The 114,087-nt window shown below is 63.9% G+C and carries 102 protein-coding genes, 1 tRNA gene and 1 pseudogene (2 of these 104 only partly in view); 39 read left to right on the plus strand and 65 right to left on the minus strand.

Going from position 1 to position 114,087, the window contains the following annotated elements; genetic code table 11:
* Positions 1-765: the 5' portion of an HNH endonuclease family protein gene (locus tag ABIC03_RS02870; RefSeq protein ID WP_354055352.1), read on the minus strand. Its footprint begins 207 nt before the window's first position; 765 of the gene's 972 nt are visible here — the first part of the coding sequence; its start codon is at positions 763-765; its stop codon lies beyond the left edge, outside the window.
* A complete protein-coding gene (locus ABIC03_RS02875; RefSeq protein WP_354055354.1) occupies positions 765-2,795 on the minus strand; it encodes an AAA family ATPase in 2,031 nt (676 codons plus the stop codon). Before ABIC03_RS02875 ends, ABIC03_RS02870 begins: the two co-directional genes overlap by 1 nt.
* Before the next feature lie 361 nt (positions 2,796-3,156).
* Between ABIC03_RS02875 and ABIC03_RS02880 the strand changes: the two genes are divergently transcribed.
* Entirely contained in the window at positions 3,157-3,435 is a 279-nt protein-coding gene (locus tag ABIC03_RS02880; RefSeq protein WP_354055356.1) for a hypothetical protein, read from the plus strand.
* A 310-nt stretch (positions 3,436-3,745) separates the two neighbouring features.
* On the opposite strand, the gene guaA is transcribed toward ABIC03_RS02880, so the two are convergent.
* The gene (guaA, locus tag ABIC03_RS02885; protein ID WP_354055358.1) at positions 3,746-5,344 is read right to left on the minus strand and encodes a glutamine-hydrolyzing GMP synthase; all 1,599 of its coding nucleotides are present in this window, start codon (positions 5,342-5,344) and stop codon (positions 3,746-3,748) included.
* A gap of 148 nt (positions 5,345-5,492) precedes the next feature.
* Between guaA and ABIC03_RS02890 the strand changes: the two genes are divergently transcribed.
* The 3 genes from ABIC03_RS02890 to ABIC03_RS02900 all read left to right on the plus strand — a co-directional run bounded on the left by ABIC03_RS02890 (position 5,493) and on the right by ABIC03_RS02900 (position 6,985).
* Positions 5,493-5,864 (plus strand): nuclear transport factor 2 family protein, encoded by a 372-nt coding sequence (locus tag ABIC03_RS02890; RefSeq protein ID WP_354055360.1) that lies wholly within the window; start codon positions 5,493-5,495, stop codon positions 5,862-5,864.
* Between the two features lie 320 nt (positions 5,865-6,184).
* Entirely contained in the window at positions 6,185-6,517 is a 333-nt protein-coding gene (locus ABIC03_RS02895; protein WP_219683300.1) for a DHCW motif cupin fold protein, read from the plus strand.
* 258 nt (positions 6,518-6,775) lie between these two features.
* Entirely contained in the window at positions 6,776-6,985 is a 210-nt protein-coding gene (locus ABIC03_RS02900) for a cold-shock protein (protein WP_007592195.1), read from the plus strand.
* Positions 6,986-7,109: 124 nt separating this feature from the next.
* Here the strand turns inward: ABIC03_RS02900 and ABIC03_RS02905 are convergent, their stop codons facing one another.
* Together ABIC03_RS02905 and ABIC03_RS02910 are read right to left on the minus strand one after the other, a co-directional pair.
* Entirely contained in the window at positions 7,110-8,408 is a 1,299-nt protein-coding gene (locus ABIC03_RS02905; protein WP_354055362.1) for an RsmB/NOP family class I SAM-dependent RNA methyltransferase, read from the minus strand.
* A 34-nt stretch (positions 8,409-8,442) separates the two neighbouring features.
* Positions 8,443-8,865, minus strand: a complete 423-nt coding sequence (locus ABIC03_RS02910; RefSeq protein ID WP_354055364.1) for an MAPEG family protein — start codon at positions 8,863-8,865, stop codon at positions 8,443-8,445.
* 168 nt (positions 8,866-9,033) lie between these two features.
* On the opposite strand from ABIC03_RS02910, the gene ABIC03_RS02915 reads away from it, so the two are divergent.
* Both ABIC03_RS02915 and ABIC03_RS02920 read left to right on the plus strand, forming a co-directional pair.
* Positions 9,034-9,693, plus strand: coding sequence for an acriflavin resistance protein (locus tag ABIC03_RS02915; RefSeq protein WP_354055366.1), 660 nt, complete (start codon positions 9,034-9,036; stop codon positions 9,691-9,693).
* 70 nt (positions 9,694-9,763) lie between these two features.
* On the plus strand, positions 9,764-10,606 hold the full coding sequence (locus ABIC03_RS02920) for a metallophosphoesterase family protein (protein WP_354055368.1): 843 nt from the start codon (positions 9,764-9,766) through the stop codon (positions 10,604-10,606).
* A gap of 16 nt (positions 10,607-10,622) precedes the next feature.
* Here ABIC03_RS02920 and ABIC03_RS02925 read toward each other — a convergent pair whose 3' ends face one another.
* From ABIC03_RS02925 to guaB, 3 genes are all read right to left on the minus strand, one after another.
* Entirely contained in the window at positions 10,623-10,913 is a 291-nt protein-coding gene (locus ABIC03_RS02925; protein ID WP_354055370.1) for a hypothetical protein, read from the minus strand.
* 150 nt (positions 10,914-11,063) lie between these two features.
* On the minus strand, positions 11,064-12,086 hold the full coding sequence (gene curA / locus ABIC03_RS02930; RefSeq protein ID WP_354055372.1) for an NADPH-dependent curcumin/dihydrocurcumin reductase: 1,023 nt from the start codon (positions 12,084-12,086) through the stop codon (positions 11,064-11,066).
* Between the two features lie 255 nt (positions 12,087-12,341).
* Positions 12,342-13,832, minus strand: a complete 1,491-nt coding sequence (guaB, locus tag ABIC03_RS02935) for an IMP dehydrogenase (protein ID WP_275167297.1) — start codon at positions 13,830-13,832, stop codon at positions 12,342-12,344.
* Positions 13,833-14,220: 388 nt separating this feature from the next.
* Between guaB and ABIC03_RS02940 the strand changes: the two genes are divergently transcribed.
* The gene (locus tag ABIC03_RS02940; RefSeq protein WP_354055375.1) at positions 14,221-15,711 is read left to right on the plus strand and encodes an MFS transporter; all 1,491 of its coding nucleotides are present in this window, start codon (positions 14,221-14,223) and stop codon (positions 15,709-15,711) included.
* A 104-nt stretch (positions 15,712-15,815) separates the two neighbouring features.
* Here ABIC03_RS02940 and ABIC03_RS02945 read toward each other — a convergent pair whose 3' ends face one another.
* Together ABIC03_RS02945 and ABIC03_RS02950 are read right to left on the minus strand one after the other, a co-directional pair.
* Positions 15,816-16,502: an RlmE family RNA methyltransferase gene (locus ABIC03_RS02945; protein WP_007592230.1), complete on the minus strand. Its 687-nt coding sequence runs from the start codon at positions 16,500-16,502 to the stop codon at positions 15,816-15,818.
* Position 16,503: 1 nt separating this feature from the next.
* Complete coding sequence (locus ABIC03_RS02950) at positions 16,504-17,571, minus strand: Ppx/GppA phosphatase family protein (protein ID WP_354055378.1); 1,068 nt, start codon at positions 17,569-17,571, stop codon at positions 16,504-16,506.
* Between the two features lie 211 nt (positions 17,572-17,782).
* On the opposite strand from ABIC03_RS02950, the gene ABIC03_RS02955 reads away from it, so the two are divergent.
* Positions 17,783-20,155: a xanthine dehydrogenase family protein molybdopterin-binding subunit gene (locus tag ABIC03_RS02955; protein ID WP_354055380.1), complete on the plus strand. Its 2,373-nt coding sequence runs from the start codon at positions 17,783-17,785 to the stop codon at positions 20,153-20,155.
* A gap of 125 nt (positions 20,156-20,280) precedes the next feature.
* Here ABIC03_RS02955 and ABIC03_RS02960 read toward each other — a convergent pair whose 3' ends face one another.
* Positions 20,281-21,081 carry a hypothetical protein gene (locus ABIC03_RS02960; protein WP_354055382.1) on the minus strand — a complete coding sequence of 267 codons (801 nt, stop codon included), beginning with the start codon at positions 21,079-21,081 and terminating at the stop codon, positions 20,281-20,283.
* Positions 21,082-21,222: 141 nt separating this feature from the next.
* On the opposite strand from ABIC03_RS02960, the gene ABIC03_RS02965 reads away from it, so the two are divergent.
* The 3 genes from ABIC03_RS02965 (at position 21,223) to ABIC03_RS02975 (ending at position 24,678) form a co-directional block, all read left to right on the plus strand.
* On the plus strand, positions 21,223-21,720 hold the full coding sequence (locus ABIC03_RS02965; RefSeq protein ID WP_007609125.1) for a YaiI/YqxD family protein: 498 nt from the start codon (positions 21,223-21,225) through the stop codon (positions 21,718-21,720).
* Positions 21,721-21,728: 8 nt separating this feature from the next.
* Positions 21,729-23,534 carry an ABC-F family ATP-binding cassette domain-containing protein gene (locus ABIC03_RS02970; RefSeq protein ID WP_354055385.1) on the plus strand — a complete coding sequence of 602 codons (1,806 nt, stop codon included), beginning with the start codon at positions 21,729-21,731 and terminating at the stop codon, positions 23,532-23,534.
* A 64-nt stretch (positions 23,535-23,598) separates the two neighbouring features.
* Positions 23,599-24,678, plus strand: a complete 1,080-nt coding sequence (locus ABIC03_RS02975; protein WP_354055387.1) for a D-TA family PLP-dependent enzyme — start codon at positions 23,599-23,601, stop codon at positions 24,676-24,678.
* Positions 24,679-24,747: 69 nt separating this feature from the next.
* On the opposite strand, the gene ABIC03_RS02980 is transcribed toward ABIC03_RS02975, so the two are convergent.
* The 8 genes and pseudogenes from ABIC03_RS02980 to ABIC03_RS03015 all read right to left on the minus strand — a co-directional run bounded on the left by ABIC03_RS02980 (position 24,748) and on the right by ABIC03_RS03015 (position 34,028).
* Positions 24,748-25,974, minus strand: a complete 1,227-nt coding sequence (locus ABIC03_RS02980; RefSeq protein ID WP_354057487.1) for a BaiN/RdsA family NAD(P)/FAD-dependent oxidoreductase — start codon at positions 25,972-25,974, stop codon at positions 24,748-24,750.
* Complete coding sequence (locus tag ABIC03_RS02985; RefSeq protein WP_354055389.1) at positions 25,971-26,888, minus strand: SDR family NAD(P)-dependent oxidoreductase; 918 nt, start codon at positions 26,886-26,888, stop codon at positions 25,971-25,973. The genes ABIC03_RS02980 and ABIC03_RS02985 overlap by 4 nt, the downstream gene beginning before the upstream one ends.
* Before the next feature lie 290 nt (positions 26,889-27,178).
* Positions 27,179-27,658, minus strand: coding sequence for a MaoC family dehydratase (locus tag ABIC03_RS02990; protein ID WP_354055391.1), 480 nt, complete (start codon positions 27,656-27,658; stop codon positions 27,179-27,181).
* The gene (locus tag ABIC03_RS02995) at positions 27,659-29,377 is read right to left on the minus strand and encodes an AMP-binding protein (RefSeq protein ID WP_354055393.1); all 1,719 of its coding nucleotides are present in this window, start codon (positions 29,375-29,377) and stop codon (positions 27,659-27,661) included.
* Positions 29,377-30,276, minus strand: a pseudogene (mmsB, locus tag ABIC03_RS03000) (3-hydroxyisobutyrate dehydrogenase); the annotation flags it as partial. The gene ABIC03_RS02995 and the pseudogene mmsB, both read right to left, overlap by 1 nt.
* Before the next feature lie 21 nt (positions 30,277-30,297).
* The gene (locus tag ABIC03_RS03005) at positions 30,298-31,365 is read right to left on the minus strand and encodes an enoyl-CoA hydratase/isomerase family protein (RefSeq protein WP_354055395.1); all 1,068 of its coding nucleotides are present in this window, start codon (positions 31,363-31,365) and stop codon (positions 30,298-30,300) included.
* Positions 31,362-32,507 (minus strand): isobutyryl-CoA dehydrogenase, encoded by a 1,146-nt coding sequence (locus ABIC03_RS03010; RefSeq protein ID WP_354055397.1) that lies wholly within the window; start codon positions 32,505-32,507, stop codon positions 31,362-31,364. Before ABIC03_RS03010 ends, ABIC03_RS03005 begins: the two co-directional genes overlap by 4 nt.
* A gap of 24 nt (positions 32,508-32,531) precedes the next feature.
* The gene (locus tag ABIC03_RS03015) at positions 32,532-34,028 is read right to left on the minus strand and encodes a CoA-acylating methylmalonate-semialdehyde dehydrogenase (protein ID WP_007592262.1); all 1,497 of its coding nucleotides are present in this window, start codon (positions 34,026-34,028) and stop codon (positions 32,532-32,534) included.
* A 101-nt stretch (positions 34,029-34,129) separates the two neighbouring features.
* Between ABIC03_RS03015 and ABIC03_RS03020 the strand changes: the two genes are divergently transcribed.
* Entirely contained in the window at positions 34,130-35,044 is a 915-nt protein-coding gene (locus ABIC03_RS03020; RefSeq protein WP_354055399.1) for a LysR family transcriptional regulator, read from the plus strand.
* A 131-nt stretch (positions 35,045-35,175) separates the two neighbouring features.
* On the opposite strand, the gene ABIC03_RS03025 is transcribed toward ABIC03_RS03020, so the two are convergent.
* The gene (locus tag ABIC03_RS03025; RefSeq protein WP_354055401.1) at positions 35,176-35,796 is read right to left on the minus strand and encodes a TetR/AcrR family transcriptional regulator; all 621 of its coding nucleotides are present in this window, start codon (positions 35,794-35,796) and stop codon (positions 35,176-35,178) included.
* Positions 35,797-35,855: 59 nt separating this feature from the next.
* The gene (locus ABIC03_RS03030) at positions 35,856-36,398 is read right to left on the minus strand and encodes a PaaI family thioesterase (protein WP_354055403.1); all 543 of its coding nucleotides are present in this window, start codon (positions 36,396-36,398) and stop codon (positions 35,856-35,858) included.
* A gap of 149 nt (positions 36,399-36,547) precedes the next feature.
* On the opposite strand from ABIC03_RS03030, the gene ABIC03_RS03035 reads away from it, so the two are divergent.
* From ABIC03_RS03035 to ABIC03_RS03045, 3 genes are all read left to right on the plus strand, one after another.
* Positions 36,548-37,318: an enoyl-CoA hydratase gene (locus tag ABIC03_RS03035; RefSeq protein ID WP_354055405.1), complete on the plus strand. Its 771-nt coding sequence runs from the start codon at positions 36,548-36,550 to the stop codon at positions 37,316-37,318.
* 141 nt (positions 37,319-37,459) lie between these two features.
* Positions 37,460-38,656, plus strand: coding sequence for an acetyl-CoA C-acyltransferase (locus ABIC03_RS03040; protein ID WP_354055407.1), 1,197 nt, complete (start codon positions 37,460-37,462; stop codon positions 38,654-38,656).
* A 107-nt stretch (positions 38,657-38,763) separates the two neighbouring features.
* Positions 38,764-40,059, plus strand: a complete 1,296-nt coding sequence (locus ABIC03_RS03045) for an MFS transporter (RefSeq protein ID WP_354055409.1) — start codon at positions 38,764-38,766, stop codon at positions 40,057-40,059.
* A 236-nt stretch (positions 40,060-40,295) separates the two neighbouring features.
* Here the strand turns inward: ABIC03_RS03045 and ABIC03_RS03050 are convergent, their stop codons facing one another.
* Entirely contained in the window at positions 40,296-41,093 is a 798-nt protein-coding gene (locus tag ABIC03_RS03050; RefSeq protein WP_354055411.1) for an IclR family transcriptional regulator, read from the minus strand.
* 234 nt (positions 41,094-41,327) lie between these two features.
* Between ABIC03_RS03050 and ABIC03_RS03055 the strand changes: the two genes are divergently transcribed.
* The 5 genes from ABIC03_RS03055 (at position 41,328) to ABIC03_RS03075 (ending at position 45,766) form a co-directional block, all read left to right on the plus strand.
* Positions 41,328-42,488: an aminotransferase class V-fold PLP-dependent enzyme gene (locus ABIC03_RS03055; protein ID WP_354055413.1), complete on the plus strand. Its 1,161-nt coding sequence runs from the start codon at positions 41,328-41,330 to the stop codon at positions 42,486-42,488.
* A 29-nt stretch (positions 42,489-42,517) separates the two neighbouring features.
* Positions 42,518-43,414 carry an amino acid ABC transporter substrate-binding protein gene (locus tag ABIC03_RS03060; protein ID WP_354055415.1) on the plus strand — a complete coding sequence of 299 codons (897 nt, stop codon included), beginning with the start codon at positions 42,518-42,520 and terminating at the stop codon, positions 43,412-43,414.
* A gap of 63 nt (positions 43,415-43,477) precedes the next feature.
* Positions 43,478-44,269 carry an amino acid ABC transporter permease gene (locus ABIC03_RS03065; protein WP_354055417.1) on the plus strand — a complete coding sequence of 264 codons (792 nt, stop codon included), beginning with the start codon at positions 43,478-43,480 and terminating at the stop codon, positions 44,267-44,269.
* Positions 44,266-44,958 carry an amino acid ABC transporter permease gene (locus ABIC03_RS03070; protein ID WP_354055419.1) on the plus strand — a complete coding sequence of 231 codons (693 nt, stop codon included), beginning with the start codon at positions 44,266-44,268 and terminating at the stop codon, positions 44,956-44,958. Before ABIC03_RS03065 ends, ABIC03_RS03070 begins: the two co-directional genes overlap by 4 nt.
* A gap of 40 nt (positions 44,959-44,998) precedes the next feature.
* Positions 44,999-45,766, plus strand: a complete 768-nt coding sequence (locus tag ABIC03_RS03075) for an amino acid ABC transporter ATP-binding protein (protein ID WP_354057488.1) — start codon at positions 44,999-45,001, stop codon at positions 45,764-45,766.
* A 54-nt stretch (positions 45,767-45,820) separates the two neighbouring features.
* Here ABIC03_RS03075 and ABIC03_RS03080 read toward each other — a convergent pair whose 3' ends face one another.
* The 5 genes from ABIC03_RS03080 to ABIC03_RS03100 form a co-directional block, all read right to left on the minus strand.
* Positions 45,821-47,527, minus strand: a complete 1,707-nt coding sequence (locus tag ABIC03_RS03080) for a response regulator (protein ID WP_354055421.1) — start codon at positions 47,525-47,527, stop codon at positions 45,821-45,823.
* A complete protein-coding gene (locus ABIC03_RS03085; RefSeq protein WP_354057489.1) occupies positions 47,524-49,038 on the minus strand; it encodes an ATPase domain-containing protein in 1,515 nt (504 codons plus the stop codon). Before ABIC03_RS03085 ends, ABIC03_RS03080 begins: the two co-directional genes overlap by 4 nt.
* A 267-nt stretch (positions 49,039-49,305) precedes the next feature.
* Complete coding sequence (locus tag ABIC03_RS03090; protein ID WP_354055423.1) at positions 49,306-51,003, minus strand: GMC family oxidoreductase; 1,698 nt, start codon at positions 51,001-51,003, stop codon at positions 49,306-49,308.
* A gap of 363 nt (positions 51,004-51,366) precedes the next feature.
* Positions 51,367-52,926 carry an acyl-CoA carboxylase subunit beta gene (locus tag ABIC03_RS03095; protein ID WP_354055425.1) on the minus strand — a complete coding sequence of 520 codons (1,560 nt, stop codon included), beginning with the start codon at positions 52,924-52,926 and terminating at the stop codon, positions 51,367-51,369.
* Positions 52,856-53,830 (minus strand): IclR family transcriptional regulator, encoded by a 975-nt coding sequence (locus tag ABIC03_RS03100; protein WP_354055427.1) that lies wholly within the window; start codon positions 53,828-53,830, stop codon positions 52,856-52,858. Before ABIC03_RS03100 ends, ABIC03_RS03095 begins: the two co-directional genes overlap by 71 nt.
* Before the next feature lie 94 nt (positions 53,831-53,924).
* Between ABIC03_RS03100 and ABIC03_RS03105 the strand changes: the two genes are divergently transcribed.
* The 4 genes from ABIC03_RS03105 (at position 53,925) to glsA (ending at position 59,461) form a co-directional block, all read left to right on the plus strand.
* Positions 53,925-54,146: an acyl-CoA carboxylase biotin carboxyl carrier protein subunit gene (locus ABIC03_RS03105; RefSeq protein ID WP_275167324.1), complete on the plus strand. Its 222-nt coding sequence runs from the start codon at positions 53,925-53,927 to the stop codon at positions 54,144-54,146.
* A gap of 167 nt (positions 54,147-54,313) precedes the next feature.
* Entirely contained in the window at positions 54,314-55,480 is a 1,167-nt protein-coding gene (locus ABIC03_RS03110) for a TAXI family TRAP transporter solute-binding subunit (RefSeq protein ID WP_354055429.1), read from the plus strand.
* A gap of 35 nt (positions 55,481-55,515) precedes the next feature.
* Complete coding sequence (locus ABIC03_RS03115; protein WP_354055431.1) at positions 55,516-57,591, plus strand: TRAP transporter permease; 2,076 nt, start codon at positions 55,516-55,518, stop codon at positions 57,589-57,591.
* 22 nt (positions 57,592-57,613) lie between these two features.
* Complete coding sequence (glsA, locus tag ABIC03_RS03120) at positions 57,614-59,461, plus strand: glutaminase A (RefSeq protein WP_354055433.1); 1,848 nt, start codon at positions 57,614-57,616, stop codon at positions 59,459-59,461.
* Positions 59,462-59,466: 5 nt separating this feature from the next.
* On the opposite strand, the gene ABIC03_RS03125 is transcribed toward glsA, so the two are convergent.
* From ABIC03_RS03125 to ABIC03_RS03190, 14 genes are all read right to left on the minus strand, one after another.
* Positions 59,467-59,769, minus strand: a complete 303-nt coding sequence (locus ABIC03_RS03125) for a nucleoside triphosphate pyrophosphohydrolase family protein (protein WP_354055435.1) — start codon at positions 59,767-59,769, stop codon at positions 59,467-59,469.
* 26 nt (positions 59,770-59,795) lie between these two features.
* Positions 59,796-60,323: a carboxymuconolactone decarboxylase family protein gene (locus ABIC03_RS03130; RefSeq protein WP_027517393.1), complete on the minus strand. Its 528-nt coding sequence runs from the start codon at positions 60,321-60,323 to the stop codon at positions 59,796-59,798.
* A gap of 485 nt (positions 60,324-60,808) precedes the next feature.
* Entirely contained in the window at positions 60,809-61,168 is a 360-nt protein-coding gene (locus ABIC03_RS03135; protein WP_354055438.1) for a Zn-ribbon domain-containing OB-fold protein, read from the minus strand.
* A complete protein-coding gene (locus tag ABIC03_RS03140) occupies positions 61,165-62,301 on the minus strand; it encodes a thiolase family protein (protein WP_354055440.1) in 1,137 nt (378 codons plus the stop codon). Before ABIC03_RS03140 ends, ABIC03_RS03135 begins: the two co-directional genes overlap by 4 nt.
* The gene (locus tag ABIC03_RS03145; RefSeq protein WP_354055442.1) at positions 62,298-63,521 is read right to left on the minus strand and encodes a CaiB/BaiF CoA transferase family protein; all 1,224 of its coding nucleotides are present in this window, start codon (positions 63,519-63,521) and stop codon (positions 62,298-62,300) included. The genes ABIC03_RS03140 and ABIC03_RS03145 overlap by 4 nt, the downstream gene beginning before the upstream one ends.
* A 121-nt stretch (positions 63,522-63,642) precedes the next feature.
* A complete protein-coding gene (locus ABIC03_RS03150; RefSeq protein ID WP_007592312.1) occupies positions 63,643-63,849 on the minus strand; it encodes a hypothetical protein in 207 nt (68 codons plus the stop codon).
* 124 nt (positions 63,850-63,973) lie between these two features.
* Complete coding sequence (locus tag ABIC03_RS03155) at positions 63,974-65,143, minus strand: acetyl-CoA acetyltransferase (protein ID WP_354055445.1); 1,170 nt, start codon at positions 65,141-65,143, stop codon at positions 63,974-63,976.
* A gap of 59 nt (positions 65,144-65,202) precedes the next feature.
* Positions 65,203-65,853 (minus strand): bifunctional 4-hydroxy-2-oxoglutarate aldolase/2-dehydro-3-deoxy-phosphogluconate aldolase, encoded by a 651-nt coding sequence (gene eda / locus ABIC03_RS03160; protein WP_275167332.1) that lies wholly within the window; start codon positions 65,851-65,853, stop codon positions 65,203-65,205.
* 13 nt (positions 65,854-65,866) lie between these two features.
* Positions 65,867-66,847 carry a sugar kinase gene (locus ABIC03_RS03165; protein ID WP_354055447.1) on the minus strand — a complete coding sequence of 327 codons (981 nt, stop codon included), beginning with the start codon at positions 66,845-66,847 and terminating at the stop codon, positions 65,867-65,869.
* A 23-nt stretch (positions 66,848-66,870) separates the two neighbouring features.
* The gene (denD, locus tag ABIC03_RS03170) at positions 66,871-67,857 is read right to left on the minus strand and encodes a D-erythronate dehydrogenase (protein ID WP_354055449.1); all 987 of its coding nucleotides are present in this window, start codon (positions 67,855-67,857) and stop codon (positions 66,871-66,873) included.
* A gap of 79 nt (positions 67,858-67,936) precedes the next feature.
* Positions 67,937-68,812 (minus strand): carbohydrate ABC transporter permease, encoded by an 876-nt coding sequence (locus ABIC03_RS03175; RefSeq protein WP_007592322.1) that lies wholly within the window; start codon positions 68,810-68,812, stop codon positions 67,937-67,939.
* A 2-nt stretch (positions 68,813-68,814) separates the two neighbouring features.
* Entirely contained in the window at positions 68,815-69,762 is a 948-nt protein-coding gene (locus ABIC03_RS03180) for a carbohydrate ABC transporter permease (protein WP_354055452.1), read from the minus strand.
* A 66-nt stretch (positions 69,763-69,828) separates the two neighbouring features.
* The gene (locus tag ABIC03_RS03185; protein WP_354055454.1) at positions 69,829-71,142 is read right to left on the minus strand and encodes an ABC transporter substrate-binding protein; all 1,314 of its coding nucleotides are present in this window, start codon (positions 71,140-71,142) and stop codon (positions 69,829-69,831) included.
* 73 nt (positions 71,143-71,215) lie between these two features.
* Complete coding sequence (locus tag ABIC03_RS03190) at positions 71,216-72,277, minus strand: ABC transporter ATP-binding protein (protein ID WP_275167336.1); 1,062 nt, start codon at positions 72,275-72,277, stop codon at positions 71,216-71,218.
* 202 nt (positions 72,278-72,479) lie between these two features.
* On the opposite strand from ABIC03_RS03190, the gene gntR reads away from it, so the two are divergent.
* The 7 genes from gntR (at position 72,480) to ABIC03_RS03225 (ending at position 78,892) form a co-directional block, all read left to right on the plus strand.
* Positions 72,480-73,580: an HTH-type transcriptional regulator GntR gene (gene gntR, locus ABIC03_RS03195; RefSeq protein WP_354055457.1), complete on the plus strand. Its 1,101-nt coding sequence runs from the start codon at positions 72,480-72,482 to the stop codon at positions 73,578-73,580.
* Between the two features lie 122 nt (positions 73,581-73,702).
* Positions 73,703-75,532, plus strand: coding sequence for an IlvD/Edd family dehydratase (locus ABIC03_RS03200; RefSeq protein ID WP_354055459.1), 1,830 nt, complete (start codon positions 73,703-73,705; stop codon positions 75,530-75,532).
* A gap of 124 nt (positions 75,533-75,656) precedes the next feature.
* A complete protein-coding gene (locus tag ABIC03_RS03205) occupies positions 75,657-76,388 on the plus strand; it encodes an SDR family oxidoreductase (RefSeq protein ID WP_354055461.1) in 732 nt (243 codons plus the stop codon).
* Between the two features lie 27 nt (positions 76,389-76,415).
* On the plus strand, positions 76,416-77,162 hold the full coding sequence (locus ABIC03_RS03210; RefSeq protein WP_275167340.1) for an SDR family NAD(P)-dependent oxidoreductase: 747 nt from the start codon (positions 76,416-76,418) through the stop codon (positions 77,160-77,162).
* Between the two features lie 7 nt (positions 77,163-77,169).
* Complete coding sequence (locus ABIC03_RS03215) at positions 77,170-77,562, plus strand: GFA family protein (RefSeq protein WP_354055464.1); 393 nt, start codon at positions 77,170-77,172, stop codon at positions 77,560-77,562.
* Positions 77,563-77,723: 161 nt separating this feature from the next.
* Entirely contained in the window at positions 77,724-78,404 is a 681-nt protein-coding gene (locus tag ABIC03_RS03220; protein ID WP_275167342.1) for a site-2 protease family protein, read from the plus strand.
* Positions 78,405-78,469: 65 nt separating this feature from the next.
* The gene (locus ABIC03_RS03225) at positions 78,470-78,892 is read left to right on the plus strand and encodes a hypothetical protein (RefSeq protein WP_275167801.1); all 423 of its coding nucleotides are present in this window, start codon (positions 78,470-78,472) and stop codon (positions 78,890-78,892) included.
* On the opposite strand, the gene ABIC03_RS03230 is transcribed toward ABIC03_RS03225, so the two are convergent.
* The 6 genes from ABIC03_RS03230 to ABIC03_RS03255 all read right to left on the minus strand — a co-directional run bounded on the left by ABIC03_RS03230 (position 78,880) and on the right by ABIC03_RS03255 (position 84,610).
* Positions 78,880-79,695 (minus strand): TonB family protein, encoded by an 816-nt coding sequence (locus tag ABIC03_RS03230; protein WP_354055466.1) that lies wholly within the window; start codon positions 79,693-79,695, stop codon positions 78,880-78,882. The genes ABIC03_RS03225 and ABIC03_RS03230 overlap by 13 nt on opposite strands.
* 8 nt (positions 79,696-79,703) lie before the next feature.
* Positions 79,704-80,159, minus strand: coding sequence for a TonB system transport protein ExbD (gene exbD / locus ABIC03_RS03235; RefSeq protein ID WP_018459254.1), 456 nt, complete (start codon positions 80,157-80,159; stop codon positions 79,704-79,706).
* Between the two features lie 3 nt (positions 80,160-80,162).
* Positions 80,163-81,074, minus strand: coding sequence for a tonB-system energizer ExbB (exbB, locus tag ABIC03_RS03240; protein ID WP_354055469.1), 912 nt, complete (start codon positions 81,072-81,074; stop codon positions 80,163-80,165).
* A complete protein-coding gene (locus ABIC03_RS03245) occupies positions 81,071-81,760 on the minus strand; it encodes a Fe2+-dependent dioxygenase (protein WP_354055471.1) in 690 nt (229 codons plus the stop codon). The genes exbB and ABIC03_RS03245 overlap by 4 nt, the downstream gene beginning before the upstream one ends.
* A 2-nt stretch (positions 81,761-81,762) precedes the next feature.
* Positions 81,763-84,153 carry a TonB-dependent receptor gene (locus ABIC03_RS03250; protein WP_354055473.1) on the minus strand — a complete coding sequence of 797 codons (2,391 nt, stop codon included), beginning with the start codon at positions 84,151-84,153 and terminating at the stop codon, positions 81,763-81,765.
* A 217-nt stretch (positions 84,154-84,370) separates the two neighbouring features.
* The gene (locus ABIC03_RS03255; protein ID WP_275167347.1) at positions 84,371-84,610 is read right to left on the minus strand and encodes a hypothetical protein; all 240 of its coding nucleotides are present in this window, start codon (positions 84,608-84,610) and stop codon (positions 84,371-84,373) included.
* Positions 84,611-84,986: 376 nt separating this feature from the next.
* Between ABIC03_RS03255 and ABIC03_RS03260 the strand changes: the two genes are divergently transcribed.
* The 3 genes from ABIC03_RS03260 (at position 84,987) to ABIC03_RS03270 (ending at position 89,941) form a co-directional block, all read left to right on the plus strand.
* A complete protein-coding gene (locus tag ABIC03_RS03260) occupies positions 84,987-86,159 on the plus strand; it encodes an efflux RND transporter periplasmic adaptor subunit (RefSeq protein WP_354055475.1) in 1,173 nt (390 codons plus the stop codon).
* Positions 86,156-89,302 (plus strand): efflux RND transporter permease subunit, encoded by a 3,147-nt coding sequence (locus ABIC03_RS03265; protein WP_275167349.1) that lies wholly within the window; start codon positions 86,156-86,158, stop codon positions 89,300-89,302. The genes ABIC03_RS03260 and ABIC03_RS03265 overlap by 4 nt, the downstream gene beginning before the upstream one ends.
* A 66-nt stretch (positions 89,303-89,368) precedes the next feature.
* Positions 89,369-89,941: an invasion associated locus B family protein gene (locus ABIC03_RS03270; RefSeq protein ID WP_354055478.1), complete on the plus strand. Its 573-nt coding sequence runs from the start codon at positions 89,369-89,371 to the stop codon at positions 89,939-89,941.
* A 12-nt stretch (positions 89,942-89,953) separates the two neighbouring features.
* Here ABIC03_RS03270 and ABIC03_RS03275 read toward each other — a convergent pair whose 3' ends face one another.
* Complete coding sequence (locus tag ABIC03_RS03275; protein WP_354055480.1) at positions 89,954-92,242, minus strand: arylsulfatase; 2,289 nt, start codon at positions 92,240-92,242, stop codon at positions 89,954-89,956.
* A 108-nt stretch (positions 92,243-92,350) separates the two neighbouring features.
* Here ABIC03_RS03275 and ABIC03_RS03280 point away from each other — a divergent pair, with 108 nt between their 5' ends.
* The gene (locus tag ABIC03_RS03280; RefSeq protein ID WP_354055482.1) at positions 92,351-93,037 is read left to right on the plus strand and encodes a TetR/AcrR family transcriptional regulator; all 687 of its coding nucleotides are present in this window, start codon (positions 92,351-92,353) and stop codon (positions 93,035-93,037) included.
* On the opposite strand, the gene ABIC03_RS03285 is transcribed toward ABIC03_RS03280, so the two are convergent.
* The 6 genes from ABIC03_RS03285 to ABIC03_RS03310 form a co-directional block, all read right to left on the minus strand.
* On the minus strand, positions 93,019-93,738 hold the full coding sequence (locus ABIC03_RS03285) for an ABC transporter ATP-binding protein (protein ID WP_354055484.1): 720 nt from the start codon (positions 93,736-93,738) through the stop codon (positions 93,019-93,021). The genes ABIC03_RS03280 and ABIC03_RS03285 overlap by 19 nt on opposite strands.
* Complete coding sequence (locus tag ABIC03_RS03290; RefSeq protein ID WP_275167356.1) at positions 93,735-94,502, minus strand: ABC transporter ATP-binding protein; 768 nt, start codon at positions 94,500-94,502, stop codon at positions 93,735-93,737. The genes ABIC03_RS03285 and ABIC03_RS03290 overlap by 4 nt, the downstream gene beginning before the upstream one ends.
* Positions 94,492-95,463, minus strand: coding sequence for a branched-chain amino acid ABC transporter permease (locus ABIC03_RS03295; RefSeq protein WP_354055486.1), 972 nt, complete (start codon positions 95,461-95,463; stop codon positions 94,492-94,494). Before ABIC03_RS03295 ends, ABIC03_RS03290 begins: the two co-directional genes overlap by 11 nt.
* 27 nt (positions 95,464-95,490) lie before the next feature.
* Positions 95,491-96,354, minus strand: coding sequence for a branched-chain amino acid ABC transporter permease (locus ABIC03_RS03300; protein WP_275167357.1), 864 nt, complete (start codon positions 96,352-96,354; stop codon positions 95,491-95,493).
* A 65-nt stretch (positions 96,355-96,419) separates the two neighbouring features.
* Positions 96,420-97,673 carry an ABC transporter substrate-binding protein gene (locus ABIC03_RS03305; protein ID WP_354055489.1) on the minus strand — a complete coding sequence of 418 codons (1,254 nt, stop codon included), beginning with the start codon at positions 97,671-97,673 and terminating at the stop codon, positions 96,420-96,422.
* 146 nt (positions 97,674-97,819) lie between these two features.
* Positions 97,820-98,182 carry a DUF1428 domain-containing protein gene (locus tag ABIC03_RS03310; RefSeq protein WP_354055491.1) on the minus strand — a complete coding sequence of 121 codons (363 nt, stop codon included), beginning with the start codon at positions 98,180-98,182 and terminating at the stop codon, positions 97,820-97,822.
* A 298-nt stretch (positions 98,183-98,480) separates the two neighbouring features.
* On the opposite strand from ABIC03_RS03310, the gene ABIC03_RS03315 reads away from it, so the two are divergent.
* A tRNA-Gln gene (locus ABIC03_RS03315) sits at positions 98,481-98,554 on the plus strand.
* A 60-nt stretch (positions 98,555-98,614) separates the two neighbouring features.
* Here the strand turns inward: ABIC03_RS03315 and rnz are convergent.
* Complete coding sequence (rnz, locus tag ABIC03_RS03320; RefSeq protein WP_354055493.1) at positions 98,615-99,517, minus strand: ribonuclease Z; 903 nt, start codon at positions 99,515-99,517, stop codon at positions 98,615-98,617.
* Positions 99,518-99,782: 265 nt separating this feature from the next.
* On the opposite strand from rnz, the gene ABIC03_RS03325 reads away from it, so the two are divergent.
* On the plus strand, positions 99,783-101,273 hold the full coding sequence (locus ABIC03_RS03325) for an amidase (RefSeq protein WP_354055495.1): 1,491 nt from the start codon (positions 99,783-99,785) through the stop codon (positions 101,271-101,273).
* A 21-nt stretch (positions 101,274-101,294) separates the two neighbouring features.
* Here the strand turns inward: ABIC03_RS03325 and ABIC03_RS03330 are convergent, their stop codons facing one another.
* Entirely contained in the window at positions 101,295-101,900 is a 606-nt protein-coding gene (locus ABIC03_RS03330) for a TetR/AcrR family transcriptional regulator (protein ID WP_354055497.1), read from the minus strand.
* A gap of 200 nt (positions 101,901-102,100) precedes the next feature.
* Between ABIC03_RS03330 and ABIC03_RS03335 the strand changes: the two genes are divergently transcribed.
* Positions 102,101-103,357 (plus strand): efflux RND transporter periplasmic adaptor subunit, encoded by a 1,257-nt coding sequence (locus ABIC03_RS03335; RefSeq protein WP_354055499.1) that lies wholly within the window; start codon positions 102,101-102,103, stop codon positions 103,355-103,357.
* 150 nt (positions 103,358-103,507) lie between these two features.
* Entirely contained in the window at positions 103,508-106,696 is a 3,189-nt protein-coding gene (locus tag ABIC03_RS03340; protein WP_354055501.1) for an efflux RND transporter permease subunit, read from the plus strand.
* Here the strand turns inward: ABIC03_RS03340 and ABIC03_RS03345 are convergent.
* The 9 genes from ABIC03_RS03345 to ABIC03_RS03385 form a co-directional block, all read right to left on the minus strand.
* A complete protein-coding gene (locus ABIC03_RS03345) occupies positions 106,693-107,421 on the minus strand; it encodes a sulfite exporter TauE/SafE family protein (protein ID WP_354055503.1) in 729 nt (242 codons plus the stop codon). The two genes, ABIC03_RS03340 and ABIC03_RS03345, sit on opposite strands and share 4 nt — an antisense overlap.
* Positions 107,422-107,435: 14 nt before the next feature.
* On the minus strand, positions 107,436-107,612 hold the full coding sequence (locus tag ABIC03_RS03350) for a hypothetical protein (protein WP_354055505.1): 177 nt from the start codon (positions 107,610-107,612) through the stop codon (positions 107,436-107,438).
* A complete protein-coding gene (locus tag ABIC03_RS03355) occupies positions 107,605-107,862 on the minus strand; it encodes a hypothetical protein (RefSeq protein WP_354055507.1) in 258 nt (85 codons plus the stop codon). Before ABIC03_RS03355 ends, ABIC03_RS03350 begins: the two co-directional genes overlap by 8 nt.
* Positions 107,863-108,092: 230 nt before the next feature.
* Entirely contained in the window at positions 108,093-109,211 is a 1,119-nt protein-coding gene (locus ABIC03_RS03360; RefSeq protein ID WP_354055509.1) for a helix-turn-helix transcriptional regulator, read from the minus strand.
* 112 nt (positions 109,212-109,323) lie between these two features.
* Positions 109,324-110,445: a helix-turn-helix transcriptional regulator gene (locus ABIC03_RS03365; protein ID WP_354055510.1), complete on the minus strand. Its 1,122-nt coding sequence runs from the start codon at positions 110,443-110,445 to the stop codon at positions 109,324-109,326.
* Between the two features lie 153 nt (positions 110,446-110,598).
* Complete coding sequence (locus tag ABIC03_RS03370) at positions 110,599-110,847, minus strand: DUF6894 family protein (protein WP_354055512.1); 249 nt, start codon at positions 110,845-110,847, stop codon at positions 110,599-110,601.
* Between the two features lie 77 nt (positions 110,848-110,924).
* A complete protein-coding gene (locus ABIC03_RS03375) occupies positions 110,925-111,896 on the minus strand; it encodes a helix-turn-helix transcriptional regulator (protein WP_354055514.1) in 972 nt (323 codons plus the stop codon).
* Between the two features lie 229 nt (positions 111,897-112,125).
* On the minus strand, positions 112,126-113,283 hold the full coding sequence (locus tag ABIC03_RS03380; RefSeq protein ID WP_354055517.1) for a helix-turn-helix transcriptional regulator: 1,158 nt from the start codon (positions 113,281-113,283) through the stop codon (positions 112,126-112,128).
* Positions 113,284-113,600: 317 nt separating this feature from the next.
* Positions 113,601-114,087, minus strand: partial view of a hypothetical protein gene (locus ABIC03_RS03385; RefSeq protein WP_354055519.1) — the 3' portion only. Its footprint extends 26 nt past the window's final position; 487 of the gene's 513 nt are visible here — the last part of the coding sequence; its start codon lies beyond the right edge, outside the window; its stop codon occupies positions 113,601-113,603.

Below are 114,087 nucleotides of genomic sequence, written 5' to 3' on the forward strand. Positions count from 1 at the left end.
CTTGCGCAAGGCTCGCGTTCGCTCCTGGACCAATCCGAGCCGGTTCAGACCATAGACATGGATCGATGTCAGGCCACGCCTGGAAGGGATGTCATCCTTCAGGGTCGGAAGGACGAGACCAAGGGGGTCGCCGCGGTCGATGTGAAACACTAGGTAGTCTTCCGGATCGTCCACGCAGGGGTTGATGAGGTCAGGCTGCTCGTCAATGCCGGGAAAGTCTGCCGTCGCCCTGGCCGCGCCGGCGATCGGAAACAGATCTTGCTTGCCAAGCGATGCCTTGACCCCTTGCATCTCTGGAGCCGCCAGCAGTTGCGCGAGGCTATCGGGGAATTTCGGCAAGTCCTGCCAGCGCCGCCGATTGCAATCGATACAACTTGGCAGCAGGTTGTCCCACACCATGGCAAGCCACCAGTAGCCGGGATGATTCGCAACCCCGGCGATACGTCCCTTCGGCCGGTAATGTTCGACATCGACCGGCGCCTGGTTGGCATACCGGCTTTCGCAATAGGCACATTTGCCGAAGAACAGCTTGTCGAGCGCGTATTTGACTGCTTCGTCGGAATAGGCGTTGAAATTGAACGCCTTGTCCTTCTTCTTCCTGGCTTTCGTAGTTGGAACCGGGGCCCCGGCGGCGGCTGCCCCAGCTTCTGCCTCTGCCTGCGCTGCAAAGAAGATCCGCGCCTTCGTCAGTTCCTTGCCGCCAAGGCTCTTGTTGCCGACAAGGACAGCCGGCGCCGAAACCAGGGCCCGATCGACGCGCCGCATCAGATGCCCTCCAGGACAGCCAGGATCCGCCTCTTCGTTTCACCGCGCAGGTCCTTGCGTGGCCTACCGGCAAGGTTGCGCCGCTTTACGAGGTAGTCGGCAACGGCCTCCTGCACGAGGCGGGCAGCCTCGCTCATGCCGACAGGAAGGGCATCCACCACCTGCCTGCGGAGCTCGTCCATCGCAGCCCTGACGGCCTGGTCCGGCGCACTCCCGTCCTTTTTCGCGAGATAGTCACCAAGCCTTGCGAGGCTTGCCTCGATCTCGGGGTCGTCGGTGGAGAACAGGCTGAACAGGTCCGAGGTCAGGAGTTGCTCGATGGTCAGCGTCGATACCTTTGGCAATTGGGTGAGGCTGTCGACCATGACCGGGATTTGGCCGCTGCCTAGCTGCCTGGCGACCTTGCTCAACACCACCACTTCCCCGTCGCGCATTCCCCTGAGGCACAACGGATCATGGGTCGTGACGATGAAGGTCATTGACGGCAATGCGGTGCGCAGGCCCTTCATGATGTTGATCTTCCAGCGCGGGTGGAGATGGGCCTCGACCTCGTCGATCAGCACGATCCCCTCCGCCGAGGTCAGCGTCGTGAAGTTCGGATTGACGTCGCGATCCATGAGCCATCGCATGATGTCGCAGGACAATGCGAGAATGGTGCGGAAGCCCGACGAGACGTTCGAGAGCGGGGTCCTGCTCTTCTTGCCGGACGCATCAATCTGCATTTCGACGAAGCATCGGCCCTTGGCCTCGTCGCGATAGATGACGTCTATCTCTTCGGCCGCCCCGAAAATCACGCCTAGCGCCTGGACGACGGCCCGGTACTCGGTTGGCGACAGGCCGAGAAGCCATTGCTCCGGATTGCTGAGCAGGCTGTCGGTATGAAACGGGCTGAGCACCGGTCGCGACGGTTTCCAGGCCTGTAGGTCGCGCACATAATGACGGTAGGCGCCGTAGCCGAAGACCAGGGGCAACCGGTTCTCGCCAATCTGAGAATAGCCCTTGGCACCGATCGTGAGTGTCGAGACCTGTTCATTGTCGAATTGAAGCCGGACCTTGGCCGTTGGCTTCTGCGGCAGGTCTTCGGCGCCCATGAAGCTGGGGTTGAGCCTCAGGCTACCCGGATCCTCCACAAGATCGGGGCGCGCGTCGCCGCCGATGAGGTTAAGCGCGATCGCCTCCAGGATGGAGCTCTTGCCAGCAGCGTTTTCGCCAAGGATCAACAGTGCCTGCGCAATGCGTTCGGTCGGATCTGGTGCAGCAGGCATCTTGATCGACAGCGTTTCGATCGCCTTGAAGTTCGTCAGCCGGATTTCCTTGAGGCGGGGTCGTGCTCCCGCGATGTCGGTTTCCTCAACGATATTCGCAGACGCGGTGACCGCCCCGATTTCCGCGTCGCCGGCATCGCCTTGGCGCCTCAGGAACCGCCAGAGACTGACGAATTCATTGGTGTCGTTCGGCCCATCGCCTTTGAGTTTTGTATAGTCGTCGAAGGCTCGTCTTCGCCTGGTTCTCAATCGCGTCCGATTGAGCCGGAAATGCTTGATCGTTTCCTCGCCGCGCCGACTTGCAGCTTCCAGCGATCCGTCTTCGCGCGGGACGAGATGGCGAGCGATGTCGTCGGCACAGGGATCGACCAGGAGCGGTGTTTCGTCGAGGTCCAGATCCGGCCATGTCCCGTCGCCATTCTCGACGAACCGGGCATATTCTTCCGCCGTCGGGATATGCGCCCTCTGTCCGTCGACCGGGAAGTACGTGGTTCGTTTGGGCCTGCAGTCCCCGCAGATCGGATAGAGATTGATCCAGGCATCCGACAGCCAGCCGTAATAGAGATGGGCGTCGCGCGTCCGCCCGTCCTCCTCGCTGCCGATCGTTGGCTCGGCATCGTTCATCGGCCTGAAGCGGTGCAGGAACATGCTTTTCGAAGCCTGTTCGCAGAATGCGCATTTCCCCAGGAACATGTGGGAGAGATCGCGCATGATCTCCCGGGACTCGAACCGCATGATCGGAACGCGGGTCTGTTCGCGTTTCATCGGATCCAACTGAAGATAACGGAGAAAGGATTGACGTCTTTCCATGGCAAGCGAGCCGGCCAGGGCCGCTGGTGGACGTGGTGTCCGGGCGACGTATCGCATGATCTACCCCAAGTGGTTCGGCGTCGGCACGTCGCGGACCCGATAGAGCGCAGGCCTCTTAATTTGTATCATCGTGCGGATTGAAAAAACCGGTCCACTCTGACTGCTTTTCTTCGCTTCTGTAGGCCCCTGAGGGCGTGACAATCCGCTTGAACATCAGACCGCGCCGGCCACAATATCGCTCGATCTCCTCGATCCTGGATTTAATGTTTGGAATGCCGTCAAATCCCCTTCGCGTAAAGCAGACCCGGCGCAGTGATTGCAGAGTTTCCAGTTCCGAAATGACGTCACGCCACCGGGTGACGCGACTATCGATGTAGGCGTCCGGCCGATCGCACTCGCGACCTTCCTCAACCTCGACCTCGAATATCAGGTCAACAAAGTCAATGCGCCTGCGCGACAGGAACTGGAGTTTCTCACCGAGTTGAGCGCGGCGCAGATCCTGCTCGCCGAATGCCCGAGATCAAGAGGCTCCAGAGCTGATTTCTCGGGTTGCTGTAAAAAAACTCCGCTTTGTTGGCCTCGTGGCCCGGATTGAATGTCCCGAGAATGATCGTTTCGACAGCCGGGTTCAGCCCGTGGTCTCCAAACTTGTGCCGAATGCAAACTCTTTTCTCCAGTTCTTTACCCCGCACCATGAACTGGCGATCCTCTTGAGTGTAGTTGAATGCGATCTCCTGCCTGTCCCCAGAACCTTGCACCGGACTGCGGTTCGGATTGCCACGACAGCTTGCGCCGCGCGATCGTCACTCCATCCCGAACATCTCGGCGAAAGTCACGATCGGCACGCCTTCCTTTCGCCGCAGCGGCTGCGCCAGGCTATCCTAATCTATCCTACCGTATCTACTTCACTCCCACTCAATCGTCCCCGGCGGCTTGCTGGTCACGTCGTACACCACCCGGTTCACGCCCTTCACCTCGTTGATGATGCGCGTGGCGGTCTCGCCGAGGAATTTCATGTCGAACTGATAGAAGTCGGCGGTCATGCCGTCGGTGGAGGTGACGGCGCGCAGGCCGACCACAAAATCGTACGTACGGCCGTCGCCCATGACTCCGACCGTCTTGACCGGGAGCAGTACCGCAAAGGCCTGCCAGATGTCATCGTAGAGCCCGTGCTTGCGGATCTGGTCGATGTAGACGGCGTCGGCCTTGCGCAGGATATCGAGCTTCTCTCGCGTGATGTCGCCGGGGCAGCGGATGGCGAGGCCGGGACCCGGGAACGGATGGCGGCCGACGAAGATTTCGGGGAGGCCGAGTTCGCGCCCGAGCTTGCGCACCTCGTCCTTGAACAGCTCGCGCAGGGGCTCGACGAGCTTCATGTTCATGCGCTCGGGGAGACCGCCGACATTGTGGTGCGACTTGATCGTCACCGAGGGGCCGCCGGTGAAGGAAACGCTCTCGATCACGTCGGGATAGAGCGTGCCTTGCGCCAGGAAGTCGGCGCCGCCGATCTTCTTGGCCTCCGCCTCGAACACCTCGATGAAGAGGCGGCCGATGGTCTTGCGCTTGGTTTCGGGGTCGGTGACGCCTTCGAGCTCGCCGAGAAACTGCTTCGAGGCATCCACGTGCACGAGCGGGATGTTGTAGTGGTGGCGGAACAGGTCGACCACGGTCTTGGCTTCATCGAGACGCAGCATGCCGTGATCGACGAACACGCAGGTGAGCTGCTCGCCGATCGCTTCGTGGATCAGCACGGCCGCGACCGCGGAATCGACTCCGCCGGAGAGGCCGCAGAGCACCCTGCCCTTGCCGACCTGGGCGCGGATCTTCGCGATCTCCTCCTCGCGGAAGGCGCGCATGGTCCAGTCGCCGGAAAGGCCTGCGATCTTGCGAACGAAATTGCGGATCAGTTTGGCGCCGTCGGGCGTGTGGACCACTTCGGGGTGGAACATCAGGCCGTAATATCTGCGCGTCTCGTCCTGGATGATCGCGAAGGGCGCGTTCGGCGAGGTGCCGGCGACCGAGAAGCCCGGCGGCATCTTTGTGATGCGGTCGCCGTGGCTCATCCAGACCTGGTTCTTGCCGCCTGGTGACCAGACGTCCTCGAACAGCTTGCTCGGCGCCTTCACCTCGACATCGGCGCGGCCGAATTCGCGGTGATGGCCGCCCTCGACGGTGCCCCCGAGCTGCTCCGCCATCGCCATCTGGCCGTAGCAAATGCCCATCACGGGCACGCCGGAATCGAAGATCGCTTGCGGCGCGCGGGGCGAGCCGGCCTCATGCACCGACTCAGGGCCGCCGGAGAGAATCACCGCCTTCGGCTTCATCTCGTTGAAGGCTTGTTCCGCCTTGTTGAACGGGACGATCTCGCAATAGACGCCGTCCTCGCGCACGCGACGCGCAATGAGCTGCGTCACCTGGCTGCCGAAGTCGACGATGAGAATCTTGTCGTGCGCCGAGGCCACCGAGGGCGTCGACGCGGAGCGGTCGGTCTGTGCTGCTGTCATGGCAAGCAAATACGCGACGGGGGCTTTTCCCGCAACCGCGCGGGCCGCGCGCCCACATTCTTCTTTGGGCATGGACAAATCAATATAGGTAAGTATTATTGACCTAATCGCCCCATCCTCAAACAGGGGCCAATCAGGGAGAACGCTCGTGTCACAACACCATCAGCCATCACAGCTCGCCGCGCTCGGCCGGACCTGGGTCGAGGCCTGGAACGCGCGCGATCTCGAGCGCGTGCTCACACTCTATGACGAGGATGCCGTGATGACGTCGGACCGGATCCCCATGTTGGGATTCGATGAAAGCGGCACCGTGCGCGGCAAGGATGCATTGCGCGCCTATTGGGGCAAGGCGCTCGCCCTGGTGCCGAACCTGCATTTCTCGCTGATCGAATTGTTTGTCAGCCCTGATAGCGTGGTGGTGTTCTACGAGAACGAGCGGGGAAAGCGGATCTGCGAATATCTGCGGGTGAATGCGGCCGGAAAGATCGTGCAGGGCTCGGCGAATCATTTGCCCGATTAAGCGCTCGCTGGGTTGGACGATGCGCCCTCACCCACCGCTGTCATTCCCCGCGAAGGCGGGGAATCCAGTACGCCGCGGCTTTTCCGTATCACGGCACGGCCTCTGGAATACTGGATCGCCCGGTCGAGCCCGGCGATGACACCGAGAGTGAGGCGCGAGCGTGCCTCAAGCTCGTCATTGCGAGCGCAGCGCGCAGCCAAGCAATCCAGGTTGCCGCTGCAGATGCATTTCTGGATTGCTTCCCTGCGCTCGCAATGACGGAGACTGTGGCGAGCGCATACGCTAACAACACCGCCGCCGGCCCCGAGACAGGACACTCCATGAAGCTCCCCACCTCCCCCTTCACCGTCACCGACTGGAGCAAGGTCGAGCCGACCATCCATCCCGGCGAGACCGGGCAGGCCCAGTGGCGCACGCTCAACATCGGCGATCTCCGGGTGCGGATGGTCGAGTATACGCCGGGCTATCTCGCCGACCATTGGTGCGACCGCGGCCACGTGCTCTACGTGTTGCAAGGCGAGCTCGACAGCGAGCTGCGCGACGGGCGCAAGTTCAAGCTCACGGCCGGGATGAGCTACCAGGTCTCGGATTTCGGCGACGCCGCGCACCGGTCCTCGACGGCGACCGGGGCGACGCTGTTTATCGTCGATTGAGCGCCCTGGACGGGTTAATTTGCACCGCAAAATAGCAAAATACGGGGACATCCCGAGCGGCGGGTGGTGCCTTGAAGTGGCCCCAAAATCTCGCTATATTGTGATCATCGATACTTGGCCGAACGACTGGGCCGCTTCGCTTCGTTGCTGACGGGCGCGCACGCTTCAGATGATTTCTCCAACATCGACTGATCAGGACTATGGGCGCAATAATGCGTACCGGTCCGCGTGTTAACTTCTTAAGCAAAGGAAATTCCCATGGCTATGGGCACCGTGAAGTGGTTCAACAATCAAAAGGGTTTTGGTTTCATTCAGCCGGATGACGGCGACAAGGACGTGTTCGTGCACATCAGCGCCGTCGAGCGCGCTGGCCTCTCGACCCTCAACGAAGGTCAGAAGGTCTCGTTCGACATCGTCGCCGATCGTCGCAGCGGCAAGTCCTCGGCTGACAATCTCCGCGTCGGCTAAAGCCCGCGCACCGTTCTGACCACGGACGTACCGGCAGAACGTCAACTTAGAAAACCCCGCGACCGGGTTCCGGTTCGCGGGGTTTTTGTTTGGGGTCGCCGCACCCCAAAGAGCGACTATGACGCTACGATTTCTTCAGCACCGAGACGAAGAACCCGTCCGTCCCCGTCCGCCGCGGCGTCATCATCCACCCTTCGGCGGATCGTAGCGCGGCTTGCTCAAACTCCTCCGCCTTGTCCCAGAGCACGCTCGCGGTCTGCTCGGGCGGCACCACCGCGAACTCGGGATGGCGTGCGGCAAACGCCCTCACCTGTTCGCCGTTCTCCTCGGAAAGTACCGAGCAGGTGATGTAGGCGATGCGGCCGCCGGCCTTGACCAGCGGAACCGCGCGGTCGAGCACCTCGGTCTGGTCTCGCAAGCGAATCTCCAGCGCGCCCGGGCGCATGCGCCATTTGGCATCGGGGTTGCGGCGCCAGGTTCCGGTTCCCGTGCAGGGCGCGTCGATCACGACGAGGTCGGCGGTGGCGCTGATCTCGGCCAGCGGATCGGCGTCGCCCTTGGGCGTGCGCACGTCGGCATTGTGGACGCCGGCGCGCGACAGGCGTTCGTGGATGGGCGCGAGTTGCCGCTTGTCGCTGTCGGTCGCGATCAGCCGGCCCTTGCCCTGCATCATCGCGGCGAGCGCCAGCGTCTTGCCGCCGGCCCCCGCACAGAGATCGATCACCTGCTCGCCCGGTTTTGCCGCGGTCAAGGCAGCCGCAAGCTGCGACCCCTCATCCTGCACTTCGATGGCGCCCTTGATGAAATCCTCTTCGGCCTGGATCCCGGGGTTGCGCGCATCGGCCGAAAGCTCGATGCGCAGCCCGGTTGCGGACCACTGCGTCGGTTTCGCATGAAGATGAGCAAGCGCCCCCAGCACCTTGTCGCGATTGGATTTTAGCGTGTTGACGCGCAGGTCGAGCGGCGCCCGGCTCGCCATCGCGGTCGCCTCCGCGACGCGCTCTTCGCCGAACGCCTTTGCCAAATACGGATCCAGCCATTCCGGATAGTCGCCGGCGATCGCGGCCGGAGCCCCTTGAAGCGATCGCGAGGCGAGCGCGGCCTGCTCGGCCTCGGTCAACGGCGCGGGAGCAAAGCGGCTGCCGTCCAACAGCGCGGCCATCGTGGCCGCATCCATGTTGCGCTCGAGGCGAAGCATGCCGATCAGCCGAGCACGCGCGGTGTCCGAATCCATCAGGTAGGCGCTCGAGGCATAGCGGCGCAGCACGTCCCAGACGAGGCCGGCAATGGCGGCGCGGTCGCCTGAGCCGGCGAAGCGGTGCGCGGTGCCCCACTCCTTCAGCGCCTTGGCCGCGGGCACGCGGTCTTTCTCGATAGTGTCGATCAGTTCGATGGCTGCGGACAGCCGGGCAGCGGGAGTCATTTGAATCTTTCAGATCAAATTCGACGGCTAACCGTCAGATCAACAAGAGCATCTTCAGTGCGAAGTAGATCCACGTCGCGAGCAGCACGAGAACGCCGGCGAGCCAGATCGTGGAGCGGCGTCCGAGATTGTTGGAGGAGATGAAGATTCCGGCATGGACGAAGCGCGTCACCACGAACACCCAGGACATCAGCACGATGAAAAGATCGGCATGGCGCAAGGGGAGCGCAAGCGCGATCAGGACATAGAACAGCACCGGCAGCTCGAACTGGTTGCGGTAGCAATTGGCGAATTGTGTGGCGCCCTTGGGCCAGTTGGGCTCGCCCAGCGCAATGTCACGGCTCTTGGTCTCGCCGGAGACGAGCGCGCGCCGGCGCCCCATCGCCATGGCGATCAGGAGCGCGAAGGTGAGACCGACCTGCACGAAAACCGGCAGCAAAACCATTTGAACGGACATCGGAATTTCTCGGGATTTCCCAACCGGCGGAAGCCGCAGCTAGCGTCCATTAGCGGTCACCGCTGGTCCTGACAATCAACGAGTTGAACCGGCGTTCCCGATGAGGCGACCAACTGTCGACAGTTAAAGCGATTTTGCCCCTTGGGGCGCGCAAGGCGAGAGACCGCCATGAACACCCTCTTCAGCCAAATCGCCAGCCTGACCGGGGCGCTGACCGAGTCCGCCGACGGCCAGTTCGGCATCCTGATGTCGGCACTGGCCGGCATCGCGACGGCGCTCGCGGTGGCGCTGGCCATGACGGTCTACTTCCGAATGAGTTATCGGACCTGGCGCGATGTCCTCAGGCATGGCCTCGCCGCGCTCGCCGCCCTCGCCCTGTTCGCCTTTGCCGCCTACGACATGCGCCATGCCGCGCTGGCCTATCTCGGCCTCAATCCCTCGAAACCCGCGGTCGAGTTCGAGATCCGCATGCCCAGGGAGACCTTGGCGGCGGTGTCCGACACCCAGATCGAGCTGCATACCGACCGCAACCAGACGCTGGCGCTGGTCGACGGCGTGCGGGGGCTCGGTGATGGCCGCTCCGTGCTGCGTGGCGTGGTGGCGCTCAACCATCGCACCGCAGACCGCGTGCTGGTCGTGAACCTGCCCGGCAAGGGCACCTTCGAATTCCGCCTCCGCCTGCCCGCCGAGCCGCATCGCTCCGAGCAGTCCGGTGCCCAGTTCGGCCCTCAGTTCGGTCCCTGGCACCTCGCCGACCGAATCGCCTCGCCGCTGGCAAGCCCGGTCGCGCCGCAGGACGCCTACACGATCCGCTATCGCGTGCTTTAAACATTGTTCGATCGTTGACCGCGGACGCGCCGTCATCGTTCCGACGTCGGGCGTGGCCTATGATCGATCCATGTCCGAATTTCGCCTGACGCAGATCTCCGATACCCATCTTGGCCGGCGCTTCCCTGGCCTGATCGCCAACTTCCAGGCGCTCAGCGAGCATATCGACACCGATAGGCCCGATCTCGTCGTCAACACCGGCGACGTCTCGTTCGACGGGCCGACCAGCCGCGACGATGTCGAATTCGCCAAGGGCCTGCACGACGCCCTGCCTGTCGCCTGCCGCTACATTCCCGGCAATCACGACATCGGCGACAATCCGACCGCGATCGGCCCTGCGCCGAAGCCACCGGTCGCGGAAGCGCATCGCCAGCAATTCCGCGGGATCATCGGCGAGGACCATTGGTCGTTCGAAGCCGCGGGCTGGTGCTTCATCGGCCTCAACTCGCTGGTGATGAACTCAGGGCTCGCCTTCGAGGCCGAGCAGTTCGATTGGCTCGCCTCGGAAGTTTCGCGCGCGAACGGCAAGCCGGTCGCGCTGTTCGTGCACAAGCCGGTATTTCTCAACGGGCCTGACGATCCCGAGACGCCGGAGACGTCGATCCGCTACGTGCCGCAGCCGGCCCGCGCGCGGCTGATTGAGATGTTTGCACATGTCGACCTGCGCCTCATCGCCAGCGGTCACGTGCACCAGCGGCGCGACTTCACCTGGCGCCACACCCGCCACGTCTGGGCGCCGTCGGCGGGCTTCAAGATCAACGATGCGCGCCAGGACCGGATCGCGATCAAGGAGGTCGGGCTTGTGGAGTACCGCTTCCAGCCCGACGGCTTCGAGGTTCGCCACGTCAGGGCCGCGGGCCAGGTCGATATCGATATCGAGGAGCTGCTCGCCCAGATGGGCGGCGAGCATTAACGCTGCCCATCGCGGCTCAAGCGACGCTCTTGAGATCCTGCTGGATCGCGGCAAGCAAGGACTGCAGAGCGTCGCTGTTCACCGGCTTGGCCCCGGTATTGGCGGGCTGAACATTGGCAGGCCGCGCGGCTTTGACCGGGCGCTTGGGGAATGGCGGCGTGGGTGTGGGCATCGCGGATTGCGCGAACACGTCCTCGGTGTGAACGAACTTGCCATGAATGACGTCGTCGCGACGGCCCATGACAAACATCGTCGCCCAATAACCGGCAGCCAGCAGGATTACGCAGAAAACAACAAGCTCTAACATCATCGCACCTGAAATATGCGCAATGATTCAATGCCTTCGCCTGCCCGTCAATGAACCGACGGTCACACCTGCGGCTTTTACGGGCAGGTGTGGCCGATCGGTCACTCTTTGTTAACCATACCCGGCCCCGAGGGGGCCGAGAGCAGCGGATCAAGCCTTATCCGGCCCGACCCGCACCAGCTGCTTGCCGAAATTGGCCCCCTTCAGAAGCCCCATGAAGGCCTCGGGCGCGCTCTCCAGGCCCTCGGTGACGAACTCCTTGTACTTGACCTTGCCCTCACAGACCCAGCCGGACATGTCGCGCAGGAAGTCGCCATGGCGTGAGGCGAAGTCGGAGACGATGAAGCCGCGGAAGGTCAGCCGCTTGGTCAGGGTCGCGCGCATCATGCTGGCGGCCCATTTCGGCGGCTTCGCTTCAGTGTCGTTGTAATGGGCGATGAGGCCGCAGACCGGCACGCGCGCAAACGCATTGAGCAGCGGGAAGACCGCCTCGAACACGGCGCCGCCGACATTCTCGAAATAGACGTCGATGCCCTTCGGGCAGGCGTCCTTCAGCTTCGCCGCCAGATCGGGATCGCGGTGATCGATGCAGGCATCGAAGCCGAGCTCCTTCACGACGTAGTCGCATTTGTCCTTGCCGCCGGCAATGCCGACCGCGCGTGCGCCCTTGATTTTCGCGATCTGTCCCACGGCCGAACCGACCGCACCGGAGGCGCCGGCGACGACGACGGTCTCGCCCGCTTGCGGCTTGCCGATATCGAGCAGGCCCGTGTAGGCGGTCATGCCGGGCATGCCGAGCACGCCGACGGCCGTCGAGATCGGCGCGAGCTTCGGGTCGATCTTGTTCAGCCCCTTGCCGTCGGAGATCGCGTGCGTCTGCCAGCCCGCGCGAGAGAGCACGATGTCGCCCTTGGCGAAGTTCGGATTGTTGGAGGCTGCGACCTCGCAGACGGTACCGGCTTCCATCACGCCGCCGACGGGTACCGGCGTCGCGTAGGACGGACCGTCGCTCATGCGCCCGCGCATATAGGGATCGAGCGAGAGCCAGATGGTGCGCAGCAGGACTTCACCTGCCGCAGGCGTCGGCACGGCGAATTCCTCGATGCGGAAATCGGACGGCTTTGGCTCGCCGACGGGACGCGCGGCGAGAACGATGCGTTTGCCTTGGGACATGATGGCTTCCTCCTGAGTTTTCTTCGTCGCGAACGGAAGCGGAGCGAGCGGAGCACGTCAATACAAAAGCGACGGAGCGTAGTTGCAGGACAGCGCGGCAAATGGAGTTTAGTACACGCCAACCACGCCCTCGCTGTCATCGCCCGACTTGATCGGGCGATCCAGTATTCCAGAGGGGGTCGTGGTCGAGCCGAGAAGCCGCGGCGTACTGGATGCCCCGGTCAAGCCGGGGCATGACAGCGGAATGTGGAGCGCCTAACCCCCGCCCGGATAGTTCGGCGCCTCGCGCGTGATGGTGACGTCGTGGACGTGGCTTTCGCGCAGGCCCGCTCCGGTGATGCGCACGAACTGCGCCTTGTTGTGCAAGTCCTGGAGCGTCCCTGCACCGACATAGCCCATCGCAGCGCGCAGGCCGCCCGCGAGCTGGTGCATGACATTGCCGACCGGGCCCTTGTAAGGCACCTGCCCTTCGATGCCTTCGGGCACGAGCTTGAGCGTGTCCTTGATGTCCTGCTGGAAGTAGCGGTCGGCCGAGCCGCGCGCCATCGCGCCGACCGAGCCCATGCCGCGATAGGCCTTATAGGAGCGGCCCTGCCACAAGAACACTTCACCGGGCGTCTCGTCGGTGCCGGCGAGCAGCGAGCCGACCATCGCGATGTCGGCACCGGCAGCGAGCGCCTTGGCAAGATCGCCGGAGAACTTGATGCCGCCGTCGGCGATGACGGGGATGTCGGACTTCTTCGCCGCCTCGACCGCATCCATGATCGCGGTGAGCTGCGGCACGCCGACGCCGGCGACGATGCGCGTGGTGCAGATCGAGCCCGGGCCGATTCCGACCTTGATGCAGTCCGCGCCTGCATCGATCAGCGCCTGCGCACCCTCCGAGGTCGCGACGTTGCCGGCAACGACCTGCACGGAATTGGACAGGCGCTTGATGCGGTTGACCGCATGGAGCACGTGACGGGAATGGCCGTGCGCGGTGTCGACCACGACGAGATCGACGCCGGCATCGATCAGCCGCTCGGTGCGCTCGAAGCCGCTATCACCGACCGTGGTGGCGGCGGCGACGCGCAGGCGGCCCTGCGCGTCCTTGCAGGCCAGCGGATGGGCGACCGCCTTCTCCATGTCCTTCACGGTGATCAGGCCGACGCAGCGATATTGCTCGTCGACCACGAGCAGCTTCTCGATGCGGTGCTGATGCAGCATCCGCCGTGCCTCGTCCTGGCTGACATTCTCGCGCACCGTGACGAGACCTTCGTGCGTCATCAGCTCGGAGATTTTTTGCTGGCGGTCGGTGGCGAAGCGGACGTCGCGGTTGGTGAGAATGCCGACCAGCTTGCCCGGCGTGGACTTGCCCGCACCGGTGACGACGGGAATGCCCGAGATGCCGTGATCGCTCATCAGCTTGAGCGCGTCGTCCAGCGTGGCGTCGGGGCTGATGGTGAGCGGGTTCACCACCATGCCCGACTCGTAGCGCTTGACCTGCCGCACCTGGGCGGCCTGCCCTTCCGGATCGAAATTGCGATGGATGACGCCGATGCCGCCGGCCTGCGCCATGGCGATCGCCATGCGGGCTTCGGTGACCGTGTCCATGGCGGAAGCCATGATCGGGATGTTGAGCGGAATGGCGCGGGTGACGCGGGAGCGGATGTCGACCTCGCCCGGCATGACGTCCGACAGGCCCGGCTTCAGCAGCACGTCGTCGAACGTGAGGGCTTCGCGAATGCCTTGTTGCACCGTGGCCATGTGCCAACTCCTTCCGCGGCCCTGCCGCAAATAGCTATGGATGAGCGCCGCCCTCGGCGTACCTTGCGGCAACGCCGGAGAATCGGAGCCCATCGGTGGGGTTGACGCGGGTCGATAGCACGGGCGGGCGACGAATCAAAGCAAATCGGACCGCCGGCCAGCCATGCACAGGCTATTTTTGGGCAGGTTCGGCGGCGGCTCGTGCTGGCGGATGGCGTCCACGACCTCCGGTGCCGATAGATCATCGCCATCTCCGGCACGGGACGCGCACCCACCTGGGCTCACGCAGGATTTAGGTGCCATGCGTCGATCCGCAATGGTCGCGGCCCAGCGGCGGTGATAAGCCGCAATTCGCGCCCTTCCTTCCGATTTCCCTTACCAATCCGTCATGGTCGACAAGCAACGCGTCATCCCGCTGATCGTGGCCACTGCTCTCTTCATGGAGAACATGGACTCGACGGTGATCGCCACGTCCCTGCCCGCGATCGCGGCCGACATCGGCACCAGCCCACTGACGCTCAAGCTCGCGATCACCTCCTATCTGCTGTCGCTTGCGGTTTTCATCCCGGCGAGCGGCTGGACCGCCGACCGTTTCGGCGCGCGCATGGTGTTTGCGATTGCCGTCGGCGTGTTCATGGTCGGCTCGGTCGGCTGCGCGCTCTCGACTTCGGTCACCGACTTCGTGTTCGCGCGCATCCTGCAAGGCATGGGCGGGGCGATGATGACGCCGGTCGGGCGCCTCGTGCTGTTGCGGTCGGTCGACAAGAGCGCGCTGGTCAATGCCATGGCGTGGGTGACGGTCCCTGCCCTGATCGGCCCCGTGATCGGGCCGCCGCTCGGCGGCTTCATCACCACCTATGCGTCGTGGCACTGGATCTTCCTGATCAACATCCCGATCGGGCTGCTCGGCATCTTCATGGCCTTGCGCTTCATCGATCCCATCAAGAGCGAGGAACGGGAGCCGTTCGACCTCTACGGCATGGTGCTCGCCGGCCTCGGGCTCGCCGGCATCGCCTTCGGGCTGTCGGTTGCCGGCCTCAATCTGCTGCCATGGAGCACGGTTGCCGCCCTGGTCGTCGGCGGATCCATCTCGATGACGCTGTATGTCCTTCACGCGCGGCGAACGGGGTCGCCGGTGCTGGACTTCACGCTGCTAAGGCTGCCGACGCTGCGCGCGGCCGTTCTCGGCGGATTCATGTTCAGGCTCGGCATCGGCGCGCTACCGTTCCTGTTGCCGCTGCTGATGCAGATCGGCTTCGGCCTCTCGCCGTTCAAGTCCGGCCTCGTCACGTTTGGCTCCTCGCTGGGCGCCATGGGCATGAAGGCGCTGGCCGCACGCATCATCCGCGCTTTCGGCTTTCGCAACCTGATGACGGTGAACGCGATCATCAGTGCGGTTTTCGTCGCCGCCTGTGCCCTCTTCACCGTGACGACGCCGCTGCTGATCATCATGATCATCCTGGTGGTCGGCGGCTTTTTCCGTTCGCTCGAGTTCACCGCGATCAACACGGTGGCCTATGCCGAGGTCGAGCACGCGCAGATGAGCCGCGCCACCACGCTCGTCAGCGTCAACCAGCAGCTCGCGGTCTCGGCCGGCGTCGCCGTCGGCGCCGCGTCCGTGGAGACGACGATGTGGCTCAGCCACGCCAGCGAGCTCAACGCCAGTGTGTTCGCGCCGGCCTTTCTCGTGGTCGCCCTGACTTCGGCGGCGTCGAGCTGGTTCTTCTGGCAGATGCCCGCCGATGCCGGCCACGAAGTCTCCGGCCGCAAGGCCGTGGAGATCGCGAGCCGCAAAGGTGCCGGCAAGGGCGCGGAGAAGGCGGCCGTGAAGGCCGCAACCGAGGATACGCAGGACGTGCGGGATCAGCGGCTGGGGTAGCCCAACTCGTCATTGCGAGCGAAGCGAGGCAATCCAGAATCCCTCCGCGGAGACAGTCTGGATTGCTTCGTCGCAAGAGCTCCTCGCAATGACGGAGTTTGTTGCTATTCCGTCGCCCCGCCCCGAAACCCCGTCGCGAGAACGTAGCGCTCCGAGGAATCCGCACGGCTCGCGGCGGGCTTCACATGACGCACCGTGGCGAAATCGCGCTTGAGCTGGGCGAGCAGCTCGGCGTCGGCGCCGCTCTGGAACGCCTTTGCCAGGAAGGTCCCGCCCGGCTTCAGCACATCGCAGGCGAATGCGGCGGCAGTCTCGATCAGGCCAACGATGCGAAGCTGGTCGGTCTTGCGATGACCGGTGGTATTGGCAGCCATGTCGGACATCACGATGTCGGCGCCGCCGTCGAGCATCGCCTTGAGCTTGTCCGGCGCGTCATTGTCCATGAAGTCGAGCTGTGCGAACTCGACGCCGGCAATCTCGGGGATTTCGAGCAGATCGATCGCGATGACCTTGCCCTTGCCGTCGACCGAGCCGACGCGCTTGGCGGCGATCTGGCTCCAGCCGCCCGGCGCCGCGCCCAGATCGACCACTGCCATGCCGTGCTTGAGCAGCCGGTATTTGTCGTCAATCTCGAGCAGCTTGAAAGCGGCGCGCGAGCGATAGCCCAGCGCCTTCGCCTTCACCACATAGGGATCGTTGAGCTGCCGCTCCAGCCACAGCTTGGACGACAATTTGCGCTTGCCGTGGGTCTTGACCTGGACGTGCAAGCGGCCGGTGGTGTCCTTGGCCATCTCACCAGCTCCTGAGCGCGCCGTCTTCGCGCATCATCTCGACCAGCATGCCTTCACGCAGGCCCCGGTCGGCGACGCGCAGGCGTGGCAGCGGAAAGGCGCGGCGGATCGCGTCGAGGATGGCGCAGCCGGCCAGGACGAGATCGGCGCGCTCGATGCTGATGCAGCTGTTGCCGGCGCGCTCCTCGTAGCTCATGCCGAGCAGCTTGTTGATGGTCGCGGTGACATCGGTATCGTTCATCCAGACGCTGTCGATGCGTCGACGGTCGTAGCGCGCAAGGTTGAGATGGATGCCGGCGAGCGTCGTCACAGTGCCTGACGTGCCGAGCAGATGCATGTCTGCGAGATCGCCGCCATGCTGTTCGGCGAACGGCTTGATGTGGTGGGCGACCTCGCGCTCCATCGCGGCGTAGATCTCCGGTGTCACGTCGCGCCCGCCGAACTGCTCGGCAAGGGTGACCACACCGAACGGAATCGACATCCAGGCTTTGATGCGCGGCTCCGGATTTGCGGCGTCGCGCTCGATCCGCACCAGCTCGGTCGAGCCGCCGCCGATGTCGAACAGGATCGCACCGCGCCCCCTGGGATCGACCAGCGGAGAGCAGCCGAGCACGGCGAGCGCCGCCTCGGTCTCGCGGTCGATCACCTCGAGCTCGATCCCGGTCTCGGCAGCGACGCGGCTGCGAAAGCCTTCGGCGTTCGAGGCGGCGCGGCAGGCTTCGGTGGCGATCAGCCGCAGCCGCCGCGCTTTGCGCAGGTTGATCTTGTCGCGGCAGATGCCGAGCGCCACGATGGCGCGCTCGATCGCGGCCTCGCTGATGCACCCCGTTGCCGAGACGCCCTCGCCGAGCCGGATGATGCGCGAGAAGGAATCGACCACGCGAAACCCGTCGTGGGTCGGACAGGCGATCAGGAGCCTGCAATTGTTGGTGCCGAGGTCGAGCGCCGCGTAGACGCCGGTTCCCGGCGCTTGCGCGCCGACGGCCGGTTCAGTGGCGAACGCCGCCGCCATCGACCCCAGCTCACCGTGCGGCGCAAGGCCGTCGCGGAGCCGCGTGTGGTCATTCATACAAACTGTCTTTCCGCGGCCGGTTGGGCCGATCTGGAATTGCTTTTTCGCCTGAAACATTAGCAGCGCGCCAATCCTGCGCAACAACGCATCACATGGGACCATGCCCATTCGTGCGTTGTCGTGAACGGGCCGGTAGGTTATTTTTGAAGGGTCCGGTCCCCCAGGCGCCCCCCAAACCGCGCAATTGCCGGCTTTTCAGGTCCATTCCATGCAAGAACACACCAAATCCTCCACGCTCGAAAACGCTATTGCACTGCAAAAATATGGCGTCGGGCAGCCGGTCCGCCGCAAGGAGGACGATACCCTGGTGCGCGGCAAGGGCCGCTACACCGACGATTTCAACCTGCCCGGCCAGGCCCATGCCATGATCGTCCGCTCGACCCATGCCCACGGCGTCATTCGCGGCATCAACATCGATGCCGCCAGGGCGATGCCGGGCGTGCTGGGGGTCTGGACCGGCAAAGACCTCGATGCGGCCGGCTACGGCCCCTTCACCTGCGGCCTGCCGCTGAAGAGCCGTGACGGCTCTCCCCTGCTCCAGACCAACCGCCAGCCGCTCGCAACCGACAAGGTCCGCTTCGTCGGCGATCCCGTCGCCTTCGTGGTGGCAGAGACGCTGGCCCAGGCGCGCGACGCGGCCGAGGCGGTCGAACTCGATATCGATCCGTTGCCGGCGGCGACCGATCCCGAGCAAGCCGCAAAACCCGGCGCCCCGCAACTCTACGACCACATCCCGAACAATGTCGCGCTCGACTACCACTACGGCGACATCGAGAAGGTCAATGCGGCCTTCGCCAGCGCCGCTCACGTGACCAAGGTCGACATCGAGAACACCCGCGTCGCAGTTGTCTCGATGGAGCCGCGCGTGGGGCTCGCCTCCTTCGACAAGAAGACCGAGCGTTACACACTTCAGGTGCCAACGCAGGGGGTGGCGGGTAATCGCGCCAATCTCGCCAAAAACCTGAAAGTGCCGACCGAGAACGTGCGTATTCTCACCGCGAACGTCGGCGGTTCGTTCGGCATGAAGAACATCAACTACCCCGAATACATGTGCATCCTGTACGCGGCCAAGGAATTGGCACGGCCGGTGAAATGGCTGGACGAACGCTCGACCAGCTTTCTCTCCGACAGCCACGGCCGCGCGCAGAGGATCCATGCCGAACTGGCGCTCGACCCCGAGGGCCATTTCCTCGCGGCAAAGCTCGAAGGCTACGGCAATCTCGGCGCCTACATCACCGGCGTTGCGCCCGGCCCGCTTTCGCTCAACACTGGCAAGAATTTTTCCAGCGTCTACCGTACTCCGCTGATGGCGGTGGACATCAAGGTGGTGCTGACCAACACCACGTTGATGGGCGCCTATCGCGGCGCCGGCCGGCCCGAGGCCAACTACTACATGGAACGGCTGATCGACCGCGCCGCCGACGAGATGGGCATCAACCGCCTGACCTTGCGCAAGCGCAACTTCATCAAGCAGAACCAGATGCCGTTCGCCGCGTCCTCCGGCGTCACCTATGACAGCGGCGACTTCCAGGCTGTCTTCAACAAGGCGCTCGAAATCTCCGATCACGAGAATTTCGCCAAGCGCAAGAAGGAGAGCAAGAAGTCCGGCAAGCTGCGCGGCATCGCCGTCGGCTCCTATCTGGAGGTGACCGCACCTCCCGGCGTCGAACTCGGCAAGATCGTGTTCGATCCCGATGGCTCGGTGCAGCTCATCACCGGTACGCTCGATTACGGCCAGGGCCACGCATCCGCATTCGCGCAGGTGCTCTGCCAGCAGCTCGGGGTGCCCTCCGACAGCGTCAAGCTGGTACAGGGCGATAGCGATATCGTCCACACCGGCAATGGCACCGGCGGCTCGCGCTCGATCACTGCGACCGGCATGGCGATCGTGGGCGCCGCCAAGCTCGTGATCGAAAAGGGCAAGCGCGCCGCAGCGCACATGCTGGAGGCATCCGAGGCCGACATCGAATTCGAAGGCGGCAACTTTACGATCGCCGGCACCGACCGCAGCATCGACATCATGGAACTCGCCAAGCGCCTGCACGACGGCAAGGCGCCGGAGGGCGTGCCCGACAGCCTCGACGTCGATCACACCAGCGAACCGGTGCCGTCGGCCTTCCCTAACGGCTGCCATGTCGCCGAGGTCGAGATCGACCCTGAGACCGGCGTCGTGCAGATCGTGCGCTACAGCGCGGTCAATGATTTCGGCACGGTGATCAATCCGCTGCTGGTCGCGGGCCAGCTCCATGGCGGCGTCGTCCAGGGCATCGGCCAGGCGCTGATGGAGCACGTCCGCTACGACGAGAGCGGCCAGCCGATCACGGGCTCGCTGATGGACTACGCACTGCCGCGCGCCGAGGACGTTCCGAACATGACGGTCGGCGACCACCCGGTGCCGGCCACGACCAATCCGCTCGGCAGCAAGGGCTGCGGCGAGGCCGGCTGCGCCGGCAGCCTGTCGACGGTCGTGAACGCGGTGATCGATGCCCTCTCCGACTACGGCATCAAGCACATCGACATGCCGCTGACGCCGGAACGTGTGTGGCGCGCGATCCAGGATGCGAAGGGGAAAGCGGCGTAAGTCACGCTCTCTCCTTCGTCATGGCCGGGCTTGAACCGGCCATCCACGCCGTGAGGCATCAAGAACGTGGCTGCCCGGGACAAGCCCGGGCATGACGGTGTTGTGGCGATGTGCCTTTTTCGCGCCTACGCCGCCGCCTGCTCGCGCGGCTGGTAGATCGCGGTGTGCTGGCAGTGCGCCAGCGGTGTCGTGCCGTTGGCGACCACCAGCGCATCGAGCTCGACGAAGCGGTGGCCCTTCTTCTCGTAGTTCGCAGTGACTTTGGCCCGCGCGGTGATTTCGTCACCGGCGCGTGCGGCCGACAGCAATTGCATGCGGCTGCCGACATGGATCCACGGGCCGAGGATCGTGTTGTCCACCAGCACGCGGTTCATGACGCGCTGGATCAGGCCGGGGTGGCCGAGCCCCTCGCGCGCGAAGATCGGATCGGTCTCCCTGACATCAGCGAGATAATCGGCTGCATCCTGACCGGCCCAACGGCGCGGCGTCGTGCCCAACCATTTGCCGGTCTCGAATGTTGCCGGGCCGACCGGCTTGCGCTCTGCAATCGCGGGGACCTCGACATAGTCGCTCAATGACACCGCAGCCGCAGTCGCCGGCAGCGACGCAGTGCCGGTAGCACAGAGCTCGGTGCGACTGAACACCTCGATCGTGAGCAGGCCGTTGTGCTCGGTCGCATCGATATCCGCGGTCTCGCCGTCATAGACCGGCTTGATGAAACGCGCCTCGATCAGCCCGCGCGACAGGAAATCGCGGCCCCAGCGCGCCACCGGCACATGCATCATGTAGGCGAATACGTCGACGCCGGGGACCAGCCCGCCGGAGAACCCGAAGCGGCGCGCCACATTGTCGTCATGCATCTTGTTTTCGGATTGCTTGGCCGTGTTGTAGGCCTCGACGCGATAGGTTTCGAGCCGGTTCGGCATGGCTTGGCTTTCCCCAAATTCTTGTTGTTTCGCGCCGATCGTAGGCCCTGAGGAACCGGGGTCAATCCCCTCGCCTTTGCGGCCCGAATGGGGTACCACGCGGCTGCTGCGGAACCGCTTCGCAAGCCCCATCTACGGACAATGACGAACCCTCAAAACACTACCCGCATCTATGTCGACGCCGACGCCTGTCCGGTGAAGGACGAGATCTATCGCGTCGCCGGCAGGCACGGCCTGCCCGTGAGCGTGGTCGCGGGCAACTTCATCCGCGTGCCCCAGGATCCGCTGATCGAGCGGGTCGCCGCCGGCGCGGGCATGGACGCGGCCGATGACTGGATCGCGGAACGCGCCGGGCCCGGCGATATCGTCATTACCTCGGATATTCCGCTCGCGAGCCGCTGCGTGAAGGCCGGCGCCGATGTGATTGCATCCAACGGCAAGGCGTTCACCGAGGAATCGATCGGGATGACGCTCGCGGTCCGCAACCTGATGACCGATCTGCGCTCGGCCGGGGAAGTCACCGGCGGTCCGAAATCATATTCGCCGCGCGACCGCTCGACGTTTCTGTCGACGCTCGACCAGACCATCCGCCGCATCCAGCGCCGCCGCGCCGATCAGGCCGCAACAAGACAGGACTGAGACACCGCATGGCGCCACCGCTGATTCAACTGCGCGATATCAAGCTGACCTTTGGCGGCACGCCGCTGCTGGCGGGCGTCGAACTGTCGGTTTCGACCGGCGAGCGCGTCTGCCTGATCGGCCGCAACGGTTCCGGCAAATCGACGCTGCTCAAGATCGCCGCCGGCCTGGTCGAACCGGATGGCGGCAGCCGTTTCGTGCAGCCCGGCGCCACCATTCGCTACCTGCCGCAGGAGCCGGATTTTTCCGGTTTCTCCACTACGCTTGCCTATGTCGAGGCCGGCCTCAATGCCGGCGACGACCATTATCAGGCGCGCTATCTGGTCGAGCAGCTCGGTCTCAGCGGCGAAGAAGATCCGGCGCATGTCTCCGGCGGCGAAGCGCGCCGTGCGGCGTTGGCACGCGTGCTGGCGCCCTCGCCCGATATCCTGCTGCTGGACGAGCCGACCAACCATCTGGATCTTCCGACCATCGAATGGCTGGAGGGCGAGCTGGAGAGCCGCCGCTGCGCGCTGGTGATCATCAGCCACGATCGGCGCTTCCTGGGCAATCTCTCGCGCAGCACCGCCTGGCTCGACCGCGGGCAGATCCGGCAGATCGACCGCGGCTTCAGTGCCTTCGAGGCCTGGCGTGACGAAGTGCTCGCGGAGGAAGAGCGCGACCAGCACAAGCTCGACCGCAAGATCGTCAACGAAGAGCACTGGTTGCGTTACGGCGTCTCGGGCCGCCGCAAGCGCAACGTCAAGCGGCTCGGCAATCTCCACGCGCTGCGCGACCAGCGCCGCACCCATCGCGGCGCGACGGGCAACGCCAACCTCGCGGCTGCCGAGGCCGACAAATCCGGCAAGCTCGTCATCGAAGCCAAGAATATCAGCCGGTCCTACGGCGAGCGGAAGATCGTCGACGGCTTCTCGATCCGCGTCCAGCGCGGCGACCGCATCGGCATCGTCGGCCCGAACGGCGCCGGCAAGACCACGCTGATCGAGATGCTGACCGGCGGCAGCGCACCGGACGCCGGCAGCATACGGCTCGGTGCCAACATCGAGATGGCGACGCTCGACCAGCATCGTGAAAGTCTCGATCCCAAGTCGACGTTGGCTGAGGCGCTGACCGGCGGCCGCGGCGATCATGTCATGGTCGGCGGCAAGCCGAAGCACGTAGTCAGCTACATGAAGGACTTCCTGTTCGCCCAGGAACAGATGCGCACGCCGCTGGAGGTTCTGTCGGGCGGTGAGCGCGGCCGGCTGATGCTGGCACGCGCGCTGGCGAAGCCCTCCAACCTCCTGGTGCTGGACGAGCCGACCAACGACCTCGACCTGGAGACCCTCGACGTCCTCGAGGAAATGCTCAGCGACTACGAGGGCACCGTGATTCTGATCAGTCACGATCGCGATTTTCTCGACCGCGTAGTGACGTCCGTGATCGTGCCCGAGGGCAATGGACGCTGGCTCGAATATGCCGGCGGTTACACCGACATGCTGGCCCAGCGCGGCGCCGACGTGAAGCGCGCGACGGCGAAGGCTGTCGAAGAGACGAGAGAACAGCGATCAGCCGCGCCTTCCGGCGTCGCGAGACGACGGCTGACCTTCAACGAGCAACATGCGCTGGAGACGCTGCCCAAGACCATCGCCAAGCTGCAGGCCGAAATCGCCAAGCAGCAGCGCTTCCTTGACGACCCCGATCTCTTCCGCAAGGATCGCAAGCGCTTCGATCAGGCCTCCGACGCCCTGACGAAGGCGCAAAAGGAATTGGCCGAGGCCGAAGACAAATGGCTGGAGCTCGAAGTGCGGCGCGAAGAGATTGAACAGGCCTAGCGTGCATTTCGCAAAAGTGGGCACCGCTTTTGCAAACAGATTGCGCGCCAACTCAGAGACTTCCATGACAACGACCCTTGCCGCCAAGATCGCCCGCGAATACGGCACGCCCTGCGCCGTCATCGACATGGACAAGGTCGAGCGCAACATCGCCAGGATTCAGAAGGCTTGCGACGACGCCGGGATCGCCAACCGTCCTCACATCAAGACGCACAAGAACCCGACGATCGCCAGGATGCAGATCGCGGCCGGTGCCAAGGGCATCACCTGCCAGAAGCTCGGTGAAGCCGAGATCATGGCCAATGCCGGTGTCGACGACATTCTGATCAGCTACAATTTGCTCGGCGATGAGAAGATGGCGCGCTTAGGGGCGCTGCAGGCAAAGGCCAACATGACCGTCGCCGCTGACAATTCGACCGTCGTTGCCGGCCTGCCCAAGGCTGCCGCCGCCTCAGGCCGACCGCTGTCGGTCGTGGTCGAATGCGATACCGGCCGCAAGCGCGCCGGCGTCGAGACCCCCGCCGAGGCAATCGCGTTGGCGCAGGAGATTGCTGCATCCAAGGGGCTCGAGTTCGCCGGCTTCATGCTCTACCCGACCGAGAACGGCTGGGCGGATGCGCAGAAATTCTATGACGAAGCTCTGGCCGGCGTGCGCGCGCACGGGCTGGATGCAAAAATCGTCTCGACCGGCGGCACGCCCAACCTGAAGAATATCGGCAAGCTCAAGGGCGGCACCGAGCACCGCTTCGGCACCTATATCTATAACGACCGCATGCAGGTCGCCGCCGGCTCCGCCACCTGGGACGATTGCGCGCTGCACATCTTTTCGACCGTGGTCAGCCGCGCCGCGCCTGAGCGCGGCATCCTCGACGCCGGCTCGAAGACGCTGACGACGGACACCGGCGGCCTCGACGGCCACGGCCTGATCCTGGAGCACCCCGAAGCCAAGATCGCACGCTTTGCCGAGGAGCACGGCTTCCTCGACCTCTCCCGCAGCAACACCCGGCCTAACGTCGGCGACGTTGTCCGCATCGTGCCCAATCATGTCTGCGTCGTCGTCAACATGATGGACGAAGTCGTGATGGTGCGCGGCGAGGAGATCATCGGCACGCTGCCGGTGGCGGCACGGGGAAAGCTGAGGTAGGGCTCCATGGGATGAGTAGAGCGCAGCGAAACCCATCGACCCTACCTGAATGATGGGTTTCGCTGCGCTCTACCCATCCTCCAGGGCGAGCCGTCGCAACACACTCCTGCCCGCCACAGCCCCCGTCGCAAACGAAGCCTGGAGCAAATAGCCACCGGTCGGCGCCTCCCAGTCCAGCATCTCACCGGCTGCGAACACGCCCGGCAGCTTGCGGATCATGAAGTCGGTGTCGAGCTCGTCGAACGAAATCCCGCCGGCGCTGGAGATCGCGCGCGCGATCGGCGCGACGTCCATGAGCTTGACCGGCACGGCGTTCATGAGCTCCGCCAATTGTTCAGCCGACATTGCCGACAACGACCGGCCAGCACCGATGGCGGCTTCCTGTAACAATCCGACCGCAACGGGAGAAAGCTGCGCAGCCTTGCGCAGGAAATTGGAGAACGATTGCTTGCCGCGCGAGGCGGACAGGCGCTTGACGAGTTCGCCATGATCGACATCCGGCCGTAAGGCGGCCTGCAGGACCGCTTCGCCGTTCGCCGCGATGGCGTCGCGCAGTTCGGCCGACAACGCATAGATCGCCCCGCCCTCGATCCCGGTGCTTGTGATCATGGCCTCACCACGCGCGCGGTGCGGACCGAAGGACAGCGTAATACCCTTGAGCGGCTCGCCTTCGAAGCGCGTGCGGAAGATTTCGGACCATGTGACGGTGAAGCCGCAGTTCGCCGGCCGCAGCGGCGAGATCGCAATGCCTTTGTCCGCCAGGATCGCGGTCCAACTGCCATCGGAGCCTAGTCGCGGCCAGCTTGCGCCGCCGAGCGCAAGCACCGTAGCGTCCGCGGCGACGGTGGCGCCGCCGCCGGGTGCGCCAAAGACCAGTCGTCCCTCCCCGTCCCAGCCGATCCAGCGCTGGCGAAAGGCAAAGCGCACGCCGGCAGCATCGAGGCGTCGCAGCCAGGCCCGCAGCAAGGGCGAGGCCTTGAACGCTTTCGGGAACACACGGCCGCTGGAGCCGACAAAAGTCGGCTCGCCCAGCGCCTCGCTCCAGGCGCGCAGCGCGTCAGGCGGAAAGGCGTCGATCGCCGATGTTAGCTTCGGCGCCGCCTGACGATAGCGCGCCAAAAACTGCGGCAGTGGCTCGCTGTGGGTGAGATTGAGTCCGCCGCGGCCGGCCATCAGGAATTTGCGGCCGGCGGATGGCATCGCGTCGTAGACGGTGACGCGAGCGCCACCCTGCACGAGCACTTCGGCCGCCATCAGCCCGGCAGGGCCGGCGCCGATGACGGCAACGGCTGTCAGAGTTTTACCCCGGCGCGCGCAGCGGCCTGCGCCACATACTTCTGCGTCTGCTCGAACGCTCCCTGCAGCGCCTTCGCCTTCGACATGTCGCTGATCTCGGCGAAATGCGCCGCGACCGCGTCCGGGGTCCACTCGGACTCCGGCAGATTGATGCCTTCGCTCTCGACGATCTTGATCACCGCGAACGAGCCGGCGCCAGCGCCCATGATGGTGCGGGTCGGCGCGTCCTCGCTCAGCATGTACTCGACCGCGGGCGTGATCGCGTTCGGCTTCATCAACTGCAGCGCCTGCGGCGGCAGCAGCTCTTCCGTCATGCGGGTCGCCGCCGTCGGCGAGATGATGTTGACGCGGATGTCGGACTTGCGACCCTCTTCCGCCAGCACGTTCATCAGGCCGACCATGCCGGATTTGGCCGCACCGTAATTGGCCTGGCCGAAATTGCCGTAGAGGCCGGAGGACGACGTCGTCAGCACGATGCGGCCGTAGTTGCCATCGCGCATGCCGGCCCAGGCGGCCTTGCAGCAATAGAAGGTGCCGACGAGATGCACGTCGAGCACCTTCTGGAAATCGGCCGCTTCCATCTTGCCGAACGACTTGTCGCGCAAAATGCCGGCATTGGCACACAAGAGGTCCACGCTGCCCCACTCCTTGGTGGCGCGCTCGACCATCGCGGTGACTTGCTCGAAATTAGAGACGTCGGCGCCGTCGGCCATCGCGGTGCCGCCGGCCTTGCGGATCTCCTCGACGACGGTCTCCGCAGGCGACAGCGAGCCGCCAGTGCCGTCGCGCGCGCCGCCGAAATCGTTGACCACGACTTTGGCGCCGCGGCTGGCCAATCCCAGCGCATGCGCCTTGCCGAGACCATTGCCCGCGCCGGTGACGATGGCGACGCGCCCGTCGAACCTGATTGCCATTGTGCTTCCCTGTGCTGTCTTCCCTTCTCCCCTTGCGGGAGAAGGTGGCATGGGCGGCCAACGGCCGCCGTTCCTAGTAAAAACGCCAACGCGTAGCGTTGGCTACGGCGCCGGATGAGGGGTCTGTCTCGGCAGATGAGCGTGTGGAGAGATACCCCTCACCCGGCTTCATCTCGCTCCGCTCGATTTCGCCACCCTCTCCCGCAAGGGGAGAGGGTGCACCGAGCGCGATTTGGACAACTTTTGAGCAGCGATGGGCTGCCGGGTCAAGCCCGGCAGCGACGGCCCACTCAGGCGAAATAGATCAACCCCAGCCAGTCCGCGACCAGCGCGGGCTTGTCCTCGCCTTCGATCTCCACGGTGACGTTGGTGCGCGACTGCAATTCATTCGGCTTGCGCAGCTTGGCTTCCGCCAGCACGAAACGGCCGCGGACGCGTTTTCCGGATCGTACCGGCGAGATGAAACGCAGCTTGTCGAAACCGTAATTGACGCCCATCGTGGTGCCCGCGATGACGGGCATCACCTCGTAGGACATGATCGACAGCAGCGACATCGTCAGGAAACCGTGCGCGATGGTGGAACCGAACGCCGTCTCCTTCTTCGCACGCTCCGGGTCGACGTGAATGAACTGGTGATCCTCGATCACGTCGGCATAGGTGTCGATGCGGGGCTGATCGACCAGGTGCCACGACGACACGCCGATCTCCTTGCCGACCATGGCCTGATAGGCGTCCAAGGTAATCGGCGGCTTCTTCCAGACTTCGTTCACTTAGGTCTCACTCCGTGTTTTCGGCAGCTCCGGAAAATCCTCTTCGCGGAATTCCCGGCCGCGCAGGGGATCGTTGCGATCGTCGTCACGCTCGAGACGTCTGAGCTGAACGCGGCGGATCTTTCCCGAGATCGTCTTCGGCAGCTCCGTGACGATCTCGAGGCGACGGATGCGCTTGAACGGCGCAAGGCGCGTGTGCAGATGCCTGAAGATGGAGAGCGCAGTTTCCGGCGAGCGCTCCGCGCCGGATGTCAGCAGCACAAAAGCCTTGGGAATCGCGAGCCGGATCGGATCCGGGCTCGGCACCACGGCGGCTTCTGCGACGAGCTCGTGCTCGAGCAACACGCTCTCGAGCTCGAACGGGCTGATGCGATAATCGGAGGATTTGAACACGTCGTCGGAGCGGCCGACGAAGGTGAGATAGCCATCGTCGTCCTCGAACACGACGTCGCCGCTGCGATAAAGCTCGCCTTCGGCGCCGGACAGCCCTCCGTTGTCGCCCTGATAGCCCTGCATCAGGCCCGCGGGGCGGTTTTCGCCGAGCACCAGAGCCACCTCGCCCTCCTTGGCCGGATGACCATCGGCGTCACTGACCTGCACGCGATAGCCCGGCAGCGGCCGGCCCATCGAGCCGACCTTGATCTTTTGACCCGGCGAGTTGCCGGCGAGCGCCGTCGTTTCGGTCTGGCCGTACCCGTCGCGGATGGTGAGGCCCCAGGCGGCCTGCACCTGGTCGATCACTTCCGGGTTGAGCGGCTCGCCGGCGCCGCAGACCTCGCGCAAGGCCACCTTGAACGAAGCCAAATTCTCCTGGATGAATAGCCGCCACACCGTCGGCGGCGCGCACAGCGTGGTGACGCCGCAGCGGCCGATGGTGGCAAGCAGGCCCTTGGCATCGAAGCGCGGCTGGTTGAGCACGAACACGGTCGCGCCCGCATTCCACGGCGCGAAGAAGCAGCTCCAGGCATGCTTGGCCCAGCCGGGCGAGGAGATATTGAGATGGACGTCGCCCGGCTTCAGCCCGATCCAGTACATGGTCGAGAGATGGCCGACGGGATAACTGCGCTGGCTGTGCCGCACCAGCTTCGGCTTTGCGGTCGTGCCCGAGGTGAAATAGAGCAGCATCGGGTCGTTGGCGTTGGTCGGGCCGTCGGCTGCAAAGCTCTCCGGCGCCTTTGCCGCGTCATCATAGGAAAGCCAGCCATCGGAGGCCTCGCCGGCGACGATGCGGACGATATTTTCGGCGCCAAGGCTTGCGAACTTCGCAACCTGGTCCTGCGCTGCGACAACGGCCTTCGCCTGGCCGCGATCGAGCCGGTCGCGCAGCTCGTCGGCGGTGAGTAGCGTCGTCGCGGGAATCACGACGACGCCGAGCTTCATCGCGGCCAGCATCGTCTCCCAAAGCGGAACGACATTGCCGAGCAGCAGCAGGAGATGATCGCCGCGCTTCAAGCCCTGCGCGCGGAGGAAATTCGCGACCTGGTTGGAGCGGCGCGACAACGCCCCGAACGAGAGCTTGGTCTGCCGGTCCTGCGCGGCATCGACGATCCAGAGCGCAGCACGGTCCTTGCTGTCCCCATTCGCCGCCAGCTCGGCGTCGAACCAGTCGAGTGCCCAGTTGAAGGGAACCGGATCCGGCCAGCGGAAGCCGTTGACGGCTGTCTCGTAGTCCGTGCGGTTGTGAAGCAGAAACGCGCGCGCTTCCTGAAATGTCGTCATCAAGCTTTCCCGGCTAGACTCCTAACGTGCTTGATAATTCCGGAAAAATCCACCCCGCCCTGGCCGGCTGCGTCGAATGACTGATAGATCTCCTGCGCATGCTTGCCGAGCGGCGTTGCCGCGCCGGCGGCCTTGGCGGCGTCCTGCGCCAGCGTCAGATCCTTCACCATCAGCGCCGAAGCAAAGCCCGGCTTGTAGTCGTTGTTGGCGGGCGAGGTCGGCACCGGCCCGGGCACCGGGCAATAGGTCGTCAGCGACCAGCACTGGCCCGACGAGGTCGAGGCGACGTCGAACAGCGCCTGATGCGAGAGCCCGAGCTTCTCAGCCAACGCGAACGCCTCGCTCACCGCGATCATGGAAATGCCGAGGATCATGTTGTTGCAGATTTTTGCCGCCTGGCCCGCGCCGGCACCGCCGCAATGCACGATCTTCTTGCCCATGTTCTCCAGCACAGGCTTTGCCGCTGCAAACGCGTTGTCCTCGCCGCCGCACATGAAAGTGAGCGTCGCACCCTTGGCGCCGCCGGTGCCGCCGGAGACCGGCGCGTCGACCGAACGAACCCCGTGCTGGGCCGCCAGCGCATGCGCCTGCCGCGCGCTCTCGACGTCGATGGTGGAGGAGTCGATGATCAACGCGCCCTTGGTCATGACAGGGACGACCTCGCCCCACACACCGAGCACATGCTTGCCGGCCGGCAGCATGGTGACGACCGCGTCGGCGCCTTTCACGGCGGCCGCAGCGCTCTCGGCGATGCCGGCACCGTCGGCCTTGGCCTGGTTGCGGGAGGCCTCGGCGAGGTCGAAAGCGACGACCTTGTGGCCGGCCTTGACCAGATTGGCGGCCATGGGGCCGCCCATGTTGCCGAGACCGATGAATGCGATCGTGGCCATCTTAATTTCCTCCGCTGAACGTTTCGTTGATTAGTTGAACTTCAATTCGTCGGCGCCGATCTCGGCGAGATAGTGCGCAAGCATGTCCGGCGTGACGTCCTCGACCCGCGACGGCGACCAGGTCGGATTGCGATCCTTGTCGATCACGGCGGCGCGCACGCCTTCGCGAAAGTCGTCGCTGCGGAAGACTTCCAGCGCAGCGCGATATTCGCGCACCAGGCATTCTTCCAGGCTCGACGCGGTGCGCGCGAGCCGCAGCAGCTTGAGCGTCACCACCATGCCGCGCGGCGATTTTTCGTTGAGCGTCTTCAACGTCGCCAGCGCGAACTCGGAACCGTCGCGCTTGAGCGCGGCGAAGATGTCTTCCATGTCGTCGAAGCCGAACAATGCGTCGATCGCCAGCTCCTTTGCGGCGACCGGCCCGGCGGTCTCCCCAGTCGCAAAACCGTTAATCAACTTGCTCACATCGGCCGCGGAGACGCCTTGGCGAACCTTGGTCAGCGCGTCGCGCAATTCCGGCCATTTGGCTGCCGGCACCACCGCGTCGGCAAACCTGGCGTGGATCGCATCGGGGCCGTTCATGGTCTGGCCGGTCAGGCCGAAATAAGTGCCGATCTCGCCCGGCGCGCGTGACAACAGCCAGGTGCCGCCGACATCGGGAAAAAAGCCAAGTCCGACCTCGGGCATCGCGAGCCTGGTGCGGTCGGTCACGATTCGATGGCTGGCGTGCGCCGAGAGTCCGACGCCGCCGCCCATTACAATGCCGTCCATGAAGGCGACATAGGGTTTTGGGAATTTCTTGATCCGCGCGTTGAGGATGTACTCTTCCCGCCAGAGTATCTTGCCGAGGTCGCCGTCGACCTTCGAGCTCTCCCAGAGCGCACGGATGTCGCCGCCGGCACACAGGCCGCGCTCGCCGGCACCTTCCAGCACGATCACGGCAACGGCTGGATCGGCCTCAAAACGGTCGAGCGCCTTATCGATGTCGCGAAACATCTCGAGCGTCACGGCGTTGATGGCCTTCGGACGGTTGAGCCTGATAATGCCGGCCGAGCCCTCGACCCGCGCGACCAGATCGCCCTCCTCCGCTCCACTCATCGCGCACCCTCGATCAATTTGCGCGCCACGATCAGCCGCATGATTTCATTGGTGCCTTCGAGAATCTGGTGCACGCGCAGATCGCGCACGATCTTCTCGATGCCGTATTCGCTGAGATAGCCGTAGCCGCCGTGAAGCTGGAGCGCCTGGTTGGCGACCTCGAAGCCGGCATCAGTGCCGAAGCGTTTGGCCATCGCACAGAGCATGGTGGCGTCGGGATCCTTGCGGTCCAGCGCGGCTGCTGCGCGCCACAGGAAGGTGCGCGCGGCCTCGAGCTCGATCGCCATGTCGGCGAGGCGGAACTGCAGCGCCTGGAATTCGTCCAGACGCTTGCCGAAGGCTTTGCGCTCTTTCATGTAGGCGCGCGCCTTGTCGAGCGCGGTCTGCGCGCCGCCGAGCGAGCATGCCGTAATGTTCAGGCGGCCGCCGTCGAGACCGGCCATCGCGATCTTGAAGCCGACGCCCTCCTCGTTCAAGCGATTGGCGACCGGAACGCGGACGTTCTCGAAGATCACGGCGCGGGTCGGCTGCGCGTTCCAGCCCATCTTGCGCTCGTTGGCGCCGAACGAGACGCCCGGGGTCTTGCCATCGATCACGAGGGTGGAGATGCCGCCGGGACCCTCGCCGCCAGTGCGCACCATCGCGACCAAAAGGTCCGTGCCGCCGGCGCCAGAGATGAACTGCTTCTGGCCGTTGAGGACATAATGATCGCCGTCGCGCACGGCGCGGGTGCGCAGCGCCGCCGCGTCCGAGCCGGCGCCGGGCTCGGTCAGGCAGTAGCTCGCGATCAGCTCCATGGTGCAGAGCTTGGGCAGCCATGTGTGGCGCTGGGTGTCGCTGCCATAGGCATCGATCATCCAGGACGCCATGTTGTGGATGGAGATGAAGGCCGAGGTGGTCGGACAGCCGGTCGCCAGCGCCTCGAAGATCAGCGCCGCGTCGAACCGTGTCATGGCGGAGCCGCCGACATCCTCGCGGATGTAGATGCCGCCCATCCCGAGCGTGGCGGCCTCGCGCATGACCTCGACGGGGAAGTGCTTCTCCTCGTCCCAGCGCAGCGCGTGCGGCGCGATCTTCTCCGCCGCAAACGCCAACGCCATCTCGCGAACCGCGATCTGATCCTCGTTCAGAGCGAACTGCATCTGTTAGCTTCGCTCCAACGAGGGTTACTTCATCAGCGGGATCGAGAACTCCGCGCCTTCCTTGACGCCGGACGGCCAGCGCGAGGTCACCGTCTTGGTTTTGGTGTAGAAGCGCACCGAATCCGGGCCGTGCTGGTTGAGATCGCCGAAGCCCGATTTCTTCCAGCCGCCGAAGGTGTAATAGGCGATCGGCACCGGGATCGGCACGTTGATGCCGACCATGCCGACATTGACCTTGGCCGCGAAGTCGCGCGCAGCATCGCCGTCGCGGGTGAAGATCGCAACGCCGTTGCCGTAATCATGCTCCGACGGCAGCGCCAGCGCTTCCTTGTAATCGTGCGCGCGCACGACCGAGAGCACGGGGCCAAAAATCTCTTCCTTGTAGATCCGCATGTCCTTGGTGACGTTGTCGAACAGCGAACCGCCGAGATAGAAGCCGTTTTCGTAGCCCTGCATCTTGAAGCCGCGGCCGTCGACGGCGAGCGTCGCGCCTTCCTTGATGCCGATGTCGATATAGCCTTTGACCTTCTCGACCGCCTCGCGCGTCACCAGCGGACCGTAATCGGCGGACGGATCGATCGAGGTGCCGATCTTGAGCGACTCGACGCGCGGGACCAGCTTTTCCATTAGGCGGTCGGCAGTGGACTTGCCGACGGGAACGGCGACCGAAACCGCCATGCAGCGTTCGCCGGCCGAACCGTAGCCGGCGCCGATCAGTGCGTCGACCGCCTGGTCCATGTCGGCGTCTGGCATGATGATGGCGTGGTTCTTGGCGCCGCCAAAACACTGGCAGCGCTTGCCGGTCTGGGCTGCGCGCTCGTAGATATATTGCGCGATCGGCGTGGAGCCGACGAAGCCGACGGCCTTGATATCGGGATCGTCGAGGATGGCGTCGACCGCTTCCTTGTCACCGTTGACGACATTGAGGATGCCGGCGGGCAGGCCCGCCTCGATCATCAGCTCGGCAAGCATCATCGGCACGCCGGGATCGCGCTCCGACGGCTTCAGGATGAAGGCGTTGCCGCAGGCAATTGCGGGAGCGAATTTCCACATCGGGATCATCGCCGGGAAATTGAACGGCGTGATGCCGGCGACGACGCCGAGCGCCTGACGCATGGAATAGATGTCGATGCCGGGGCCGGCGCCTTCGGTGTATTCGCCCTTCATCAGATGCGGAATGCCGCAGGCGAATTCCGCGACTTCGAGGCCGCGCTGGATGTCGCCCTTGGCGTCCGGGACGGTCTTGCCGTGCTCGCGGGCGAGCAGTTCGGCGAGCTTGTCGTAGTCGCGCTGCACCAGTTCGACGAACTTCATCATGACGCGGGCGCGGCGCTGCGGGTTGGTCGCAGCCCATTCCGGCTGCGCGGCGCGGGCGTTCTCCACGGCGGCGCGGACCTCGGCCTTGGACGCCAGCGCCACCTTGGCCTGAACGTCACCGGTCATCGGCTCGAATACGTCGGCGGTGCGGCCCGAGGTGCCCTTGACCTCCTTGCCACCAATGAAATGTCCGACTGAACGCATGGAATGGTCTCCTTGAGGCGAGCTTGAACGCTTTGACAAATCCTATCGACCTGCATTTTATAGGATTCAAGTCTGAGATAATGCACCATAGATGTGCGAAAATGCTGGATCAAGGCGCTATCGACTGGGACGACTTCCGCTTCGTGCTGGCCATCGTGCGGGGCGGCTCGGTTTCGGCTGCGGCAAAACAGCTCGGCGTCGACCATGCCACCGTCATCCGCCGTGTCGACCGGCTGGAGAAGCACCTCTCGGCCAAGCTGTTTGACCGGCGCAAGACCGGTTATCTCCTCACCGAGGCCGGCCAGCGCGTCGCCGACAGCGCGGAAGCCATGGAATCGACCATCGTCGCCAACCAGGAGCAGGTCGGCGGGTCGGTGGCGCGGCTGACCGGCACGGTGCGGATCGGCGCCCCCGACGGCTTTGGGACCGCGTTCCTGGCGCCGCGGCTCGCTCAGTTCGCCGACCGGTATCCCGATCTCGATTTGCAACTGGTCGCGACCGCGCGGCTGTTCAGCCTCTCCAAGCGCGAGGCCGATATCGCGATCAGCCTGACCATGCCGAAGGAAGGCCGCATCGTCGGCCGCAAGCTGCTCGACTACCGGCTCGGACTCTATGCCGCGCCCGCCTATCTCGACCGCTTCCCGAAAATCACCTCGCGCGAGGTCCTGCCGCAGCATCGCTTCGTCGGCTATATCGAGGAGCTCTTGTTCACGCCCGAGCTCGACTATCTGCCGCAGGTGTCGCCCAAGATCTCCGCACGCTTGCGCAGCGCCAATCTGATCGCCCAACTCAACGCCACGCTCGCCGGCTTCGGTATTGCCGTCCTGCCGCATTTCATGGCGGCCGACTATCCGCAACTGATTGCGGTACTGGCGGAAGAGGTGTCGATCACCCGCACCTTCTGGATGCTGATGCACGCCGACAGCAAGGATCTCGCGCGAATTCGCGCGGTGGCGGATTATATTTCCGAGATCGTAGAACGCGAGCGGGCGCTGTTTGCGGGGCGGACTTCGTAGGGTGGGTTAGCCGAGCAGATGCGCAAAGCGCATCTGCTCGGCGCAACCCACCAACTTCGTCCCGCGCTCAGTGAAGCATGGTGGGTTACGCCTTCGGCTAACCCACCCTACGCATTCAACGGCACCTCGGCCTAACTCTGCTTCGCCTTCTTCGCAACCGCAGCCTTCGGCTCGCGGCGGGCGCCATCCAGCGCACTGTCCTTACCCGTCTTCAACACCTCGTCCGACAGCTCGCTCGAGCCGGCGATGCGCGCCAGCAGCATGGTGCCGGCCATGGTCGCCAGCGTCGCGATCGCCTGCTTGCGCGCGGCCTTGCGCGGCAGATTCGGGATGAAGTCTGTCATCATCTCGATCATCTCGTCGAGCTTGCCGGCAAACGCCTTTCGCGTCTTCGGGCTCTCGCGGGCGATCTCGGCGCCGAGCGCGGGGATCGAGCAACCGTGACCGGGGTTGTCGCGATGCACCGTCGAGAGATAGGTCTCGACGATCTGACTGAGCTGCTTTTCCGGCGCGACCTGATCGGACTGCTTGCGCCAGTGCTCCATCGAGCGATTCATGGCGTAGTCGAACGCCTCGATCACCAGCGCCTCGCGGGAATCGAAATGGGCGTAGAAGCCGCCGTGGGTCAGGCCCGCTTCCTTCATGAGGTCGGCGACACCGATGCCGTGGGCGCCCTTTTCGCGCAGCCGCACGGATGCCTTCTTCACGATGCGGTCGTGGGTTTCCTGCTTGTGTTCCCGGGAATAGCGCATGCGGATCTCATTGGATGTCGAAGGTCATCTAATAACACGGATATCGGCCGGACGGCGCATTAATTCCCGGGAAAATTGTTGCCGATCATGGAAAAGGTCGCCGTTGCGTGCACCGCAAGTGCCCCCTTACCGTCGCGGACGAATCCCTCGGTGTAGCTGCTCTGGCGTCCCAGCTGCTTGATCACCTTGCCTTCGGCGGAGATCAACCCGGACCGGACCGAGAGCGGACGCAGGAAGGTCATTTTCAGATCGAGGGTGACGGAGCCCTGCCCGGACTCCAGCCTGGTCGAGATCGCACACCCCATGGCGGTGTCGATCAGCGCGGCGGCTGTAGCTCCGTGCAGGAGGCCGATGGTGTTCTCGAGATCCTCGCGCGGCTCGAGTTCCATGACGATCCGGCCCGGCTCGACCACAGCCATGACGAAGCCGATCAGCTTGGCAAAAGGTGGCGGCGGCAGCCTTCCGTCGCGGATGCCCAGCATCGCATCCATGCCTGACAGGCCCATCGCCACTTTCGCAACCGGCGCCGGCACCTGCCACTCCACCACCCGCTCGCGCCGCTGCGCGGGCGAAAACAGGTCGAGTTGATCGATGTTGGTCATCGCGACCTCTTGGTATGATTTTCATCATACTATGCTGCGGACTTCGCGCTGGCAACTCCCTCCCCGCCCGCTTGACAAGCAATGCGTTTCGGCCCGGAAGTGATCCCGACCGGCGTATTCGCACGTCCACGAAGCTCAGAGATCCCATCATGGAAATGCTCAACAACCACTGCGGCGTGACCCGCGATGCGCGCGGCGTCGTTCATGTCGCCATCTGCAACGCCGGCTCGCTGAACATTTTGGGCTCGCCCGTCACCGATGCGGTGCGCGAAGGCTTGCAGCAGCTCTCGTCCGACCGCAGCATCCGGGTTGTGGTGCTCCGCGGCCAGAGCGAGAAGAGCATGATCGGCGGCGCCGACATCAAGGAGATGGCCAGCCTCGACCAGAAGTCCGCCGAGGCCTTCATCAGCCGCCTGCGCGACCTCTGCGAGGCCGTGCGCGCCTTCCCGGCCCCGATGATCGCGCGCATGCCCGGCTGGTGCCTCGGCGGCGGGCTCGAAGTCGCGGCAGCCTGCGATTTCCGGATCGCGGCACATGACGCGCATTTCGGCATGCCGGAGGTGCGCGTCGGCATTCCATCGGTGATCCATGCTGCGCTGCTGCCGCGCCTGATCGGCTGGGCCCGCGCGCGCTGGCTGGTGATGACCGCTGAGAACATCGACGCGCCGACGGCGCTGGCCTGGGGGTTGGTCGACAAGGTCGCGCCCGAGGGTGGGCTCGATGCCGAGGTCGAGCACCTCGTGAAAGCCCTGCTTGAATGTGGCCCCGAGGCGCTGCGATCGCAGAAGGCACTGCTGCGGCAATGGGAGGAGCTGCCGCTGACGGAGTCGGTGAATTTGAGCGTCAAAGTGTTCGGCGAGTCGTTCCTGACGGACGAGCCGACGCGGCTGATGGGCGCGTTTGTGAATCGGAAGCGGTAGGCGCTCTCCGCCTCGTCCGCCCGAACGAGCAAATCTCATCTGACCCACGACAATTTCTCATGCCGGACGCGGTTGCATTTTTTGCGCCGCATCATATGATGATCATAATCTTACATGTCCGACATCTGAGGGAGTATCCCCATGGCCGAAGCCGCCGATCCCGTCGTCATCGTCTCCGCCGTCCGAAGCCCGCTCGGCCGCTTCATGGGCGAGTTGTCGCCGCTCCCCGCACACAAGCTCGGCTCGCACGTGATCGGCGCGGCACTGGAGCGTGCCAAGCTTGCGCCGGAGAAGGTCGACGAAGTCTTCATGGGCTGCGTCCTTCCCGCGGGCCAGGGCCAGGCCCCGGCGCGCCAGGCTGCGCGTGCCGCCGGCCTGCCCGACGCCACCGGCGCCACCACCGTCAACAAGGTCTGCGGCTCCGGCATGAAAGCGACCATGCTGGCGCACGACATCATCCGCGCCGGCTCGGCGGAGATCGTCGTCTCCGGCGGCATGGAAAGCATGAGCAACGCGCCGTATCTGCTGGCGAAGGCACGCGGCGGCTATCGCGCCGGCCACGACCGCATCATCGACCACATGATGATGGACGGCCTCGAAGACGCCTACGAGACCGGCCGCTCCATGGGCGATTTCGGCGAGGCCACGGCAGAGGCCTATCAATTCACCCGCAAGGACCAGGACGCCTATGCGATGGAAACGCTCAGCCGGGCGCGCAAGGCGGTCGAGGGCGGCGCGTTCAAGGCCGAGATTGCGCCGATCACGCTGAGCGAGAAGGCCGGTCCCCGCATCGTCGCCAATGATGAGCATCCGCTGAGGGTCGATCCCGCAAAAATCCCCGGGCTGAAGCCGGCGTTCCGCGCCAACGGCACCATCACGCCGGCGGCCTCCTCAGCCAATGCCGACGGCGCCGCTGCGCTCGTGTTGACGAAGCGGTCGCTCGCCGATCGCAGCGGCCTGCCGGCTCTCGCCGTGATCAAGGGCCACGCCACCCACAGCCAGGAACCGCAATGGTTCACCACGGCGCCGATCCCGGCGATCCGCAAGCTCTTGGACAAAGTCGGCTGGAGTGCCGCCGACGTCGACCTGTTCGAGATCAACGAAGCCTTCGCCGTAGTGGCGATGGCGGCGCAGCGCGACCTCGGCATTCCCCGCGAGAAGCTCAACATCAACGGTGGCGCCTGCGCGCTCGGCCATCCCATCGGCGCCACCGGCGCACGGCTGATCGTGACGCTGCTTCATGCGCTCGAGGCGCGAAACCTCAAGCGCGGCGTGGCGGCGCTCTGCATCGGCGGCGGCGAAGCCACCGCGATCGCGGTGGAGCGCTTGACGCACTGACGTGAAAGTCCGGAAGTGAGGGAACTCTGTCATTTTCGACAGACGAGTCCCGTGCCATTCTGCAAACTTGCGCAGGCCTCTCGCCTGCCCATTAAGATTGAGGCCCAATGATCTCGAACTGGCTCGCGGCAACGCTCGGCCGCCGCAATATCCACTACGGCTGGGTGATGGTCGGCGTGACCTTCCTCACCGCGCTGATCAGCGCCGGCACGGTCGGCGCGCCCGGCGTGTTCATCGTTCCGCTTCAGCAGGAGTTCGGCTGGAGCACGGCGGAGATCTCGTCCGCGCTGTCGATCCGCTTCATCCTGTTCGGGCTGATGGCGCCGTTCGCGGCTGCCCTGCTCAACCGCTACGGCCTGCGCAACGTCACGCTCACCGCGCAGCTCATCGTCGTCTCGGCGCTGGTGCTCTCGCTCGGCATGACAGAGGTCTGGCAGCTCGTGGCGCTGTGGGGCGTGGTGATCGGGATCGGCACCGGCATGACCGCGCTGGTGCTGGGCGCCACCATCGCGACGCGCTGGTTCGCGGCGCGGCGCGGCCTGGTCGTCGGCATCATGACCGCGAGCGTCGCCACCGGTCAGCTCGTGTTCCTGCCGCTGCTGGCAAGCCTCACCGAACGTTTCGGCTGGCGGCTGGCGCTCGGCTTCGTCTGCATCGCGCTTGGTGTTTCCGCCCTCGCGGTCCTGCTCGCGATGCGCGACCGTCCGAGCGATCTGGGCCTGCGCCCGTTCGGCGACGAAGGCACCACCCCCCTGCCCGCGCCGCCCGTCAGCCATGGCTCGATCACCGGCGTGGCACTCGGCACGCTGCGCGACGCCTCGAAGAGCAGCGCGTTCTGGGTTCTGTTTGCGACGTTCTTCGTCTGCGGCGCATCCACCAATGGGCTCGTGCAGGTGCATCTGATTCCGATGTGCCTCGATTTCGGCATCCCGCAGGTGCAGGCCGCGGGCCTGTTGGCTGCGATGGGCATCTTCGATTTCTTCGGCACCATCATGTCGGGCTGGCTGTCGGACCGTTACGACAACCGCTACCTCCTGTTCTGGTATTACGGCCTGCGCGGGCTCTCGCTGATCTTCCTCCCCTTCAGCGATTTCTCGTTCTATGGGCTCTCGATCTTCGCGATGTTCTACGGGCTCGACTGGATCGCAACCGTGCCGCCCACGGTGCGGCTCACCGCGCAGAAATTCGGGCCCGAGCGCGCCAATCTGGTGTTCGGCTGGATCTTTGCCGGCCACCAGCTCGGCGCGGGCACCGCCGCCTTCGGCGCCGGCTTCTCGCGGACGGTCTATCAGAGCTACCTGCCCGCCTTCTTCATCGCCGGCGCGCTCTGCGTGTTCGCCGCGCTGATCGTGCTGACGCTCTCGCGACAACCGAAGCCGAAGCCGCAAGCCGCGATGGCTTAGGACCTGATCGTGGTGGTGACGCCGAAGACTGCGGCGTCACCGATCCGCGGATACCGGCTTCTTCGGGTTCGGGATGCCGCGCGCTGGGCGGAAGACGTACTGGAAATAAGGCGCGACCAGCGCTCAAACAAAAAGTGCGAAAACAACCCCATGCACAGTAGCCGGGGCGTGGCGGATCAATGACTTACGCTTTACCGAAAACGATTTGACTCGTCGGGCAAAACAGGAGCAGGATGTCATCGTTGGGCATCTGCGTCGTCATCCCCTTCAACCTGCAAAATGGTCTCCGACAACAGAGCGGCAGCCTTTTGCAGCGGGCCTATGAACCGGTCCAACTCGACGAAGCTGACGCGTGCCACCGGCACGGAGACGCCCAGGCAAGCGATCAGCTCTCGATCCGGGGACAGGATGGGCACGGCACACCCCACCACGCCTTTCACGTACTCTTCGTTCGTTTTGGCCCAACCGCGCTGCCGCGTCTCTTCGAGCACCTTCATCAGCGCGTGGACATCGACAATCGTCGTTTCCGTGAATTTGGTCAGAGCGAGTGCGCGGCACAGCTTCGCCCGGGTCCGCTCGGGCAATCCGCTCATGTAGATCTTTCCGGTGGACGTGCAGTGTAGCGGCGCCGCTTCGCCCGGATTGAACTGAAGACCTTGCGGCTCCGAAACGCGAACGCTGTCCACATACGCGACGGAATTATCGCGCACGACACCGATTTCGCATTGTTCGCCGATTTCTGCCGCGACCGCTCGAAGCACCGCGTGCCGCCGCGCTGTGCGGAAGGCCGCTCCGATCACAGTCGCGGACAGCGTGACGAGTTGATTACCCACAACGTAACGCTTGGTCCCCAACGCCTTCTGAAGCAGTCCGCGGCCTTCAAGATTTCCGACCAACCTGTGCGCCGTTGGAAGAGGCAGCGAGAGAGCCTTCGCGATCTCTGCCGCTGAGACGGCTTTGCGTTGGTCAGCAACATGCCGAACGATCGCGAGGGCGCGGTCCAAGGGTCCGTCCCTCTCAACTTGCTTCGTCATTTCCCTACCGGTTGGGATTGGCAGCAAAATACACAACAGTCCCAATATTATCATTTTTCGGAATAAAATCTATTGATATTCGACAATTCCGTTTGTCCCGATGCGGAAAGCTCATATTCTTGGCGCTGCGGGCGATTGACCAAAAGTTGTGCAACGCAGTCTCGCCGTTTCGAAATGTCGCTCCGTCGCTTGGCCGACTGCCAAGTCCGACGGCGCGCTCAACAGGAGAGGTGCATGTCTCGTCACTACGACGTGGACGCCGTGAGGAAGGAATTCCCTGCCGTTCAACGGATGGTTTATCTGGACTCGGGATTTCAAACGCCGCTCGCGCGCCCGGTGAAAGCCGCGATCGAGCTCTTCCTTCGCGAGGGCTTCGAGACGGCTGGCCCGAAAAGCGTCTGGCTCGACCGGGTGGAGCAGACCCGCGCCAAGGTCGCTCGCTTTCTCGGCGTGACATCGGACGAGATCGGCTTCACGAAAAACACGTCGGAAAGCATGAACATCGCGGCAAACGCACTGCCGCTCCAGGCCGGTGACAATGTTCTGATGATCCATGGCGATCATCCGAACAACGCCTACGCGTTCCTCAATCTGCAGCGGAAGGGCGTAGAAATCCGCTTCGTTCCGATGACGGATATCGTCGACGGCGACAGCTTTGCTGCCTTCATTGACGACAAGACGCGTGCGATCTCGATGTCGCATGTGACCTTCCATGCCGGTCACTGCTTTGACATCGAGAGCGTCGGCGCGATGTGCGCCAGGAAGAAGCTCTACTTCATCGTCGATGTGATGCAGGCGATCGGCGTCGTACCTGTTGACGCGAAGGCGATCGGCGCCAGCTTCATCGGCTCCGGCAGCCACAAGGGATTACTCGTTCCGCAAGGGCTCGGGCTTCTCTATTGGGACAAATCCCTTGGAGAGCTGGAACCGACCTATATGGCGGCCGCGAGCCTCGCCGATATCCCCAGCGACCTCATCGCGCGTCCCGACAAAATGGCGCCCTCTCCGACCGCCAGGCGCTTCGAACTTGGCAACTTCAATCTGCCCGCGATCCATGCTCTCGGTGCTTCCCTCGACATGATCGAGCAGATCGGGGTGCAGAACATCCAGAACCACTGCTTCGACCTCGGCGATCACCTGATCGCGCGCCTGGACGAACTGGACGTCCGCCTGGTTGGCCCGCGCGAGCGACAACACCGCGCTCCGCACATCTACGTCATCGCCCTGCCCGCAGCGGACTGGCTCGGGCATTTCGAGGAGAAAGGCGTGCGCGTTTCGCCCGAACGTGACGGCATCCGCGTCTCGCTCGGCATGTTCAACACCGCGACGGATATCGATCGCCTGATCGACGTCATTCGCCGGCGAGGGCTCGGACGCCCTTCGGTTGCATCTTGAATTTGACAAACGATGGGATGGCAAAAACCATGAAACAGCTCGTTCAGGTATTGGGACTTCTCCCGGCGCTCTTGGTTATCAACGCAAGCCCCTCCGCGGCGGCGGATAGCCCGACGCTGGACAAGATCAAATCCAGCGGTTCGATTACGATCGGCCACCGTGAGGCCTCGATACCGTTCTCGTACCTCGGGCCCGATCAGAAGCCCGTCGGTTTCTCGCTCGATCTCTGCGCGGCGATCGTCGACCGCGTCAAGGAGGAGCTGAGATTGCCCAATCTCAAGGTCAGCTTCACCCCGGTGAACTCGTCGAACCGGATACCGCTGATCCAGAGCGGGACCGTCGACATCGAATGCGGCGGCACCGCAAATGACAAGAAACGGCAGGAACAGGTCTCGTTTTCGGTCGCCACGTTCGTCAGCCAGCCGCGATGGCTGGTCAAGGCCGCCAGTGGCGTCAAGACCGCCGGCGACCTGAAAGGCAAGACGATCATCGTCACCCAAGGCTCCAACGCGGTCGGCTTCGCGCAGGGCGTCAACGCCAAGGAACAGCTCGGCCTTAACATCGTCCAAGCCAAGGACCATGCGGAATCCTTCCTCATGTTGAACACCGGCCGTGCGGCCGCCTTCATGGAGGACGATATTCTCCTCGCCGGGCTCAAGGCTGCGGCGCCGAATCCGGACGCACTCCTGTTCCTTCCCGAGGGTTACGCGAAGATCTACTACGGGCTGATGTTCACGAAGGGCGATGCCGGCTTCAAGGCACTCGTCGACGACGTTCTCTCCAAGCAAATGGCATCAGGCCAATTCGAGAAGACCTACGCAAAATGGTTCACCAAGCCGATCCCGCCGAAGGGTGAGAATCTCGCATTTCCGCTCACCGACGAGTTGATGGGCCGGATCGCGCATCCCAGCGATGCTGTCGACTGACTGACGGAGCCGATCGTCTCGCCAGGTCATCCTCGTCCGCACCTGCAACTTTGAGGACTCGCGATGTTCGGAGTGCTTTTTGAACAGACGGCGGACGGCCAGCGCTATATCGACTGGCTGCTGTCGGGCCTCGGCTGGACACTCGCTCTCGCCTTCTTCGGCTGGTGGATCGCCTTCGGCATCGGGGTGATCGTCGGCGTGGGCCGCACGGTGCAAAATCGCGTCTTCGCGATACCGGCCCGGCTCTATGTCGAGATATTCCGGAACATCCCTGTCCTTGTGCAGATGTTCCTCTGGTATTTTGTTTTCCCAGAGGTGGTGCCAAGCGCAATCGGAGATGCAATCAAGCAGATCCCACCGCCATGGGCATCGTTCTTCCCGGCACTTCTTTGCCTCGGGCTCTACACGGCTTCCCGCATAGCCGAGCAGGTCCGGGCCGGCATCGAGGCGCTCCCAAAGGGACAGCTCGAAGCCGCCAACGCCCTCGGCCTCAGCGGTTATCTCACCTATCGACACGTCATCGTGCCGCAGGCCTTGCGCCTCATCGTGCCGAGCCTCACCAGCGAGGTGATGGGCATCTACAAGAACACCTCCGTCGCACTCACGATCGGTTTGATGGAGCTGACCGCCCAGGCACGCCAGATCAGCGAAGCGACGTTCCAGACATTCACTGCCTTTGGCGCGGCGACCATCGTCTATCTCTGTCTCGCACTGATTGCCTATCAAGCCATGGCGCTGATCGACAGAGCCGTCCGGATTCCGGGTAGCGCGCCCGCCACGCTCCCGGCTGACCAGGATCTCGCCGCCGACGTGCAGCAAGGCGCCTTGCCCCGCGTCATGGAGGCCGCGAAATGAACGCCCTCGATTTCTCGATCGTCGCGCAATCATGGCCCTATCTCTGGTCGGGCCTGCTGTTCTCACTGTCGCTCACGGCCGCCGCGTTCGCCATCGGCATGATTCTCGGAACCTGCCTTGCGCTGGCGCAGCACTTCGAGATTCCCGTGGTTGCCCAGATCATCCGCGGCTACGTTGCGATCATCCGATCGATCCCGCTGATCCTCGTTCTGTTCTGGTTTTTCTTTCTGGTGCCGATCGTGCTTGGGCACCTTAGCGGCAACGGCCGTCCGATCCCGATCGGCGCCACCTATACCGCCTTCATCACTTTCGGCTTGTTTGAGGCGGCCTACTATTCCGAGATCATCCGCGTTGGACTGCGTGCCGTGAACAAGGGCCAGTTTGAGGCCTGCCAGGCCCTCGCGCTGTCCACCTATGACACCTACCGCCACATTGTCCTCCCGCAGGTCCTGCGGGTGGCAAGCCCGATTATCCTGAGCCAGACGATCATTCTGTTTCAGGACACGTCTCTCGTCTATGTCCTGTCGTTGACGGATCTTCTCGGTGCCGCCTCCAAGCTCGCGCAGCTCAACGGCCGCCTCGTCGAAATGTACCTCGTCATAGCTGTAGCCTATCTCGTCATCAGCTCTGCGACGTCCCAGTGCGTCGCCATCCTTCGCAAGCGATATGCTGTTGCCGCTGCCCACTGACCATCGGGGTACCGAACGGCCCCGCATTTGGGAGACGAACATGCCTCGAGCGACTGTCAGCAATGCCACACGACCCGCCGAGATCGTCGTCGTCGAGAACGTCGTGAAGCGGTTCGGCGCGTTCACCGCGCTGAACGACGTTACCCTCAAGGTCGACAAGGGCGAGAAGATCGTGCTCTGCGGACCATCAGGCTCCGGCAAGTCCACCCTCATCCGGTGCATCAACCATATCGAGAAGCACGATGCAGGCAGGATCATCGTCGATGGTGTCGAGCTGACCAACCGCATCGCCGACATCAACAGCGTACGTTGTGAAGTCGGGATGGTATTTCAGAGCTTCAACCTTTTTCCGCACCTCACCGTCGCGGAGAACTGCATGCTGGCTCCGATCAGGGTTCGCGGGATTTCGCAGTCTGAGGCGCGCGATCGCGCACTCGGCCTGCTGCGGACGGTCCGCATTCAGGATCAGGCCGACAAGTATCCCGCGCAATTGTCGGGCGGTCAGCAGCAACGTGTCGCCATCGCGCGAGCGCTGTGCATGCAGCCCAAGATCATGCTGTTCGACGAACCGACATCGGCTCTCGACCCCGAGATGGTCAAGGAAGTACTGGAAACCATGGTCGAGCTGGCGAAAGAGGGAATGACGATGGTGTGCGTGACGCACGAGATGGGATTCGCCCGGGAGGTCGCCGACCGGGTGGTCTTCATGGATCGTGGCAGCATCATCGAAGAGGCCGAGCCGGAAACGTTCTTCAAAGCCCCTCGCACGGAACGGGCGAAGACTTTTCTGAATCAGATCATTCACTAGCTAAATCGGCAGCGCCCGATAGAGCGGCTTGTCGAGGCGGTGCCGCAGCCCCGTTCACGACGCCCCGGAGCGCTTGGTTTCCGCGCCGATTCGAAGGTCCGATTTTGCAGCACTGAGCGCTGCGGCGAGCTCGTCGATGTGGTAGGGTTTCGACAGGATCCGGATCCCGGCCATTTCGGCCTCGTGAACCGCGGCTTCGGCGTATCCACTCGTCAGCAGGACCGGGATGTCGCTTCGCCTTCTCCTGATCTCGGACGCGAGTTCGACACCGTTCATGCCGCCCGGCATCATGATGTCGGAAAACACCAGATCGACGGAGCGGCCGTCCGCTAGGGCCCCGAGAGCCGCCGCAGCGCTGGCCGCGCGCGTGACCTGGTAACCGAGCTGCGCAAGCATCTCGCTGACCAGCGCGGCGACCTCGTCGTCGTCTTCGACGAGGAGAACCCGGCCATGATTAGCCTTCTTGGGACGCGCCCTGTTCAGGTCGATGAGATGCCGTTCACCCGAAGGAATATTCCTGGATCGCGGCAAATACAGCTCGATGCTGGTGCCCTCGTCGACGATCGATTTTATTCGAACCATCCCGCGTGATTGCGTCGCAAATCCGTGGACCTGAGCAAGCCCCAGGCCCGAGCCTTTCCCGACATCCTTGGTCGTGAAGAACGGTTCGAAGACCCGCGCCAGGATCTCGGGACTCATTCCAACACCTCTATCGATCACGGACAGACGAACGTAATCGCCCGCGATCTCGTCCTCGGCCAGGCCGGCCAGGTTCTCGCCGCGGACAACGATCGTGCCGCCGTTCGGCATCGCATCGCGGGCGTTGACCGCCAGGTTGAGAATGACCAGTTCGAGCTCTCCCGGATCGACCTCCACCGGCCAAAGCCCCTCCGGAAAATCGAACTCGACGTGAACGTCGCCTCTCAGGCTCCGATCGAGCAATTCGCGCATGCCGCCGATTTGCGCTGGGATGTCGACAGCCTCGGGCCGGAGCTTCTGCCGCCGTGAAAAAGCCAGAAGCTGCCTGGTCAGGCCGGCACCACGCTGCGCCGCCTGAACCATTCCTTCCAATAGACGACGCCGCCGATCAGGATCCGTCTGCCGATCGAGCATGTCCAATCCACCGGAGATCACCATCAGCAGATTATTGAAGTCGTGAGCTACTCCCCCGGTCAATTGCCCGATGGCTTCGATCTTCTGGGCCTGACGAAGGGTCTCCTCGACGCGGGCACGCTCTTCCATTTCGGCCCGCAGATGCTTGTTGGCCTCCTCGAGCGCGCGGGTGCGCTCGACCACGAGCTTCTCGAGCTCCTGGGCCGTCCGCTCGCGCGCCTGCAGCAAGGTCCGAATTTCATATTGCCGCCGGCGGGCCCGCATTGCGGATTGAATTGCGCTCGTCAGCGTGATCGGCTGAACCGGGCGCTCGAGCAGCGAAACGTTGCGGAGTGTCTCGACGATGCTGCGGCGCCAGGCAACCACCGCCGGCTGCTCGCGGTGGCTGGTGAGAATGACAAAGGGCAGGTCGGACCAGGGCGGCTGCCGCTCGATCCAATGTGCCAGCGGTTGGGTATCCTTCCCGAACAAGCCCTCCTCAGCGAGAAGGACCGCGCCCACGCCGGCCGACATCTCGCTGACCAGTTCAGGCAGACCACGACAATTGATTGCCAGGAGATTCGAATTACGGAAAAGCTCGACCGATGCCGGTCCATCGCGGCCGATCGGAGCAAACACCAGGACGCAATGATCGCGGTCGGCGCTCATTCCGGCAGCCCTTCCGGCATCTCCGTGCCCGAGTAACGCGGATTCCCGGAAAAGATGCCGCTGAATCCGGTCAGCGGAGGACCGACCGTAATGCCGGCACTGCCAAGACGAAACTCGCGGATGGAATTTTCATGATTGCCGCTGCGCTTCTTCACGACCGAGAGGGCACGCCGCACCGTTCCGCCGACTTCGAAATAGCGCAGCATCAGCACGGCATCGCTCAAATAGCTGATATCGAGAGCCGTTTCCATCGGACCGACCAGCCCATGCTGAGCGAGGATGAGGACGGTCAGCACGCCTTTCTGTCCGAGATAGCTCAGGAGCTCATGCATCTGGAGGATGAGAAATCGCTCGTCCGGCATTGCGTTGAGGTAGCCGTTCAGACTGTCGATGATAACAATTCGCGCGTTATCCTTTTCGACGCTGTTGCGCACATTGGCGGCGAATTCGCCGGGGGACATCTCGGCGGGATCGATCTGTTTAAATCGGATGAGTCCCGATTGCAGATGGCTTTCAAGGGGCAGGCCCAGCGTTCGAGCCCGGGCCTCCACCGTACCGCGACCTTCATCGAAGGCAAAGAACACCGTATGCTCACCGCGATCTGCCGCCGCGATCGCGTAGGTCAGCGCGAGAGAAGACTTGCCGACACCGGCGGCGCCCAAAAGCAGCGCACTGGTGCCGCGCTCGAGCCCTCCTCCCAGAAGCTGGTCGAGTTGCGCATTGCCGCTGGGCGTCAACTCACCGATAAACGAGGTGTGATGTTCCGCCGCCACCAGACGGGGGAATATCCGCACCCCTCCCGCTTCGATCGTGAAATCGTGGAAGCCGCCGCGAAATCGAATGCCGCGCATCTTGATCACGCGAAGCCGCCGGCGCTCCGCTCCATAATCAATGGCGAGCTGTTCGAGCATCACGACGCCATGCGCGATCGAATGGAGTTGCAGATCGTCCTGGGACGATGAGAGATCGTCGAGGAGGATGACCGTGCAATTGCGGTTGGTGAAAAAGTGCTTCAGGGCCAGAACCTGGCGCCGGTACCGCAGCGGGTTCTGCGCAAGGAGGCGCAGCTCGGACAGGCTGTCCAGCACCACGCGTGCGGGATTGATCCGTTCGACCTCCTTGAATATCAGGCCGGTGGTTTCGCTCAGCTCCATTTCGGCGGGGTGGAAGACGGTGAGCTCGCGCTCCGGATCGAGCGTCGTCTCCGGCGGCACCAGTTCGAAGATGTCGACGCCGTGCAGCGACCAGCCATGCCGCTGTGCAACCAGCGTCAGCTCACGCTTCGTTTCCGACAGGGAGATATAGAGCACGCGTTCACCGCAGCGCGCGCCCTCGAGAAGGAATTGAAGCGCCATCGTGGTCTTGCCCGAGCCGGGCCGACCCTCGTAGAGGTACATGCGATTGGGATCGAGCCCGCCGTACAGGATATCGTCGAGGCCGTCACTGCCGGTCGAAATCCTGGGCAACTCTCCGGGGTCGCTGGTTTGCGCCCGGCTTGATGAATTGGTCATTGAACCCCCGTGAAGCTCCATCGCCGACAGTGCGCTCCGGCCGGCCCGAGATGGGACGCGCGGTCAGCGGCCCGGTCCCAGCCGTAAGGCGAAATCTGGCAAAGAACGCCTAAGCCGGGTTCCAAGTTCCGCCCCCGGACGCATGTCCGCCAGACCGCCTGCCGCGGAACCGTTCCGGGCGCCCGCTTTAGCTTTTGCGGTCTGACTGGCGGTCCTAGACGGTCAGCGTCGACAATGCGGTTCGCCGGCCCGAAGGGCCGCGCGAGCTCACTGCACCATCGCGGCCGCGATCTTCTCCGCCGACATCAGGACCGGAAAATTGGTGTTGGCGCAGGGCACCACCGGGAAGATCGAGGCATCGACGACGCGCAGGCCCTGCACGCCCTTGACGCGCCCCTCTGGATCGACCACCGCCATCGGATCGTCGGCCCGGCCCATGCGGCACGAGCACGAGGCGTGCCACACGCCGATGGTGGCCTTGCGCACGAAGGCTTCCAGCGCCTCGTCATCGTTGATGACGTCGTCGAAGGTGAAGCCCTCGACCACGAAATTGTCGATCATGTAGTGGCGCAGCACTGCCGGCCCGTCCATCAGGGCCGCGGCGATCTTGGTCAGAATCCGATTCTTGGTGTTGACCACGCCGATCTTGCGCACGCGGTCGGTATAGGAGGCCGGGAACGGCTTGTCCGTCACGGCCCTGACGACGTCACTCATCTGCACCGCCGCCATCTTGCGGAAACCGCTCATCAGGCGATCGAGGTCGCGCCGGTCGGACAACAGGTTGAACTCGACGATCGGCTCGGCTGCCGGATCACGCGAGGCAAGCTTGACCTGTCCGGTCTCGGAATAGGTCTTGTTGACGAATGTCAGCAGCGATCCGATCTGCTCACCGACGGCGTGCCAGGCCGATTTGCTGAGCAGGACGACGAACATATCGCCTTTCGGTACGCCCTCGAGCCCGGACGAGTAACGCAGGCCAAGCTGCATGTGGCGCCTGGTGTGCTCGTTCATCCGCGCGCCGCGGCGGACAAAGGACGACAGCGAGATCGAGGGATGATCCATCAGGCGCTGGCCGACGCCCTGCAGTCCCATCAGCACGGGAATGCCCATATCCTTGAGGTGACCGACCGGCCCGATGCCGGCGCGCAACAGATGCGCCGGCGAATGGATCGCGCCGCTGGAGAGGATGATCTCGCGGGCGCGGAATTCCTGCTCCCGCCCCTCGACCACAGCCTTCACGCCGACGCACCGGGTGCCTTCGAACAGCAATTCCCTGACTTGCGTGTTGGTGGAGATCGTCAGGTTGGCGCGCTTGCGCGTGTCGCGATCAAGATAGCCCATGGCAGCCGAGACGCGTTGCTCGGCCTGGTTCGAGTGGGTCACCGGGAAGAACCCGTCGACGAACTCGCCATTCTGGTCGGCTACGAACTGATGTCCGGCCTGCTGGAAGGCTTGCGCGAACGCCTGCGAATGCCGGGTCCAGTGCTCCCTGGGGATTCGGCGGACCGGGATGCGGCCGTCCTTGCCGTGGTAGGGCCCGTCGAAATCGAGGTCGCGCTCGACCTTCCTGAAGAAGGGCAGCACATCGTTCCAGCTCCACCCCGCAGCGCCGCGTGCGTCCCATTCGTCGTAGTCGGTCGGCGCGCCGCGGTTGGCCATCTGGCCATTGATCGAGGAGCCGCCGCCAAGCACGCGTGCCTGCTCGTATTTGCGTAACGGCGGACGTCCTTCGTTCGGATTGTTGTGGCTGACGATCTGGGTCGTGACCTTGAGCTCGGTCCAGTGGAAGCGCGGATCGAAATAGGCCGTCCCCGGATAGCTGTCCCTGATCTCGGCCGGCTCGTCTCCGGGTGGTGTGTCCTGTCCGGCCTCGCAGAGCAGGACCTTGTTGGCGCTCTTCGCGGAGAGCCGGTGGGCCAGCACGGACCCCGCCGAGCCGCCGCCCACGATAATGAAGTCATACACGATTAGCGCTTCCTCTTGTTCTTGCCCGGGAAGCGTAGCGCGTTATTGTTTTGAGGTCACGTCATCGCTGCCGCGACAAAGCGCGAGCACAGCCCTCGATGGCTTTGCCTATGGCCTGGTCGCGATGCTCGCGGGCTTTACCGCTTGCTCGTTAAACTCGCCCGCAATCGCTCGGCGAACCAAACGGCAAAAATCGCAGCGAACGACAGACCGAAATAGATGGCTGTCCAAAGCAGCGCGTTTCCCGCGTTTGTCATGGCGTTCCTCCCCTTGTTATCGGCGAGAGGCTTGCAGACAATGGGGCGCGAGGCTTTGCGCTAGATCAATTTTGCCCGATTGTATCGGGCTGAGGGCAGGCTGACCCTAGGGCCTGATCGAGAAATTCCCCGGCGGCCCTACCTTTCGCAGCGGCTCCGCCAGCCGCGCGAACTCGCACAGCAGCGAGCGCGTCTTTCCGGGATCGATGATCTCCTCGACCCAGAATTTTTCGGCGGACCGGAAGGGCGAGCGCAACTTGTTGAGGCGGCCCTCGATCTCTTTCAGTTTCTCCGCCTTGTCCTCGGCCGCGTCGATGTCCGCGCGGTAAGCGGCTTCGATGCCGCCTTCGAGCGGGAGCGAGCCCCAATAGGCCGACGGCCAGGCGTAGCGGATCGAGAAGCGGTCGGCGGGCTGATGCACCACGCCAGCGACGCCGAAGGCGTTGCGCAGGATCACCGTGCACCAGGGCACCGTCGTCTGGTTGACCGCGGCCATGGCGCGAACGCCATGGCGGATGGTGCCCGCCTTCTCCGCATCAAGGCCGATCATGAAGCCGGGGCAGTCCATCAGATAGACGATCGGCAAATGGAAGGTCTCGGCGAAGTCGACCCAGCGGACCACCTTCTGGCAGGCATCCGCGGTCCAGGAGCCGCCATAGTGAAAGCTGTCGCTGGCAAGCACCATCACCGCCCTGCCCTCGAGCCGCGCGAGGCCGACAATGATCGGCTTGCCGAAATTCTTGGCGACCTCGAAGAACGAACCCTTGTCCACGACCTGTTCGACGATCGGCCGTATCTTGTAGACCTGCTTGCGGTTGCGTGGCACCGCGCTCATCAGCGCCTCTTCGGTGCGCTCCGGATTGTCGGTGCAGGGCAAGGTCGGCGGCAGCCCGTCAACCGACGACGGCAGATAGGACAGGAATCGCCGCGCGCAGGCAAAGGCCTCCTCCTCGGTGTCGACGGCATGATCGACCGCGCCGGCGCGGGTCTGGATGTCGGCGCCTCCGAGCTCTTCCTTCGAGAGGTCCTGCCCCAGCGCCTTCACCACCGGCGGGCCTGCGACGAACATCGCGGACTTCCGGGTCATGATGGAATAGTGGCTGGCGGCAAGACGCGCGGCACCGAGCCCTGCGACCGAGCCGAGGCCGAGCGCGACCACGGGCACGCGCGACAAATTCTCCGTGGTGAAGCGATACCAGCGAGTGCCGCCGATACCGCCCGGAAGGTTCGCCGCGCCCTTGGTCTCGATGGTCTTGACCGAGCCGCCACCGCCCGAGCCTTCGATGATGCGGACGATGGGCAGGCGGAGATCATGCGCCATCTCCTCCGCCATCAGCGGTTTTGCGGAGATGGACGCGTCCGCCGAGCCGCCGCGCACGGTGAAATCGTCGCCGACCACGACGACGGTGCGGCCTTCGACGCGCGCGCGGCCGAACACGCAGTTCGCCGGCGTCAATTTCTGCAACTCGCCGCTGGAATCGTATTCGCCGACGCCGGAGACGGCGCCGATCTCGTGAAAGCTGCCTTTGTCGGTCAGTCTGTCGATACGTTCCCGAACAGTCAGTCGGCCCTGGTCATGCTGACGCTTGACCTTGTCAACGCCGCCCATCTCCCGCGCGAAGGCTTCGCGCCGGGCGAGCTCGTCGAGTTCCGGCTTCCAGTTCATTCACTCCCTCCGAATTGATCGGCTTGCTATTGTTGTGCACGGCCATTGCGACCGGTTTGCGCGAGATGCGATTGTTGAAGACGTCGCCTTCCGCGCCCTCCATCAGGCTGCCGAGCGAACGACCAAGCGCGAGCATCAGCGGCGCGACTTCGGCATGCAGGCGCTGCTCGTCATACATCGACGACAGAAGACCGATCGTGATGACGACGAAGGTCTGGTACTGCGGCGACCAGATCGGCACCGCGAGCCCGTTGATATGCGGGCTCCACAGGCCGCAGGCCACGACATAGCCGCGCTCATGCAGCGACTGCCGGTTGGCCTCGATGCGGGGCCGCAGGATCTTCGCCGCCTCGGGAGCTTCCCGCTCCATGTCCGCGATGAAGGCATCGCCGATCTCGGGCGCCAATGCCGCGGTGTAGGCTGCGCCCGCAGCGGTCGAGGCCATCGAGATGCGGCTGCCGGTGCCCTCGTGCAGGCCGAGTGCCGAGGCCGAGCGCGCGAACTGGAGATAGACCAGATGGAAACGATCGGGGACCACGAAGCCGACCGTGCCCGGCAATTGCTCGGCGACTTCCTGGAGCCGCTGGCGGATCATGCTGCGCAGCTGCGCGCCCTTCATCATCGAGGCGCTCATCGCCACCGCGCTCGGCCCGATGCGATACTTCTGATCGCGCGGCAGATAGACCAGCTGACCCATTCGGGTCAGCGTGTGCGTCAGCCGCGATACCGTCGAGCGCGGCAGGCCGCAGCGATTTGAAATCTCGAGATTGCCGAGCCTGCTATCGTGGCCCTCGAAGCATCGCAACACGTCGAACGCGCGCGACACCACCTGGATGACATCACCCTCACCGGCTTCGCCAGCGAGCGCACCTTGCCTACTCAACCGCTCCGAACGTCGTCCCATGTTCCCTACCGCTTGTTCCGCTGTGCGGAATTAAATTCCGCTTGCAGAAGAAACTACCTCAGGCATTTTGCGACCACAACAAAAAGGCGATGGCATGCCAGAAATTAAGATCGTCACCGAAATCGCCGGCCGCGTCTGCGCAACTCCCGTGCAAGTTGGAGGAACCGTTGTAGATGGTGATGAGATTGTGGTGGTCGAAGCGATGAAGATGGAGATCCCTGTGCTTTCTCCTGTGAGCGGCGAGATCACGTCACTTCTAGTGAAGCTCGACGACGTCGTTGCCGAGGGACAGGCGATCGCGATCGTCGTGAACTGACTGCATTATCCCGTCGTTTCCGCGACAATCTGTCAGCCACGTTGCTGGGTTCGCGGTACGGCGTTGCCATCGCTTGATGGCGATGACATGATCCGTTTCAAACAAAACCTGTTTCAAACAAAGAAAGAAAATCGTCGCGGCAAACGCGAGGATCATTGGAGGGAAACATGCTTCGTGGGCTGATCATGCTCGCGCCTGCCTTGGTGGCGGGCATTTCTTTTGCGTCTACACGCTATGCGTCCGCCGAAGACATCAAGCTGCCGGCGACATTGACGTTCACCGCCTATGACACCGGCACCGCCGGCTTCAACATCGCGGTCGGCGTCGGCAAGATGATGAAGGACAAATACTCGAGCGACGTGCGCGTGCTCCCCGCGGGCAACGACGTCGCGCGTCTCGCGCCGCTGCGCGCCAAGCGTGCGGTCTCCGCGGCGATGGGATCGGGTACCTATTTCGCGCAGGAAGGCGTGTTCGAATTCGGCTCCAGGGAATGGGGCCCGCAACCGCTCCAGATCCTGCTCTCATCCGTCGACTGCAATTGCGGCACGCTCGGCGTGGCTGCGGATACAGGCGTGAAGGAGCTCAAGGACCTCAAGGGAAAGCGTGTCGGATTCGTCGTCGGCTCGCCGGCGCTGAACCAGAACTCGCTCGCGGTGCTCGCCTTCGCCGGCCTGACTCAGAAGGACGTCAAGGTCGTCGAGTTCGCAAGCTACGGCGCGATGTGGAAGGGCCTGATCAACAACGACACCGACGCGGCGTTCGGCACTACCATCACCGGCCCCGCCAAGGAAGCCGAGACCTCGCCGCGCGGCCTGATCTGGCCGCCGCTGCCCGCCAAGGACAAGGAAGGCTGGGCGCGGATGCAGAAGGTCGGCTCGTTCTTTTTCCCGCAGACCGCGACCTGCGGCGCCGGCATCTCGCCGGACAAGCCAATCGAGCTCGGCAACTACCCCTACCCGATCTTCGTTGCCTACGCCTCGCAGCCGGCCGACCAGGTCTATGCGATCACCAAGGCGATGATCGTGAACTACGATTCCTACAAGGACTCCGCGCCCGGCGCGGGCGGGCTTGCGGCCGATCGCCAGACCAAGAACTGGGTGGTGCCGGTGCACCCCGGCGCGGTGAAGGCGCTGAAGGAAGCCGGGCAATGGAGCGACGCGCAGGAGGCGCACAACAACAAGCTGATCAAGCGGCAAGAGGTGCTTGGCGCCGCGTGGACCGATTACGGAAAATCCAATCCGCCCGCGGATGACAAGGCGTTCCTCGACGGCTGGATGAAGGCGCGTGCCGCGGCGCTTGCGAAGGCCGACATGCCGAACGGGTTCGAGGATTAGTTCTCAGCGGTAATTGCCCACGCGCGGGGTCGATCATGTCGTCTGCTTCAGTCTCCACCGCCCCGCAGGACGAGGCCAAGCGGATCGTGTTCGACGATCCGCATGGCGCGGCCGGCAACATGCAGGAGGCGGAGGTCACGCGCGTGCGAAGCTTGCGCGGGGCCTGGCGCTGGACGCTCGTCGTCGCGACCGCAGCGACCATCCTGCTCTGCATCAACCAGCAATTCTCGCTGCGCTTCTTCGTCGGCTACACCCAGCTCAACACGGAGTACTTCTATCTCCTGATCGCCCTGATGCTGCCGTTCACGTTCCTGATCTTCCCGGGGACCCCGCGCGCGCCGCTTGACCGCATTCCCTGGTATGACCTTCTCTGCTTTGTCGTGACTTTTGCCGCGGCGCTCGTGTTGATGTCGAACGTCCGCAAGGCCGCGGAGGCCGGCTGGGAATTCGGCGGCGCGCCGAACAGCGTGACCGCCGCGGGTCTCGTGATGTGGGTGATGCTGATGGAGGCGCTGCGCCGGACCGGCGGCTGGAGCCTGCTTCTGAGCGTGCTTCCCTTCACCGTCTATCCGCTGTTCGCGGAATCCAGCTGGTTAGGTCCGTTCCGCGGCACGCAGTCGACGCTGGAGCAGGCGACCGCCTATCACGTGCTGTCGGGCGAGAGCCTGCTCGGCATTCCCATCCAGGCGTTTGCCGACACCGTAATCGGCTTCCTGGTATTCGGCACCGCGTTGATGATGACCGGTGCCGGAAAGTTCTTCATCAATCTCGCCTTCGCACTGTGCGGCACCTTCCGCGGCGGCGCGGCGAAGGTCTGCATCTTCGCCAGCGGGCTGCTCGGCATGATGTCGGGCTCGATCATCTCCAACGTGCTCACCGCCGGCACCATGACCATTCCGGTGATGAAGAAGAGCGGCTTTCGCGCGTCCTATGCCGGCGCGATCGAGGCCTGTGCCTCGACCGGCGCGGTGCTGGCGCCGCCGGTGATGGGCGCGACCGCCTTCGTGATCGCGCAATTCCTCAATGTCAGCTACGCCGATGTCGCGATCGCGGCGATCATTCCGGCGGTGCTCTATTACATCGGCCTGTTCATGCAGGTCGATTCCTACGCCGCACGACACGGGCTGAAGGGCATTCCGCGCGCGGAGCTGCCGCGGGTCATGGATACAATCAAGGACGGCTGGTACTACGTCTTCGTGATCGCGCTGCTGATCGTGATGCTGCTCTACTTCAAGCGCGAGAGCCATGCGCCATTCTACGCCACCGCCCTGCTTCTAGTCCTCAACCAGCTGTTCTCGAAGGACACGCGCTGGACTGTCGCGACCATCGGCAAATTCCTCGAGGTCAACGGCCGCACCTTCGTCGAGCTCGTCGGCATTCTCGCCGGCTGCGGCCTGCTGATCGGCGCCTTCTCGATGACCGGCGTGGTCTCGAGCCTCGCCAACGACCTGCTGCGCATCGCCGGCGACAATCCGTTCCTCCTGCTCGGCATGTGCGCCCTCACCAGCCTGATCCTTGGGCTCGGGCTGACCACGACGGCCTGCTACATCTTCCTCGCCATCCTGGTCGCACCCGCGCTGGAGAAGCTCGGGCTGAACAGGATGGCTGTGCACATGTTCATCTTCTACTGGGGCATGCTGTCCTCGATCACCCCGCCGGTCGCGATCGCCTCGTTCGCGGCCGCAGGCATTGCCGGCTCGCCGGCGATGAAGACGGGCTGGGAATCGATGTGGGTCGGCAGCATCATCTATTTCATCCCGTTCTTCTTCGTGCTCAATCCGGCGCTGGTGCTGCAGGGACCGAGCCCCTATCTCGCCGGTCTCGGGCTGATGGCGCTTGCGGCGTTCGGCACGCTCTTCATCTGCGGCGGCATCCAGGGCTACCAGCCCTTCGTCGGCGATCTCCGCGGCGCCGGCGCGCTGGAATGGCCGATCCGCGTGCTGCTGGTGATCGGCGGGTTCGTGGTGGCCACCCCCGGCGGCGGCATCATGCCGCTCTCGCAGATGCAGGTGACGCTGCTCGGCCTCGCCATCCTCGTCCCCACGGTTTTGCTTGCCCTGCTGCTGGTCCGGCGGCAGACCATGGTGCCGGACGGGTTGCGCGTGCCCTGATTGCGTTGCACAAAGAGAGGCGATGAAACCGCTTTCGCCTCTCGCTACCGCCTGGACCCGTTCGAAGCCGCCTTTGCTGCGGTTTCTGGACAATTGCCTCAACGAATTCTCGGCGGAGAGCTCGGGCGCGGTCGCCGACTACATTCCCGAACTCGGCAAGGCCGATCCTGCCTGTTTCGGCATCAGCCTCGCGACCCTGGACGGTCATGTCTACGAGGTCGGCGACTCCAGAGTGCCCTTCACCATCCAGTCGATGTCCAAGCCATTCGTGTTCGCACTGGCGCTGGACCTGCTCGGCGCAAACAGGGTCGAGAGCGCGATCGGCGTCGAACCTTCAGGCGATCCCTTCAACTCGATCCGTCTCAACTCGGAGAACCATCCGTTCAACCCGATGGTCAATGCCGGCGCGATCGCCTGCACCGGGCTGATCCACGACAGCAAGGGTCCGGATGCCTTCGAGCAAATTCGCCTCGCGCTCAGTCGTTTTGCCGGCCGCGATCTCGCCGTCGACGAGGCCGTCTACGCTTCCGAAAGCCAGACCGGCGACCGCAACCGTGCCATCGGCTATCTCCTCAAGACCAATGCGGTGATCTCGGACAATGTCGCTGCCGTGCTCGACGTCTATTTCCGGCAATGCGCGGTGCTGGTCACCGCGCGCGACATCGCGGTGATGGCGGCAACGCTCGCCAACCGCGGTCTCAACCCGGTCACGGGCGAGCAGGTGCTGAGCGCTTACGCGATCTCGCGCACGCTGTCGGTGATGACATCGTCGGGCATGTACGACTATGCCGGCGAATGGATCTACCGGATCGGCATCCCCGCCAAGAGCGGTGTCGGCGGCGGAATTCTCGCTGCCCTCCCCGCCCGCCTTGGGCTCGGCAGCTATTCGCCAAGGCTCGACAAGCACGGCAACAGCGTGCGCGGCATCAAGGTCTGCGAGGCGCTGTCCTCGCATTACGACTTGCATATGCTCAACCGCAGCGACGATGCTCGCAACGCCGTCATCGCCGATTATGACATCGGCAAGAGCCCGTCGCGGCGCGTGCGCCGCCCGCAGGAGCGCGATATTCTCGCGGCCCACGAGCAGGAGGTGAGGATCATCGAGCTGGTCGGCACGCTGTCCCTGTCGGCGGTCGACTATGTCTCGCGCCGGCTTGCGGGCCGGCCGCGGCCGCAATTCGTGATCTTCGATCTCCACCGCGTCACCTCCACCACGCGCGCCGGGGCGCGGCTGGTGGCCGAAGCATTCGAGGAGCTGGCGGCGCTGAATGTGACCGTCGTCCTGTCAGGCGTCAGGCGCGCCTCCAAGGAATGGGACAGCCTGCGGGAATGGACCGCGGAGCTCAAGAACGTCCGCGATTTCTACCTGCTCGACACCGCAATCGAATGGGCCGAAGACCAGATCGTCTACCGCTATGGCGGTTCGATCGACTTCCATGAGACCACCGAGCTTGCCGAACAGCCGCTGCTGGCCGGCATGAGCGAGGAAGAGCTGACCGACCTCGCCGCGATCTGCACGATCCGGACCTATCAAGCCGGGACAAAGATCCTCACCACCGGCGATCCCGCCGATGCCCTATTCTTCCTGCGCAGCGGCGCGGTGCATGTCACCCTGCCCGACGGAGTGCGGCTGGCGACGCTCACCGCCGGCATGGCCTTCGGCGAAATGGCGCTGATCGAGACCACTCGATCCGCCGACGTGTTCGCGGATATGGCTGCGACCGCGTTCGAGGCGCCCCTGAAAGCGTTCGAGCGCTTCCGCAGGCAGCACCCGCACGCCAGCGAACGCATCATGCGCAATCTTGCGCAGCTTCTCGCCGACCGCCTGATCGTCGCCAACGCCAGGGTGGATATCTTGAGCTCGACCTGAGCGGCCTAGCGGCTCGCCGCCTCGCTGATCCGCCGCTTGATCTTGGCGGCGCTGGTCTTGAGCAGATCGGATGGCTGCTGGCCGGTGGCCACGCACAGGCAGGCCCAGTAGTAGATGACATCGCCCAGTTCATCGACGAGGCCAGCCTGGTCGAGCCAGTCATCGCGGAGCAGCTTCTTGATGTGCTCGGCCACCTCGCCGGATTCCCCGGCGAGTCCGAGGCCCAGATAGGCCAGCCGTTCGTTGGACGGACGCTCATCGACTTTCGCAATCGTTGCAGCCCAGGCGGCATATTCATCGATCGTCATGAGCATCCCTCACAGCAATGCCTCGATCAGCCTACCACTTCGGTGACCGGCTGAAGGTCGATCTCAAAGGTCTCCAGAAATTTCGACGTCATGATGTAGAAGCCGACAGAGAGCTGCAGCTCGACGAGCGCGGCCGGCGTCAGTTTCGATGAGATCGCCTTGAAGGTCGCATCGGTCGGCTTGTTCAGCTTGACGATCTCGTCGGTGAAGGCGAGTGCGGCGCGTTGCGTCTCGTCGAAACAGCTCGCGGCCTGCCAGTTCTCGAGCGCCTCATTCTGCTCATCGGTGACGCCGACATTCTTGCCGATGCGCTTGTGCGCGACGATCTCATACGGCGCCTCGCACAGGATGCCGGTGCGGGTGATCGCGAGCTCGCGCACGATCGGATCGAGCTCGCCCTTGTGGCGGATGGCGCCGCCGAGCCGGCAGTACTGCTCGAAATAGCTCGGCGAATGCGACATCATCCGGAAGATATTGGCATTACGGTTCTTGTCGAGGATTTCGCGGGTGCGGTCGGATGCCTTGGACGGGTCGCTGTAGTTGATGCGGGCCATGATTTTCCTGAAGTTTTCCCTAAGCCTTTGATGTTTTTTGTCGTTAGCGGCGATAGTTCCACGAAACTGTATTCTTGCGCGTCCGCAGGAGCAACAACATCGAGTCAAAATGCCGCCGCATTGCTGAACGACCTTGGCACAGTCGATATTCGCCGCGTGGGGACTTGATCGCGGCGGATACTCGCAAGGGGTGTTCCGAGTAAAAACAATTGGCCGTCGGGCGCTAACCGCGCATCGATGAGTCACGCCCAAGTCTAGGGAGAAAATGGCATGAAGGAAGCCACCAAGGGGGCGGCCTCGGAAGCGTTCGCGCATATGCTGGCGGTGATGGCGATGCTCGTCATCGCCAGCATCTTGTTCTACGGGCGCTAGTTAAGAGTCGGGTGAGAGCTTTCGTCATTCCGGGGTGGCCCTCGCACAGGCCAGGCCCAGAATTCCCGTTCCAGGCTCGGTCTCTCAGGACCGCCCCCGAATGACGAATCCCACTATGATCTCTTCGTGAAAAACGGCACAATCTTCCCAGCGAACAGTTTGAAGCTCGCACTGACCTCATCGCCGATGGCGAGATTATTCTCACCATGCGCCATCATGCGAAAACCCTCGGCGCAATCGACCAGCAGGATGTTGTAGGGCACGTGGGACCGCGTCTCAGGCGTCGCGGCGCGGCAGACCAGCGAGGCCGCGTAGACCCTGCCTTTGCCGCTGGCGCGTTGCTCGCGCGGATCGGACGCGCCGCAGGCCATGCAGAAGGCGCGTCGAAAATACTGCACATGGCCGCATGCGCTGCAGGTCTGATAGGTGACGGCGTGTTCGCCATTGGTCCAGTCGCCCAGACGCTCGCTCATCGCACCCGCTCCAGGAACATGGTCACGTGAGACGACAGCACGCCGCCGTCGCCGTGCAGCAGCGCGATCGAGGCGTCGCGCACCTGACGATTCGCCGCCCGCCCCGTCATCTGCAGATGCGTTTCGACAAGATGCGCCATGGCGCCACCGACGCCGCAATGACCGTAGCTGAGCAGGCCGCCATGGGTGTTCAGCGGCATCGCGCCGTCACGGCTGAAATGGCCGGCGCGCACGCGCGCGGCTGCCTCGCCCCGGCCAGCAAGGCCGAGGTCTTCCAGCAGCATCGCGAGCGTGATCGTAAAGCTGTCGTAGATCGCGGCGTAGCGCACGTCGGAAATCGCGAGGCCGGTGGCCTCCTTGGCGCGGGCGACGGAGATCTCGGCGCCGAGCTCACTCAGGGCGGGCGCTGCAGTGACGTGCTGATGGGTATGAGCCTGGGCACAGCCGCGAATGCGCACGCCGGCCTCTCCGGTCCGCTCGCGGCTGACGACGAAGGCGGCGCCGCCGTCGGACACCGGGCAGCAATCGAGCAGCTTGAGCGGCATCGCGACCGGCTTCGAGGCCATGACGTCGGCGACCTCGATGGGATCTTGGAATTGCGCACCGGGATGATTGCAGGCGTGGGCGCGCATCAGCACCGCGAATTCGGCGAGGTCTTCTTCGGTCACGCCGTATTCGTGCATGTATCTGTTAGCGACCAGGCCGTAATAGGCGGGAATGGTCGGGCCGAGCGGCACCTCGTAGTCGGGATGGCCGACCTGCGCCAACGCCTGGATCGAGGCATCGCGGCTCTGCCCGGTGAGGCGGTTCTCGCCGGCGACGACGAGCACATTGCGGGCGACGCCCGCTTCGACGAGATGATGGGCGAGCATGGTCATCGCGAGCCCGGTCGCGCCGCCGACTTGGACGGCGTGGGCGTAACTGGGGCGGATGCCAAAATGCTCGGCAAAGACGGTCGCCAGCATGATGTGCGGCGACACGGTGGAGTAGCCGCAGAGGATGCCGTCGACGTCGGCGCGGTTGAGCCCGGCATCGTCGAGCGCGGTTTGCGCGGCCCTGCTCATCAGGTCGAGCGAGGACGAACCTTCGTGCTTGCCGAAAGGCGTGAGGCCGACGCCGGTGATGAAGCTCACGGACGCACCTGTGCATCGTCATTCCGGGGCGGCGAACGGGTAACGCCATCGCGGACCATGGCGTCGATCTCTTCGGCGGAATAGCCGATCTCACGCAGGATTTCCGCGCCGTGTTCGTTGAGCTGCGGCGCAAGCCGCACCGGTTCGGCCTCGGTCTCGGACCAGGTCGCCGTCACTCTCATACTCCGGATCGGCCCTTCGGTTGGATGGTTCACCACCGGAAAAAAGTTGGTCGCCTCCAGATGCTCGTCGTGCAGCATCGACGCGAGGTCGTGCATCGGCATCACAGGCACGTCCGCCCTGGTCAGCAGGTCGATCCATTCCGCCGTGGAACGCGTCTCGAAGATGCGCGCGAGCTCGGCATAGACGACGTCGATATTGGCGGCGCGGCCGGCGAATGTCGCGAACATCGCGTCGGCGCGCAGGTCGTCGCGTCCCGTCGCCTTGAAGAAATTCTCCCACTGCTTGTCGTTGTAGACGATGACGCTGAGATAGCCGTCCGAGGTCTTGTAGGGCCTGCGGTCGCGTGAGAGGTGGCGGGCATAGCCGCCCTTGTCGAGCGGCGGCTCGTAGGTCAATCCGCCCATGTGGTCGCCCATGACGAAACCAGCCATGGTCTCGAACATCGGGATGTCGACGCGCTGGCCTTGCCCGGTGCGGTCGCGGTGGACGAGGCTGGCGCAGATCGCGCCGACGGCGGTCAGGCCGACGATGCGATCGACCAGCGCGTTCGGCACATAGCGCGGCACGCCGTCACCGGTCTGCGCCATCAAGGCCGGCAGCGCGGTGGCGCCCTGAATCAGATCGTCATAGGCGGGCTTTGCGGCATACGGCCCGTCCTGGCCGAAGCCGAACACGCCGGCATAGACCAGCCGCGGATTGATCTTGCAAACAACGTCATAGTCCAGTTGAAGCCGCGCCATCGCCTGCGGGCGAACGTTGTAGACGAGCACGTCGGCGTCCTTCAGCAAGCGCAGCACGGCCTCGCGGCCGGCGGGCTTCTTCAGGTCGAGGCAGATCGAGCGCTTGCTGCGGTTGGTATTGAGGAACACCGGGCCCATGCCGGCGTGCCGCATCGGACCAATCAGGCGGGTGACGTCGCCGTCCAGAGACTCCACCTTGATGACGTCTGCGCCGTAGTCGCCGAGCATCTGGGTCGCATAGGGACCCATCAGCACGGTGGTCATGTCGACGACCTTGATGCCCTTCAGCGGCCCCATCGTTCGCTCCCGATTGCGCGGGCTCAGATGAGCCCTGCGATTTCGGTCCAGCTAACGGCAGCGGCGGGGCGTGCGCAAGGGCGGCCGGCGTATGGCCGCATGCGCCGGCGGCGAAAGTCTGCTATTTCTTCTGACGGGATTCGCGCACCTTGAGGAGACGGTCGAGCTCCTCATTCTGCTGGTTGATGCGGTCCGCGATCCGCGACTCGTTCTGCTCACCGGAGGCGGCCGCGGCCTGCTCGATGAGCTGGCGGATATTGTCCTCGAGAATCGCGATGCGATCGTTGAGTGCGTCCATCGACAGCGAATCTTCGTAGTCATTGCTCATGATGCATCCCCTGCAAATCGATCATGAGCTTTAAGAGCCCCGGGGGAGCCCACCATGATCTAGCGCAAGATAAGAAGGTGGGCACGGCGCTTGCGCGCCTTTGCCCACCCTACAAGGTCGGAGCTTACTTCAGCGGCTCCAGTACGGAGACGTAGTTGGCGACCGCCGCACCGCCCATGTTGAAGATGCCACCGAGTTTTGCGTTCTTGAGCTGCATGCCCTCGGGCGCTTGGCCGGCGAGCTGCATCGCGGTCATCACGTGCATGGAGACGCCGGTGGCGCCGATCGGATGGCCCTTGGCCTTCAGGCCGCCGGACGGATTGACCGGCAGCTTGCCGTCCTTGAGCGTCCAGCCTTCCTTGATGGCGCGGGCACCCTGCCCCCTCGGCGTCAGGCCCATCGCCTCGTACTCGATCAGCTCGGCGACGGTGAAGCAGTCATGGGTCTCGACGAAAGAGAGATCGGTGAGCGCAACACCTGCCTTCTCCAGCGCGCGCTGCCAGGCGACCGTGCAGCCCTCGAACTGGAGGATGTCCCGCTTGGACATCGGCAGAAAATCCTGGGCGTGCGCGGTGGCGCGGAAGCCGATCGACTTGCTCATGCCCTTGGCGGTTTCAGCGTCGGCCAGCACCAAGGCAGCGGCACCGTCCGAGACCAGCGAGCAGTCGGTACGCTTCAGGGGGCCGGCAACGTAGGGGTTCTTCTCGCTCTCGGCGCGGCAGAACTCGAAGCCAAAGTCCTTGCGCATCTGGGCGAAGGGATTGGCAACCCCGTTCTTGTGGTTCTTGGCCGCGATCAGCGCCAGTGCATCGGACTGGTCGCCGTATTTCTGGAAATAGGAGCTGGCGATCTTGCCGAACACGCCGGCGAAGCCGCCGACGGTGTCGCCGTCCTCAGGCAGATAGGATGCCTTCAACAGGTTCTTGCCGATCTCCGGCCCCGGCGTGCGCGTCATCTGTTCGACGCCGACAACGAGGACAATCCTGGCCGCGCCGGCCGCGATCGCGCGCACGCCCTGATGGACGGCGGCGGAGCCGGTGGCGCAGGCGTTCTCGACCCGGGTCGCTGGCTTGAAGCGCAGCTGCGGGTCGGCCTGGAGCACCAGCGAGGCGGTAAAATCCTGCGGCGAGAAGCCGGCGTTGAAATGGCCGAGTACGATCTCGTCGACATCGCCGGCCGAAATGCCGGCATCCGCCAGCGCCTCATTGGCGACCTTCACCACAAGGCTTTCCACAGTCTCGGTGTCGAACTTGCCGAACGGCGTATGCGCCCATCCGACGATGCTGGCGGTCATGGTCATTCTCCCTGGCGGTCTCTTGCTGACCTAAGTCTTAGCCCAGCGATGGCAAGACTTCACGCGGGTTTAAGGGCCTGGAGGGTGCGCTGGCAGATGGCAGTTATGCCGGCCCAGTTCCCGGCCCTGATCTCCGCCGTCGGGCACAGCCAGGAACCGCCGACCGCGACCACATTGGGCTCCGCGAGCCAGGTCGCCGCATTGGCCTCGCCGACCCCGCCGGTCGGGCAGAACCGCACGTTCGGGAACGGCCCGCCCAGCGAGCGCAGCCCCTTGATGCCGCCGGCCTGCTCGGCCGGGAAAAATTTTGCGACGTCGAAGCCGTAGGACAGCGCCATCATCAGCTCGGACGCCGTGGCGATGCCCGGCGCAAACGGCAAGGAGCTATGGGTGGCGGCCTTCAAGAGGTCCGGGGTCAAGCCCGGGCTGATGCCGAACGCAACGCCGAGCTTCTCGACACGCGTAAAGTCCGCCGGATTGAGAATCGTGCCGATGCCGACCACCGCCTCGGGCACCTCAGCCATCATCGCCCTCGCCGCCTCGATCGCAACGGGGGTCCGCATGGTCACCTCCAGCGTGCGGACGCCGCCGGCAACCAGCGCACGCGCCAGCGGCACAGCATCCTGGATACGCTCGATGGTGAGGACGGGAATGACGGTCGCGGCCTTGAACAGCGCGACGAGGTGGTTCTGCTGGGCAGTCGTGGTCATCTTGGCTTTCGTTTCACTTGGTCGCCTGACGCGTCGTCGCCGGCCGGTGCCGTTTCTTCGGCGGCATGGCATAACCCGGAATGATGGCGCCGGCATAGCAGATCACGAGGCTGGCGAGGCGGTGCCCGGCCTGGGCGGCCTCGACCGGGTCGGAACCGGCGAGCCGCGCCGCGATATAGGCCGCGGCAAAACTGTCGCCGGCCGCGGTGGTGTCGACCACGGGTTTGGTCATGGGCTCGGCGCGAACCTCGTAGGGTCCCCCGGGAAAACGCAGCAGGCTGACCGGATCGGCGAGCCGGAACACCAGCTCAGGGCTCGGGATGCGCGCCATCAACTGCTCGTGGCTCTCGCCGGGATAAAGGGCGAGCAGATCCTCGGTCGAGGTCAGCACGATGTCGGCAGCCGCGAAGGCGGCTGAAAACACCTCGCGCGCGACGTCGCGATCCGGCCATCCCCGCGCGCGGAAATTGGTGTCGAACACGAAGCGGGTGCCGAGCAGGCGCGCGCGCTTGATCGCCGCGAACAGGCGCTCGCGCCCGGCCGCGTCGTAGATCGAGAGCGTGATCGCGGAGAGATAGACGATGTCGTAGCTCATCAGCGAGTTGAGGAGATCGTCGGTCTCCGGCAGGTTCATCAGCTGGCGCGCCGCCGCACTGTCGCGCCAGTGGAAGAACTGGCGCTCGCCCTTCGCATCCAGCTGGATCATGTAGAGGCCGGGCAGCTTGCCCGGCAGCCGCACGACGCGCCTCGTGCCGACGCCCTCCGCAGTCCAGGCCGCGATCATCTCATCGCTCAGGGCATCGTCGCCAAGCGCGGTGAGATAGTCGACCTTGACCTCGAGCCGCGCGAGGTACACGGCCGTGTTGAGAGTGTCGCCGCCGAATCCACGCGAGTAGAGGCCCCCGCCCTGCCCGCTGGAATGTCCGGCGGATTGTCCACCCTGGGCCTGCCGGAGCTCGACCATGCATTCGCCGATGCAAGCAACGCTCGCCATCACTTTACCCGCTCAGTCAGAGATCAGGCGACGAAATTGCCGCCGAGCTCGTCTTCGATGTGAATGCGGATGATGTCGTCGAAAGTCTTCTCGGCGGTGGTGAAGCCGAGCTCGAGCGACCGCTTTGCATTGAAGTTGCGCGGCCAGCCGCCGACGATGCCGACGATGAAGGGATCGGGCTCCCGCTTGATGCGGGCGGCGACCTTGTCGCCGGCGACGCGTTTCAGCGCAGCGATCTGCTCGCCAACCGTCGCCGACAGGCCCGGCATGGTCAAGTTGCGGCGCGGCCCCACCGCTGCGAGGTCCATGGTGGCGGCATGCAGCAGGAAGCCGACGGCGGAGCGCGGCGTGGCATGCCAGTGGCGGACGTCTTCGGATACGGGAAGGACCACTTCCTTGCCGGCCAGCGGCTCGCGCAGGATGTTGGAGAAGAAGCCCGATGCTGCCTTGTTGGGCAGGCCGGGCCGAATGCAGATGGTCGGCAGGCGGATGCCGATGCCGTCGAGAAAGCCGCGGCGGGAATAGTCGGCCAGCAGCAATTCGCCGATCGCCTTCTGCGTACCGTAGCTCAGAAGCGGCGTGTGGAAGAACTCGTCGCCGATCGCATCGGGGAACGGCGCGCCGAACACTGCGATCGAGGACGTGAAGACCACGCGCGGCTTGTAGCCGCCGCCTCCGAGCCTGACGGCATCGAGCAGCATCCGCGTGCCGTCGAGATTGATGCGGTAGCCCTTGTCGAAATCGAGCTCGGCTTCGCCCGAGACGATCGCGGCGAGATGAAAGATCACGTCCGGACGGCCGGCGATCAGCTTTTCGGCCGCACCCGGCACGGCGAAATCGCTCGACACGGTCTCGACGGCAAAGCCGGCTTTTTCCGGCGCCTTCGGCTCGACCACGTCATGCATGGTCAGCTTGGTGATGTCGCTCTTGCCGAGCCGGCCGTCGCGCAGCAGCCGTTCACAGAGTTTGCGGCCGACCATGCCGGCGGCGCCCAGAACCAGAATGTGCAAGAGCCTACTCCTTCTTATTGGCCGGAACGCGCCGGTTTCGGCGATTCGTCCTGGCGCGCGCTCAAGGCAGGCCCCGCGATCATTCCTTCACGGCGCCGGTCATCGCCGACACATAGTACTCCACGAAGAAGGAATAAAGGATAACTACGGGAACCGAGCCGGTCAGAGCCGCCGCCATCAGCGCGCCCCAGTGGTAGACGTCGCCATTGACGAGCTCGGTGATCGCGCCGACGGGGATCGTCTTGTTCTCGGACGAGGAGATGAAGGTCAGCGCGTAGATGAACTCGTTCCAGGACAACGTGAAGGCGAAGATGCCCGCCGAGATCACGCCCGGCAGCGATAGCGGCAGCGTGATCTTCATCAGAATCTGCAGCCGCGTCGCCCCGTCGATCAGCGCACACTCCTCCAGCTCATAGGGGATGGTGCGGAAATAGCCCATCAGAAGCCAGGTGCAGAACGGGATCAGGAAGGTCGGATAGGTCAGGATCAGCGCCAGATTGCCGTCGAACAGGCCGAGCTGAAACACGATCGCCGCCAGCGGAATGAACAGGATCGAGGGCGGCACGAGATAGCCGAGGAAGATCGCAAGGCCGACATAGCGCGAGCCCTTGTAGCGCAGGCGCTCGATCGCGTAGGCGGCGCAGACGCTGGCGAACAGCGAGATGAAGGTCGAGGACACCGAGACGATCACGGTGTTCCACATCCAGAGCGGATAGTCGGTGTCGAAGAACAGCTTCTTGATGTGCTCCAGCGTCGGATGCACGATCCAGAACGGATTGTACTTTTCGTAGTCGTACATCTCCGCGTCCGGCTTGAACGTCGCGACCGCCATCCAGTAGAACGGGAACAGCAGGAAGAAGATGATCAGGCCGAGCGGAAGGTAGACCCGGAAGAACTTCCGCGGGAAGCTCTCGAGGTAGTCCATTCCGACGCTTTGGTCGTCTGCCGTGGTCATGGTCAGTCCCTCCCGCCCTGCTGCCAGCGGGAACGCTGAAGCCCAAAGAAGCTGAGCAGGATCGCCGCGACCAGGAACGGAATCATCGCGTTCGAGATCGCCGCGCCCTCGCCCAGATTGCCGCCGGTGATGGCGCGCTGGAACGACAGCGTCGCCATCAGATGGGTGGAGTTGATCGGCCCGCCCCGCGTGATGGTGTAGATGAGCTGGAAGTCCGTGAAGGTCATCAGCACCGAGAACGTCATCACGACCGCGATGATCGGCGACAGCATCGGCAGCGTGATGTGGCGGAAGCGCTGCAGATTGGTGGCGCCGTCGAGATTGGCGGCCTCATAGAGCGAGGGCGAGATGGTCTGAAGTCCCGCCAGCAGCGTGATCGCCACGAAAGGAACGCCGCGCCAGATATTGGCGGCGACGACCGACCAGCGCGCATTCCAGGGATCGCCAAGGAAATCGATATAGCGTGTGATCAGGCCGGCCTTGATCAACACCCAGGAGATGATCGAGAACTGGCTGTCATAGATCCACCAGAACGCGATCGCAGAGAGCACCGTCGGCACCACGAAGGGCAACAGGACGATGGCGCGGACCATCGACTTGAACGGCAGCCGCTCGTTGAGCAGCAGCGCCAAATAGAGGCCGATGGCGAATTTCACCGCGCTGGCGGCGACCGTGTAGAAGATGGTGTTGAATACCGACAGCCAGAACACCGAGTCCTTCGCCAGCGAGACGAAATTCTGGAAGCCGATGTAGCGCCCGGCGCCGCCGATCTTGGTGTCGGTCATGCCGAGCCAGAAGCCCAGCGCCAGCGGGTAAGCCAGAAACAGGATGAGGATGGCGATCGCCGGCACCATGAACATCGCGCCGAGAAAATGCCGGCTCTCGAATGCTCTGGTCCACAGGCTGCTGCGCTTGACCTGCGCGGCTGCGGACTCGGCCATAACTGCCATGTCGGATTCCCCTTGACGAAGAGTCGCGGCGTCCGGCGAACCGGACGCCGCGTAGATTGGAGCTGATCAGACCTGGTAGTAGCGCTTGGCGCGCTCGGCTGCGCGTGCGGCTGCAGCCTTCGGCGTCACGGAGCCCGACGCCGCCTCGGCGAACATGTCGACGACGACGAAGTCGCCCATCACGGCGGCAGAGGCATAGCCGAGATCGCCGGCAAAGCCGTTGTCGCGGCAGCGCTTCAGGCAGTCGCGATACGGCGTGATCTTCGGATCCGACGTCCACACCGGGTTGTCGTTGTAGGCCGGCAGCGGCGGCGACACGTAGCCGTTGGAGGAGACCTCCCAGGCGTCGTAGTTCGCCTTGTCCATCATGAACTTGATGTACTCCTTGACCGCCTTCGGATACTTCGAGTGCTTGTAACCGTAATAGACCAGCACGTTCTGCTGCTCGGTCGACACGCCCACGGGACCGATCGGCATCGGCGCGTGGTTCATGTCCTTGGCGATCTCCTGCTGCTTCGGATCGGTCGAGTTCTTGCCGACGGTCCAGATCGAGATGCCGTTCAGCGTCAGGCTGAGCTCGCCGTTGAGGAACGCCTTGTTGTTGTTCGAGTCATTCCACGACAGCACGCCGGGGATGAAGGTCTCGTAGAGCTGCTTGACGTATTCGAGCGCGGCGATCGTCTCCGGAGAGTCGATCACGACCTCGTTCTTGTCGTTGACGACCTTGCCGCCGAAGGCCCACAGCGCCCACTGGCACCAGCCGTTGGCGTCGCCCGTGGCGTGGCCGAGCGCGAAGCCGGCCGGCGTGTTGTTCTTCTTCAGCGCCTGGCAGAGCTTGAGGAAGCCGGCGGTGTCCTTCGGAAATTCATCGAAGCCGGCGGCCTTCACGTGGCTGACGCGGTAGTTCAGGCAGCCGCCGGTCGCGCCCTGCGGAATGGCGATCCAGCTGTTGCCCTTCTTGCCGTAGCGTTCGGCAACCGGGTACCAGCCGCCATACTGCGCGCCGAGATAGTCGGCGACGTCAGTCATGTCGATCAGCTTTTCCGGGAATTTATGGGGATCATCGAGCGTGCCGATGATCAGGTCGGGACCGGCACCGACATTGGCGGCGACCGCGGCCTTCGGGCGGATGTCCTCCCAGCTCTCGGCCTCGAGCTTGACCTTGACGCCGGTCTTCTCGGAGAACGCCTTGGTCTGCTCGGCGAATTTGTCAAACTCGGCCTGAATGAACTGCTTCCAGCGCAGCACGCGGATGGAGGCGTTCGGCTCGGGCGTGTTGGTCCACTCCGCCGCGCGCACCGGGACGATGCCGGGGCCGGCCAGCAGCGCCGCGCCGCCCAGACCGCCTTTAAGCACACTTCGCCTGTCGAAATCGCTCATCGTTCTCTCCCTAAATTTTATATTTGTATTGGGTCGTCTTGTATTGGTCGTCTTTGGCCGTTCTTCGGCCTCGCTACACTCGCTTGCCCGTCGCCTCGTCGAACAGATGAATCACGGAAGGATCGGGCTTCAGCTTGACCTTGTCACCCGGGTTGAACTGGTGACGTTCGCGGAAGACCGCGACGACCTGCTCACCACCGAGCTTCGCAAACACTTGCGTTTCCGAGCCGGTCGGCTCGACCACGACGATCTCGGCATCGGCGCCGTCGTCAGCGATGGTGAAATGCTCGGGACGTACACCATAAACGACAGGACGGCCGTCGGACGCCGCCGGCGCGTTCTGGAGCGGCAGCTTGACGCCGTTCGGGCCCTCGAAGGTTGCAACGCCGTTGACGCGCACATGACCCTTCAGGAAGTTCATGGACGGAGAGCCGATGAAGCCGGCGACGAACTGGTTGTCGGGCTTGTCGTAGAGCTCGAGCGGCGTCCCCATCTGCTCGACGATGCCGTCATGCATGACGACGATCTTGTCGGCCATGGTCATGGCCTCGATCTGATCGTGGGTGACGTAGACGGTCGTGGTCTTCAGCCGCTGGTGCAGCTCCTTGATCTCGGTGCGCATCGCGACGCGCAGCTTGGCGTCGAGGTTCGACAAGGGCTCGTCGAACAGGAACACCTGCGGATCGCGCACGATGGCGCGGCCCATGGCGACGCGCTGGCGCTGGCCGCCGGAGAGCTGGCGCGGATAGCGTTCGAGCAGCGGCGACAGCGCCAGGATCTCGGCGGCGCGCTTGACGCGCTTGTTGATCTCTTCGGTGCTCTCGCCACGCAGCTTCATCGAGAAGCCCATGTTCTCGCCGACCGTCATGTGCGGATAGAGCGCGTAGTTCTGGAACACCATCGCAATGTCCCGCTCCTTGGGCTGGACATTGTTGACGACGCGGTCGCCGATCGAGATCGTGCCGGAGGTGATGTTCTCGAGACCGGCGAGCATGCGCAGAAGCGTCGACTTGCCGCAGCCGGAGGGGCCAACCAGGACGACGAACTGGCCGTCCTCGATCGGAATCGAAACGCCGTGCAGGACTTCAAAATTGCCGAACGATTTCCGCACGTCGCGGATTTGCACAGACGACATCTAGCTCCCTCCTCGAAAGTCCACGACGCATCTCGCGCCGCGACCGTCTTGTTTTTTCAGACTTCACCGAACGAAGCCCAACCTTAGCGGGCGACATTGTCGGCAGTTTGTGCGGTTTTGGCAATTTGTCTTTGGTTAGTCTGTGCTGGTAGCGCTGTCAACGTTCCTTTGTTTGCGACAGTGAGTGTGTTATGAGCAGCAAATGGGTCGAAACCGCACCAAGTCAGGCAAAATCCGGCTGGCGGAAGTCGCCGAGCTTGCCGGCGTCAGCCCGATCACGGCGTCCCGCTTCTTCCGCAATCCCGAGGCGCTGTCGCTCGCCAAACGGACCCGGGTCGAGAGCGCGGCCAGGGAGCTCGGCTATGTGCCGAACCTGGCGGCGCGCGCGTTGGCCTCGCAGCGCACCGAGGTGATCGGTGTCTTGATTCCGTCACTGACCAATAATGTATTCTCCGACGTGCTGCGCGGCATCTACGACGCCTCCGAAAACAGCCGTTACTCGATCCAGTTATCCAACACACGCTACAGTATTCTCCAGGAGGAGAAGCTGCTGCGGCTCTTTCTCGCGCAGAAGCCGGCCGGGCTGATCGTCACCGGCATCGACCAGACCACGGAATCGCGCGCGATGCTCGATGCTGCCGACTGCCCGATCGTGCAGATCATGGAGCTCGGCCCCAATCCGATCGACATGATGATCGGCTTTTCGCACTATGACGCAGCCCGTGCGGCGGTTGCGCATCTGTTCGCTCAAGGTCACCGCAAGATCGGCTTCGTCGGCGCGCGGATGGATCCGCGGGTGCAGCGGCGGCTCGACGGATACGTCTCGGCCATGAAGGACGCCGGACTGTTCGAGCAACGCCTCGTCGTCACGACTGCGACACCGACGTCGGTGACGCTCGGAGGCGCCCTGTTCACCGATCTCCTGACGCGGGAGCCCGGCATGGACGCGGTGTTCTGCGCGAATGACGACCTCGCGCTGGGAGTGCTGTTCGAATGCAGGCGCCGCGAGATCGCGATCCCCGAACAGATCGCGATCGTCGGCTTCAACGATCTCGAATTCATGGCCTCCGCCGTCCCGACTCTCACGAGCGTACGCACCAACCGCTACGAGATGGGGAACACGGCCGCCAGCATGCTGATCGACGCCATTGACGGACGGCGCCCGGAGCATCCGGTGCTCGATCTCGGCTTCAAGGTGATCGAGCGGCAAAGCTCGTCGGCCCGGCGTTCCGACAACCGGCCAGCCGTTTCCGGCGCGGCTGCCGTGAACAAAATGGTAGCGTTACCAAGTGGCCATGACTAGTATCGGATTTGTGAGGAAACGACCCGCCAGCGGGCAGGCAAATCGTCGCTCGCGCCGTTGGGCATCGCACAAGCCGATACCATAGAACGGACGCCAGTGCGTTTGCATTGCAGGAGAAACCAATGACAAACAAACCAACCAATGGGCATGCGCCCGCCGGCAACGGCGCTCGCCGCCACCTCCGCTCGCAGGAATGGTTCAACAATCCGCATAATCCGGGCATGACCGCGCTCTATATGGAGCGCTATCTGAACTACGGTCTCACCCGCGCCGAGCTCCAGTCCGGCAAGCCGATCATCGGCATCGCGCAGACCGGCAACGACCTCTCCCCCTGCAACCGCCACCATATCGAGCTTGCCCATCGCGTCCGCGAAGGCATCCGCGAGGCCGGCGGCATTGCGATGGAATTCCCGACCCATCCGATCCAGGAGACCGGCAAGCGCCCGACCGCGGCGCTCGACCGCAACCTCGCTTATCTCGGCCTCGTCGAAATCCTCTACGGCTATCCGCTCGACGGCGTGGTGCTGACCACGGGCTGCGACAAGACCACGCCGGCCTGCATGATGGCGGCGGCGACCGTCAATCTGCCCGCGATCGTGCTGTCGGGCGGGCCGATGCTGAACGGCTGGCACAACGGCGAGCGCACCGGCTCCGGCACCATCGTCTGGAAGTCGCGCGAGCGGCTCGCCGCCGGCGAGATCGACTATGAAGAATTCATGGAGATCGTCGCGTCCTCGGCGCCCTCGGTCGGCCATTGCAACACCATGGGCACCGCCTCCACCATGAACGGGCTTGCCGAAGCGCTCGGCTTCGCGCTGCCGGGCTGTGCAGCGATCCCCGCCCCCTATCGCGAGCGCGGCCAGATAGCCTACGAGACGGGAAAACGCATCGTCGACATGGTCTGGGAAGACCTCAAGCCCTCGGACATTCTGACCCGCAAGGCGTTCGAGAACTGCATCGTGATCAATTCGGCGATCGGCGGCTCGACCAACGCGCCGATCCACATCAACGCGCTGGCGCGCCACATCGGCGTCGAGCTCTCCATCGACGATTGGCAGAAGGTCGGCCACGACGTGCCGCTGCTGGTCAACATGCAGCCGGCCGGCTTCTACCTCGGCGAGGAATTCCACCGCGCCGGCGGCGTGCCGGCCGTGGTGCGCGAACTGATGAAGCACAAGCGCATCCACGAGGACGCGGTCACGGTCAACGGCCGCGGCATCGGCGAGAACTGCGCCAATGCGCCAAAGCCCGACAATGACGTGATCTGGGCTTACGACAAGCCGCTGGTGAAGGACGCCGGCTTCCTGGTGCTGAAGGGCAATCTGTTCGATTCCGCGATCATGAAGACCAGCGTGATCTCCAAGGAATTCCGCGATCGCTACCTCAGCAACCCGACCGATCTCAATGCCTTCGAGGGTCGGGCCGTCGTGTTCGAAGGTCCCGAGGACTATCACGAGCGGATCGACGATCCCTCGCTCGAGATCGACGAGCGCTGCGTGCTGTTCATCCGCGGCACCGGTCCGATCGGCTATCCCGGCGGCGCCGAGGTCGTGAACATGCAGCCGCCTGCGGCGCTGATCAAACGCGGCATCATGTCCCTGCCCTGCATCGGCGACGGCCGGCAGTCGGGCACCTCGGGTTCGCCTTCGATCCTCAATGCTTCGCCGGAAGCCGCTGCCAATGGCGGCCTCGCGGTCCTCAGGAACGGCGACAAGGTGCGCGTCGATCTGAACAAGGGCAGCGCCAACATTCTCATCTCCGACGACGAGGTGAAGAAGCGCCACGCCGAGCTGAAGGCCAGTGGCGGCTTCAAGCATCCGCCGAACCAGACGCCGTGGCAGGAGCTTTATCGCAACACCGTCGGCCAGCAGTCGACCGGTGCCTGCATGGAGCTCGCCACGCGCTACCAGAACGTCGCCGGCACCTTTGGCGTGGCGCGGGATAATCACTGACCACTCGTCATTGCGAGGAGCGAAGCGACGAAGCAATCCAGGCTGTCTCCGCGGCGGGACGCCGGATTGCTTCGCTTCGCTCGCAATGACGATCCGATAGAACTTTCAGGCAAGGGAGAAGAAAATGGCAGACCGCCTCAAGGGAAAGCGCGCCGTCATCACGGCTGCAGCGGCAGGCATCGGACGCGCATGCGCCATCGCATTCGCGCGTGAAGGCGCAACCGTCATCGCCACCGACATCAACGAGAGCGGCATCGCGAGCCTGACCAAGGAAGGCGTCGCCGAAACCGCGAAGCTCGACGTCCGCAGCACCGCCGACGTCAACGCCTTCGCCAAGCGCGTGGGCAAGGTCGACATCCTGCTCAACGCAGCCGGCTTCGTGCACCACGGTACCATCCTTGAGTGTTCGGAAGAGGATTTTGATTTCTCGTTCGACCTCAACGTCAAGTCGATGCACCGGACCATCAGGGCCTTCCTGCCGGACATGCTCGCGGGCGGCGGCGGCAGCATCGTCAACATCTCCTCCTGCGCGGCGCTGCGGCCGCCGGCCAACCGCTACGTCTACAGCGCCTCAAAGGCGGCGGTGTCGCTGCTGACGCGCGCGGTCGCGCTCGACTTCATCACCAAGGGCATCCGCTGCAACAGCATCTGCCCGGGCACCGTCGAGACGCCCTCGATGCTCGACCGCGCCGCCGCGCAAGGCCCGCAGGGCAAGGAGATGTTCGTCTCCCGCCAGAAGATGGGCCGGCTCGGCACCGCCGACGAGATCGCGTCCATGGCGGTTTATCTCGGCAGTGACGAGAGCGCCTTCACCACCGGCGTCGACCTCGTCGTCGACGGCGGCTACATGCTCTGACGCCAAGGCATCCAGAAGGCATCCAGCATGAACAAGATCGATCTCAACGACCGTGTCGCCATCGTCACCGGCGGTGCGCAGGGCTTCGGCCGCGCCATCGTTCAGCGCTTCGTCGCCTCCGGCGCCAAGGTCGCGATCTGGGATTTCGACGCCGCGCTGGCCGAGAAGACGGCGAAGGAAATCGGCGACAACGCCCGCGTCTTCAAAGTCGACGTTACCGATACCGCGGCCGTCGAGCAGGCTCGCGACGCCACGCTTGCCGCCTTCGGCAAGATCGACATCCTCGTCAACAATGCCGGCATTGCCGGGGTCAACAAGCCGGTCTGGGAGACCGATCTCGAGGAATGGCGGAAAGTTCTGCGCATCAACCTGGACGGCCCCTTCATCTGCTGCAAGGCGGTCGTGCCCGCGATGCTCAAGCAGAAATACGGGCGCATCGTCAACATTGCCTCGATCGCCGGCAAGGAAGGCAATCCGAACGCGTCGCACTATTCGGCGTCCAAGGCCGGCCTGATCGCGCTGACGAAGTCGCTCGGCAAGGAATTGGCGGCACATGACATCCTCGTCAATGCGGTGACGCCCGCGGCTGCGAAGACCGCGATCTTCGACCAGATGACGCAGCAGCATATCGACTTCATGCTGTCGAAGATTCCAAAAGGCCGCTTCGTGCTGGTGGAGGAGCTCGCCGCGATGGCGGCCTGGCTCGCATCCGAGGACTGCGCGTTTTCGACCGGCGCGGTGTTCGACATCTCTGGCGGGCGCGCAACTTACTGAGGGCGTCATGATCCGGGAAGGCGGATGTTTGTGCGGCGCGGTGCGGTTCAAGGCGGAGGGCGAGCCGCTCAACGTCCGCATCTGCCATTGTCGCATCTGTCAAAAGGCGATGGGCTCGCCCTACTTCGCCCGCGCGCAGTTCGACCAGCGCGCGCTGACGGTCGAGGGCGACACCGAGCGCTATGCGTCGTCCGAGCACATCGACCGCGTGTTCTGCAAGCGCTGCGGCACGCGGCTGTTCGCCTGGCGCCGCAATGGCACGCTGGCTGGCGTCGCGCTGGCGACCTTCGACGATCGCAACGCGTTTGTGCCGACCGAGCATATCTGGGTCAGCGAAAAGATGGACTGGGTGACGATCGAGGACGGCATGATCCGATATGAGGGGACGATCCCGACGTAGCTCATCCGGCGCCAAGGCTCGACGTGACGGCCGCCGGTCTCGCCGATCATTTGCAGCGTGGCATTTCGGAACCGGTCACCCTATGTTGAGGTGAAGCGTTGCTGCACCACCGGTTGGCTGGGTCGGCTGCAAGACCGCAGGTAAACCGGGACGGACGAGCCGTGAACATTTCTTTGTATGACCTCTCGGTGTGGGTGCTGCCGCTGGTGCTCGCCATCACCTTCCACGAGGCTGCGCACGCCTTCGTGGCATATCGTCTCGGTGACGATACGGCCTCGCAGCTCGGCCGTGTCAGCTTCAATCCGCTCCGCCACATCGACCCGTTCGGCACCGTAATCCTGCCGGCGATGCTGCTGTTTGCGCATTCGCCGTTCCTGTTCGGCTACGCAAAGCCAGTGCCGGTGAATTTCCGCAAGCTCAACGACCCCAGGCTCGGCATGGTGTGGGTGGCGCTGGCCGGGCCTGCCACCAACATCCTGCTGGCGCTGGCCGCAGCTCTTGCCCTGCACGCCCTGCCTTGGGCTCCGGCCAACTCGGCGCAATGGATCTTCGACAATCTCAAGAACGCGCTGCTGATCAACGCGGTGCTGGCGGTGTTCAACATGATGCCGATCCCGCCGCTCGACGGCGGGCGCGTCGCGGTTGGGCTGCTGCCCCGGCCGCTCGCCCTGCCGCTGGCGCGGCTCGAGCCGTTCGGGATGCTGATCCTGATCGGCTTGCTGATCCTGCTACCGCTGGCAGGCTCCCAGTTCGGTCTAAATCTTGATGTTATTTCAGCAATACTGCGAACGTTGACCGGTTATGTGATTCAGGCTGTTCTCATTCTGACCGGCAATGCGTAGTTGAACAGCGACACACCCGAACACAAGCCGAAGGGCTCGAGGCCGACTTGGTCAAAGCTGCCGATATGCTGATCGCGCGACGCGCCGATACCCGCGCCCGCGCCGATTTCGCCACCTGGAAGATGATGGCCAAGCTCAACGGGTCGTCCGCGCTGCCGCCGGGGGCGCAGGAATTCCTCGCGAGCTACAAGAACCTGCAGGCACAGATGAACGAGGGTGAGGCTACCGAGGCCACCATCGGCGCCATCTACAAGGCCTACTATGCCGAGATGGGCGGCGCGGGAACCCCGCCTGACGTCCGCCCCAGGGCGGCCGAACCGGCGGCGGACAATGTTACCGCTTTCCGCCGCCCCGAACCGAAGCCGAAGAAGGCCAATTTCTTCGGGGCAGCGACCGCGGGCGCGACCCAGAAACGGCCGCTCCCGGTGGCCCTGATCTTCGCCTGCCTGGTTGTGGTCTATGTCGGGATCAGGCTCTACTGGCGCTGAGCCGACTTCTTCTTTTTCTTTGCGTCCGGCGGCGTGAAGATGATGTCGACGGTGCGCTCGAACCGGTCGTCGGTCAGGCTGGCAGGCGGCTGCGGGATGGGATCGGACTTGCGCACAATCGAGATCGCCGCCGCATCGTAAGCTGCATCCCCGGATGACTCGGCAACGTCGACTGAAAGCACGTTGCCCCGCCGATTGATCGCGAAGGAGACCTTGACCTTCTGATTGTTGGGCTCCTTGCCCTCCGGGTTGACCTTGTGGGCGGTAAGATGCGCGCTGATCTTGCGGTTCCAGTCCGCCGTCAGCTTCAGAATATCCTTGCCGATGCCCAGCACAGGCGCCAGCGCCTTCTCGGCCTCGCGCGCGTCCTCATCAAGCGTCTGCCGCGCCGTCGCAACGGACTTCGGCGAGGCCTCCGCAGCGGGCGTCTCGACCGCCGCGATCTTCGGATCCTCGTCCTGCGGCTTCTTCGAGATGTTCTCGGTGACGATCCGATCGGGATCGTCGACCTGTTGCGACTGATCCTTTGGAAGCTCGGTTTCCTTGGTCTCGGCTTTTTGCTCGGGAAGCGCCTGCTGCTCCTGCATCGCTTCGCTATCCGGTCCCGGCGGAAGGTCGGTGTCAGGCGCCTTCGGCGAGGCCATCTCGACAGCGAACTCCGCGCCGGCCGCGCCGAGGCCGTCATCGCCGTCATCGGCGCGCAGGTGCGCCAGCGCGAGCGCGGCACCACCCAGATGCAGCGCGAGCGCCGCCACCGCTGCCAAAATCCAAAGCGTCCGGGCTGGTTTGGACTCGTCCGACATCGCGGCCTCTAAGGCTGAGCGGCGCCTGCCGCAGGCGCCCCCGGAGCGCCTTCCAGCGCAACCAGCTTCACCCGCGAATAGCCGCCTGAGCGCAACAGCTCCATGACCCCCATCAACTCGCCATACGGCACCGAGCGATCGGCGCGCAGAAAGACATACTTGTCCTTGCTCATGTCGGAGAGGCCGTCGAGGGTGCCGATCAACTCGGCGCGGTGGACCGGGTTCTCTCCGATGGCAAGCGTCAAATCGGGCTTGATGCTGAGATAGGTCGGCTTGTCCGGCTTCTTCTGCGGCGTCGCGCTCGACGTCGGCAGATCGATCGGCAGGTCGACGGTCGAGAGCGGCGCTGCGACCATGAAGATGATCAGCAGCACCAGGATGACATCGATGAACGGCGTGACGTTGATTTCATGCGTTTCGCCGAAATCGTCGTCGTCATCATTGTCTGCGAGCGAAACGCCCATGGATCACTCCGCCGCGCGCGAATGCACGCTGCCGTGGCTGCGGTCGAGATCGCGCGAGAGCAACCGCCCCGCCGCGCCCGAGGCACGGCTGACGAGCTCGAGATAGCTCTTCGTCACGCGCGAGAAGTAGTTGTAGATGATGACGGCGGGAATGGCGGCGACCAGACCGATCGCGGTGGCGAGCAGCGCCTCGGCGATGCCGGGCGCGACGACGGCGAGGTTCGTAGTCTGCGACTTCGAGATGCCGATGAAGCTGTTCATGATGCCCCACACCGTGCCGAACAGGCCGACGAAGGGCGAGGTCGAGCCGATGGTCGCGAGCACGCCCATGCCGACGCGGATGCGCCGCGCCTCCGCGCGCATGATCTCGGAGAAGCTCGAAGCCGCGCGCTCCTTGATGCCGGTGTCGCTGGAGAGGCCGGCCGACATCCGCGCCTCCCGCAGCGCCGCCGCCAGGAAGGACGGCAGGATGCCCTCCTTGGCGCCGAGCGCCATCTGCGCTTCGGCGAGCGAGCGTGCCTCCGCGATCTTCTTCAGCGCCGAACGAAGCTTGGTTGCGGCGATCGACAATTCGATCGACTTGGCGATCAGCACCGTCCAGGTCATCAGCGATGCGAAGGCGAGCCCGATCATCACCGCTTTCACGATGATATCCGCCGACTGGAACATCACCCAGGGCGACAATTCCTTCATGGCGGGCGCGATGCCGGCATCGGACTTTGCCGCGGGTGCGGCAGCTTGGGGCGCCGCAGGCGGAGCAACAACCGGGGCTGGGCTGACCGCGGACGGCTGAGCCGTCGACTGGACCGGAGCCGCGGGCGCGGCTTGTGTCTGGGCCGAAACAGGGGATGCAAGCCAGGCGGCCGCCAGCACCAGAGCTGCGGCAAGGCTTGCTTGGAAGGACATGATCTTCATACTTCGGCCCAGTAGCGAATGAGGTTGTGATAGATACCCGTCAATTTGACCGTTTCGGGATCGTCACGCCCGAGCCGTTCCACCAGCGCCTGTATCGCGGTGTCGAGGTCAAAGATCATGCTCCGGGCTTGATCGTCCCGTATCATGCTCTGAAGCCAGAAGAAAGACGCAACCCGCGTTCCCCTGGTCACCGGGGTCACCAGATGGAGGCTGGTCGAGGGATAGAGCACGCAGTCCCCGGCTTGCAACTTGACTTCGTGCGAACCGTAGCTGTCCTCGATCACAAGTTCGCCACCGTCGTACTCCTCCGGCTCGGCCAGGAACAGCGTGACCGACAGGTCTGTGCGGATGCGAAGGCCGGTCAGGCGGTCGCCGCGGATGGCATTGTCGACATGCAGGCCGAAATGGTGGCCGCTGCTGGCTGCATAGCGGTTGAACAGCGGCGGGAAGATCTGGAGCGGGATCGCCGCCGCGATGAAGCGCGGGTTCGACGTCAGCGCCGAAATGATGCGGTTGCCGAGTTTTCGCGCGATTTCGCTATCGGGCGGCAGTTGCTCGTTGCGCTTGACCATCGCCGACTGCGCGCCGGCGGTGGAGCGCCCGTCTTCCCATTCGCTGGCGTCCATGATGCGGCGGAAATCCGCCACATCATCCTTGCTCAGAACGCCAGGCAGGCACGTCAACATGATCAGAACTTCGCCGTCGTCACGAGGTAGAACGCCCGCCCCGGCGCGACCGCCACGAAGGGCACGGCACTGCGATAGAACGAGTCGTAATAGAGCTTGTTCGTCAGGTTCTGAGCGTAGAACTTCATGGTCCAGTTCTGGTCGATCTTCTTCTCGATGAACGCGTCGAAACGCCAATAGCTCGGCAGCTCGTTGGTGTTGGCCGCGAACGTGCCGCCATAGACCTTCGAGCGGTACACCGCCTGCCCGCCGAGTTCCCAGCCGCCGTCGAACTTGTACTTGGTCAGCATGCTGAACGACTGGTGGGCAATGTTGGCAAGCTGCAGACCCAGATTCGACGCAACGCCGCTCTGCGTGACCTTCGACTGCATCAGCACCAGGCCGCCAAAAATGCTCCAGCGGTCGGTGAGCTTGCCCTCGGCCTCGATGTCGATGCCCTGGATCCTGTAGGCGGCCCCCGAAGTCAGCACGCTGTTGACGGTCTCGCGCGCATTGTCCTTGGTCGTCTGAAACAGCGCACCGGTCACCAGCAGGTGACGGTCGGCGAGCTCCCATTTGGTGCCGAGTTCGATCGCCTTGTTACGCTCGGGTCCGAGCAAAACGGCCGTGTTGGGCGGAACACCACCGTAGTCGGTCGCGGTCGCATCAAGCTCCGACCCGAACGGATTGGCCGAGGTGGCGTAGGCCGCATAGACGCTGCCGATCGACATCGGCTTGTAAACCAGGCCGACGTTGTAATTCACAAGATCGGCGTTCTGCTTCAGATAGGCCGCGTTGGTCGACGAGCTCTGGCTGTAGCCGTCGTAGCGCACGCCGCCGTTGACGATGATCGTGTCCTGCCAGTTCGCGGTGTCCATGGCATACACGCTGGTGGTGTTGACGCCATATCGCGTCGGATTTCCGACGATCCCCGGAATGCTGAAGGGGATGTTGGTGAATTGCGGAGAATAGAGATTGACCCCCGTCACGGCGCCGTTGCTCGTGAAGGCGGAACCGGACAGCTCCGACGCGAGGCCCGCATAGCGGTCGATCGAGATGTTCTCGTTCGCATACTCGACGCCGAACACCGTGGTGTGCTTGACCCCGCCGGTGTCGAGCTTGAACGTGGCCTCGTTCTGGTTGGCCCACACGTCCACGTTCTGCAAGCGGCTCTGCGCGCTTGCCGTCGTGGTCCAGAGCAGCGGATTGGGGCTGGTCGTGTTCGGGTTCTGCGGCAGCGTGCCGATGTAGTTCAGCACCGAGTGCTCGCCGCGCACCTTGCTGGTCAGCGTAATGGCGTCGTTGACCTTGTACTCGATCGTGCCGGTGCCGAAATCCTGCCGCGCCGTCTGGAAGTCGCGGTTGAGGAAGCCGTACCAGCTTCCGCGCGGAATGCCCGCCGACGTCACCGGCACGTTGCCCTGCCTGTAAAAGGGCACGCCGAAATCCGGGTAGCCGCTGAGGTCGGTGTGGACGTAGTTCGTCGTGATCTTGATGTCGTTGGTCGGGGTGTACTTGGTCGAGATGAACGAACCCCAGCGATCGTCGGTGATGTAGTTGCGGCCGGCGACGTTGGCGTCCTGGAACAGGCCGCCAACGCGCACCGAGAAGGTGGGATCGATGACCTGGTTGACGTCGAGCGTGACCCGCTTGGTCCGGTCGGTGCCGAACTCGGTATCCATCCGCTTGAAATTGACGTCGCCCGCCTGCTTGGTGACGATGTTGATGGCGCCGCCAGCGGTGCCGCGGCCGGCGTAGGACGAGGCCGGGCCGCGCAGAATCTCGATCTGCTCGGTGAAGAAGTTCTCGCGGATCGAGACCGCGGGATCGCGGATACCGTCGATGAAGACGTCGTTGCGCGCGTCGAAGCCGCGGATGAAGAAGCGGTCGCCGAACGCGTTGCCGCCCTCGCCCGATCCCAGCGTCACACCCGCGGTGGAGCGTCCGATCTCCTTCAGCGTCGTGGCGTTCTTGTCCTCGAGCACTTCCTTGCTGAGCACGGTGATGCTCTTCGGCGTGTTCAGCATCTTTTCGGGAAACTTGCCGGAGGCCTGGACCTGGTCGACCTTGTAGGGCGCTGCCGGATCGGAATACGGATTACGGTCGGCTTCGCCGGCCGGAACGGTAGGAGCCGTCTGCTGCGCGGCCTGCTGCCGCTGCGCGGCGCGGCGTAGCGCATTGCGCGCGCGGACCTGGTCCGCCGTCGGCTTCGAAGCCACCGGGCGCGGACGCGCGACCGGAGCATCGACCGTCACCGGCGGCAGATTCGACTGCTGCGCTTCCGCGCCGCTCGACACCGATGCTGCCGCGATCAGGCCCGCGACAGCGGAGACCTTCTTGCCGGAAACGCTCGTGAACTTTTCATCGAATGCTGCGACCGAACGCAACGACTTCGGTGCGACCACCTGCCCCATTACCAAACACGCCCCATATTCCTGTTCGCCCATTCACTTCGATGAACGATTGGTGTGTTGGTATCGGCGGCAAAATAGCGGGTCAATGCGAGCAAGCCGCGAGAACGCTTGAATAAGTCCAGATCAAAACGATTCTAAACTACAGTTTGAAATCGTTCTAAAACAAGATTGGAGTCGTTCTAAAGAGAGCGCGAGTTCGGCGGTCGCGCGCGCATCGTCAATCGCTGCTTGGCGGCTTCATCAGCGAGAACAATTCATCGACGGTCTTCTGCGCCACCGCGCGCACGCGATCGCTGTTGTCCATGCCGGCGATGTTGACGCCGTTGACGACGGCTCTGATCTCGTCGCGGAAGTCGGTGAGAAAGCGCAAGGGATCGCGCTGCTCGTTGGCGACGCGTGCGATCAATCCCGTGATCAGGATCTGACACGCGATCAGCTTGCCGTTCAGTTCGTCCATGCTGCGCTCCCGTTGTGGCGCGCCGATATGACCGATGCCAGTTTTCCTGACAACCGAAACGGCCTCCGCACGATTTAGAACCGTTCTTGCGAGCCCTCGCCTTGCGGCCCATGCGCGGCGCCGCTCGGTGCGGAGCACACCGCTTTCGAGCATTGCACAAAGTTTGCACGCTGATCGTTCCTAACGGGACAATCCAGCACTGCACACCGTAGTGACACGGAGCTGCCCAAGCGGTGCAAAGCTTTCCAATTGTTTAGGATTCTCAACGGATAGTGCTGTTTACACAGGAACTTGGCGTGTATTATACAAGCGCGCTGGAACCCTATGATTGCCTCATAATTCGTAGTTTAGGGCACAAGAGCCGACACGAGACGATATGAAAAAGTCCCGGCCGATCCTCTGGATTCTGATCATCGCGGCCGTGGCCTCCGCAGGTTACTATGGTTGGCAGAAATTCGGCGCGCCCGAGGCCGGAAAAATCCAGACCGCACAGAAGGGGCCGCCGCGCCCGCCCGCCGTCCCCGTGAGCGTTTCGCCGGTCCAAAAGGTGGACTTTCCGGTTTACCTGACCGGTCTCGGCACGGTTGCGGGCTTCAACACCGTCCAAGTCCGGACCAGGGTGGATGGCCAGATCGACAAGATCGCCTTCACCGAAGGCCAGATCGTCAAGGAGGGCGAGCTCCTCGCCTCGATCGATCCCCGCCCCTATCGGGCCACGCTCGACCAGGCCAAGGCCAAGAAGGCGCAGGACGAGGCAAATCTGGCCAACGCCAATCTCGAGCTCCAGCGCGCCATGAAGCTCGGCGAATTCGCCACTGCCCAGCGGGTCGACACCCAGCGCTCGACGGTCGCCCAGCTCACCGCGCAGATCGCCGCCGACGAAGCTTCGATCTCCAACGCGCAGACCCAGCTCGACTACACCCAGGTCAAGGCGCCGATCACCGGCGTCGCTGGCCTGCGCCAGGTCGACGTCGGCAACATCGTCAATTCCTCGACGCAGACCGGCATCGTCACGATCTCGCAGGTCGAGCCGATCTCGGTGATCTTTACCGCGCCCGAAGATCAGCTGCCCTATATCAGCGAGGGCCAGAAGGCTGGCGCGCTCAGGGTGATCGCCTTCACCACCGACGGCAAGAAGACGCTGGCCGAGGGCAAGCTCGCGGTCATCAACAACCAGGTCGACACCAGCAGCGGGACGATCCGACTCAAGGCGGTGTTCGACAACAAGGACCACGCGCTGTGGCCTGGGCAGTCGGTGTCGACACGCCTTCTGGTGCGCACCCTGAGGGATGCGACCGTTGTCCCGGATGACGCGGTCCAGCATTCCACCAACGGCCTCTACGCCTATACGGTCAACCAGGACAACAAGGCCGAACTGCACAAGATCAAGGTCAGCTACGCCATCGACGGACGTTCGGTCGTCGACGAAGGGCTGACGCCCGGGCAGCAGGTGATCACCGGCGGCCAATTCAAGGTTCAGCCGGGAAGCCTCGTCTCGACGGCCGTGGCGAGTACGGATCCGGCCCAGAACAAGGTTCGACAGGAATGAACGCGGGCGGGATTTCGGCACCTTTCATCCGTTATCCCATCGGCACCTCGCTGCTGATGGCCGGCATTCTGTTCGTCGGTCTCGTCGCCTATCCCCTGCTGCCGGTCGCGCCGCTGCCGCAGGTGGACTTCCCAACCATCCAGATCACCGCCAATCTGCCGGGCGGCAGCCCCGAGACCATGGCCTCGTCGGTGGCCCAGCCGCTCGAACGGCAATTCGCCCAGATCCCGGGCATCGCCCAGATGACTTCGACGAGCTATCTGGGCACCGCGTCGATCACCATCCAGTTCGACCTCAACCGCAGCATCGACGGCGCCGCCAACGACGTGCAGGGCGCCATCAACGCCGCGAGCGGTCAGCTGCCGAAGAACCTGCCCTCGCCGCCGACCTACCGCAAGGTCAACCCGGCCGACGCGCCGATCCTGCTGTTGTCGGCGACCTCCGACACGCTGCCGCTGACCAGCGTCAGCGACGCCGTCGACGCCCAGCTCGCCCAGCAGATCAGCCAGCTCTCCGGCGTCGCCCAGGTCTTCATCGGCGGCCAGCAGAAACCGTCCATCCGCATCCAGATCGACCCGGCGAAACTCGTCGCCAAGGGCCTGTCGATGGAGGACGTGCGCAGCCAGATCGCGATCACCACGGTCGACAGCCCCAAGGGCAACATCGACGGCCCGAAGCGCGCCTACACGATCTACGCCAACGACCAGCTGACCCAGGCCAAGGACTGGAACGACGTCATCATCGCTTACCGCAATGGCGGTCCCTTGCGAATCCGCGATGTCGGCCAGGCGGTCAGCGGCGCCGAGGACGCCAAACAGGCGGCCTGGGCCAACGGCAAGCGCGGCGTGTTCCTGGTGATATTCAAGCAGCCGGGCGCCAACGTCATCGAGACCGTCGACCGGATCAAGGCCACCCTGCCTCGCCTCGTCGCAGCGATCCCGCCCGCGATCAAGATCGAGCTCATCAGCGACCGCACCACGACGATCCGCGCCGCGGTCGAGGACGTCCAGTTCACGCTGCTGCTGACCATTGCGCTGGTGGTCATGGTCATCTTCATTTTCCTGCGCAGTTTCTGGGCGACCGTCATACCCACCATCACGGTGCCGCTGGCGCTGCTGGGCGCGTGCGCCTTGATGTGGGTCGTCGGCTATTCGCTCGACAATCTGTCCCTGATGGCTCTCACCATCGCGGTCGGATTCGTCGTCGACGACGCCATCGTGATGCTCGAGAACATCACGCGCTACATCGAGGAAGGCGAATCGCCGATGGCGGCCGCCTTCAAGGGCTCCAAGGAAATCGGCTTCACCATCGTCTCGATCAGCATCTCGCTGGTCGCAGTGCTGATTCCGCTGCTGCTGATGGGCGGCATCATCGGACGCCTGTTCCGCGAATTCGCGGTCGTGCTGGCGATGACCATCTTCGTCTCGATGTTCGTGTCGCTGACCCTGACGCCGATGATGGCCTCGCGCTTCCTGCGCGCGCATGGGGAGGTGACCCACGGCAAGTTCTATCAATGGAGCGAGCGCGGCTTCGATGCGATGTTGCGCGGCTACGAATGGGTGCTCGACCATGCCCTGGCCTGGCGTCGCACGACCCTCACGATCTTCTTCGCGACCCTTGCCCTGTCGATCTATCTGTTCGTCCTGATCCCGAAAGGGTTCTTCCCGCAGCAGGACGTCGGCCTGATCACCGCGACCTCCGAAGCCTCCCAGGACATCTCGTTCGCGGAGATGCAGCGCCGCCAGGTCGAGCTCGGCAAGATCGTGATGGACGATCCCGACGTCGCAACGATCGCGATGAACATCGGCGGCAGCGGCCGCGCCGGCAACAACGGCAACATGTTCATCACGCTGAAGCCGCGCAGCGTCCGCAATGCCTCGGCGCAGCAGATCATCGCGCGGCTGCGTCCCAAGCTCGAAAAGGTGTCCGGCGCCCGCCTCTACATGCAGGCGGCGCAGGACGTCCGGCTCGGCGGCAGGCCAACGCGCACGCAGTTCGAGTTCACCCTGCAGGACGCCGATCTCGCCGAGCTCAACGACTGGGCGCCGAAGATCCTCGCCAGGATGCAGACGTTGCCGCAACTGCGCGACGTCGCGACCGACCAGCAGACCCAGGGCACCACGGTTCAGCTCAAGATCAACCGCGATACTGCAGCGCGTTACGGAATCCAGCCGCAGCTGATCGACGACACGCTGTACGACGCCTTCGGCCAACGCCAAGTCACGCAGTATTTCACCCAGCTCAACACCTACAAAGTGATCCTCGAGATCCTCCCGGAGATGCAGGGTAGCCTCGAGAGCCTGAACAAGCTCTACCTGAAATCTCCTCTGACCGGCGACCAGGTGCCGCTGTCGACCTTCGCGACCTGGAGCACCGATCCGGTCCGCCCGCTCTCGATCAGCCACCAGGGCCAGTTCCCGGCGATCACGATCAGCTTCAACCTCGCCCAGGGCGTCGCGCTCGGCCAGGCCACCGAGGCCGTGCAAAAGGCGATGGCCGATCTCGGCGCGCCGCCGACGCTCAATTCGAGTTTCCAGGGCACGGCACAGGCGTTCCAGCAGTCGCTCGGCACTGTGCCGCTCCTCATTCTCGCCGCGCTGGTCGTGGTCTATCTGATCCTCGGCATCCTCTACGAGAGCTACATCCATCCGATCACGATTCTGTCGACCCTGCCCTCGGCCGGCGTCGGCGCACTCGCGATCCTGATGGCGGCCGGCTTCGAGTTCAGCCTCATTGCTTTGATCGGAGTCATTCTGCTGATCGGCATCGTGAAGAAGAACGGCATCATGATGGTGGACTTCGCCATCGCCGCGGAGCGCGATGAGCACAAGACGCCGGCGGAATCGATCCGGCAGGCAGCGCTGTTGCGCTTCCGTCCGATCATGATGACGACGATGGCTGCCCTGCTCGGCGGCGTGCCGCTGATGCTCGGCCACGGCACGGGCGCCGAAATTCGCCAGCCGCTCGGCTACGCCATGGTCGGCGGTCTGATCGTCAGCCAGGCGCTGACGCTGTTCACCACTCCGGTCGTCTATCTCTATCTCGACGAGCTCAACAACTGGTTCTCGGGCTGGGGCCGTAAGGGTGACGGCGAAGGTGACGAGACGGTCGAGCACGGCACCGTTAAGGAAGCTGCCGAGTAGCAGCTTGCACCGCGCGCCTCACGACGTTACAGCGAGGCCCTCGGTTCACGTCAACGCGGTTTTGCCATGCCCATGCAATCCAGACTTGTCGCCCTTGTCGCCGCCGTCCTGTTGTCGGCGGGTGCCGCGCACGGCCAGCAAAGCGCCAAGAAGAACGCGGCTCCCTCTGCCCCGGCGGCACAGCCCGCACCGGCTCCGACGCAGCCGCAGGCTGACGGCGCTGCGGCGCAGCCGCCCGGCTGGATCGTGCGCTGCACCAGCGTGAGCCGCGATGCACCGCTCGAATGTGCGATGGAGCAGAACGCGGTGCTGACCAAGACCGGCCAGACCATCGTCCTCATCAACATCCGCATCGCGCCGGACACCCGCACACCGGTGGCGCTGCTGCAATTGCCGCTTGGCCTCAACCTTCCCATCGGCGCCAAGCTCCAGGTCGACGACGGCAAGACGGTCGATCTCCAGATCCAGACCTGCGAGAACCGCGGCTGCTACGCCTCGACCCCGATCGCACCGGACCTGTTGGGCACTTTGAGGTCAGGCAAGCAGTTGAAGGTCTCCTTCCAGAACATGGCGAAGGAAACGATCGCGATCCCGATGCCGCTCGGCGATTTCGCGGCGGCCTACGACAAGATCAAGTAAGTCGCCTCTCTCCTACTGCCGCGCCATCTGCGCGTTGCCGACGGCATCGCCGTCGAGCTTCTGGTCGTTGTGCATGGTGACGCTGACGTGCGAGAGCCGTCCGGTGAATTGGAACGGCGCATCATAATGCGACACCGGACTGCCGCGGTCGCGGCCGATGTCGAGGCCGGACCACGAGATCAGCGTGTGGAAGGCAAGCTCTGTCTGCAGCGACCCCGCCTTCTCACCATCAATCAATAGCGTGTAGTCGGTGATGCCAGTGCGCGAGCCCTTCGCCGGCGGCTCCTTGCGCACGAGACGCTCGACATGCACGCCCAGCCGCCGCGCGCCCGACGGCACCTTGCGGTCCGAGCGGATGATCTGGTGACTGCCTCCGATGTTGAGGTCATGCACGAGGTGGCCATCCTTGACGTAGAGACTATAGCCCGACGTCGCATCACCATGCGAGATCAGCACGCCGTCGGCACCCGCCTCGTCGATCTCGACATGCGCCTCGATCGTATAGCTGCGGCTGCGCACATCAGGCGCGACGTCGGTCGGCACATGGCCCATGCCGGCATGGAAGACGAAATGGTGGCGCGCGCCGTGGAAGCGCGCGGCGTTCTCCGCAAAGCGCGGCCCGAAACGGTCGTCGAGCGGCAGCACCTTGTGCTTTTCGGCTTCCTCCCACCATGTAGCGATCATCTTCGCCAGCCGTTCCGGCTCTTTCGCCGCGAGATCGTCGGTCTCTGAGAAATCCTCATCGAGATGGAACAACTCCCATTTGTCGCTTTCGAACGGCGTGCCCGATGGATGGAAGGCGACCGCCTTCCACCCCGCCTGCCAGAGGCCGCGATGGCCGAACATCTCGAAATATTGCGGCGAGCTCTTTGAAGGAGCAGACGCGTCCGTGATCGAAAGCGCAAAGCTCTCGCCTTCCAGCGGCATCTGCCGGCAGCCTGAGATTTCGGCGGGCGCCTCGATGCCGATCAGCTCCAGCAGCGTCGGCGTGAGGTCGCAGGCGTGCACGAACTGGTGCCGCAGCTCGCCCGTGCCCGCGATCTTCTTCGGCCAATTGATGACGAAGGGATCGCGGATGCCGCCGCCATGGGTGTTCTGCTTGTAGCGGCGCAGCGGCGTGTTCGAAGCCATCGCCCAGCCATGCGGAAAATTGCTGTGGGTGTCCGGCCCGCCGATGTCGTCGATGCGGCTCAGCTTCTCCGCGATCGGCTCCGGCTTGAAATTGAATGGGCCCATCGCGTTGACGAAGCCGAGCGGCCCGCCCTCCTGGCTCGCGCCATTGTCGGACATCACGATGATCATGGTGTTGTCGCGGATGTCGGCCTTATCCAGAAATGAGACGAGGCGTGCAAGATGACGATCGGAATGGTCGAGCATCCCGGCAAAAGCGGCCTGCAGGCGCGTGAAGACACGACGCTCGTCGGCCGAATGATCTTCCCAGGCTTTCACACCGTCATTGCGCGCCGGCATCCGCGTTCGCTCCGGCACCAGTGCCATCGCCTTCTGACGCGAGAGCCGCTGCTCGCGTTCGACGTCCCAGCCGTGCGCGAACGAGGCGTCGTAGCTCCTGATGATATCCATCGGTGCCTGGTGCGGCGCGTGGCAGGCCCCCAGCGCGACCCAGGTCAGCCACGGGACGTCAGGACGATCGGCAACGTGATCTCCGATGAAACGGATCGACTGGTCGATCAGGTCCTCGGTCAGATGATAGCCGTCGACATAGGTGCCCGGAGGATCGATATGCGTGTTATCGGAGACGAGCTCCGGCGCGTACTGGTCGGTCTCGGCGTCGAGAAAGCCGTAGAAGCGATCGAAGCCGCGGCCGAGCGGCCAGCCGTCGAACGGGCCGGTGGCGCCGCTCTCGGTGAGCGGCGTCACATGCCATTTGCCGACCATGTAGTTGCGATAGCCGTGGGTGCGCAGCATCTCGGCGAGCGTCCCCGCCTCGCGCGCGATCTTGCCGCGGTAGCCTGGATACCCGGAATCGAAATTGGCAAGGCACCCGACGCCGACCGAGTGATGGTTGCGCCCGGTGAGCAGTGCCGCGCGCGTGGTCGAGCACATCGCTGTGGTATGGAAGCCGGAATAGCGCAAGCCTTCGGCGGCAAGCCGGTCGATGGTCGGCGTCCGGATCGCCGAGCCGTAGCAGCCGAAATCGGAGAAGCCGACGTCGTCGAATAGCACCACCAGGATGTTCGGCGCGCCCTCGGGCGGCCTTGGCGACTCCGGCCACCAGGGTTTTGAGTCCGCAACCGTCTTGCCGACGGTGCCGCGAAACGGCGTGTCGCTGCCTGCGCTCATCTGATCCTCCCTGTTCGGCCGGCCTGGGTGGCCGCCGACGGCCACGGTTGACCCGCAGCTCGTCCCCACCTAAATTATAACAATAATTATGATTATCATTTAGCCGCGATGCAAGCACGGAAGCAGCCACGTTTGGAAGACCCCGGGGTTCGCGATTTCGACCTGCCCGGCGTCGCCCCGTCGCGCCAGAAGCGCAGCCGGGAGACGACGCTGGCGCTGCTGCGCGCGGGCGCCGAGATGCTGCGGACGCGCAGCCTCGCCGAGCTCTCGATCGAAGCACTCTGCACCGAGGTCGGCGCCACCGTTGGCGCCTTCTACAGCCGCTTCGAGAGCAAGGAGGCCTATTTCAACGCGTTGATGGCGCTGGCCGCGCGCGACGGCGAGCACCGACTGGGCGAGATCAGGCAGCCCTCGCCCGAGACAGGCCTCGGCGAGCTCTGCCAAATCGTTGTCAAAGGCATCATCGCCTGGATGCGCAACCACGAGGGCGTGCTGCGCGCCGCGCTCCAGCATGACGACACCCGCCCGGACAAATGGACAGCGTTCAAGGCGCTGGCGAAAGCCACCACGATCGGCGCCACCCCTCTCCTGCTGCCGGCCATGGGCAAGGGACGCAAGGCCGCCAAGACCCGCACCATCGCCTTCGGCTTCCAAATCGTCCTTGGTACGCTGGTGAACGCCATCCTCAACGATCCCGGCCCGCTGTCGCTTTCGTCGAAAGAGATGGAGACCCGGCTGGCCGGCTGCCTTTTGCTGCTGCTTCAGGCGGAAACCAGTCAATCCACGCCGAGATAAGCCTTCTGGACCTGCGGGTCCTCCGCGAGCGCAGCCGCCGTGCCTGACAACACGCTCTTGCCGACCTGGAGCACCGTGGCGAAATCCGAGACCTCGAGTGCGAGCTCGATCGACTGCTCGGCGAGCAGGATGGTCAGGCCCTCGCGATGCAGGCGGCCGAAGGTCTCGTACATGGATTCGACCACCGCCGGCGCGAGACCGAGCGACGGCTCATCCAGCATCAACAGCTTCGGATCGCTCATCAGCGCGCGACCGACCGCGAGCATCTGCCGCTCGCCGCCGGACATGGTGCCGGCGCGCTGGTTGCGCCGCTCCTTCAGGCGCGGGAAGATCTCGTAGACGCGTTCGAGCAGCGTGGCCTGGCGCGACTTGTCGTGCAGCGGCGTTGCGCCGAGTAGCAAATTGTTCTCGACGCTCTGCTGCACGAACAGCCGCCAGCCTTCCGGCGACAGCGCCAGCCCCTTGCGCACGATCGCAAACGCTCTCTCGCCGGCAATGTCCTCGCCGCGAAAACGGATCGATCCGGAATGCACGGGAATGAGGCCGGCGATCGCGTTCAGCGTCGTGGTCTTGCCGCCGCCATTGGAGCCGAGCAGCGCGACGACGCTGCCTTCCGGAACCTCCAGCGAGACGTCGGACACGCCGATGAGATCGCCGTAGCGCACCTCGAGGTGCTCGATCCGCAGCAACGGCCCGCTCATAGGTCCGGCCCGCCCATCAGCTCGACCGGCGTGTGGCCGGCGGCCGCCTTGGCTGCGCGCTTGCCGAGATAGGCCTCGATCACCGCCGGGTTGGAGGTGACCTCGCGCGGCGAGCCGCGGGCGATCTCCTTGCCTTGGTGGAACACCATCACGCGGCTGGCGAGCGACATGATCACTTCCATGATGTGCTCGACGATCACGAGCGTGATGCCGGAACGATGAATGTCGCGCACGAGGTCGATGGCGAGCCTCACCTCATGGGCATTGAGGCCGGCCATGGCTTCGTCGAGCAGAAGCACCTTCGGCTCGGTCGCCAGCGCCCGCGCGATCTCCAGCCGCTTGCGGCCGGGCGTGCCGAGGGAGCGCGCCGGCGCATCCGCAAGCCTGATCATGCCGACGCGCTCGAGCACCGCGCGCGCCCTGGTCTCGGCGTCCTTGCGATGCGAGGTGCGCAGGAACGCGCCGATCATGACGTTCTCCAGCACCGTCATGCCCTCAAAAGTCTGCGGCACCTGGAAGGTGCGGGCAAGCCCAAGCCCGGCGCGCAGCTCCGGCGTGAAGTCGGTGATGTCGCGGCCCTCGAACAGGACGCGGCCTGAAGTGGTCTTGAGATCGCCAGTCAGGCAATTGAAGAAGGTGGACTTGCCCGCGCCGTTCGGGCCGATCAGGCCGAGGATGTCGCCCTGCTCCAAGGTCACGGAGGCGTCGTCCACCGCCTTGAAGCTGCCGAACGCCTTTGTAATTTCGCGTGCCTCAAGGAGCATGGCCAGCTCCGGTGTCCTTGGTCGACTTGCTGCGCCGCGTGAACAGGCTGAGCAGACCGCCGGGCTGGAAGCGCGCGATGACCACGATGATCGCGCCATAGAGCACGAAGGTGAGCCCGGCGCCTTTGCCGCCGAGCCAGCTGTTGGAGATCTCCTCCAGCGGCACCAGGATCGCGGCACCGACCAGGGGGCCGAACAGCAGCCCTGCCCCGCCCAGCGCCGCCATGATCAGGATCTTCACCGAAATCAGGATGCCGAATCCGGACTCGGGATCGACGAAGCCGAACATCATGGCATAGAGCGCGCCGGCGACGCTCGTCAGCGCCGCACTCAGCATGTAGGCGTAGAGCTTGGTGCGGCTGGCGGGTGCGCCGAGCGAGCGCGCCGCTCGCTCGGAATCCTTGATCGCGCGCAGGTAAAATCCCATGCGGCTGTTGGTCATCCACCAGGTGATCAACAGCGTGATCGCGAGGATTGCGAGGAAGAGGTAGTAGTACGGCAGCGACGACAGGAACGAGAGATCGAAGATGTTGCGCGGCACGGTCGGCCCGGAGAGCCCGACGGCCGCGCCTAACCAGTCGGTGTTGGTCACGATCAGCCGCATCGTCTCGGCGACTGCGATGGTCGCCATGCTGAAATAATGGCCGGACAGACGCAGCGTCGGCACGCCGATGATCGCGGCCAAGCCCACGGCGAGCACGATCCCGCCGGGGATGCCGAACAGGGGCGACAGGCCGAACTTTGCGTAGGATCCCATCGCGGCATAAGCACCGCAGCCGAAGAATACGACGTGGCCGACCGAGACCTGGCCGGCATAGCCGCCGACGATATTCCATGCGGACGCCGCAATCGCATAAAGCAGCACCAGCGCGCCCAGGCGCTGCTGGAACGGCGAGGACAGCAGCAGCGGATAGGCGATCGCAATCGCTGCGACGACCGAGAGCCAGATCAAGCGCCGCATCACATCTTTCTCATCAGGTCTTGCTCATCACATCTTCCCCATCAAGCCCTGTGGCCGGAACCAGAGGAAGAGCAGGAACAGGACATAGACGACGATGTCCTTGTAGATCGCTCCGATCAGATAGCCCGACAGGGACTCGATCACGCCGATCAGCAGGCCTGCGACAAGGGCGCCCGGCACACTGCCAAAACCGCCGAGCGACACGGTGACGAAGGCGACGATGCCGAGCGTCTCGCCGACGGTCGGCACGATGTAGAAGAAGTTTGCAATCAGCGCGCCGGCAAGCCCGGTGGCGCCGGCCGCAATCGCCCAGGCGATCGCCTGCATGGTGTCGGGACGGATGCCCATCAGTTGCGCCGCTGTTTGATCCTCCGCCACCGCAAGCATCTTCGAACCGAGCGAGGTCCGCGTCAGCAGCAGATGCAGCCCGAGCGTGACGAGCAGTGCGACCACCCCGGCAAGCAGCCGCGAGGCCTCGATGCGCAGACCGGCAAACGCGTAAGTGCCACCCACGATGTTCGGAGGCATCGACAGGAAGTTGGCGCCGAACCACCAGAACACGGAATAGCGCAGCAATAGCGCAAGCCCGAAAGTGCCGAGAATCTGCGCCAGCATCGGTCCCTTCATGATGTCGCGGATCAGGGCGAAATAGACGACGACGCCGACGGTCGCGAGCACCAGCGTCGCCAGCGGCGCGCCGAGGATCGGCCCTCCCCCCATGAGCGTGTAGACGACGTAGGCCACGTACATGCCGAGCATGACGAAATCGCCATGCGCGAAATTGACGATGTTCATCATGCCCCACACCAGCGTGAGGCCAGAGGAAAACAGGGCATAGACGGCGCCAAGCAGAAGCCCGCCGACGATCACCTGCACGAGTACAAAGGACATGAGCCAGCGTTGCTCTGATCAAATCATTTCGGGAAAGGCGGGGCGCGCAGCCCCGCCTTCAAATCTCACCAGCCCTTGTAGGGCAGCACCGGCGCCTTCGCGGCATTGGCCTTCGGCCACACCGCGGTGTAGTTCTCGCCGTCCTGAAGCTGGATGATGAGCCCGGAGGCGAGAATATTCTGGCCCTTGTCGTCGAACTTCACGCCCTTGTAGCCCATCATCAATTGCTCGGGCTTCAGGTCGGTCGCCTTCAGCGCGGCCTGGATCTTCGCCGGGTCGGTCGAGCCGGCGCGGTCGATCGCGTCGGCCAGCACGAAGAAGCCCTGCATCTGACGGCCGACGGTGTCGTCCATCTCCTCGCCGCTCTTCTTCTTGTACATGTCGGCGATGATGGCCGACGGTGAGCCGGCCGGCCCCACCGACCATGACGAACGGTTGAAGACGCCTTGCGATATCTTGCCGACCGCCTTGATGAAGGAGGGATCGGAATAGCCGGCGTCGTCGGCGAGCAGCACGGCCGGCTTGTAGTCGAGCGACTGCATGGTCTTGGCGAACAGGATCGCATCCGACGTGTAGCTGATCATGATGATCACGTCGGGCTTTTTGTCCTTGAGCTGGAGCACCTGGCCCTGCACATCGGTCGCGTTGACGGGATAGGCAACGTCAATTGCGATGGCCTGGCCCTTCTCCTTGAAGGCGGCGCTGATCGTGTTGGCGACCGAGGTGCCGTATTCGGTGTTGTCGTGAACCAGCGCGATTGCATCGGTCTTGGCGCCCTGCGCCTTGATGTCGGCGAGGAAATCGACATAGGCCTTGGCGAAGTCGGTGGCGATCGGCGTGGTGCGGAAGAACCATTTGAAGCCGCGCTCGGTGAGATTGGCGGCGACCGACTCGGAGTTCAGGAAGGGAATGCCGTATTTCTCGGCGATCGCGCTCGAGGTCAGCGTGACACCGGACTGATAGGAGCCGAACACGGCGGCCACCTTTTCTTCCGTGATCAGGCGCAGCGCCTGGTTCTGGCCTGTCGCGGGGTTGCCCTGGTTATCGGCGAACACGATCTCGATCTTGGCACCGCCGAGGCCCGCAAGGCCTGCGTTCTTGGCCAGCGGCAGAGTCCCGAGCTCGGGATGAGCGTTGTTGATGATGTCCATGGCGACCTCGAGCGCCGCCTTGGCGTGAGCGCCGATCGAGGCGGTGCCGCCGGACATCGGCAGGATCGCGCCGATCTTGACGACCTTGTCCTGGGCCTGCGCGGCTGAAGCGAGCGCAAGGGACATCGCAGCCGCGCAAAGCAGCCCGGTGACGTGCTTCAATCTCATGAAATCAGACCTCCCAAGGGGTTTCCCCAACCAGGATTTTTTGGAAGCTCGGCTAAGCGCCCGCTTCCGTTTGTTTATGCCTGGCGATGAGAGGATGGCATGCTGGCCCGGTACCGGCAAGTGAAACGGCTTGCTACCCAGCGCCCTCACCCCACGGGATCGCTCGCCCTCAGCAGCGTCGTGAAGCCGCCATAGATCATGCGCTTGCCGTCGAACGGCATGCCGTCTAACTTCAGCCGCGGGTCCGACATCACCTTCTTGTTGACGGCATCACGGGTCTCCCGGTCGCGATAGATGATCCAGGAGAACACCACGATCTCGTCCTCCTTCGCCATCACCGCGCGCGGAAACGAGGTGAGCTCGCCATAGGGCACGTCGTCGCCGATGCATTCGACATAGTCGAGCGCGCCGTGCTCCATCCAGATCGCGCAGGCCGATTGCGCCAGCGCCTTGTAGGCCTCGATGTTGTCCTTCGGCACGGCCAGCACAAAACCATCGACATAGGGCATCACGGATCTCCTTGGGTTGTGTGTCCGAAGGACGATGCGGCGCCTGACGATCCGACCAGGAAACGTGATTTTCGGATGAGGCAAACGGTCGCGCGCCGCCGCGGCCCTCCGCCGGAGCCCACGATCCCACCACCCGCACGTCCCAAGTGGACCGCAAAACACCCCTGCGTCGCAGCGCTTGCCAGCCCACAGCCGAGCGGGTAGAAACCCTCCACGCCTGAGCCGTGATTTGCGCGACAGCGCCATCGGCCACAGCCGGACAAATCAACAAGTCATTGAATTTGTTCGGCTATTCCGTTGGGGAATGGTGTAACGGTAGCACAACAGACTCTGACTCTGTTTGTCTAGGTTCGAATCCTAGTTCCCCAGCCACTCCGGGTAACCAGCTCACAATCAGACCGTCAGAGGTTGCGCTCTCTTTGAGCGGTACCGCTAAATCACGATGCGATCGAAGTCGGCGGCAATTCGCGTGTTTGGAAAAATCATCGTCGCTTCGGCCAGAATCTCTTCGTCCCGATAGCGCCCCGACATGTGATTGAGCACGAGTTGCCCGACGTTGCTCGCGGCGGCAAATGAAGCCGCCTCGCGTGCGGTGAGATGGCCATAGTCCCGTGCGGTCGCGGCATCGCGATCGAGGAAGGTCGCCTCGATCACCAGCAGATCGGCGTCGGCCACACGTTTGGACAGCCCGTCGGTGGTTTCGGTGTCGCCGATCACCACGAGCTTCCTGCCGCCGCTCGGCGGCCCCAGCACGTCTTCCGGATCGATCGTGCGGCCGGCGATCACGACTGGTCGCCCCGCAGCCAATTCTCCGCGCAGCGGCCCATCGGGAACGCCGAGTTCGGCGAGGCGCTCCCGCTCAAGATGGCGACGTGCGGGACTGTGGATGCAAAAACCAAAGCTGTCGGTGTCGCGGTGGCGGACCGGAAAGCAATCGACGGTGAAGTCGCCGGCCTCGATAACCAGTCCTTCGATCAGCGGCGCGAACTCCACAGGGATCGGCGCCCTGCCCGCGCCCCACAGGCCGGCAAGCATGCGGATGACGATGTCGAGCGTACCCTGCCCTCCATGGACGGTCATCACGTCCGATTGCTGGCGCAACCCCAGCGTCGAGAAGAGACCGGGGATGCCGAGCACATGATCGAGATGGGCATGCGTCAGCAGAATGCGGTCAAGCCGCCGAAAGCCCGCGCCGCTGCGCAGCAACTGGCGCTGCGTGCCCTCGCCGCAATCGATGAGGACGCGCTTGCCCGCTGCCACAACCAGGAGAGCCGGATGGTTGCGCTCCGCCGATGGAACGCTGGCCGAAGTCCCAAGGAATGTCAGGGCGAACATGCTCGTCAGTGTCCAAGCTTCACCGCCCCCAATGCCACGTGAGCAGCAGCGCGTACAGAGCCCATCGATCCCGCATAGAGTGCGGCAAGAAGTGCGTATCCCGCGATCTGGCGGCCAGCCGCCGCCTTCGGCCCCCGATCGGCGGACAGATCTGGTTCCCGTTGCGCGACCTCCTCATCCCATCTGCCAAATTGCATGCTTGATACTCGGATCGATTTGCAGCCGAACGACGGCGACGCGGCGCTGCAAGACAATGGAGATCGTGATGCAGTCCGGATTGACCGCCGCTGACTGGGACTACGGCTCGATCAGCACACTGCTGAGCGCCCTGCACGCGCGTAAGGTTTCTGCGTCGGAGTTGATCGAGCATACGATCGCGCGCATCGAGGCGCTGGACGGACGGATCAATGCCGTCATCGTTCGCGATTTCGATCGCGCACGAGACACCGCGCGCGCCGCCGATGCCGCGCTAGGCCGCGGCGAGCGGCAGCCATTGCTCGGCATCCCCGTGACGTTGAAAGAACCGTTCAACGTCGCCGGCCTGCCGACGACATGGGGCTTTCCGCATTTCAGGGATTTCCAACCGGCGGAGGACGCCCTTGTCGTCTCGCGGTTGAAGGCGGCGGGCGCTGTCATCATCGGCAAGACCAACATCCCGATCGGTCTGCGGGATTTTCAGAGCTACAATGAGATCTACGGAACGACAAACAATCCGTGGGATCTCGGCCGATCGCCCGGCGGCTCCTCAGGCGGATCGGGCGCGGCGCTGGCCGCGGGGTTCGGTCCGCTCTCGATCGGCTCGGATATCGGCGGCTCGATCCGGGTGCCCGCGCATTTCTGCGGTGTGTTTGGACACAAGCCGAGCCTCGGCCTGGTGCCGCTGCGCGGATACAGCCTGCCGCCGGCGCCGCCCGTGCCTGGCCAAGGCGATCTGGCCGCCGTCGGGCCGATGACGCGCACCGCCCCGGATCTTGCGCTCGCCCTCGACGTAATCGCCGGCCCCGACGAGACACGCGACGGGATTGGCTATCGTCTCGCGCTGCCGGCCCCGCGACACGACCAGCTCAGGGATTTCAGAATCCTCGTGATCGATACGCATCCGTTGATGCCGACAGGCGATGCCGTGCGTTCCGCCATCGGGCGATTGGCGGAACGGCTCGAACGATCAGGTGCGCGGGTCGCACGCTCGAGTGCGGCGCTGCCCGATCTCGCAGAATCCGCGCGGCTCTACATGAAGCTGCTGAACGCGGCGCGAAGTCCACGCCTGACACCGGCCGCCCTCGCAGAGGCGCAAGGAGTTGCCGCGGCACTCTCGCCCGACGACCGCAGCCTGCAGGCAGAGCGGGCGCGCGGCTGGGCGATGGTCCATCGTGAATGGCTGGCGACCGATGCGGCGCGCCTGCAGCTGCAGCAACGATGGCAGGAGCTATTCCGCGATTTCGACGCAGTGATCTACCCGGCCGCCGCCGTGCCGGCCTTTCCACAGGACCAGTCCGAGCCGTTCGACGCGCGGCAACTGGATATCGATGGACAGCTCTATCCCTACGCTGATGCATGCTTCATCTGGGCAGACCCCGCTTCGACCTGCGGACTGCCTGCGACCGCCGTTCCGATCGAGCGCACGCCATCGGGCCTGCCAATTGGCGTCCAGATCATCGGGCCTTATCTCGAGGACCGCACCACGATTGCGCTCGCCGGACTGATGGAACGCGAGTTCGGCGGCTTCGTCCCGCCGCCGTCGCTGGCTGCCAAGTAATGGCGAGCTGATCGAGGGCGATTAAGTTCTGTTGGCCGACTGCGCTTCGACCGCCTGCACGGCGACACTCGCGACCTGCTGCAACGCTTCGCGGTCGGAGCCCGAAGACGCCATCACGCCCATACCGACAGATACCGCTGAGACATAGCGTGCGAGTGCCGCGGGATCGGCGCTCTCCTTGAGATCGCCTTCGGCCTTTGCGCGAATGAAGCGATCGCGGAGCTGATCTTCGTTCTCGGCGCGGCGGGCGGCGAGTTCAAAAGGGACGCTCTCTGATCCGGTGCCGCACGCAATGCCGCCCTGCACGAGCAGGCAGCCGGGCGGGTTGGCCGGATCGGTTTGCTTGTCGGCGATGCCCATCAGCATCCGCTCGGCGACGTCGCGGGCCGTGGGTGCCGCCACCACCTCGTCCATCCAGACGTTGCGCAGTTTGGTATAGCGATCGAGCGCGGCCTTCAGCAGCCCTTCCTTGTTGCCGAAACAGGCATAGAGGCTGGGCGGATTGATCCCCATGGCCTCGGTCAACTGAGCGACCGTGGCACCCTCATAGCCATGGCGCCAAAACACTTCCATCGCCTGGTCCAACGCCGTTTCGGCGTCGAATTCGCGGGGGCGTCCCATGCCCATGTACCTGTTCTCCTCGAAACCGACGTCGTCCCTCAGCCTAACGCCTGATCCTATCTATTTGTTCTCGCTTTATTTTCTCTTCCGCTGCCAACTCTTGCGGTAAGGGGCTACAATTTTCTTAGTGAATGGTACATAAGTATCTTGCGCTGCGGTATCCAGCTCCACATCTGTAGTGAACACTACATATCTGGAACGCGCAAATGCATCCCTCCCAAAATACTGCCCAAAATGCTCGCCGCACCGGCCGTTTCCGCCGCCTGCTTGGCGGCGTGGCCATCGTGGGCGCCCTCGCCGTGGTCGGCACAATCGCGACCGGCCACTACTTTCGAGCCGCCCAGGCGACCGCGACGGCCGCCGCGGCCGAGCAAGCCGTCCCTGTCACGGTCGCGCTGATCGAACCAAAGCAGACCGTGCTATGGGACGACTTCTCCGGCCGGCTGGAAGCCATCAACCGCGTCGAGCTTCGTCCGCGCGTCGCGGGTGCGATCCTTGCGACCAACTTCACCGAAGGCGCGCTGGTGAAGGCCGGCGACGTCCTGTTCAAGATCGACCCGGCGCCCTACGTGGCCGAGGTCGACAAGGCCGCGGCCCAGCTCGAAGCTGCGAAAGCGCGCGTCGTGTTCACGCAGAATGAGCTCGAGCGCGGCGCGCAACTGGTCGGCAACGCCGTGGTCACGCGGCGCGACTACGACCAGCGCGACAACGCCAACCGCGAGGCCATCGCCAACGTGAAGGCGGCCGAGGCGACGCTCCAGACCGCAAAGCTCAATCTCGATTACACCGAGGTGCGTGCGCCCGTGGACGGCCGCGTTGGCAAGATCGAAATCACCGTCGGCAATCTCGTCGCCGCCGGCACCGCCTCTCCGGTGCTGACTTCGCTGGTCTCGGTCAACCCGATCTATGCGTCATTCGATGCGGATGAAGAGCTGGTGGTGCGGGCGTTGAACTCGATTTCCGAGGTCTCCGGCAAGCGCGGCAATCTCGATCAGATCCCGGTCGCGATGGCGACCTCCGGCGGCCTCTCGGCAAAGGGCCACATCCAGCTCATCGACAACCAGGTCAACGGCCAGAGCGGCACCATCCGTGTCCGCGCGGTGTTCGATAATGAGGACGGGCGTCTCATCCCCGGTCAGTTCGCCCGCGTACGCATGGGCCAGCCCAAGCAGCAGTCGCTGGTCATGATCGACGAGCGCGCGATCGGCACCGATCAGGACAAGAAGTTCGTGATGGCAGTCGGCGACGATAGCCGTGCGGTCTATCGGCCGATCACGCTCGGCGGTTCGGTCGACGGGTTGCGTATCGTGACGGCGGGGCTGAAGACCGGCGACCGCATCATCGTCAACGGCCTCCAGCGCGTGCGCCCGGGTGCCCTGCTCAAGACGGAAATCGCGGCCATGGGTGCGCGCGGTCCGCAGCAGGCATCCAACCACAGCAATCAGGACGTCGTGCAGCGTTAGCGTCTCCGCCATGCCGGACCGCGCGGGCAGCACGAGCCGGAATGTGGAAATCGTTGGACTACCTAGACATCACTTCTGGATTCCGGGTTCGCGGGCTTTGTCCGTGCCCCGGAATGATGGGAGAGTCGTCTCTCGCGCAGGGGCAAGGCCATGAATCTCTCGAAATTCTTTATCGATCGTCCGATTTTCGCCGGCGTGCTGTCGGTCCTGATCTTTCTCGCCGGCCTGATCTCGCTGTTCGCGATGCCGATCTCGGAATATCCCGACGTCGTGCCGCCCTCGGTGGTGGTGCGCGCGACCTATCCCGGCGCCAATCCCAAGGTGATCGCGGAAACGGTGGCGACGCCGATCGAGGAGCAGATCAACGGCGTCGAAAACATGCTGTACATGTCGAGCCAGGCGACCACCGACGGTGCGATGACGCTGACGGTGACATTCCGGCTCGGCACCGATCCTGACAAGGCGACGCAGCTGGTGCAGAACCGTGTGCAGCAGGCCGAGCCACGCCTGCCCGCCGTGGTGCGTCAGCTCGGCATCATCACCAAGAAGTCTTCGCCCGACCTCACCATGGTCGTGCATCTGCTGTCGCCGAACAACCGCTACGACATGACCTATTTGCGCAACTACGCCGTGCTCAACGTCAAGGACCGGCTGGCGCGGATCGACGGCGTCGGCGACGTCCAGCTCTATGGCGCCGGCGACTATTCGATGCGGGTGTGGGTCGATCCGCAAAAGGCCGCCGAGCACGGCCTCACCGCAAGCGATATCGTCAAGTCGATCCAGGCGCAGAACGTCGAGGCCGCCGCCGGCGTGGTCGGCTCCTCCCCGAACGTCAAGGGCATCGACCTGCAGCTGTCCGTCAACGCCGAGGGACGGCTTGCGAACGAGGAGCAGTTCGGCGACATCGTGGTCAAGACCGGCACGCGTGGCGAGGTGGTGCGGCTACGCGACGTCGCACGCATCGAGCTCGGCGCCTCCCAATACGGCCTGCGTTCGCTGCTCGACAACAAGCAGGCGGTGGCGATCCCGATTTTCCAGGCGCCCGGCTCCAATGCGCTCGAGATTTCCGACCACGTTCGCGCCACCATGGCCGAGATTAAGAAGAACATGCCGGAAGGCGTGTCCTACCAGATCGTCTACGACCCGACCCAATTCGTCCGCTCGTCGATCGAGGCTGTGATCCACACGCTGCTGGAGGCAATCGCGCTGGTGGTGCTGGTGGTGATCCTGTTCCTCCAGACCTGGCGCGCCTCGATCATTCCGTTGCTGGCGGTGCCCGTATCGATCGTCGGCACCTTCGCGGTGATGCACGTCTTCGGCTTCTCCATCAACGCGCTCAGCCTGTTCGGCCTGGTGCTTGCGATCGGTATCGTGGTCGACGACGCCATCGTCGTGGTCGAGAACGTCGAACGCAACATCGAGGGCGGGCTGTCGCCGCGCGACGCCACCTACCAGGCGATGCGCGAGGTGTCGGGGCCGATCATCGCGATTGCGATGGTGCTGATCGCGGTGTTCGTGCCGCTCGCCTTCATCTCCGGCCTCACCGGTCAGTTCTACAAGCAGTTCGCGCTGACGATCGCGATCTCGACGGTGATCTCGGCCGTTAACTCGCTGACGCTGTCGCCTGCGCTGTCGGCCCTGCTGCTCAAGGGACACAACGAGCCGAAGGACCGGCTGACGATCATCATGGAAAAGGGCCTCGGCTGGTTCTTCCGCGGCTTCAACAAGGTGTTCACACGGTCGTCGGAGAATTACAGCGGCACCGTCACCAAGGTGATCTCGGGCAAGGCGGCCGTCATGGGCCTCTATGTGGTCCTGGTCGGCCTCACCGCCTTCCTGTTCCAGCAGGTCCCGAGCGGCTTCGTGCCGGGTCAGGACAAGCAATATCTGGTCGGCTTCTCGCGACTGCCTGATGGAGCAACGCTGGACCGCACCGAAGACGTGATCCGCAAGATGAGCGACATCGCCCTTACCCAGCCCGGCGTTGAGAGCTCGGTAGCATTCCCGGGCCTGTCGATCTCGGGCTTCACCAACTCCTCCAACGCCGGCATCGTGTTCTCGACGCTGAAGCCGTTCGACGAGCGCAAGGGCCCCGCACTGAGCGGGAATGCCATCGCGGCCGACCTCAACAAGAAATACTCCGGGATTCAGGAGGCCTTCATCGCCATGTTCCCGCCGCCGCCGGTCAACGGTCTCGGCACGATCGGCGGCTTCAAGCTGCAGATCGAGGATCGCGCCGGTCTCGGTTATGAAGCGCTGAACGAGGCGACGAATGCGTTCATGGCGGCGATGCAGAAGGCACCGGAGATCGCCGGCGTGTTCTCGAGCTTCCAGGTCAACGTGCCCCAGCTCTTTGCCGACATCGACCGCACCAAGGCGCTCCAGCTGGGCGTCCCCGTGACGGAGGTGTTCAACACGCTCCAGATCTATCTCGGTTCCTACTACGTCAACGACTTCAACAAGTTTGGCCGCACCTACTCCGTCTACGTGCAGGCCGACGCGCCGTTCCGCGCGCGCGCCGACGACATCAGGCAGTTGAAGGTGCGATCGTCCTCCGGCGACATGGTGCCGCTCTCGGCGTTGCTCACGATCCGCCAGAGCGCGGGCCCCGAGCGCGCGATCCGCTACAACGGCTTCCTGTCCTCCGACATCAACGCGGCGGCTGCGCCCGGCTTTTCCTCCGGCCAGGCACAGGAGGTGGCGACGCGGATCGCGGCGGAGACATTGCCGCCCGGCTTCGCCTTCGAATGGACCGACCTGACCTATCAGGAGTTCATCGCCGGCAATTCCGGCCTCTGGGTGTTCCCGCTGGCGATCCTGCTGGTGTTTTTGGTGCTGGCCGCACTCTATGAAAGCCTGACCTTGCCGCTCTCGATCCTCATGATCGTGCCGATGGGTCTGCTGGCTGCGATGTTCGGCGTCTGGATCTCCAAGGGCGACAACAACGTCTTCACCCAGATCGGCTTGATCGTGCTGGTGGGACTCTCGGCCAAGAACGCGATCCTGATCGTCGAATTCGCGCGCGAGCTCGAATTCGCAGGCCGCACGCCGATCCGGGCCGCGATCGAGGCGAGCCGACTGCGGTTGCGCCCGATCCTGATGACGTCGATGGCGTTCATCATGGGCGTCTTGCCGCTGGTGCTGTCCACCGGCGCCGGCTCGGAGATGCGGCGCGCGATGGGCGTCGCCGTGTTCTCCGGCATGATCGGCGTCACCATATTCGGCCTGTTCCTGACGCCAGTGTTCTATGTGCTGCTGCGGACCGTCACCGGCATGAAACCGCTAACGCATCACGGCAGCGACACCAGCGCGGCGCCGGTGCAAACCGTCGGGCATTAAATCAGGGAAATCCCCGACAGCAACAACAGAACGAGCACGGTCTTGCGAAAGACCGTCTCGTTGACCCTGTGGAAGGCGATCACGCCGAGCGCGGAGCCTGCGAACAACGCCGGCAGGCTGACTGCGAGATCGATGAAGACTTTCGACGACAGATCCTGATGTCCGACCAGCAGCGCGATCGCGAACAGCTGCATCGCGGCGATGAACGGCTGCACCAGGCCGCGCTGCTCGCTCTTCGGCATGCCGCGCATATCGCACCAGATCGTCGGGATCGCGCCGGGCATCGCCGTCAGCCCGCCGACCAGCCCTCCCCCGAACCCGATCAACGCGACCCAGTGCCGCCCGACCGCCTCGCCGGCCGTCACCAGCGTCGGCCGCAGCAGCATATAGGCCGCATAGAGGGCAACGATGATGCCGAAGCCGCGCCGGAGCAGATGCGTATCAGTGCTCTGGAGCAGCGACACCGCGATGGGAACGCCGATCAAGCCACCGACGATCAGCAGCAAACTGCCTTCCCAGCGGATACTGCGCCGAAGCGCCCAAAGATTGGTGGCCTGCACGCCGATGCTGCACGCCATCATCAGCGGCACGGCTTCCAGCGGCTGAAACACCCGGAGCAGAATGGCGCCCGCCACTGCCGAGAAGGCGAATCCCGAGAGCCCGGAGACGAAGGCGCCGGCGAACACGGCAACGCTGAGCAGCATCAGGGTCGTGACATCAGGCACAATCCGCCCTCCGGTCAATCGTAAGTAATTTGCGAGACGGCGACCTCGGCGCTCTCCGTGCAAAGCGCCGGCCCGAGTGGAACCGACGGATTTGCGTAAGCATGAGATCGCTCCAGCATCGTGAGGCCGACCAGTTGGAGCGCGACGAGCGCCGCGGTCACCGCGATTGCGACGATGCTGACATTACGCACGCTCGAATTTGGGGTGGCCGGTCGTGCGCTCCCGCGGATCAACTCCGTTGGCATTTTCTAAAGTATCCTCTTCACGGGAGACGGGAATAATTTCATTCAAACACGGCGCGTCGTGCGGCTGGTCCAGCAGGTGGCGGTAGCGCCGCAACACACGCTGCGAGTCGATTTCCCGCTGCGCGCGGAGTGCCGCGCCAATGCGGGCCACGATATCGCGGAACCTGCCTGCCGAAACCGGTGACGTCGTTCGCATGACAATCTCCTCTCAACCTGTACGAGAGATTGACGGAATTAACTTCCGCTCGCAGTGAGTTGCTTCACACAAATGTCTGATAAGTCGAACAACAGATCGTGTGACGTCTAATAGAAGACAACGCGGAAAATCGCGTCATTCGATCGAACGACGTGCGATAACTTTCTAATGATGCTTCTGATTGAACCTATTGCGAGCTGCAGCGACTCGCGTGCGTTTTTGAACGCGTCTCAGTGCACAAGCGGATTGGAGAATCCAGCTGCGAGCTTGACGAGATCGGCTTGACGAGAAACGCCGGTCTTGGCGAACACGCGATGCAGATGCGTCTTCACCGTCGTCTCCGCGATGCCGAGCGCAACCGCCGTCTCCGGCACACCGCCGACATCGACGATCGATTGCAAGACCCTTAGTTCCGCAGGCGTGAGTTCGAAGGTGCGGTCAATGAGACCGGCACTGGAGCGACCGTCGAGTTCCGCTTTCCAGATGAACAAGGCTCCGACGGCCGAACTGCGCTCGGCCGTACCCTCGCGCAGCAATGATGGCAGCGCGATGACGTGCGCGACGTAGTAGGAACCGTCACGTGACATCAGCGGAATTTTCCGCCCCGAAGATGCAGCCAACGCGACCTCGCCTGCGTCACGGAAAATATCGCGCAGGGCCGAATTTGCAGCGGACGAGCTTGCCACCAACCGGCCCGAGACAGATCGCAGAACATCCTCGACGGCCAGGATCGTCTCCGCGGCCGGATTGCTGTGGACGATATGACAGGTCGAATCGAGCAGGATGACACCGGCATTCAGTCGGTCCACGACGTCGGCGAGCGCGATCGCTCGCTGCTGCTTCCGCTCGATCGCCCGGTTGATCAACAGCGCCCGGCTCGCATGCGGAGCCAGAAACTGCATCCGCGCCCGCTGCTCGGCGTCGAGCATCTCCCTGCCCGGGATCACGGTCAGCAGCATCGGACAGGGCGACTTCGACTGCTCCAGCACCACACTGGCGACGTCGACGCAACCCTGGGGGCGCAGCCATTCCTGGTAGAATCGGCCGCGGCGATATTCGTCGAAATCCACGAGATCGGGGATGTTGCGCACCTCGCCATAGCGCGGAAGCCGAGCAAGCGGGTCGTACCGGGAGTAGGTCTCCGCATAGAGCTGAATGTAGTACGGATCGACCCCGCAATAATAATGCGTCGCGCCTGATTTGCTGACCGGGTCCTTCGAAATCAGACCACAGGCCCGGCTGCCGATGAAGGCATTGAGCTTGACAACGACCTCACTCCACAACTCCGGGTGGAGACCCGCGTCATAGATAGTCTCGATCAACTCGGACGGTTTTGGAAGTCGGGGCATCGGAAGAGCCAGTAGTGACACATGGAGGTGGCGACATGTTCTTCATGCCCGGCGGCTCCTGTGAGTCTGGCGAGGGAGCAAAAGGTTCAATCCTGAGGGCACAATGAGCCGCCTAGTTGACCAGCGGATTGGAGAATCCTGCCGCGAGCTTGACGAGATCGGCCTGACGCGAAACGCCCGTCTTGGCGAACACGCGATGCAGATGCGTCTTCGCCGTCGTTTCTGCGATACCGAGCGCGACCGCCGTCTCCGGGATGCCGCCAACCTCGACGATCGACAGGAACACGCGCAGCTCGGCCGGCGTGAGGTCGAAGGTCCGCGCGATCAATTCGCCGTAGGACTGTCCGCCGAGCGACACCTTGCGCAGCAGCAGCGCACCGACGGCATCATCGACCACCCTCTCGTTGCCGTGCCGCAGGACGGACGACAGCGGCAGGATATGCGCAACGTAGCGCTCGCCCGAGGGCGAAAGCAGCGAAAACGCATGCCTCTTTGCGGCAAGCAGGGCAATTTCACTGCGGGTCGCGAACGCTTCCCGCAGCGTCTGATTGGCCTCCGCGCTGCTGGTCACCAATTGCCCCGCAACGGACCGAACCAGATCGTCGGCCGCAAGCAGGTCGTGGCCCGCGGAATTCGCGTGCACCACCCGGCAGAAGCCATCGAGCAGGAAGATGCCGCAGGCGAGATTGTCCAGGATCTCCGCCAGCGCCGTCGCCAGCGTCAGTTGCGAGGTCATGGCGCGGTTGATCAGCAACGCGCGGCTGGCGTGCCGGACGATCAGCGAGAGACGGTGCTTCATCACCGGATCCACCATCCGGCGGCCCGACAGCACCGTCATCATCACGGGGCAGCTCGCATTCGAATTCTCGAGCACGACGTTGGCCGCATCGCTGCAACCCTGCGGCCGCATCCATTCCTGGTAAAAGCGTCCTCGCCGATATTCATCGAAATTGACGAGATCCGGAATGCTGACGATCTGGCCGTGCGGTGGCAGGACCGTCAGGGGATCGAATTTCGAATGCGTCTCGGAATAGAGCTGGATGTAGTGCGGGTCCGCCCCGCAATAATAGTGCGTGACGCCGAATTTGCTGATCGAGTCCTTGGAAAACAGCCCGCAGGCCTGGCCGCCGACGAAGTCGCGGATGCCGGTGACGACGTTATTCCACAGCGAGGGATCGAGCCCGGCATCGTAGATGGCCTCGACCAGGTCGGGCAGTTTCCGCGGTCCGTGCATGGCTATAAATGGCCTGGGTGATCAATATCACCGAGCATACCACAACCACAGCATGCGGCATCCTCCGATCGGAGGAGGCGCCGGGCGGGCAACGAACGGATATCAGTTTCGGGTGCTACTCATGCAAAGTCGCGCGATACCGTACCGGGACGCTCACGTCTCGTCCCAGCCGACCTTCTCCACATTTTCCGACCAGACGGCGGCGCGATAGATCTCGCGCCCGTCGGCATTTCTGACCCGGATGCAGGCATCGCGGTCGCGCAAATCGTCGCGCCAGACGAACAGGTGACTTGCCATCTCGTTGGCCACCACGAATGTCGCTTCGGGGCATTCGAACACCATGCCGCCCGGATCGATCTTCACGATATTGCCGATCATAAGATCAAAGAAAAAACGGCGCATGCAACACTCCAACTGCGGGCGGCGCACGCCCGTGCCGTCTCCAAGCGGCATTTGACTTGAAATTCAGTCGTGCGCGGTCACGACATTTCGCCGCTCCTGACGTCACTGGGTGTGGCGCCATAAGTTCGACGGAAGCAGCGGTTGAAGTACGAGAGATCGCCGAAGCCGACATCGTAGGCGATCGAGCTGACCGTCCGCTCGGCGTATCCGGGTTCACGCAACATGCGATGGGCGCGCTTGACGCGTTGTTCGATCAGGAACGACGAGAACGTCTTGCCGTCGGCCTCGAACAGGCGCTGGAGATAACGCGGCGTCACGCCGAGCTCCTGGGCGACCGTGGCCACCGACAGATCCTGCCGCCAGCAATTGTTGGCGATGGAGACTTTGGCCTTCTGCAGCCGCGCCGCCTTGACGCCGCGCCGCCCGGCCAGCTCCCGCGGCTCATTGGTGGCACCGAGGACGATCGCCAGAAGATCGTGCAGATGCCCGACCCCGAGCTGCCGCAAATTGGGCATCGCGAACGCCTTCTCCCGCACCAGCGTCACCGCGTAGTCGACCAGCAATCGAAGTCCCGTAGAGCTCTCCGGCATGACACGCATCACGGCGTCATCGACATCCACAATCATCGGCGCCAGCACGCGTCTCGGCACGCGCAGCGAGAAGCAGCTGCCCAGCGACAATCGCTCGAACGTCGTGACGTCCTCCGCGCTCGTCAAGACCGCCTCTCCTGCACGAAGGCTCAGATCGTGTCCCCGCTCGGATATCCCAAGCACGCCCGATCGATTCACGATCAGGGCCAGGCTGTCGTCGCCATCGGCAACCAGGTGCTTGGTGCGAATGACCCGCGCTCCGCACAATCCTCCGATCAGCAATTGGGCTTCCGGCAAGACGTGGGACGTGAAGCTCGCCGCGGCCGGCTTTCCATCCCTGGCCTCGACCTCCGCCTTCAACACCCCGCGGCAGTAGAAATCGCGAAGCAACGGGATACGCTCGTTTTCGGGAATTTCATTCGTTGAAACATTGAGAACGGAAAAATCAAACTGGCTCACTGCAATCCTCCAACCGACGAGCAGGTCCGGCCACGCGCTGTCGTTTCCTCACACTCGCGTTCGATGCCATCGCGGCATTTCCTCACGGCGCTCGCTGCTCTTCACTTTTCTGCAACGCGATATACGAAAGTATCAAACGACTCGCGTCCTGCATTCGGAGGACACGGGAGCTCGCCTCATCACAATGGATTGAGATTGCGGCACACACCGGCGAACCATGTGAAATGGATCACACGACGTTGTCACCACCGTTCGTTCGACGCGCGAATGGAACGGCAAAGCCGGCGGCGATCTTGACCAGGTCGGCCTGCCTGCCGGCGCCGGTCTTCTCGAACAGGCGGCCGAGATGGGTCTTCACTGTCGTTTCGGCGATGCCGAGCTTTGCCGCAATGTCTGGAACGCCGCCAATCTCGATAATGGCCATCAAAACGCGCAATTCGGACGGGGTCAGCCTGAAAGCCGCAGCGATCGCATCGGCTGCGAGCCATGTCGCCGCCGATGCCTTCTGAACGAAGAGCACTGTGGCTGCAGCATCTCGCGATAGAGTGCGATCGCGCTTCAGGGGAAAAGCGTGGAGCAGATAGTGCTGCCCATCGACTGATGTCGCAAGCTCGATCTGACGGCGGGCAGCGGAACGAGTTTCGCTGCCTGAATCTGTTTCGCACAGACCGCGGAATATTTTGTCGGTCTGGGTGTTGCGGCCCACGATCCGGTCGCCGACCATGGCGAGCAGGCTCGCATCGGCGAACAACTCGCGGCATGCTGCGTTGGCATGCACGACCCGGCCGTCTGCGTCGAGCAGGGAGATCGCCGTGCTCAGTCTATCCAGGACTTCGGCAAGGTCGTCCACGGTATGCGAGCGTGCCCTGATCTGCCGGCCCATGATCCTGGAGCGCTGGAGGTGCGGAGCAAGCAGCCGCATACGCTCACGCATCGGCTCGTCAACGATACCGCGCGAGCGGTGGCGCAACACCTGCAGGATCGTGGCGCGCGTGTCCGACTTCTCAAGCGCAACGGTTGCAAGGTCTATCGCTCCTTGCGGTTCCACCCACTCGCGATAGAAGCTCGTTGCCAGGAAATCGGCCTGAGGCATGATGTCGGCTACGCCGATCGTCTGCTCCGCCGCGAGCGTGAGATGACGATCGAGCAGAGGGTCCAGCTCCACATATCGGTCGCGATAAAGCTGGCGGAAGCGGGATTCGGTGCCGAAATGCTCGTGGATCTCGATCGAGAGCTTGGCTCTGTCCCTGGACAGGATGGTCGCGGCGCATCCGCCGACGAAATGCGAAACCTGTTCCAGCACCGCGCTGCGCAGCGCGGGATCGACCGCCGCGTCGTAGATCTCGCCGACGAGGGACGAGAATCGATTTGCGTGGAGGATTGTCATCGGCCGGACGACGCAATCTGCGTATGGCTCGCCCGCGCGAGAAAGATGGCGATCCGGCGACTGGCGGAGACGGACCGGTCAATCGCCGCCTTCGACGCGGAGAAAACGTTGCAACGAAATGCTGGAATATCGAACATCGTCCTTGCGTAACGTCAACCGCAGGATGCGGCTTGGACGTTTTCGCCAAAGACTAGGATAAATGCGAACAGCGCGCCGACTGTGTGCGATCAGTCACGCGAGCGATGCGTCAGACGCCGCGCGCGCTGCAAAATCCTGCCGCCACCAATCCCGCCGGCGTCGCATCCGGCTCCGGCAATTTACTTGCGATTCTCTTCGCAGAATTTCAGCGCCGCCAGCGCTTCGCCGGCACGCGGCACCTGCATCTCGATGCTGTCGTCATCATCGTCTTCGAAATCGAGCGAGAGACGCTTGGCTTTGGACAGCCGGTCCATCATGGACTGATCGTATTCGAAGATGCCGCGAACGGTGGTCTTGTCCATGACCTCCCACTTCGTCTTCTTCATGATATCGGCGTCATCGGTGCCGACATCGGCCCGGAGGATCTCGCCGACCTTGTCCCACTCCCAACCGTCATAGATCATCACGATCACGATCGCCTTCTCGGAATAGGTGATGACGATGACGTAGTCCCGGTTCTCGTCTTGCTTGTCCTTGTAGCCGCGGCTCGCATTGCAATGTGCGTCCTGCGTGCGCTTCTCGATGGTCCAGTCGCCGACCTTGGATTGTTGCGCCTGCACCGGTCTTGCGGTCAAAGCGGCTGCGCTCAAGGCGCCGGCCAGCAAC

Source organism: Bradyrhizobium sp. RT6a (genome assembly GCF_040547675.1).
In the GTDB taxonomy this organism is placed as follows: Bacteria; Pseudomonadota; Alphaproteobacteria; order Rhizobiales; family Xanthobacteraceae; genus Bradyrhizobium.

What these genes read in the sequence shown, in the direction of transcription:
- ABIC03_RS03040 (WP_354055407.1), top strand. Translation starts at nt 37,460, where the DNA reads ATGGCCGAAGCCGCCGATCCCGTCGTCATCGTCTCCGCCGTCCGAAGC.
- ABIC03_RS02900 (WP_007592195.1), top strand. Translation starts at nt 6,776, where the DNA reads ATGGCTATGGGCACCGTGAAGTGGTTCAACAATCAAAAGGGTTTTGGT.
- ABIC03_RS03020 (WP_354055399.1), top strand. Translation starts at nt 34,130, where the DNA reads ATGCTGGATCAAGGCGCTATCGACTGGGACGACTTCCGCTTCGTGCTG.
- ABIC03_RS03100 (WP_354055427.1), bottom strand. Translation starts at nt 53,830, where the DNA reads ATGGGACGACGTTCGGAGCGGTTGAGTAGGCAAGGTGCGCTCGCTGGC.
- ABIC03_RS03035 (WP_354055405.1), top strand. Translation starts at nt 36,548, where the DNA reads ATGGAAATGCTCAACAACCACTGCGGCGTGACCCGCGATGCGCGCGGC.
- ABIC03_RS03355 (WP_354055507.1), bottom strand. Translation starts at nt 107,862, where the DNA reads ATGCGAACGACGTCACCGGTTTCGGCAGGCAGGTTCCGCGATATCGTG.
- ABIC03_RS03125 (WP_354055435.1), bottom strand. Translation starts at nt 59,769, where the DNA reads ATGACGATCGATGAATATGCCGCCTGGGCTGCAACGATTGCGAAAGTC.
- ABIC03_RS03325 (WP_354055495.1), top strand. Translation starts at nt 99,783, where the DNA reads ATGCAGTCCGGATTGACCGCCGCTGACTGGGACTACGGCTCGATCAGC.
- ABIC03_RS03165 (WP_354055447.1), bottom strand. Translation starts at nt 66,847, where the DNA reads ATGGCGAGCGTTGCTTGCATCGGCGAATGCATGGTCGAGCTCCGGCAG.
- ABIC03_RS03005 (WP_354055395.1), bottom strand. Translation starts at nt 31,365, where the DNA reads ATGAGTGGAGCGGAGGAGGGCGATCTGGTCGCGCGGGTCGAGGGCTCG.
- curA (WP_354055372.1), bottom strand. Translation starts at nt 12,086, where the DNA reads ATGTCCCAAGGCAAACGCATCGTTCTCGCCGCGCGTCCCGTCGGCGAG.
- ABIC03_RS02925 (WP_354055370.1), bottom strand. Translation starts at nt 10,913, where the DNA reads ATGTTAGAGCTTGTTGTTTTCTGCGTAATCCTGCTGGCTGCCGGTTAT.
- ABIC03_RS02905 (WP_354055362.1), bottom strand. Translation starts at nt 8,408, where the DNA reads ATGACTCCCGCTGCCCGGCTGTCCGCAGCCATCGAACTGATCGACACT.
- ABIC03_RS02895 (WP_219683300.1), top strand. Translation starts at nt 6,185, where the DNA reads ATGAAGCTCCCCACCTCCCCCTTCACCGTCACCGACTGGAGCAAGGTC.
- ABIC03_RS03060 (WP_354055415.1), top strand. Translation starts at nt 42,518, where the DNA reads ATGAAACAGCTCGTTCAGGTATTGGGACTTCTCCCGGCGCTCTTGGTT.
- ABIC03_RS03080 (WP_354055421.1), bottom strand. Translation starts at nt 47,527, where the DNA reads ATGAGCGCCGACCGCGATCATTGCGTCCTGGTGTTTGCTCCGATCGGC.
- exbD (WP_018459254.1), bottom strand. Translation starts at nt 80,159, where the DNA reads ATGGGCGTTTCGCTCGCAGACAATGATGACGACGACGATTTCGGCGAA.
- ABIC03_RS03085 (WP_354057489.1), bottom strand. Translation starts at nt 49,038, where the DNA reads ATGACCAATTCATCAAGCCGGGCGCAAACCAGCGACCCCGGAGAGTTG.
- ABIC03_RS03275 (WP_354055480.1), bottom strand. Translation starts at nt 92,242, where the DNA reads ATGAGCGCAGGCAGCGACACGCCGTTTCGCGGCACCGTCGGCAAGACG.
- ABIC03_RS02940 (WP_354055375.1), top strand. Translation starts at nt 14,221, where the DNA reads ATGGTCGACAAGCAACGCGTCATCCCGCTGATCGTGGCCACTGCTCTC.
- ABIC03_RS03045 (WP_354055409.1), top strand. Translation starts at nt 38,764, where the DNA reads ATGATCTCGAACTGGCTCGCGGCAACGCTCGGCCGCCGCAATATCCAC.
- ABIC03_RS02960 (WP_354055382.1), bottom strand. Translation starts at nt 21,081, where the DNA reads ATGCCGAACCGGCTCGAAACCTATCGCGTCGAGGCCTACAACACGGCC.
- ABIC03_RS03285 (WP_354055484.1), bottom strand. Translation starts at nt 93,738, where the DNA reads ATGAGCGGGCCGTTGCTGCGGATCGAGCACCTCGAGGTGCGCTACGGC.
- ABIC03_RS03245 (WP_354055471.1), bottom strand. Translation starts at nt 81,760, where the DNA reads ATGTTGACGTGCCTGCCTGGCGTTCTGAGCAAGGATGATGTGGCGGAT.
- ABIC03_RS02910 (WP_354055364.1), bottom strand. Translation starts at nt 8,865, where the DNA reads ATGTCCGTTCAAATGGTTTTGCTGCCGGTTTTCGTGCAGGTCGGTCTC.
- ABIC03_RS03135 (WP_354055438.1), bottom strand. Translation starts at nt 61,168, where the DNA reads ATGAGCGAGCGTCTGGGCGACTGGACCAATGGCGAACACGCCGTCACC.
- rnz (WP_354055493.1), bottom strand. Translation starts at nt 99,517, where the DNA reads ATGTTCGCCCTGACATTCCTTGGGACTTCGGCCAGCGTTCCATCGGCG.
- ABIC03_RS02955 (WP_354055380.1), top strand. Translation starts at nt 17,783, where the DNA reads ATGCAAGAACACACCAAATCCTCCACGCTCGAAAACGCTATTGCACTG.
- ABIC03_RS02965 (WP_007609125.1), top strand. Translation starts at nt 21,223, where the DNA reads ATGACGAACCCTCAAAACACTACCCGCATCTATGTCGACGCCGACGCC.
- gntR (WP_354055457.1), top strand. Translation starts at nt 72,480, where the DNA reads ATGGGTCGAAACCGCACCAAGTCAGGCAAAATCCGGCTGGCGGAAGTC.
- ABIC03_RS03185 (WP_354055454.1), bottom strand. Translation starts at nt 71,142, where the DNA reads ATGAGCGATTTCGACAGGCGAAGTGTGCTTAAAGGCGGTCTGGGCGGC.
- exbB (WP_354055469.1), bottom strand. Translation starts at nt 81,074, where the DNA reads ATGAAGATCATGTCCTTCCAAGCAAGCCTTGCCGCAGCTCTGGTGCTG.
- ABIC03_RS03230 (WP_354055466.1), bottom strand. Translation starts at nt 79,695, where the DNA reads ATGTCGGACGAGTCCAAACCAGCCCGGACGCTTTGGATTTTGGCAGCG.
- ABIC03_RS03295 (WP_354055486.1), bottom strand. Translation starts at nt 95,463, where the DNA reads ATGCGGCGCTTGATCTGGCTCTCGGTCGTCGCAGCGATTGCGATCGCC.
- ABIC03_RS02950 (WP_354055378.1), bottom strand. Translation starts at nt 17,571, where the DNA reads ATGAATGACCACACGCGGCTCCGCGACGGCCTTGCGCCGCACGGTGAG.
- ABIC03_RS02915 (WP_354055366.1), top strand. Translation starts at nt 9,034, where the DNA reads ATGAACACCCTCTTCAGCCAAATCGCCAGCCTGACCGGGGCGCTGACC.
- ABIC03_RS03075 (WP_354057488.1), top strand. Translation starts at nt 44,999, where the DNA reads ATGCCTCGAGCGACTGTCAGCAATGCCACACGACCCGCCGAGATCGTC.
- ABIC03_RS02920 (WP_354055368.1), top strand. Translation starts at nt 9,764, where the DNA reads ATGTCCGAATTTCGCCTGACGCAGATCTCCGATACCCATCTTGGCCGG.
- ABIC03_RS03210 (WP_275167340.1), top strand. Translation starts at nt 76,416, where the DNA reads ATGAACAAGATCGATCTCAACGACCGTGTCGCCATCGTCACCGGCGGT.
- ABIC03_RS03225 (WP_275167801.1), top strand. Translation starts at nt 78,470, where the DNA reads ATGCTGATCGCGCGACGCGCCGATACCCGCGCCCGCGCCGATTTCGCC.
- ABIC03_RS03095 (WP_354055425.1), bottom strand. Translation starts at nt 52,926, where the DNA reads ATGAACTGGAAGCCGGAACTCGACGAGCTCGCCCGGCGCGAAGCCTTC.
- ABIC03_RS03300 (WP_275167357.1), bottom strand. Translation starts at nt 96,354, where the DNA reads ATGTCCTTTGTACTCGTGCAGGTGATCGTCGGCGGGCTTCTGCTTGGC.
- ABIC03_RS03260 (WP_354055475.1), top strand. Translation starts at nt 84,987, where the DNA reads ATGAAAAAGTCCCGGCCGATCCTCTGGATTCTGATCATCGCGGCCGTG.
- ABIC03_RS03025 (WP_354055401.1), bottom strand. Translation starts at nt 35,796, where the DNA reads ATGCGCTATTCCCGGGAACACAAGCAGGAAACCCACGACCGCATCGTG.
- ABIC03_RS03105 (WP_275167324.1), top strand. Translation starts at nt 53,925, where the DNA reads ATGCCAGAAATTAAGATCGTCACCGAAATCGCCGGCCGCGTCTGCGCA.
- ABIC03_RS02995 (WP_354055393.1), bottom strand. Translation starts at nt 29,377, where the DNA reads ATGACGACATTTCAGGAAGCGCGCGCGTTTCTGCTTCACAACCGCACG.
- ABIC03_RS03050 (WP_354055411.1), bottom strand. Translation starts at nt 41,093, where the DNA reads ATGACGAAGCAAGTTGAGAGGGACGGACCCTTGGACCGCGCCCTCGCG.
- ABIC03_RS03305 (WP_354055489.1), bottom strand. Translation starts at nt 97,673, where the DNA reads ATGAGATTGAAGCACGTCACCGGGCTGCTTTGCGCGGCTGCGATGTCC.
- ABIC03_RS03070 (WP_354055419.1), top strand. Translation starts at nt 44,266, where the DNA reads ATGAACGCCCTCGATTTCTCGATCGTCGCGCAATCATGGCCCTATCTC.
- ABIC03_RS03335 (WP_354055499.1), top strand. Translation starts at nt 102,101, where the DNA reads ATGCATCCCTCCCAAAATACTGCCCAAAATGCTCGCCGCACCGGCCGT.
- ABIC03_RS03370 (WP_354055512.1), bottom strand. Translation starts at nt 110,847, where the DNA reads ATGCGCCGTTTTTTCTTTGATCTTATGATCGGCAATATCGTGAAGATC.
- ABIC03_RS03310 (WP_354055491.1), bottom strand. Translation starts at nt 98,182, where the DNA reads ATGCCCTATGTCGATGGTTTTGTGCTGGCCGTGCCGAAGGACAACATC.
- ABIC03_RS03360 (WP_354055509.1), bottom strand. Translation starts at nt 109,211, where the DNA reads ATGCCCCGACTTCCAAAACCGTCCGAGTTGATCGAGACTATCTATGAC.
- ABIC03_RS03290 (WP_275167356.1), bottom strand. Translation starts at nt 94,502, where the DNA reads ATGCTCCTTGAGGCACGCGAAATTACAAAGGCGTTCGGCAGCTTCAAG.
- ABIC03_RS03200 (WP_354055459.1), top strand. Translation starts at nt 73,703, where the DNA reads ATGACAAACAAACCAACCAATGGGCATGCGCCCGCCGGCAACGGCGCT.
- ABIC03_RS03175 (WP_007592322.1), bottom strand. Translation starts at nt 68,812, where the DNA reads ATGACCACGGCAGACGACCAAAGCGTCGGAATGGACTACCTCGAGAGC.
- ABIC03_RS03280 (WP_354055482.1), top strand. Translation starts at nt 92,351, where the DNA reads ATGCAAGCACGGAAGCAGCCACGTTTGGAAGACCCCGGGGTTCGCGAT.
- ABIC03_RS03340 (WP_354055501.1), top strand. Translation starts at nt 103,508, where the DNA reads ATGAATCTCTCGAAATTCTTTATCGATCGTCCGATTTTCGCCGGCGTG.
- ABIC03_RS03065 (WP_354055417.1), top strand. Translation starts at nt 43,478, where the DNA reads ATGTTCGGAGTGCTTTTTGAACAGACGGCGGACGGCCAGCGCTATATC.
- guaB (WP_275167297.1), bottom strand. Translation starts at nt 13,832, where the DNA reads ATGGCCACGGTGCAACAAGGCATTCGCGAAGCCCTCACGTTCGACGAC.
- ABIC03_RS03270 (WP_354055478.1), top strand. Translation starts at nt 89,369, where the DNA reads ATGCCCATGCAATCCAGACTTGTCGCCCTTGTCGCCGCCGTCCTGTTG.
- guaA (WP_354055358.1), bottom strand. Translation starts at nt 5,344, where the DNA reads ATGACAGCAGCACAGACCGACCGCTCCGCGTCGACGCCCTCGGTGGCC.
- ABIC03_RS02970 (WP_354055385.1), top strand. Translation starts at nt 21,729, where the DNA reads ATGGCGCCACCGCTGATTCAACTGCGCGATATCAAGCTGACCTTTGGC.
- ABIC03_RS03145 (WP_354055442.1), bottom strand. Translation starts at nt 63,521, where the DNA reads ATGGGGCCGCTGAAGGGCATCAAGGTCGTCGACATGACCACCGTGCTG.
- ABIC03_RS03365 (WP_354055510.1), bottom strand. Translation starts at nt 110,445, where the DNA reads ATGCACGGACCGCGGAAACTGCCCGACCTGGTCGAGGCCATCTACGAT.
- ABIC03_RS03205 (WP_354055461.1), top strand. Translation starts at nt 75,657, where the DNA reads ATGGCAGACCGCCTCAAGGGAAAGCGCGCCGTCATCACGGCTGCAGCG.
- eda (WP_275167332.1), bottom strand. Translation starts at nt 65,853, where the DNA reads ATGACCACGACTGCCCAGCAGAACCACCTCGTCGCGCTGTTCAAGGCC.
- ABIC03_RS02975 (WP_354055387.1), top strand. Translation starts at nt 23,599, where the DNA reads ATGACAACGACCCTTGCCGCCAAGATCGCCCGCGAATACGGCACGCCC.
- ABIC03_RS03015 (WP_007592262.1), bottom strand. Translation starts at nt 34,028, where the DNA reads ATGCGTTCAGTCGGACATTTCATTGGTGGCAAGGAGGTCAAGGGCACC.
- ABIC03_RS03150 (WP_007592312.1), bottom strand. Translation starts at nt 63,849, where the DNA reads ATGAGCAATGACTACGAAGATTCGCTGTCGATGGACGCACTCAACGAT.
- ABIC03_RS03250 (WP_354055473.1), bottom strand. Translation starts at nt 84,153, where the DNA reads ATGGGGCAGGTGGTCGCACCGAAGTCGTTGCGTTCGGTCGCAGCATTC.
- ABIC03_RS03215 (WP_354055464.1), top strand. Translation starts at nt 77,170, where the DNA reads ATGATCCGGGAAGGCGGATGTTTGTGCGGCGCGGTGCGGTTCAAGGCG.
- ABIC03_RS02875 (WP_354055354.1), bottom strand. Translation starts at nt 2,795, where the DNA reads ATGAAACGCGAACAGACCCGCGTTCCGATCATGCGGTTCGAGTCCCGG.
- ABIC03_RS03115 (WP_354055431.1), top strand. Translation starts at nt 55,516, where the DNA reads ATGTCGTCTGCTTCAGTCTCCACCGCCCCGCAGGACGAGGCCAAGCGG.
- ABIC03_RS03265 (WP_275167349.1), top strand. Translation starts at nt 86,156, where the DNA reads ATGAACGCGGGCGGGATTTCGGCACCTTTCATCCGTTATCCCATCGGC.
- ABIC03_RS03010 (WP_354055397.1), bottom strand. Translation starts at nt 32,507, where the DNA reads ATGCAGTTCGCTCTGAACGAGGATCAGATCGCGGTTCGCGAGATGGCG.
- ABIC03_RS03055 (WP_354055413.1), top strand. Translation starts at nt 41,328, where the DNA reads ATGTCTCGTCACTACGACGTGGACGCCGTGAGGAAGGAATTCCCTGCC.
- ABIC03_RS03330 (WP_354055497.1), bottom strand. Translation starts at nt 101,900, where the DNA reads ATGGGCATGGGACGCCCCCGCGAATTCGACGCCGAAACGGCGTTGGAC.
- ABIC03_RS02945 (WP_007592230.1), bottom strand. Translation starts at nt 16,502, where the DNA reads ATGGCCAAGGACACCACCGGCCGCTTGCACGTCCAGGTCAAGACCCAC.
- ABIC03_RS03110 (WP_354055429.1), top strand. Translation starts at nt 54,314, where the DNA reads ATGCTTCGTGGGCTGATCATGCTCGCGCCTGCCTTGGTGGCGGGCATT.
- ABIC03_RS03030 (WP_354055403.1), bottom strand. Translation starts at nt 36,398, where the DNA reads ATGACCAACATCGATCAACTCGACCTGTTTTCGCCCGCGCAGCGGCGC.
- ABIC03_RS03255 (WP_275167347.1), bottom strand. Translation starts at nt 84,610, where the DNA reads ATGGACGAACTGAACGGCAAGCTGATCGCGTGTCAGATCCTGATCACG.
- ABIC03_RS03180 (WP_354055452.1), bottom strand. Translation starts at nt 69,762, where the DNA reads ATGGCAGTTATGGCCGAGTCCGCAGCCGCGCAGGTCAAGCGCAGCAGC.
- ABIC03_RS02985 (WP_354055389.1), bottom strand. Translation starts at nt 26,888, where the DNA reads ATGGCAATCAGGTTCGACGGGCGCGTCGCCATCGTCACCGGCGCGGGC.
- ABIC03_RS03155 (WP_354055445.1), bottom strand. Translation starts at nt 65,143, where the DNA reads ATGACCGCCAGCATCGTCGGATGGGCGCATACGCCGTTCGGCAAGTTC.
- ABIC03_RS03130 (WP_027517393.1), bottom strand. Translation starts at nt 60,323, where the DNA reads ATGGCCCGCATCAACTACAGCGACCCGTCCAAGGCATCCGACCGCACC.
- ABIC03_RS03190 (WP_275167336.1), bottom strand. Translation starts at nt 72,277, where the DNA reads ATGTCGTCTGTGCAAATCCGCGACGTGCGGAAATCGTTCGGCAATTTT.
- ABIC03_RS03380 (WP_354055517.1), bottom strand. Translation starts at nt 113,283, where the DNA reads ATGACAATCCTCCACGCAAATCGATTCTCGTCCCTCGTCGGCGAGATC.
- glsA (WP_354055433.1), top strand. Translation starts at nt 57,614, where the DNA reads ATGAAACCGCTTTCGCCTCTCGCTACCGCCTGGACCCGTTCGAAGCCG.